Annotated in this window: 104 protein-coding genes, 2 tRNA genes and 1 pseudogene (1 of these 107 only partly in view); 44 read left to right on the forward strand and 63 right to left on the reverse strand. The window is 57.2% G+C overall.

Annotated elements, in window-relative coordinates:
• The 3 genes from GM415_RS15680 to GM415_RS15690 form a co-directional block, all read right to left on the reverse strand.
• Positions 1-52 carry the beginning of a molybdopterin-dependent aldehyde oxidoreductase gene (locus GM415_RS15680; RefSeq protein WP_158949833.1) on the reverse strand. It extends 2,666 nt beyond the left edge of the window, so the window shows 52 of its 2,718 coding nt (coding positions 1-52); the start codon lies at positions 50-52; the stop codon falls past the left edge of the window.
• 73 nt (positions 53-125) lie between these two features.
• A complete protein-coding gene (locus GM415_RS15685) occupies positions 126-1,142 on the reverse strand; it encodes a molybdopterin-binding protein (RefSeq protein ID WP_158949835.1) in 1,017 nt (338 codons plus the stop codon).
• 880 nt (positions 1,143-2,022) lie between these two features.
• A complete protein-coding gene (locus GM415_RS15690) occupies positions 2,023-2,472 on the reverse strand; it encodes a superoxide dismutase [Ni] (protein WP_158949837.1) in 450 nt (149 codons plus the stop codon).
• Positions 2,473-2,676: 204 nt separating this feature from the next.
• Here GM415_RS15690 and GM415_RS15695 point away from each other — a divergent pair, with 204 nt between their 5' ends.
• From GM415_RS15695 to GM415_RS15715, 5 genes are all read left to right on the forward strand, one after another.
• The gene (locus GM415_RS15695; RefSeq protein WP_158949839.1) at positions 2,677-4,038 is read left to right on the forward strand and encodes an L-serine ammonia-lyase; all 1,362 of its coding nucleotides are present in this window, start codon (positions 2,677-2,679) and stop codon (positions 4,036-4,038) included.
• 174 nt (positions 4,039-4,212) lie between these two features.
• Positions 4,213-4,941: an amino acid ABC transporter ATP-binding protein gene (locus tag GM415_RS15700; protein ID WP_158949841.1), complete on the forward strand. Its 729-nt coding sequence runs from the start codon at positions 4,213-4,215 to the stop codon at positions 4,939-4,941.
• Positions 4,942-5,018: 77 nt separating this feature from the next.
• On the forward strand, positions 5,019-5,843 hold the full coding sequence (locus GM415_RS15705; RefSeq protein WP_158949843.1) for an ABC transporter substrate-binding protein: 825 nt from the start codon (positions 5,019-5,021) through the stop codon (positions 5,841-5,843).
• Between the two features lie 69 nt (positions 5,844-5,912).
• Positions 5,913-7,679, forward strand: a complete 1,767-nt coding sequence (locus tag GM415_RS15710; RefSeq protein WP_158949845.1) for an amino acid ABC transporter permease — start codon at positions 5,913-5,915, stop codon at positions 7,677-7,679.
• Between the two features lie 227 nt (positions 7,680-7,906).
• Entirely contained in the window at positions 7,907-8,299 is a 393-nt protein-coding gene (locus tag GM415_RS15715; RefSeq protein WP_158949847.1) for a cytochrome c3 family protein, read from the forward strand.
• Between the two features lie 228 nt (positions 8,300-8,527).
• On the opposite strand, the gene GM415_RS15720 is transcribed toward GM415_RS15715, so the two are convergent.
• Both GM415_RS15720 and GM415_RS15725 read right to left on the reverse strand, forming a co-directional pair.
• The gene (locus GM415_RS15720; protein ID WP_158949849.1) at positions 8,528-10,690 is read right to left on the reverse strand and encodes a RelA/SpoT family protein; all 2,163 of its coding nucleotides are present in this window, start codon (positions 10,688-10,690) and stop codon (positions 8,528-8,530) included.
• 13 nt (positions 10,691-10,703) lie between these two features.
• The gene (locus tag GM415_RS15725; RefSeq protein WP_158949851.1) at positions 10,704-12,338 is read right to left on the reverse strand and encodes a peptide-binding protein; all 1,635 of its coding nucleotides are present in this window, start codon (positions 12,336-12,338) and stop codon (positions 10,704-10,706) included.
• A 196-nt stretch (positions 12,339-12,534) separates the two neighbouring features.
• Here GM415_RS15725 and GM415_RS15730 point away from each other — a divergent pair, with 196 nt between their 5' ends.
• The 6 genes from GM415_RS15730 (at position 12,535) to GM415_RS15755 (ending at position 21,745) form a co-directional block, all read left to right on the forward strand.
• Positions 12,535-15,744 (forward strand): DEAD/DEAH box helicase, encoded by a 3,210-nt coding sequence (locus GM415_RS15730; RefSeq protein WP_158949853.1) that lies wholly within the window; start codon positions 12,535-12,537, stop codon positions 15,742-15,744.
• Positions 15,745-15,860: 116 nt separating this feature from the next.
• Positions 15,861-16,745, forward strand: coding sequence for a hypothetical protein (locus tag GM415_RS15735; RefSeq protein ID WP_158949855.1), 885 nt, complete (start codon positions 15,861-15,863; stop codon positions 16,743-16,745).
• 287 nt (positions 16,746-17,032) lie between these two features.
• The gene (locus tag GM415_RS15740; RefSeq protein WP_277872941.1) at positions 17,033-17,779 is read left to right on the forward strand and encodes a substrate-binding periplasmic protein; all 747 of its coding nucleotides are present in this window, start codon (positions 17,033-17,035) and stop codon (positions 17,777-17,779) included.
• Positions 17,780-18,251: 472 nt separating this feature from the next.
• Positions 18,252-19,190, forward strand: a complete 939-nt coding sequence (locus GM415_RS15745; RefSeq protein ID WP_158949859.1) for an AraC family transcriptional regulator — start codon at positions 18,252-18,254, stop codon at positions 19,188-19,190.
• Positions 19,191-19,239: 49 nt separating this feature from the next.
• Entirely contained in the window at positions 19,240-20,169 is a 930-nt protein-coding gene (locus tag GM415_RS15750) for a DUF362 domain-containing protein (RefSeq protein ID WP_158949861.1), read from the forward strand.
• A gap of 1 nt (position 20,170) precedes the next feature.
• The gene (locus GM415_RS15755) at positions 20,171-21,745 is read left to right on the forward strand and encodes a 4Fe-4S binding protein (RefSeq protein ID WP_158949863.1); all 1,575 of its coding nucleotides are present in this window, start codon (positions 20,171-20,173) and stop codon (positions 21,743-21,745) included.
• A 210-nt stretch (positions 21,746-21,955) separates the two neighbouring features.
• On the opposite strand, the gene GM415_RS15760 is transcribed toward GM415_RS15755, so the two are convergent.
• From GM415_RS15760 to GM415_RS15795, 8 genes are all read right to left on the reverse strand, one after another.
• Positions 21,956-22,507: a single-stranded DNA-binding protein gene (locus GM415_RS15760; protein ID WP_158949865.1), complete on the reverse strand. Its 552-nt coding sequence runs from the start codon at positions 22,505-22,507 to the stop codon at positions 21,956-21,958.
• A gap of 41 nt (positions 22,508-22,548) precedes the next feature.
• Positions 22,549-22,890 (reverse strand): hypothetical protein, encoded by a 342-nt coding sequence (locus tag GM415_RS15765; RefSeq protein WP_158949867.1) that lies wholly within the window; start codon positions 22,888-22,890, stop codon positions 22,549-22,551.
• A gap of 98 nt (positions 22,891-22,988) precedes the next feature.
• Complete coding sequence (locus GM415_RS15770) at positions 22,989-23,636, reverse strand: biotin/lipoyl attachment domain-containing protein (protein ID WP_158949869.1); 648 nt, start codon at positions 23,634-23,636, stop codon at positions 22,989-22,991.
• An 82-nt stretch (positions 23,637-23,718) separates the two neighbouring features.
• Complete coding sequence (locus GM415_RS15775) at positions 23,719-25,986, reverse strand: acetyl-CoA carboxylase carboxyl transferase subunit alpha/beta (RefSeq protein WP_158949871.1); 2,268 nt, start codon at positions 25,984-25,986, stop codon at positions 23,719-23,721.
• 1 nt (position 25,987) lies between these two features.
• Complete coding sequence (locus GM415_RS15780) at positions 25,988-27,406, reverse strand: ATP-binding protein (protein WP_158949873.1); 1,419 nt, start codon at positions 27,404-27,406, stop codon at positions 25,988-25,990.
• A gap of 12 nt (positions 27,407-27,418) precedes the next feature.
• The gene (locus GM415_RS15785) at positions 27,419-27,802 is read right to left on the reverse strand and encodes a PilZ domain-containing protein (protein ID WP_158949875.1); all 384 of its coding nucleotides are present in this window, start codon (positions 27,800-27,802) and stop codon (positions 27,419-27,421) included.
• Between the two features lie 54 nt (positions 27,803-27,856).
• Entirely contained in the window at positions 27,857-28,603 is a 747-nt protein-coding gene (locus tag GM415_RS15790) for an OmpA/MotB family protein (RefSeq protein WP_158949877.1), read from the reverse strand.
• Positions 28,604-29,356 carry a motility protein A gene (locus GM415_RS15795; protein ID WP_158949879.1) on the reverse strand — a complete coding sequence of 251 codons (753 nt, stop codon included), beginning with the start codon at positions 29,354-29,356 and terminating at the stop codon, positions 28,604-28,606.
• 81 nt (positions 29,357-29,437) lie between these two features.
• Between GM415_RS15795 and GM415_RS15800 the strand changes: the two genes are divergently transcribed.
• Positions 29,438-30,277 carry a purine-nucleoside phosphorylase gene (locus GM415_RS15800; protein WP_158949881.1) on the forward strand — a complete coding sequence of 280 codons (840 nt, stop codon included), beginning with the start codon at positions 29,438-29,440 and terminating at the stop codon, positions 30,275-30,277.
• Between the two features lie 65 nt (positions 30,278-30,342).
• Positions 30,343-31,002: a FlgO family outer membrane protein gene (locus GM415_RS15805; RefSeq protein WP_158949884.1), complete on the forward strand. Its 660-nt coding sequence runs from the start codon at positions 30,343-30,345 to the stop codon at positions 31,000-31,002.
• Positions 31,003-31,087: 85 nt separating this feature from the next.
• Here the strand turns inward: GM415_RS15805 and GM415_RS15810 are convergent, their stop codons facing one another.
• The 16 genes from GM415_RS15810 to rfbC all read right to left on the reverse strand — a co-directional run bounded on the left by GM415_RS15810 (position 31,088) and on the right by rfbC (position 46,213).
• Positions 31,088-31,672 carry a 2-oxoacid:acceptor oxidoreductase family protein gene (locus tag GM415_RS15810; RefSeq protein ID WP_158949886.1) on the reverse strand — a complete coding sequence of 195 codons (585 nt, stop codon included), beginning with the start codon at positions 31,670-31,672 and terminating at the stop codon, positions 31,088-31,090.
• The gene (locus GM415_RS15815) at positions 31,673-32,524 is read right to left on the reverse strand and encodes a 2-oxoacid:ferredoxin oxidoreductase subunit beta (RefSeq protein ID WP_158949888.1); all 852 of its coding nucleotides are present in this window, start codon (positions 32,522-32,524) and stop codon (positions 31,673-31,675) included.
• 5 nt (positions 32,525-32,529) lie between these two features.
• Entirely contained in the window at positions 32,530-33,675 is a 1,146-nt protein-coding gene (locus tag GM415_RS15820; protein WP_158949890.1) for a 2-oxoacid:acceptor oxidoreductase subunit alpha, read from the reverse strand.
• A 6-nt stretch (positions 33,676-33,681) separates the two neighbouring features.
• Positions 33,682-33,957, reverse strand: a complete 276-nt coding sequence (locus GM415_RS15825) for a 4Fe-4S dicluster domain-containing protein (RefSeq protein WP_158949892.1) — start codon at positions 33,955-33,957, stop codon at positions 33,682-33,684.
• Between the two features lie 235 nt (positions 33,958-34,192).
• Complete coding sequence (locus GM415_RS15830) at positions 34,193-34,831, reverse strand: precorrin-8X methylmutase (RefSeq protein WP_158949894.1); 639 nt, start codon at positions 34,829-34,831, stop codon at positions 34,193-34,195.
• 8 nt (positions 34,832-34,839) lie between these two features.
• Positions 34,840-35,499 (reverse strand): deoxyribose-phosphate aldolase, encoded by a 660-nt coding sequence (deoC, locus tag GM415_RS15835; protein WP_158949896.1) that lies wholly within the window; start codon positions 35,497-35,499, stop codon positions 34,840-34,842.
• Positions 35,500-35,641: 142 nt separating this feature from the next.
• Positions 35,642-36,358 (reverse strand): amino acid ABC transporter permease, encoded by a 717-nt coding sequence (locus GM415_RS15840; protein WP_158949898.1) that lies wholly within the window; start codon positions 36,356-36,358, stop codon positions 35,642-35,644.
• An 11-nt stretch (positions 36,359-36,369) separates the two neighbouring features.
• Positions 36,370-37,137 (reverse strand): amino acid ABC transporter permease, encoded by a 768-nt coding sequence (locus GM415_RS15845; protein ID WP_158949900.1) that lies wholly within the window; start codon positions 37,135-37,137, stop codon positions 36,370-36,372.
• An 80-nt stretch (positions 37,138-37,217) separates the two neighbouring features.
• On the reverse strand, positions 37,218-38,024 hold the full coding sequence (locus GM415_RS15850; RefSeq protein ID WP_158949902.1) for an ABC transporter substrate-binding protein: 807 nt from the start codon (positions 38,022-38,024) through the stop codon (positions 37,218-37,220).
• 36 nt (positions 38,025-38,060) lie between these two features.
• A complete protein-coding gene (locus GM415_RS15855; RefSeq protein WP_158949904.1) occupies positions 38,061-38,789 on the reverse strand; it encodes an amino acid ABC transporter ATP-binding protein in 729 nt (242 codons plus the stop codon).
• A 460-nt stretch (positions 38,790-39,249) separates the two neighbouring features.
• A complete protein-coding gene (qrcD, locus tag GM415_RS15860; protein ID WP_158949906.1) occupies positions 39,250-40,491 on the reverse strand; it encodes a menaquinone reductase integral membrane subunit QrcD in 1,242 nt (413 codons plus the stop codon).
• Between the two features lie 13 nt (positions 40,492-40,504).
• Complete coding sequence (qrcC, locus tag GM415_RS15865; protein ID WP_158949908.1) at positions 40,505-41,317, reverse strand: menaquinone reductase iron-sulfur cluster-binding subunit QrcC; 813 nt, start codon at positions 41,315-41,317, stop codon at positions 40,505-40,507.
• An 11-nt stretch (positions 41,318-41,328) separates the two neighbouring features.
• Positions 41,329-43,278, reverse strand: a complete 1,950-nt coding sequence (gene qrcB / locus GM415_RS15870; RefSeq protein ID WP_158949910.1) for a menaquinone reductase molybdopterin-binding-like subunit QrcB — start codon at positions 43,276-43,278, stop codon at positions 41,329-41,331.
• A gap of 13 nt (positions 43,279-43,291) precedes the next feature.
• Positions 43,292-44,041 (reverse strand): cytochrome c3 family protein, encoded by a 750-nt coding sequence (locus tag GM415_RS15875; protein ID WP_158949912.1) that lies wholly within the window; start codon positions 44,039-44,041, stop codon positions 43,292-43,294.
• 163 nt (positions 44,042-44,204) lie between these two features.
• Entirely contained in the window at positions 44,205-45,641 is a 1,437-nt protein-coding gene (locus tag GM415_RS15880) for a mannose-1-phosphate guanylyltransferase/mannose-6-phosphate isomerase (RefSeq protein ID WP_158949914.1), read from the reverse strand.
• 2 nt (positions 45,642-45,643) lie between these two features.
• A complete protein-coding gene (rfbC, locus tag GM415_RS15885) occupies positions 45,644-46,213 on the reverse strand; it encodes a dTDP-4-dehydrorhamnose 3,5-epimerase (RefSeq protein ID WP_158949916.1) in 570 nt (189 codons plus the stop codon).
• 183 nt (positions 46,214-46,396) lie between these two features.
• Here rfbC and GM415_RS15890 point away from each other — a divergent pair, with 183 nt between their 5' ends.
• From GM415_RS15890 to GM415_RS15915, 6 genes are all read left to right on the forward strand, one after another.
• Entirely contained in the window at positions 46,397-46,969 is a 573-nt protein-coding gene (locus GM415_RS15890) for a CvpA family protein (protein ID WP_158949918.1), read from the forward strand.
• Positions 46,970-47,014: 45 nt separating this feature from the next.
• The gene (gene mazG / locus GM415_RS15895) at positions 47,015-47,821 is read left to right on the forward strand and encodes a nucleoside triphosphate pyrophosphohydrolase (protein WP_158949920.1); all 807 of its coding nucleotides are present in this window, start codon (positions 47,015-47,017) and stop codon (positions 47,819-47,821) included.
• 422 nt (positions 47,822-48,243) lie between these two features.
• Entirely contained in the window at positions 48,244-48,534 is a 291-nt protein-coding gene (locus GM415_RS15900) for a hypothetical protein (RefSeq protein WP_158949922.1), read from the forward strand.
• Between the two features lie 284 nt (positions 48,535-48,818).
• Positions 48,819-51,320, forward strand: a complete 2,502-nt coding sequence (locus tag GM415_RS15905; RefSeq protein WP_158949924.1) for a bacteriohemerythrin — start codon at positions 48,819-48,821, stop codon at positions 51,318-51,320.
• Positions 51,321-51,628: 308 nt separating this feature from the next.
• Positions 51,629-53,587, forward strand: a complete 1,959-nt coding sequence (locus tag GM415_RS15910) for a sigma-54-dependent Fis family transcriptional regulator (protein WP_158949926.1) — start codon at positions 51,629-51,631, stop codon at positions 53,585-53,587.
• Between the two features lie 469 nt (positions 53,588-54,056).
• The gene (locus GM415_RS15915) at positions 54,057-55,238 is read left to right on the forward strand and encodes an iron-containing alcohol dehydrogenase (RefSeq protein ID WP_158949928.1); all 1,182 of its coding nucleotides are present in this window, start codon (positions 54,057-54,059) and stop codon (positions 55,236-55,238) included.
• 308 nt (positions 55,239-55,546) lie between these two features.
• Here the strand turns inward: GM415_RS15915 and GM415_RS15920 are convergent, their stop codons facing one another.
• The 10 genes and pseudogenes from GM415_RS15920 to GM415_RS15965 all read right to left on the reverse strand — a co-directional run bounded on the left by GM415_RS15920 (position 55,547) and on the right by GM415_RS15965 (position 69,713).
• Positions 55,547-58,507, reverse strand: coding sequence for an ATP-binding protein (locus tag GM415_RS15920; RefSeq protein WP_158949930.1), 2,961 nt, complete (start codon positions 58,505-58,507; stop codon positions 55,547-55,549).
• 332 nt (positions 58,508-58,839) lie between these two features.
• On the reverse strand, positions 58,840-59,511 hold the full coding sequence (locus GM415_RS15925; protein WP_158949932.1) for a class I SAM-dependent methyltransferase: 672 nt from the start codon (positions 59,509-59,511) through the stop codon (positions 58,840-58,842).
• A gap of 653 nt (positions 59,512-60,164) precedes the next feature.
• Complete coding sequence (locus tag GM415_RS15930) at positions 60,165-61,529, reverse strand: NAD-dependent succinate-semialdehyde dehydrogenase (RefSeq protein ID WP_158949934.1); 1,365 nt, start codon at positions 61,527-61,529, stop codon at positions 60,165-60,167.
• Positions 61,530-61,616: 87 nt separating this feature from the next.
• Positions 61,617-62,327, reverse strand: a complete 711-nt coding sequence (locus tag GM415_RS15935; RefSeq protein WP_158949936.1) for an ABC transporter ATP-binding protein — start codon at positions 62,325-62,327, stop codon at positions 61,617-61,619.
• Entirely contained in the window at positions 62,314-63,039 is a 726-nt protein-coding gene (locus GM415_RS15940) for an ABC transporter ATP-binding protein (protein ID WP_158949938.1), read from the reverse strand. The genes GM415_RS15935 and GM415_RS15940 overlap by 14 nt, the downstream gene beginning before the upstream one ends.
• Positions 63,036-64,055, reverse strand: coding sequence for a branched-chain amino acid ABC transporter permease (locus GM415_RS15945; protein WP_158949940.1), 1,020 nt, complete (start codon positions 64,053-64,055; stop codon positions 63,036-63,038). Before GM415_RS15945 ends, GM415_RS15940 begins: the two co-directional genes overlap by 4 nt.
• Positions 64,056-64,070: 15 nt before the next feature.
• Entirely contained in the window at positions 64,071-64,964 is an 894-nt protein-coding gene (locus GM415_RS15950; protein ID WP_158949942.1) for a branched-chain amino acid ABC transporter permease, read from the reverse strand.
• 64 nt (positions 64,965-65,028) lie between these two features.
• Positions 65,029-66,257, reverse strand: a pseudogene (locus GM415_RS15955) (ABC transporter substrate-binding protein).
• A 28-nt stretch (positions 66,258-66,285) separates the two neighbouring features.
• Entirely contained in the window at positions 66,286-67,587 is a 1,302-nt protein-coding gene (gene gabT, locus GM415_RS15960; RefSeq protein ID WP_158949943.1) for a 4-aminobutyrate--2-oxoglutarate transaminase, read from the reverse strand.
• A 365-nt stretch (positions 67,588-67,952) separates the two neighbouring features.
• Positions 67,953-69,713 carry a sigma 54-interacting transcriptional regulator gene (locus tag GM415_RS15965; protein ID WP_158949945.1) on the reverse strand — a complete coding sequence of 587 codons (1,761 nt, stop codon included), beginning with the start codon at positions 69,711-69,713 and terminating at the stop codon, positions 67,953-67,955.
• A gap of 61 nt (positions 69,714-69,774) precedes the next feature.
• Between GM415_RS15965 and GM415_RS15970 the strand changes: the two genes are divergently transcribed.
• The 6 genes from GM415_RS15970 to GM415_RS15995 all read left to right on the forward strand — a co-directional run bounded on the left by GM415_RS15970 (position 69,775) and on the right by GM415_RS15995 (position 73,936).
• Entirely contained in the window at positions 69,775-70,182 is a 408-nt protein-coding gene (locus GM415_RS15970; RefSeq protein WP_158949947.1) for a hypothetical protein, read from the forward strand.
• A 6-nt stretch (positions 70,183-70,188) separates the two neighbouring features.
• The gene (locus tag GM415_RS15975) at positions 70,189-70,470 is read left to right on the forward strand and encodes a hypothetical protein (protein ID WP_158949949.1); all 282 of its coding nucleotides are present in this window, start codon (positions 70,189-70,191) and stop codon (positions 70,468-70,470) included.
• A 340-nt stretch (positions 70,471-70,810) separates the two neighbouring features.
• Positions 70,811-71,173, forward strand: a complete 363-nt coding sequence (locus tag GM415_RS18265; RefSeq protein ID WP_158949951.1) for a DUF4160 domain-containing protein — start codon at positions 70,811-70,813, stop codon at positions 71,171-71,173.
• A gap of 136 nt (positions 71,174-71,309) precedes the next feature.
• Positions 71,310-72,374: a nucleoid-associated protein gene (locus GM415_RS15985; protein ID WP_158949953.1), complete on the forward strand. Its 1,065-nt coding sequence runs from the start codon at positions 71,310-71,312 to the stop codon at positions 72,372-72,374.
• 9 nt (positions 72,375-72,383) lie between these two features.
• A complete protein-coding gene (locus GM415_RS15990; protein WP_158949955.1) occupies positions 72,384-73,358 on the forward strand; it encodes a GTP pyrophosphokinase in 975 nt (324 codons plus the stop codon).
• Between the two features lie 53 nt (positions 73,359-73,411).
• On the forward strand, positions 73,412-73,936 hold the full coding sequence (locus GM415_RS15995) for a hypothetical protein (RefSeq protein WP_158949957.1): 525 nt from the start codon (positions 73,412-73,414) through the stop codon (positions 73,934-73,936).
• A 371-nt stretch (positions 73,937-74,307) separates the two neighbouring features.
• Here GM415_RS15995 and GM415_RS16000 read toward each other — a convergent pair whose 3' ends face one another.
• Together GM415_RS16000 and GM415_RS16005 are read right to left on the reverse strand one after the other, a co-directional pair.
• Positions 74,308-74,628, reverse strand: a complete 321-nt coding sequence (locus GM415_RS16000) for a HigA family addiction module antitoxin (protein WP_158949959.1) — start codon at positions 74,626-74,628, stop codon at positions 74,308-74,310.
• A gap of 10 nt (positions 74,629-74,638) precedes the next feature.
• Entirely contained in the window at positions 74,639-74,917 is a 279-nt protein-coding gene (locus GM415_RS16005; protein ID WP_158949961.1) for a type II toxin-antitoxin system RelE/ParE family toxin, read from the reverse strand.
• 292 nt (positions 74,918-75,209) lie between these two features.
• Here GM415_RS16005 and GM415_RS16010 point away from each other — a divergent pair, with 292 nt between their 5' ends.
• Positions 75,210-75,422, forward strand: a complete 213-nt coding sequence (locus GM415_RS16010) for a hypothetical protein (RefSeq protein WP_158949963.1) — start codon at positions 75,210-75,212, stop codon at positions 75,420-75,422.
• Positions 75,423-75,483: 61 nt separating this feature from the next.
• Here the strand turns inward: GM415_RS16010 and GM415_RS16015 are convergent, their stop codons facing one another.
• The 11 genes from GM415_RS16015 to GM415_RS16065 form a co-directional block, all read right to left on the reverse strand.
• Entirely contained in the window at positions 75,484-75,936 is a 453-nt protein-coding gene (locus GM415_RS16015) for a hypothetical protein (protein ID WP_158949965.1), read from the reverse strand.
• A 72-nt stretch (positions 75,937-76,008) separates the two neighbouring features.
• Positions 76,009-76,563 (reverse strand): recombinase family protein, encoded by a 555-nt coding sequence (locus tag GM415_RS16020; RefSeq protein ID WP_158949966.1) that lies wholly within the window; start codon positions 76,561-76,563, stop codon positions 76,009-76,011.
• A 186-nt stretch (positions 76,564-76,749) separates the two neighbouring features.
• Positions 76,750-77,268 (reverse strand): terminase small subunit, encoded by a 519-nt coding sequence (locus tag GM415_RS16025; protein ID WP_158949967.1) that lies wholly within the window; start codon positions 77,266-77,268, stop codon positions 76,750-76,752.
• Between the two features lie 245 nt (positions 77,269-77,513).
• Positions 77,514-77,813, reverse strand: coding sequence for a helix-turn-helix domain-containing protein (locus tag GM415_RS16030; protein ID WP_158949968.1), 300 nt, complete (start codon positions 77,811-77,813; stop codon positions 77,514-77,516).
• Positions 77,806-78,426 carry a tyrosine-type recombinase/integrase gene (locus tag GM415_RS16035; protein WP_158949969.1) on the reverse strand — a complete coding sequence of 207 codons (621 nt, stop codon included), beginning with the start codon at positions 78,424-78,426 and terminating at the stop codon, positions 77,806-77,808. The genes GM415_RS16030 and GM415_RS16035 overlap by 8 nt, the downstream gene beginning before the upstream one ends.
• 158 nt (positions 78,427-78,584) lie before the next feature.
• Positions 78,585-78,890, reverse strand: a complete 306-nt coding sequence (locus tag GM415_RS16040) for a hypothetical protein (protein ID WP_158949970.1) — start codon at positions 78,888-78,890, stop codon at positions 78,585-78,587.
• A complete protein-coding gene (locus GM415_RS18270; protein ID WP_158949971.1) occupies positions 78,890-79,633 on the reverse strand; it encodes a helix-turn-helix domain-containing protein in 744 nt (247 codons plus the stop codon). Before GM415_RS18270 ends, GM415_RS16040 begins: the two co-directional genes overlap by 1 nt.
• Positions 79,634-79,717: 84 nt before the next feature.
• A complete protein-coding gene (locus GM415_RS18275; protein WP_422393757.1) occupies positions 79,718-79,960 on the reverse strand; it encodes a helix-turn-helix transcriptional regulator in 243 nt (80 codons plus the stop codon).
• Positions 79,961-80,020: 60 nt separating this feature from the next.
• Positions 80,021-80,878 carry a hypothetical protein gene (locus tag GM415_RS16055; protein WP_158949973.1) on the reverse strand — a complete coding sequence of 286 codons (858 nt, stop codon included), beginning with the start codon at positions 80,876-80,878 and terminating at the stop codon, positions 80,021-80,023.
• 8 nt (positions 80,879-80,886) lie between these two features.
• Positions 80,887-82,101, reverse strand: a complete 1,215-nt coding sequence (locus GM415_RS16060) for a tyrosine-type recombinase/integrase (protein ID WP_158949974.1) — start codon at positions 82,099-82,101, stop codon at positions 80,887-80,889.
• Between the two features lie 192 nt (positions 82,102-82,293).
• A tRNA-Ser gene (locus GM415_RS16065) sits at positions 82,294-82,385 on the reverse strand.
• A 174-nt stretch (positions 82,386-82,559) separates the two neighbouring features.
• On the opposite strand from GM415_RS16065, the gene GM415_RS16070 reads away from it, so the two are divergent.
• Positions 82,560-82,994, forward strand: coding sequence for a Fur family transcriptional regulator (locus tag GM415_RS16070; protein WP_158949975.1), 435 nt, complete (start codon positions 82,560-82,562; stop codon positions 82,992-82,994).
• A gap of 114 nt (positions 82,995-83,108) precedes the next feature.
• Here the strand turns inward: GM415_RS16070 and GM415_RS16075 are convergent, their stop codons facing one another.
• Positions 83,109-84,095 (reverse strand): hypothetical protein, encoded by a 987-nt coding sequence (locus GM415_RS16075; protein ID WP_158949976.1) that lies wholly within the window; start codon positions 84,093-84,095, stop codon positions 83,109-83,111.
• 330 nt (positions 84,096-84,425) lie between these two features.
• Between GM415_RS16075 and phnD the strand changes: the two genes are divergently transcribed.
• Together phnD and GM415_RS16085 are read left to right on the forward strand one after the other, a co-directional pair.
• Positions 84,426-85,427 carry a phosphonate ABC transporter substrate-binding protein gene (gene phnD / locus GM415_RS16080; RefSeq protein WP_158949977.1) on the forward strand — a complete coding sequence of 334 codons (1,002 nt, stop codon included), beginning with the start codon at positions 84,426-84,428 and terminating at the stop codon, positions 85,425-85,427.
• A 3-nt stretch (positions 85,428-85,430) separates the two neighbouring features.
• Positions 85,431-87,038: a HAMP domain-containing sensor histidine kinase gene (locus tag GM415_RS16085; RefSeq protein WP_158949978.1), complete on the forward strand. Its 1,608-nt coding sequence runs from the start codon at positions 85,431-85,433 to the stop codon at positions 87,036-87,038.
• A 12-nt stretch (positions 87,039-87,050) separates the two neighbouring features.
• Here GM415_RS16085 and GM415_RS16090 read toward each other — a convergent pair whose 3' ends face one another.
• The 4 genes from GM415_RS16090 to GM415_RS16105 form a co-directional block, all read right to left on the reverse strand.
• The gene (locus GM415_RS16090) at positions 87,051-87,386 is read right to left on the reverse strand and encodes a tRNA-binding protein (RefSeq protein WP_158949979.1); all 336 of its coding nucleotides are present in this window, start codon (positions 87,384-87,386) and stop codon (positions 87,051-87,053) included.
• A 76-nt stretch (positions 87,387-87,462) separates the two neighbouring features.
• The gene (locus GM415_RS16095) at positions 87,463-88,272 is read right to left on the reverse strand and encodes an AraC family transcriptional regulator (protein ID WP_158949981.1); all 810 of its coding nucleotides are present in this window, start codon (positions 88,270-88,272) and stop codon (positions 87,463-87,465) included.
• Between the two features lie 114 nt (positions 88,273-88,386).
• Complete coding sequence (locus tag GM415_RS16100) at positions 88,387-88,848, reverse strand: 4Fe-4S ferredoxin (RefSeq protein WP_158949983.1); 462 nt, start codon at positions 88,846-88,848, stop codon at positions 88,387-88,389.
• Complete coding sequence (locus GM415_RS16105; protein ID WP_158949985.1) at positions 88,838-89,854, reverse strand: 4Fe-4S dicluster domain-containing protein; 1,017 nt, start codon at positions 89,852-89,854, stop codon at positions 88,838-88,840. Before GM415_RS16105 ends, GM415_RS16100 begins: the two co-directional genes overlap by 11 nt.
• A 411-nt stretch (positions 89,855-90,265) precedes the next feature.
• Here GM415_RS16105 and GM415_RS16110 point away from each other — a divergent pair, with 411 nt between their 5' ends.
• Positions 90,266-91,582: a citrate synthase gene (locus GM415_RS16110; protein ID WP_242012277.1), complete on the forward strand. Its 1,317-nt coding sequence runs from the start codon at positions 90,266-90,268 to the stop codon at positions 91,580-91,582.
• 109 nt (positions 91,583-91,691) lie between these two features.
• Entirely contained in the window at positions 91,692-92,459 is a 768-nt protein-coding gene (locus GM415_RS16115) for an NAD kinase (protein ID WP_158949989.1), read from the forward strand.
• A gap of 87 nt (positions 92,460-92,546) precedes the next feature.
• On the opposite strand, the gene pstA is transcribed toward GM415_RS16115, so the two are convergent.
• The 3 genes from pstA to GM415_RS16130 all read right to left on the reverse strand — a co-directional run bounded on the left by pstA (position 92,547) and on the right by GM415_RS16130 (position 96,063).
• Entirely contained in the window at positions 92,547-93,707 is a 1,161-nt protein-coding gene (gene pstA, locus GM415_RS16120) for a phosphate ABC transporter permease PstA (RefSeq protein WP_158949991.1), read from the reverse strand.
• A gap of 9 nt (positions 93,708-93,716) precedes the next feature.
• Positions 93,717-94,940 carry a phosphate ABC transporter permease subunit PstC gene (gene pstC, locus GM415_RS16125; RefSeq protein WP_422393758.1) on the reverse strand — a complete coding sequence of 408 codons (1,224 nt, stop codon included), beginning with the start codon at positions 94,938-94,940 and terminating at the stop codon, positions 93,717-93,719.
• 79 nt (positions 94,941-95,019) lie between these two features.
• Positions 95,020-96,063 (reverse strand): PstS family phosphate ABC transporter substrate-binding protein, encoded by a 1,044-nt coding sequence (locus GM415_RS16130; RefSeq protein WP_158949995.1) that lies wholly within the window; start codon positions 96,061-96,063, stop codon positions 95,020-95,022.
• Positions 96,064-96,303: 240 nt separating this feature from the next.
• Between GM415_RS16130 and GM415_RS16135 the strand changes: the two genes are divergently transcribed.
• From GM415_RS16135 to GM415_RS16170, 8 genes are all read left to right on the forward strand, one after another.
• Positions 96,304-97,485: an SGNH/GDSL hydrolase family protein gene (locus GM415_RS16135; protein ID WP_158949997.1), complete on the forward strand. Its 1,182-nt coding sequence runs from the start codon at positions 96,304-96,306 to the stop codon at positions 97,483-97,485.
• Positions 97,486-97,600: 115 nt separating this feature from the next.
• Positions 97,601-98,512, forward strand: a complete 912-nt coding sequence (locus GM415_RS16140) for a metal ABC transporter solute-binding protein, Zn/Mn family (protein ID WP_158949999.1) — start codon at positions 97,601-97,603, stop codon at positions 98,510-98,512.
• Positions 98,513-98,592: 80 nt separating this feature from the next.
• On the forward strand, positions 98,593-98,907 hold the full coding sequence (locus tag GM415_RS16145; protein WP_242012278.1) for an ArsR/SmtB family transcription factor: 315 nt from the start codon (positions 98,593-98,595) through the stop codon (positions 98,905-98,907).
• A gap of 48 nt (positions 98,908-98,955) precedes the next feature.
• On the forward strand, positions 98,956-100,035 hold the full coding sequence (locus tag GM415_RS16150; protein WP_242012279.1) for a permease: 1,080 nt from the start codon (positions 98,956-98,958) through the stop codon (positions 100,033-100,035).
• 23 nt (positions 100,036-100,058) lie between these two features.
• Positions 100,059-100,289: a thioredoxin family protein gene (locus tag GM415_RS16155; RefSeq protein WP_158950003.1), complete on the forward strand. Its 231-nt coding sequence runs from the start codon at positions 100,059-100,061 to the stop codon at positions 100,287-100,289.
• 158 nt (positions 100,290-100,447) lie between these two features.
• Entirely contained in the window at positions 100,448-100,975 is a 528-nt protein-coding gene (locus tag GM415_RS16160; RefSeq protein ID WP_158950005.1) for a GAK system XXXCH domain-containing protein, read from the forward strand.
• Positions 100,968-102,152 carry a GAK system CofD-like protein gene (locus GM415_RS16165; protein ID WP_158950007.1) on the forward strand — a complete coding sequence of 395 codons (1,185 nt, stop codon included), beginning with the start codon at positions 100,968-100,970 and terminating at the stop codon, positions 102,150-102,152. The genes GM415_RS16160 and GM415_RS16165 overlap by 8 nt, the downstream gene beginning before the upstream one ends.
• Positions 102,153-102,158: 6 nt before the next feature.
• Positions 102,159-102,533 carry an amphi-Trp domain-containing protein gene (locus GM415_RS16170; protein ID WP_158950009.1) on the forward strand — a complete coding sequence of 125 codons (375 nt, stop codon included), beginning with the start codon at positions 102,159-102,161 and terminating at the stop codon, positions 102,531-102,533.
• 51 nt (positions 102,534-102,584) lie between these two features.
• Here GM415_RS16170 and GM415_RS16175 read toward each other — a convergent pair whose 3' ends face one another.
• Positions 102,585-103,217, reverse strand: coding sequence for a CPBP family intramembrane glutamic endopeptidase (locus tag GM415_RS16175; RefSeq protein ID WP_158950011.1), 633 nt, complete (start codon positions 103,215-103,217; stop codon positions 102,585-102,587).
• 203 nt (positions 103,218-103,420) lie between these two features.
• Between GM415_RS16175 and GM415_RS16180 the strand changes: the two genes are divergently transcribed.
• The 5 genes from GM415_RS16180 to glgP all read left to right on the forward strand — a co-directional run bounded on the left by GM415_RS16180 (position 103,421) and on the right by glgP (position 113,492).
• On the forward strand, positions 103,421-104,563 hold the full coding sequence (locus GM415_RS16180) for an iron-containing alcohol dehydrogenase (RefSeq protein WP_158950013.1): 1,143 nt from the start codon (positions 103,421-103,423) through the stop codon (positions 104,561-104,563).
• A 240-nt stretch (positions 104,564-104,803) separates the two neighbouring features.
• Entirely contained in the window at positions 104,804-106,759 is a 1,956-nt protein-coding gene (locus GM415_RS16185) for an amylo-alpha-1,6-glucosidase (protein WP_158950014.1), read from the forward strand.
• 2 nt (positions 106,760-106,761) lie between these two features.
• Complete coding sequence (locus GM415_RS16190) at positions 106,762-108,048, forward strand: glycosyltransferase family 4 protein (RefSeq protein WP_158950016.1); 1,287 nt, start codon at positions 106,762-106,764, stop codon at positions 108,046-108,048.
• Positions 108,045-109,247, forward strand: coding sequence for a glycoside hydrolase family 57 protein (locus GM415_RS16195; protein ID WP_158950018.1), 1,203 nt, complete (start codon positions 108,045-108,047; stop codon positions 109,245-109,247). The genes GM415_RS16190 and GM415_RS16195 overlap by 4 nt, the downstream gene beginning before the upstream one ends.
• Before the next feature lie 9 nt (positions 109,248-109,256).
• Positions 109,257-113,492 (forward strand): alpha-glucan family phosphorylase, encoded by a 4,236-nt coding sequence (gene glgP / locus GM415_RS16200; RefSeq protein ID WP_158950020.1) that lies wholly within the window; start codon positions 109,257-109,259, stop codon positions 113,490-113,492.
• Between the two features lie 80 nt (positions 113,493-113,572).
• Here the strand turns inward: glgP and GM415_RS16205 are convergent.
• Positions 113,573-113,666, reverse strand: a tRNA-Ser gene (locus GM415_RS16205).
• 86 nt (positions 113,667-113,752) lie between these two features.
• Positions 113,753-115,252: a ribosome biogenesis GTPase Der gene (gene der, locus GM415_RS16210; RefSeq protein ID WP_158950021.1), complete on the reverse strand. Its 1,500-nt coding sequence runs from the start codon at positions 115,250-115,252 to the stop codon at positions 113,753-113,755.
• Positions 115,253-115,343: the final 91 nt, after the last annotated feature.

Here is a 115,343-nt window from a genome sequence, read left to right on the forward strand (position 1 = left end):
CACAGACGACCATCCGGGAAACTCCGTTCACCAGAAGGGTACGTTTAATCATGACAGTTTTCCTCCTTTCTTGTGTATCACTGTCTTCCAACTACGGGCTTCGACGGGAATGCCCGCAATATTCCTTATTTACCAAAGGGACACGTGGGGTAATGGCAGATATCGCAGGTAGCGCAGAATCCGCCGTGCCCCATGGCCACAATGTCTTTACGGGAAACCTTCCGCCCCGCCAGAAGCCGGGGAACGATAAGGTCGAAAACCGAGGCCCGGTGGTACATGACGCATCCCGGCAGCCCCAGGATGGGAACACCGTCCTTGATGGCGACCATGAACATGACGCCAGGGAACGTTGGTGAACCGTAGGTCACGACCTCCGCACCGGTAGCCCTGATGGCAGTGGGCGTCTGGTCGTCCGGATCGACGGACATGCCACCCGTCACCACCACCATTTCAGCGCCCTCGGCGAGGAACGAAAGGATGGCGTCGCGCGTCATGTTGGGATCATCCGAACAAAAACGTTGATCCATGACCTTTGAACCGAGCTTGTCGAACTTCTTCTGGATAACGGGACCGAACTTGTCCTTGATACGACCGTGGAACACCTCGCTGCCGGTGGTGACCAGGCCGACCTTGTGCGGCTTGAACGGCAGAACGCCGACCACGTAAGGATATTCGGCGCAAATGGCCTCTACCTGTTCGATCTTTTTCTCATCGATTACGAGCGGCACCACTCGAGTACCCGCTACGGCACGAGGCTCCGTAACCTGCTGGCCGGTGTGCATGGTAGCCAGGACCACCTCTTCGATGGAATTGATGCGATTGAGGGCTTCGACATTGACGTCGAGGAGTCCGACTGAGGCCTCAAAGTTGATGCGGCCTTCGCACACGTTGGTCAGGGTGATTCCCGGCCCCATGGCCGCACGGGCGATGCGGGCAGCGGCCTCGTCCTCGTGGATCTTCCCCTTCTCCATATTGAGAACGTAGATGTGCTCCTTGCCGATCTCCAACAGTGTGGGGATGTCTTCCTCTGAAATGATGTGGCCCTTGCGAAAGGCCGGTCCTTTGGACTCGCCGGGAACGATCCTGGTCATGTCATGACACAGCACCATGCCCACAGCTTCTTGAACGGGGACGGTTTTCATCTGAAATTTACTCCAAATTCCACCACATCCATGGCCGGCTCTCCGTTGCGGCCTGCGGCGGCATGACCATCTACAATTATGTCTAAATAGACATAATTACAGACAATACGATTTCAATGCGTACAACTCCAAATCCTTCAATGTATGCCGTCCCTCGGGTCTCCAACACCGAAGTCCGGCAGGCCGTACACAACCCACACTGGGTGCTGCACGCCCTACGCCCTTTCAACCAACACGCTTCTTAACCTCCGAGATCCTTCGAAAGGGCGCTCCGAAAATCCCATTTTGTCGTGTTATTATGCCTATTTCAGCATAATACTGTGCATTTTTTCACAAACGCCACGGCGTTTAGCACAAAAACCTGTTCGAACAGAATCCCAACCGCCCGTCCAAACGGCAGGCATTGTGCTCAAACCGGCTCAACACTAACTGTACAAAACACGTACGTCAACACCTTCATGAATTCATATTGAAAAAAAAGACGATACTACAGTCGAATTTTATGTTAAAAGGAAAATAATCCCATAATAGAATGTTATTTTACTACAAAAGTCATATAACCCACCTTGCACAATTCAATTCCAACAGTGTATAATACCTCTAAAGTTAAATACTCCATAAAAGAATACTCTTTTACCGGTTGCGTATAATTGTGCCTCACATTATGCATTATGAGGAAATCATCACCCCCCTCTCCAGAACAGGCGATGAGCGAAAAAAGAAGGCGTCCCTACGGACGCCTTCAATGATACAGTCTGCCTGAGCACCTGGTGGTGCCGCAACGAGAATGCCTGTCTCAATGAATACTTGTTTCAGGTAATCTGAGAACAAGACCTGCTTACGCAAATCGCAAACATGGCACCCCTCTAGGCGACGTTCTTTAGTGTTCGTGGTAATAATTGAGCAACACCTTGACCGCCGCCTCCAACGAGTCCGCCACTTCCATTGAGGCCTGCTGCTTGGCTTTCATGGCCCCAACGATAACCGCATGATGGTCCTTGAGGCGCTGCACGTAATCCTCCTGCGACGCTTTGACACGCTGCGTAAGGAAATAATCCGAGATGGTCGAAATGATTTTCTGGGCATGCATTTCCTTGGTGTTCACCCAGCGGACGAACTGCTGACGCGACTGAATGTCGTCCTTGGCAACCAGTTCGTTCATGACCGTAATCGCTTTTTTTATGGTGGCCACATCCTCAAGCATCCCTACTACACGGGCATGATCGTCATAGATACCGCAAGGCACCTGACAATGGGCCATAGCTGAACTCGGGACCGCCAGCATCAAAGCGGCAAAGGCCATCAACAAAACATACCGAAACATTTTCATAGCGAGCTCCTTGTCTTGACATTCCGCCATCCCGTCCACACTGGACGGGAAAGCGGGAGGTTGATTCCAACCATAGGCCAACCAAACGTTTTTTTCCACCCCACAGGGAAAACATCTTCTCCTCTTTGTCCTTTTCGCGTATAATGACGCGACTCGACTTCTGACCGGCAGTTGCAAACAAAACCGCCTAACCAAGAGGAATACATGCCGCCCATTTCCATTTCCCTGTTCGAACTCCTCAAGATCGGCCCAGGGCCGTCCAGCTCCCATACCATCGGCCCCATGAAGGCGGGTTACGACTTCATGGAACTGGTCCGCGCCCTGCCCAAGGAGCAACGTGACGCCGCCGACAGGCTGGAGATCCGACTCTTCGGTTCCCTCTCCGCTACCGGCGAGGGTCACGGAACCAGACGCGCCATTATGGCCGGCCTGCTCGGCTATCAGCCGGAGTCCTGCCCTTCCGACGCTCTTGAGCAATACGCCGACAACGACACTCCTTATGAACTGCATGCCGACGGAAAGGTGCTCTACTACCACCCCGGCGACATAATTCTCGATGCCGTACAACACGACTATGAGCATACCAACACCATGATCTTCCGGCTGCAGTCAGCAGACGAGACCTTGCTTGAACGCATCTATTTTTCAGTGGGAGGCGGTTTTCTTCGCTGGCGCGGCTGGCAGGAGCCCGACGAGGGAACCCCGGCCTATCCGTATGAAAACATGGCGGAACTCAAGGAACATCTCAAAAAGAACGGACTGCGGCTGCACCAACTGATACTGGCCAACGAAACAGCGCTCACCGGGGTCGGAGAAGAGGTAATCCTTTCCGAACTGGATCGGATCATCGAGGTCATGGAACACTCCGTAGAGCAAGGCATCAAAACCTGCGGCGTACTGCCCGGCCCCATCGGATTGCAGCGCAAGGCCAGCGTCATGTACGCCCATGCCAAAAAGGGCCAATTCCAGGGATCGGGCTTCCTCAAAGCCATCAACGCATACGCCCTGGCTGCCTCCGAAGAGAACGCTGCAGGACACAGCGTGGTCACGGCCCCTACCTGCGGTGCGGCGGGAGTCATCCCGGCGATCATATTCATATTGAAACGTCACATGGGGGCAATGCAGGAGGAAGTCAGGGAAGGCTTGCTCGCGGCAGCCGCCATCGGCTTCTTGTGCAAGCACAACGCATCCATCTCCGGGGCCGAGGTGGGCTGCCAGGGCGAAGTGGGCGTGGCTTCGGCCATGGCTGCCGCGCTCATCGCCTACGCTCGGGGCTATCGCTTCCAGGTCACGGAAAACGCGGCGGAGATAGCGCTGGAGCATCACCTGGGTCTGACCTGTGACCCCGTGGGAGGATACGTGCAGATCCCCTGTATCGAAAGAAACGCCATGGGTGCGGTCAAGGCGTACAACGCTTATCTCATCGCCTCGACGCTGGATGAATCATACCAAAAGGTGGACCTGGACAAGGCCATCAGGGCAATGGCCCAGACCGGACACGACATGTCGTGCAAATACAAGGAAACCTCCCAAGGGGGACTGGCGCTCTCCATGACGGAGTGCTAACATATCAACCATTCGGATTACTTTGCTTTTATAGTCAATTCGCATTTCCGACATCAGGCAGAAGATAATTCAGTCAGATTAAGCCAATTCTGAATAACGATTGCCCACGGTAGGATATTCTGTTAAGGACACCGCTGGCTCACAGGGCCGAATTCAGCCATTGGAGTGCTTTCCGTGATTTCTTTTAAAAACGTCAACAAATGGTATGGGGATTTCCACGTCCTCAACAACATCAATCTCGACATCCACAAGGGCGAGGTGGTGGTCATCTGCGGCCCGTCCGGCTCGGGTAAATCCACCCTGATCCGCTGCATAAACCGGCTTGAGCCCATCCAGGAGGGAGACATCCTGGTGGACGGCATGAACGTGTCGGACCCGCGCACGAACATGACCCTGCTCCGCGCCGAAGTGGGCTTTGTCTTCCAGCAGTTCAACCTCTATCCGCACATGACCGTGCTGGATAACATCATCCTGGCTCCGACCCTGGTTCGGCATCAGTCCAAGGGCGACGCCACGGCGCTGGCCATGGACCTGCTCAAGAAGGTGGACATCCCGGACAAGGCGGGCGCCTACCCCACACAGCTTTCCGGCGGGCAGCAACAGCGCGTGGCCATCGCCCGCGGGCTGGCCATGCAGCCGAAGATCATGCTCTTCGACGAGCCGACCTCGGCGCTTGATCCGGAGATGATCAATGAGGTCCTGGACGTCATGAAATCCCTGGCCAGGGAAGGCATGACCATGATCTGCGTGACGCACGAAATGGGCTTCGCCCGCGAGGTTGCGGACCGGGTCATCTTCATGGATGGCGGTATTCTCATAGAGGAAAATACCCCCGAGGAATTTTTCAACAATCCGAAGAGCGAACGAACCCAGGATTTCCTCAGCAAGATTCTCAGCCATTAATACAAGGTATCCAAACCCGGCGGACGTGGTGTCCGGCGGGTTTTTAGCTACATGAACTCAACTATCAGGAGAGGTAAATGAGAGTTCTCAAAATCACTGTGCTGGCCGCCCTGCTGGTCATGGCCGCCTCCGTCGCGTTCGCCGGTCCCACCTACGACCGCGTCATGTCCACCAAGGTCGTCAAGGCCGGTCTGTCCAACCAGGGCATCCCCTTCGGCTTCATCAACGACAAGAACGAATGGGTCGGCTTCGACGTCGACATGGCCACCGAGATCGCCAAGCGCCTCGGCGCCAAGCTGGAAAAGGTCGTTGTGAACAACAACACCCGCATTTCCTTCGTCCAGACCAATCCGCCCAAGGTCGACATGGTCCTGTCCAACATGACCCACAAGCGGGTGCGTGACGAGAAGATCGATTTCTCGATCACCTACTTCTTCGATGGTCAGAAGTTCCTCGCCAAGAAGGGCGCCGTGAAGGAAGTGACCGACCTGGCCAACCTGAAGGTCGGCTCCATGCAGGGCACCACTTCCATCGTCAACGCCACCGCCTACCTGAAGAAGCTGGGCAACGCCAACCCCAAGGTCATCGGCTATGACGGCGAAGTCGCCATGTTCGAGGCCCTGCGCTCCGGCCGCGTCCAGGCCATCACCACCGACTCCACCATCCTGCTGGGCTACGCCGCCAAGGTTCCCGGCCAGTTCGAGCTGGTGGGCGACTTCATCTCCGACGAGCCTTACGGCATCGGCCTGCCCCAGGACGATTCCGCATGGCGCGACGCCATCAACTTCACCCTGCAGGACATGTGGAAGGATGGCACCTACATGACCATCTACAACAAGTGGTTCGGTCCCGATTCCGCTTACCCCTTCCCCATGACTGAAAAGATCGAGATGTGGCCGTAAGCCACGAGGCATAAGCCAAACCAGGTCCCGGAGCATATTGCTCCGGGACCTTTGCTTCGGAAAAGACGCATGTTAAAAAGATATTTCGAAAAAGTCTGGGTCCAGAACCTCGCCCTGTTGGCCATGTTCGGCCTGCTGGTGTATTATTTCGCCTTTGTCTTCGAGTTCAAATACGATTTCAACTGGGCCGTCTTCACCACCGAGGGACAGTACGGGCACATGGGCCATTTGATGCTCAACGGCCTGAACACCACGATCACCATCACCCTCTACTCTGCGGCCATCGCCCTGATTCTAGGCATCATCTTCGGACTGGCGCGACTCTCCAGCTTCAAGCCGGTCTACTGGTTCGCTACCTGCTATGTGGAACTGTTCCGCAACACTCCGCTGCTGGTGCAGCTCTTCTTCTGGAACTTCGCCTTTCCCTATGCCTTCCCCGAAGAGATCCGCTTCAAGCTCTACGACATGGATTTCGAATTCTGGGTTGCGACCATAGGCTGCGGCATCTTCACGGGCGCGTTCATGGCCGAGATCATCCGCGCGGGCATCCAGTCTATCCCCAAGGGACTACTGGAGGCCTCCTACTCCTCGGGCCTCAACTTCACCCAGACCCTGCGCCGCATCATCCTGCCGCTCTCATTCCGGGAGATCATCCCGCCCCTGGGCAGCGAATTTCTGAACAACATGAAGAACACGTCGCTGGCCATGACCATCGGCGTCTCGGAAGTGTGCTGGTCCATGCAGGAAGTGCTCTCGCTGACCTACCGCACCTTCGAGGCCCTCATCGCCGCGACCCTGATCTACCTGGTCCTGTCGCTCTCCATCGCCATGATCCTCAACCTGGTCAACGTCAAACTCAAGATACTGCCCCGGGGCCACGAACCCATGTCGCGCAAGGTCGCGGACACCCTGTTCGCCCCCTTGGAGTGGCTGGGATCCGGCATGGAATACCTCCTGTGGTATTTCCGCAGGCGCTCCGACACCTCCAAAACGGTCTCTCCCCTGCGCCGACTGTTGCGGGTCTCCTCCAAGGGATTCGTCCTTGCGGCCAAGATCGGCTTCGTAGCCGCCATCGCCTACGTCATCTACATGACTATTTCCGCAGTCGCCTCCTTCAACTTCGAAGTAATCTGGGCGAACCTGCCCGCCCTGCTCTTCTGGCGATTCCCGGGCGGGGACGAAACTGAGTTCTTCATGGGCCTCGGCGGACTGGCGGGCGCATTGCTGATGGCGGTTATCTCCATCGCAGGCAGCTTCGTCATCGGACTGCTTGTGGGCATGGGCAGGACCGCCAACAACCGGGCCGTGCGCATTCCGTGCACCATCTATATCGAATTCGTGCGCGCCATCCCGCTGCTCCTGGTCATCTTCTGGTTCTATACCGTGGTCCTGGACATCATGTTCAAGATCGAGGTGCACGCCTTCTGGGCAGCAACCATTGCCATGACCTTCTTCTTCGCCGCCTATATCGCCGAAACCGTACGCGGCGGCATCGACAACATCCCCAGAGGCCAGGTCGAGGCTGCCAAGGCATCCGGCCTGAGCTACTTCCAGACCATGCGCAAAATCGTGCTGCCCCAGGCGCTCAAGCAGATGCTACCCGCCCTGGTCGGCATGTTCATCGCCGCGTTCAAGGACACCTCACTGGCCTACATCATCGGCGTGATGGAGCTGACCCGCGCGGCTTACGCCATCAACAACCGCCTGATGGTCTATCCCTTCGAGATATATACCACCATCGCAGTCATCTACTTCATCTTCAGCTATCTCATGTCCCTATACGCCAAACGGCTGGAGCGCAAGCTCAGCCCGGAGAGCGTACGCATAGCGATGTAGCCCACGGCCGGTTCCCGGTCAGCATCAAGCACAAAAGCAAAGAGCCCTCTTTCCGAGGGCTCTTTGCTTTTGTGCTCTCGCAACCTTGCGGTCACGTGCGCAAAAAACGTACGCCAGCACAGCAGCATAAAAAAAATAATCCATATATTTCATATTGTTAACAAATGGCATGCCACTTGCCAAATATAAGCATGACCACAACGATATCAACCAATCGGAGGGCATCCATGCACCGTTTCATCCCAGCCACCCTGACGCTTCTGGCCGTACTGCTGACAGCCACCTTGGCCTGCGCCGCTCCCAAGGCTCCCGCCGATATGATGCTCGCTCCTCCGGCAGCCATGAAGGCGAGCAAAACTCCTGTCGCCTTCTCCCACGACCTGCACGGCAAGGCCGAGGTCCAATGCACCACCTGTCACCACACTTGGGACGGCAAGAGCGAAATCCAGTCCTGCGCCAGTGCGGGGTGCCACGACCAGCCCGGCAAGAAGGGGCCCGAGGCTTACTACACCGCCTTCCACAGCAAGAAGAAGGATAACAGCTGCCTGGGTTGCCACAAGATCGTCAAAAAGCAGGGCAAGGTGGTCCCGGTCTCCTGCAAGGAGTGCCACCCCAAGTAATCACGCCATTTCCGGTCCTCTATCCCCCTTCACCTCAACTGAGAAAGCCCGCCAAAGCGGGCTTTCTCATATCCACAAGATGAAATAACAACTCTCCGCAGTCACAGCCCCCCCCTGCTCCCACACGGGGCTGAGCGAAGCGGACACGAAAAGTTTGGGAGGGTCCAGGGAACCTTTTTCAAAAGGTTCCCTGGCCGCCGGAGGCTTTCCTTACACCAAACCCGCGACTCAGGAGACGCGCAGGGCCTCTTTTACCGCCTTGAGTGCCTTGACCTTGGCCAGGGCCGCATAGAGTTGGTTCAGGTCCTTGACCTCCACGGTGAACTCCAGTTCGGAGGAGCCATCCACCATGGACTCGAAATGTCCGGAGTCGATGTTTACGCCAGCTTCGAACAGCATGGTCGAGATCTTGCCCAGCATGCCGGGTTCATTGAGACACTTAATGCGGATTTTTGCCGGATAGGGTTTTTCCTCCGCACCTTCCCAGCTTACCTGAATAAGCCGCTCATCCTCGAAGTTCTTGACGTTATGGCAATCGGTGCGGTGAATGGTGACGCCCCGGCCTCGGGTTATGTAGCCGATGATAGGTTCGCCCGGCAGCGGAGTGCAGCAACTGGCGAACCGTACCAGAACGTTGTCCACGCCCGAGATGTTCAAACCGTCGGACTTGGGCTTCTTGGTGTCCTCCTCCGGCTTGGACTTGGGCTTGCGCAAATCCAGCGATTCGCCATGAGTGAGGGCGTAGAACCGCTTGAGGACCTTGCGCGGCGTAAAGCGGGAGAACCCGATCTGGGCCAGGAGATCGTCCACGGAGCCGCAGTTGAACTCCTCCGCCAGCTTGATGAACTCGCCATCCTTGAGCGCCTTCTGGACGTTGATGCCGATGCGCCGTCCCTCTTTCTCCAGCATTTCCCTTGCCAGGCTGATGGCGCGCTCCCGCTCCACGGTGCGCACATACTGCTTGATGCGCGTCCTCGCCTTGGCGGTCTTGACGAACTTGAGCCAGTCCCTGCTGGGCACCCGGTTCTTGTCCGTAATGACCTCCACGGAGTCGCCGTTCTTGAGCGTACTGCTCAGCGGGACAATACGGCCGTTGACCTTGGCCCCGGCGCACTTGTCGCCCACTTCCGAGTGAATGGCGTAGGCGAAGTCCACAGGCGTGGCCCCTTCGGGCAATTCCTTGATGTCGCCGTTGGGAGTGAAGACGTAAACTTCTTCCTGAAACATCTCCAAACGGAGGGAAGACATGAACTCGCGCGGATCGGAAAGCTCACGCTGCCAGTCCATGATCTGCTTGAGCCAAGTATAGCGCTCGGCGTCCCTGGTTCCGGTGGCCTTACCCTTCTTGGCCCCCTTGCCCACTTCCTTGTACTGCCAGTGGGCGGCCACACCGTATTCAGCGATCTTGTGCATCTCCTCGGTACGAATCTGGAACTCGATCCGCTCGCCGTCCGGCCCCATGACCGTGGAGTGCAGCGACTGGTACATGTTGGCCTTGGGTATGGAAATATAGTCCTTGAACCGGCCCGGAACCGGACGCCAGGCGGCGTGGATGAGCCCGAGCACCGCGTAACAGTCCTTGATGGACTTGAGAATGATGCGGAAGGCGATGAGGTCGTAGATTTCGTCGAAGGTCAGGCCCTGCTGCTCCATCTTGATATGAATGGATTGCAGATGCTTGGTGCGCCCATACACGCGCCCCTTGATGCCGTTCTTTTTCAGCATGTCCTGAATAATATTGACGACCTTATCGATATACGGCTCACCCGCGGCGCGGTGCTCTGCAACGGCATCGCTGAGTTGGCCAAACACGTCCGGTTTCAGGTATCGCAGGCAAAGGTCCTCCAGCTCGGTCTTGACCCGGTGCAGGCCGAGCCGGTTGGCCAGGGGCGCATAGATGTCCTGGGTCTCCTGGGCGATGAGCCGCTGCTTGACCGGCTTCATGAACTCCAGGGTACGCATGTTGTGCAACCGGTCCGCGAGCTTGACCATGAGCACCCGAATGTCCTCGGCCATGGCCAGGATCAGCTTGCGGATGTTCTCGGCCTGTTGCACGGCCTTGGACTCGAAGTCCATCTGCGAAATCTTGGTCACCCCGTCCACGATGTCGGCCACGTCCGCGCCGAACAGATCCTCGATCTCATCAACAGTGGTATCGGTGTCCTCGACGGTGTCATGGAGCAGCCCGGCGGCCACCGTGGCCTCGTCCAACTGCATCTCGGCCAGCAGATAGGCCACGTTCATGGGGTGGGAAATATACTCCTCGCCAGAACGGCGCAGCACTCCCTTGTGCGCCCGAGCAGAGAAAAGATAGGCCCGCTGAATCAGGTCTTTGTCAGGATTATCTATATATGTCGAAACCTTGTCGACAATTTCATTGATGCGTATCATGCACTCTTCCGCGTTACGGTTGGTGTTGCAGCGTCGCAGGAATCCACCACTTGGTGAAATTGTATCCGATTCCTGCTGGGGCCGCCTTGATATTCTGTACACGTGCCTGCACGATTGGCAAGGATTTCGGTACGTACAGGAAGGAATACGGCACTTCATCGTGCAATATTTCCTGAACCCGGTCATAGATGGGCTTGCGCTTGACCGGATCCACCATCCGCCGGCCCCGCTCCAGCAGGGAATCCAGTTCATTGTTCTTGTAGCGGGTGAAATTCAGGCCGCCGTCCACGGCCATGGACGAATGCCAAACGCTGAAAATGTCCGGGTCCTGAAGGATGTTCCACCCCAGGATGAGGGCGTCGAACCGGCCCTTGTCCACAAATTCCTTGATGAACGCCGCCCACTCCACCGTACGCAGCTTGACCCGGATTCCGATACCCGCCAACCGCTGCTGGATGATTACTCCGGCCTTGATGCGCTGAGTATTCCCCTGGTTGGTCAGAATGGTGAAACGGAAAGGCACCCCGTCCTTGTCCAGCACTCCGTCGCCGTCACTGTCGGTCCATCCCGCTTCGGCCAGCAGGGCCTTAGCCTTCTCCGGATCATACGGGCGGGGCTTGACCGCGTCATTATATTGCCAGGTCCCCGGCTTGTAAGGCCCATTGGCTGCCTCTCCAAGGCCGTAGAGCACGCCCTTGACGATCTCGTCCCTGTCTATGGCAAAATCAATAGCCCTACGCACCCGCACATCCTGAAAGAACGGATGGCGCATATTATAGCCAAGGAAGGAATAGCCCGAAGCGAGATACTCGAACTTGTTGAAGCTGCCGTCCCACCCCGGCCCCTTGGTCTGATAAAGAAACTGGAGAGGAGCCAGGTCCATGGTGTCGAGATTGCCCGCCTTGAGTTCAAGGAACTGGGTGGAGAGGTCCGGAATGATGCGATAGATCTCATGCTCTATGTAAGGCCGCCCCTCAAAGAAGTCCGGATTCGCTTCCAACACCAACTGACTGCCCGGCACCCACTCCTTGAGCTTGTAAGGCCCGGCTCCGAGAGGCTGGCGGCTGTATTTTGTCTCGAGGAGGTTTTCCCCCTCAAGGGCGTGCTTGGGAAGGATGTCCATGGCCCAGGTAACCAACGCCTTGGCAAACGGCTGGTCATACTCCACTTCAAAGGAGTATTTGCCTGTTAGGCGGAACGCTTTGACTTCCTTGAAATTCGCTGCGTAAGCCGTAGGCGTCTTCGGATCAATCATCAACTTGTAGGTGAACTCCACGTCCTCTGCGGTTAGCGGTTCGCCATCGAACCAGCGGATATCCTCGCGCAACTTGAATTTGATCAGCTTGCCGCCGTTCTCTATGGAATAGGATTCCGCCGCATAGGGGACCAAATTGATGTTCTTGTCGTACTTCAGCAACGAGACGTAAATCTGCGTCGCCGCGGCATGGGAAGAACCGTCGGTCGCCAGCATGGATATGAGGTTGCTGGGCTCGCCCAGCCAGGCCTCGACAAAGGTTCCGCCATACTCTGGAACGGCGGGTACGGAGGCCGGGTCCACAGGGGGGACGGGGGTGGCCGGACCGTCACTGCCGCAACCGGCGAGGAGTGCCAGGAGGAGGTGAAGAACTACCAGGATGCGCAGGTTCATTTTTTCTTGCAAAATTACGGGGGTTGAATCATATAATCATGAGAGCATCGATCACGTTCCAGCACTATGAACCAATGGTGACGAAAAGCCAAGCGGACGGCCCCGGCGAAACATATTTTCGCAGTCTTGCCGAACACGATGGATAAGGGTAGAGGGTAATGTCCCTAATGTGACGTTGAGCCAAAGAGTCGAATGCATGAGTAGCGGTGAAGAACAGATAGTCAAGTCCATCCTGCAGGATTTCATCAAGGACTCCATCCCGGAATACATTCTGGAGATGGCCAATATGGTGGTATCCTCGGACGGCGTCACCAAGCTGGACCTCAAGAAGCGGGACCAGTACTGGGACATTGATGGCCAGGTCCAGGGCGAGGACTTCCAGAACTACACGTCCGAGATCGGCATCAACCTTGGCGAGCAGTCCATCAATTTCTATTGCAACTGTCCGGATTCCTTTTCCGGCGTCTGCCGCCACGTGGCCGCCACGGCCATCAAGATGCTCAACTCCATGGATTCCGACTCCGGCGAAGAAGCCCCCTTGCCACGCACGGACTGGAAGCAGACCTTCCGCCCCTTCTTCGCTACAGAACTGGAACCGGAGGCGGGCCGCCACTACCTGATCTATCGCATCTACCCTGAACTGGGCCGGCTGCAGGTAGCCTTTTTCCGTGCACGGCAAAACAAATCCGGCATTTCCCAGGTCCAGAACGAGGTCACCCTGGCCCAGATCGTTGAGAACCCCGATTGGTGCGACACCTCGCCCGCCCTGCCCGGCGTGGCGGAACAGATCGGCCACTATCTCGACTACTGGGGCCACAAGGTTGAGATCCCCGCAGGCCTGCACTCCTGGTTCTTCCGCGCGGTCAAGGGCGAATATTATCTCTACCTGCGCGAAGGCGACCAGCCCGTGACCATCGAGTCCAAGACCATGCAGCTCAAGCTCTCCCCCGCCCTGAGCGAGGACGGCCTGAATTTCGACATCCTGCTCGCCCGCGAGGACAAGATGCCCTTCTCCATCACAGGAGAGGAGGAGATCTACTTCTATGGACGGCTACCGCTGTGGGTCTATTACAAGAATTCTTTCTATCCGGTGCAGACCGGCCTGGACCCCAAGCTGGTCCAGTCCATGGTGGAGCAGAACCCCATCGTGCCCCACGCCGACGTCTCCGAGTTCCTGGACCGCGTCTGGACCAAGATTCCGGTCTCCGACCTCTGGGGCCAGGAGGACTTCCTGGAGCGGGTCGGCCCCATATTCCAGAAGGCCGACTACAATCCCAAGCTGTACCTGGACGAGGAAGGCTCGTTGCTGGTGCTCAAGGTCCAGAATATTTACGACAACGAGCACGGCGAGTTCATCATGCCCGGTCCCAACCCGGACCTCCAGACGGGCAGCTACCACGAGGGCGGCAAGTCCTACCTCATCAGGCGCGCCCAGGACGAGGAAGCCCAGCTCATGGCCGAGCTGCAGGACATGAATTTCCAGGCCAGAAGCAATCACATCTGGTTCATGGAGCAGGAGGAGGCCATCAATTTCCTGCTCGACTACTACCCCCAGTTGGTGGAGGCCTACCGCGTCTACGGCGAGCAGAACCTGACCCGCTACAAGGTGCGCACGACCCAGCCCCAGGTGGTGGCCGAAGTGGAGACGGACGAGGAAGACAAGTGGTTCAACCTCGAACTCTCCGTGGAGTACGACGATCAACGCGTACCCATCGAGGTCATCTGGGAAGCATGGACCAAAGGCAAGCGGTACGTTCAGCTCAAGGACGGCTCCTATACCAGTCTGCCCGAAGCCTGGCTCAAGAAGCTCGGACACAAGCTCAAGGCCCTCGGCTTCGACCCGGAAAAGGCGCCCAAGCAGCAGTTCAACCAGTATGAAGCCCCGGTCCTCGAAAAGATTCTGGAAGACCTGCCTCAGGCCCAGACCGATGAATTTTTCGTCAAGCTCAAGGAAAAGATCAACAACTTCGAAGAGATCAAGATCGTCGATCAGCCCAAGGAGCTCAAGGCCACTCTGCGCCCCTATCAGGTGCAGGGCCTCAGCTACCTCAACTTCCTGCGGGAGTATGGCTTCGGCGGCATCCTTGCTGATGAAATGGGCCTTGGCAAGACCATCCAGACCCTCTCCTACATCCAGTCCCTGGTGGACAAGGGAGTGGACGGTCCCAACCTGATCATCGTCCCCACCTCGGTCCTGCCCAACTGGGAGCGTGAGGCCGAAAAGTTCGTGCCCGGTCTCAAGCGGCTGACCATCTACGGCGCCAAACGCGAGGACCTGTTCAAGCACATCAAGGACTCCCACCTGGTCATCACAACCTACGCCCTGCTGCGCCGTGACCTGGAAGAGCTTCTCAAATACGACTACGCCAGCGTCATTCTGGACGAAGCCCAGAACATCAAGAATCCGAACACCATCACGGCCCGCTCCGTGCGCAAACTTGAGGCCGGTCTGCGCGTCTGTCTCTCGGGCACGCCCATCGAAAACAACCTGTTCGAGCTCTGGTCCCTTTTCGAATTTCTCATGCCGGGTTTCCTGGGATCCCAGCACTCCTTCCAGCGCGGCATCGTCAAACCCATCAAGGACGGCGACGAAGAGACGCTGGACTACCTGCGGACAAGGGTCAAACCGTTCATCCTCAGGCGTACCAAGTCCGAGGTGGCCAAGGACCTGCCGCCCAAGATCGAGACCACCCACTACTGCGAACTGGTGGAGGAACAGCGCGACCTCTACAACGCCCTGGCCATGAAACTCAAGGATCAGGTGCTCAAGGACGTGGAGGAAAAGGGCATGGCCAAGTCCCAGATGTCCATCCTCGACGCCCTGCTCAAGCTGCGGCAAATCTGCTGCCACCCGCGCCTGCTCAAACTCGATATGCCCGGCGTATCCACCAACCTCCCCTCGGGCAAGTTCGATGCCTTCAAGGACCTCGTGGTGGATATCATCGAAGGGGGCCACAAGGTACTGGTCTTCTCCCAGTTCGTGCGCATGCTGCACGTCATCCGCAACTGGCTGCAAATCAGGGAAATCCCCTTTGCCTACCTTGACGGCTCGTCCAAGGACCGCTTCGAGCAGGTGGATCGCTTCAACGAAAGCGAAGACATCCCCATCTTCCTCATTTCTCTCAAGGCGGGCGGTACCGGCCTCAACCTGACCAGCGCGGACTACGTCATCCACTACGACCCGTGGTGGAACCCGGCCGTGGAAAACCAGGCCACGGACCGTACGCACCGCATCGGCCAAAAGCGCCAGGTCTTCGCCTACAAGATGATCTGCCAGAACACGGTGGAAGAACGCATCCTCAAGTTGCAGGAACAGAAAAAGGACGTGGCCGAAGCAATCATCCCCGGCCAGTCTGCTCTCAAGAGTCTGACTCGCGACGATCTCGAAATGCTCTTTGAGATTTAAACTAGCTCTTCGATAATTAGGAAACATTCCTATTTACAAGCGGATTCCGGTCTGCTATTGATCCCCTCATGGCCCGGAACACCGGGCAACCATTCACAATTCTTTGAGGACGATCCATGCAGCCCATGATGCAAGTATATAAATACGCGACCTATATCTTCGATCCACTCCACCACTTCTGGGAACACGACCGCACCCAACGCGCCGTAGCGGGTGTCCTCATTTTCGTCTTTCTCCTTGCCCTGGCTGTTATCGAAATGAAACGCCAGGGATGGCTGACCGGCGGCGTTGCGCACCTTGTTCCCACCAGCCACTACATGGCCATCAACCTGGCTTTCACCCTGGTGCTGGTGCTGGAAGTCGTCAGCCTCATCTTCACCCTACCCTGCTCCATTTCCAAATCCGTTGGCAAACAGTTTGAGATCCTGGCTTTGATCCTGCTCCGAAGCGCGTTCAAGGGACTGGCCGACTTCCCGGAACCCATTGCCATCACGGGCCACGAACAGGGCCTGTGGGTCATTCTTTCAGACGGCGGCGGCGCCATCGCCATCTTCGCCCTGCTCGGCGTTTACACCCTGCTCCGCAACAAGCTGGATGAAACCATTGCCGGTGGCCCCACCCTGTTCAAATTCGTGGCCGCCAAAAAACTGGTAGCCCTGTTCATGCTCGCCATTTTTATCGGCATGGGCGTCAAGAACTGCCTGCTCATCCTCTCCGGACAGCACCCTTTCCACTTCTTTCAGAGTTTCTATACCGTCCTGATCTTCAGTGATATCATGCTGGTGCTCATCGCACAGCGGTTCCTGCCCAAGTTCCACGCCGTGTTCCGCAACTCGGGGTTCGCACTGGCGACCCTGCTCATCCGACTGGCTCTGACCGCACCTCCCTTTTACAATGTGTGCATAGGCATCGGCTCAGCCGTCTTCGCCTGTTTTCTGACGCTGGTGTACAACACATTCTACTCCAGCAAATCGAAATATGGTCGTAGGAAGTCGGCCTGATATCCTGGAACTGACATCGGCAACCGCCAATTTAATACGGGCAAGCTTCAAGCAGCAGAATAATAGAGACAACAATCAATATTGTTTTGTCCGGGCTATACCCGCACCCCCCTCTCGTCTAACCTTTGATATGGCCTTCCTCAACTCTGGTTGAAGCTGGTTGTCAGCTCGCCTTGGCTGAAAAATCAACAGCCACAACATAGGTGTTGACTGAATATAGCCATATGTTAAATTACCTCATGCCGGTAAATAAGCTCCTTCGCACTTCGCTTGCGCTTCTCTTCTGCATGCTGCTTTTCGCCCCGGCGTCCTATGCCGAAAAGCCGCATATCCGAATCGACTATCCCACATATTGGCCGTTCTTCATCCGTGACGAAAGTGGACGGATGCAAGGATTTTTCTATGAAATAGTGACAGAGGGCCTCGCCAGGACAGGTATAAACGCGGAGTGGAGAACCTTCCCCTGGGCTCGATGCCAGGACCACGTAAAAAACGGCGAAGCCGACGGCATGGTCACAGTCCCCACTCCGGAGCGACTTGCGTATACCAAAACCCATTCCACCCCGTTCTACAGGAAAAAGCTGTCCGTCTTCACATATGCCGGCAATCCCAAAATGAGCCAAATACAGTCGATCAAGGACATCGACGACATCGTCAAAGCCAACCTCTCGGTAGTCACCTATTCCGGCAACGGTTGGAATGATCGGCACATTCGCACCCGAGGCATAAAGACCCATGAGACCCCGAACCTGGTCAATGTCTGGTCGATGCTGGCAAACCGGCGCGGCGACATCGTCATAGAGTGGCCTGTGGCAGCCTGGCCCGACATTAAAAAGGCCGGCGTCTCCAAGGATATCATCTTCACCAACGCTGTCCTGGATTGCATGCCGTTTCACCTGCTCATACGCAAGGACAGCCCCTATGCCGACATCCTTCCTGATTTCGACAAAAAAATCATTGAGATGCAGCAAGATGGAACCATTGACCGCATCATGAGCAAATACATCGAAGAATTTTTCGAACGCACCAGATAGCCTTTCCAGGGGGCTGACCCATCGGCTCCTTCCGGCAACTCGCACAAGACCGCCTCCGTCTCAAATCAATACGGCTTGCGGTCTTCCGCTGAGGATTAGATAACCGGATCTCTCCAATCTTTGCCCAATCCGATGCTGCCGAAGCGGCAAAACCAAATCAGACCGGCAACCGCTTCACCTTGCCCAAAAGGAAGAACATCCCTCATGGCCTAAGGGCTGAGATCCTCCTATTCAAGGCTAATTTTGACACCTTTACTCATAATATTCAAATAGTTATAATAACTCATCCCCATTAAAAGGCGATCGCTCCACAGCCACAACTCCATGGGCATCCTTTCTTGCATTGGGTCACCCCGATCACGTCTGATAGACCAATCCTCCTTTATTTTTGCACAATCGGCCAAAAAAGGGCACCACCTATTGTTTCAAAAGCGCAAAGCCTGCTACTGCAAAGAGGAAAGGAGAGCCCGCTATGAGCAAAAACGAGATGGACAAACTCAACTCCGCCCGCATGGCGCTGGCAAAACAGATTTACCGTTTGACCGAAAAGGACGATCATTTTGAACCCGGTATCCCCGGGTTAATGCTGGTAAGATATGAGACGCCAACCGACCCGATGAGCGCCATCTATGAGCCGTGTATCTGCCTGGTCGCCCAAGGAGCAAAACGGGTTCAGCTAGGCGACGAGGAGTACATCTATGACGAAAATCACCTGCTTATCAGTTCTGTCGGGCTGCCGGTAATCGCCAATGTAACCAGGGCCAGCAAGGAAGAACCGCTCCTCAGCCTGGTCCTTAAGCTCGACCTGAGGATGCTCGCCCAGCTCATGGTGGACAGCAACCTTCCCGCCTCCCTCAACAAGCAATCGGGACGGGGCATGGCCATCTGCGAGGTGTCCGAGCCATTGCTTGACAGCTTCCAACGCCTGGTTGGCCTGGCTGATACCCCTGATGACATTCCCATCCTGTCACCGCTGATACACAAGGAAATCCTGTACAGACTCCTCAGGAGCGATCTCGGCCCCCGCCTCCGGCAGATCGCCACGGGAGGAAGCCATGCCCAGCAGATCGCCCACGCCATCGGCTGGCTGAAGGAAAACTACACCAAACAGCTTAAAGTGGAAGGCCTGGCAAAGGAAAGCGGCATGAGCGTGTCCACGTTCCATCACCATTTCCGAGCCACCACCGCCATGAGCCCGCTTCAATTCCAAAAATGGCTCCGGTTGCATGAAGCCAGGCGACTCATGCTGTCGGAAAGCCAGGACGCCACTACGGCGGCCATGCTGGTCGGCTACGAAAGCCCGTCGCAATTCAGCCGGGAGTACAAACGCCAGTTCGGGGCGCCGCCGTTACGAGATATCAAAAACCTGAACCGGACAGGGCAGACCAAAGTGGTCACCGGAGCAGCCTGAGGACTGCATGGTCGCCCGCAACCTACATTCTTACTGTGGAGGTACCATAATGGATCGTCGTGACTTTCTGAAAAAGGCCATCAGCTCCACTATCGTTGCCGGGTCGACCCTGGCTTTCGGTGGCAGCGGCCAGTTCTGGGACACAGCATCCGCAGCCGAAACCGCCCCTCAATGGGATCTGGTCGCTGTCCGGGGCGACGAGCCCGATGCCATGTTCGACAGCGCCATCAGCGCCTACGGGGGAATGCAGGCCTTTGTCTCTCCTGGCAACAGGGTCGTTGTGAAACCAAACATAGGCTGGGACGTATCACCGGAAAGGGGCGGCAACACCAACCCCAAGCTGGTGGGACGCATCGTGGAGCACTGTTTTGACGCCGGAGCCAAAGAGGTGATCGTTTTCGACCACACCTGCGACAATTGGCGGCAGTGCTATCTGAACAGCGGCATCCAGCAGGCGGTTGAAAATGCGGGCGGCAAAATGGTCTCGGCTGACAGCGACGGGTACTATCGAAAAGTCTCGATTCCCCAAGGTAAGCGACTGACCAACGCCTCGGTGCATCAGGCGTTACTGGACGCCGACGTGTTCTTCAACGTGCCCGTGCTGAAGGACCACAGCTCCTCAATGATCACGGCCAGCATGAAAAACCTCATGGGTGTGGTCTGGGACAGGTGGTACTGGCACCGGAATGATCTGCACCAATGCATCGCGGACTTCTCCTCCTTTCGCAAACCGGACCTGACCATCGTAGACGCCTACAACGTCATGAAACGCAACGGGCCACGCGGGGTTTCCGTCAACGACGTCGTGAACATGAAGGCCCAGGTGCTTTCCACTGACTTCGTGGCTGCGGACGCGGCCGCTGCCAGACTGTATGGCGCAGACCCTGCGGATGTAAGGCATATCCAGATAGCTGCGGAGATGGGGTTGGGACGTATGGATCTCAAGAACCTTTCCATCAACCGCATCAAACTGGGATAACATGCACCTCCGCAACCTCAAGTCGCTAAGGGTGGCGATTGCCGCTGCTTTCCTTGTGTTGACCTCCCTCCTCTTCCTTGATTTCAGGGAGATGGGAGCCAAGACGCTTGCGGACAGCGTCTTGTTCCTGCAATTCGTCCCGTCACTCCTCAATTTCCTGGAAGGGGCGACGTTCGGGGCGGCAGGATTTCTCGCGGTACTGGCAATCACGCTCCTCTTCGGACGGATATACTGCTCTGCGGTTTGTCCTTTCGGTATCTTGCAGGACGCAATCAGCCGGATGGCAGGCGGCAAGCGACATAAATACGCCAACACCAAGCCGCACAACAAACTTCGCTATGCAATCCTTGGACTGACCATTCTCCTGTTCCTGACGGGAAGCGGGCTGATGCTCAACATGCTCGACCCCTTCAGCAGCTTCGGGCGAGTTCTTTCTAACCTTGTCCGCCCCCTGCTCCTCGCGGCCAATAATATGGCCGTTCCCATCTTCGAACAGATGGGCTCCCATGCTCTGTATCGAGTACAGTGGGCGGCCCTGGCCCCGGTCTCCATCGGTGTGGCCCTGACAATGCTCCTCACGGCCGGGTGGCTCAGTGCGCGGCATGGGCGCCTCTATTGCAACACGCTTTGTCCTGTGGGCACCCTGCTGGGCCTGTTCTCCAAGGCCGCTCTCTTCCGCGTCCGCTTCAACCACGAGGCATGCAGGGAATGCGGACGATGCGAGCGGGCATGCAAGGCAAGTTGCATCGACTTCAAGAAACAGACGGTGGACGCCAGCCGATGCGTGAGTTGTTACAATTGCCTGACCGCCTGCCCCAACAATACGCTGCAACTCTCTCCCACCCCCAAGTTCGGCGCCAGGACAGCCGAAGAAGGCTCGGGGCGAAGAAAATTCCTAATAGGTCTCGCTGCCGGAAGCATGGGCATGGCGGCGACCAAGGTTAACGCTGCACCGCCCCCTGATTTCAAGCAAAGCCGCCCCACTACGGTTCCGGAGAAACGGACCAGCCCGATTTCACCGCCGGGCTCCCGAAGCATCGAGCAATTCACCTCCCGGTGCACGGCATGCCACCTGTGCGTATCCGCCTGCCCCTCACGGGTCCTGGTCCCTTCATTCCTCGACTACGGCCTGTCCGGAATGATGCAGCCGCAGATGTCACTCCAGTCTGCCCACTGCAACTTCGATTGCACCATCTGCTCGAATATCTGTCCAAGCGGGGCAATCCTCCCCTTGGCCAAGGAGCAAAAGCAGATAACCCAGGTTGGCGTAGCGCATTTCCTCAAGGAAAACTGTGTGGTGTACACGGATAACACCAATTGTGGAGCCTGTTCCGAACACTGTCCGACCAAAGCCGTACACATGGTGCCCTACCTGAACGCAGCAGGTCGCAAACTCGTCATTCCCGAAGTGACCGAAGCCATCTGCGTAGGCTGCGGCGGCTGCGAACACGCATGCCCAACCCGCCCCTTCAAGGCCATCTTCGTGGATGGTAATCCAGTGCATAAAGTCGCCGAAAAGCCTATCCTCCGAAAGCTTGAACCGGCTCCCGATGCAAATGAGGACTTTCCCTTTTGACATCCGGGAGGCCATTCATACTTACTCCCCTTTTTCCAAACAGATCGACTGGCAAAAGGACGACAGCATCCACAAAACATCCCCCTGAGACCGGACAAAAAAAAGAGGGTGGTTATACCACCCTCTGAATCTTACCTAGCTCTGCCCGGTTCCGGGATAACGAATCTCTAAATTCGCCCCTACCTGGACACTCTGTAAAAAAACGGCACCTTAGAAAGGCACGTCATCCATGCCGCTGGCTTCGGACGGGAAGGCGGGACCGAGGTCCTCTTCCTGCTGCTGCGGCTGGCCCTGATTCTGCTGAGGAGACTGTTGGTAGCCGCCCTGTTGCTGCTGATAACCACCACCCTGCTGCTGGTAGCCACCCTGCTGCTGTTGCTGCTGGTAGCCGCCCTGCTGTCCGGCCTGATTGTACTGGCCATCCGGCACGCGGTCGAGCCCCTGGATATTATCGGCCACAATCTCTGTGGTATAACGGTCCTGACCATCCTGGCCCTGCCACTTGCGGGTTTGAAGCTTGCCTTCGACCAAGACCAGACGGCCCTTGCCGATGTAGTTACCGACGAACTCGGCCTGCTGCCGCCAAGCCACGATGCGGTGCCACTCGGTCCGCTCCACTTTCTGGCCGGTCTGCCGGTCGCGGTATCCCTCATCCGTGGCGACGGAAAAGTTGGCGACCGCCTGTCCGGAACTCGTATAGGAGACCTTGGGGTCCTGTCCGACCCGCCCGATGAGGATCACTTTGTTCATGCTGCCAGCCATATAAACTCCTTCCGTGGCTTATTGAAAAAAGAAAATTGATATCAGAAATTTACCGCGATATCTTCCAACTCGTCGAGACGATCTTCCAATTGATAGGACAGCCTGTCGGCGCCCTTGGGGTCGCGAGCGGCCAAGGCGCCCTCGATCTCGAAGCGCAAGTCCTCGGCCTCATCGGCCTTAGCTCTGAGCTTGTCAGCCTTGTCCTTGGGGATCAACCCGGCGCGCACCGCGTCAAACACGGCCTTGGCCAACTCCAACACCCCTTTCTTAGGGATGGCGTCGCTGTCCTGCCAAGCCAATTTCCACAAGGAAGGCCATGACTTGCGGACCTCGTCTTCACTGAAGGTCCACGCCGAAACACGAATCTGCAACAGTCTACCCATGGTTTCGCCTCACTTCCCCATCCCTAACAGGGCCGTGCAGCGGACGCAAGGGAAAGGCCGCGAAACCATGACCCGTGCGAGCGGAAAACCCGGGTTCTTTATTCCTCGTCCCACTCGCTCTGGATGCGGGCGACCACGTCCTGAATGACGGTCAATTGGTCTTCGGGGCAAATGCCGATGAGGGGCTCGCCCTCGTCCACGTTATCTCCGCGACCGAAATAAACGGAGTAGATGATGCCCTCGGGGCCGGTATAGGCCAAGGGGGTTTCCCGCTTCATGCGCGAGACGATGAGCAGCTCCATACCCTCGGTCACTTTCACGGACCGCTTGCCGGAGACCTTGAGTTTCTGGTCCACTTCGGGAACGAAATAGTATTTGGCCCGCTCCGGAGCGCGGAACAGGTACAGAGCCTCCTGAAGGATGAGCTCAATGACCTCTTTGCGGGTGAGAAAGTGCTTTATGGTGACCAGCGGCTCTCCGGCCTCCACGAACTTGCCCTCCAGTTCAGTACGAACCGACTCGACCTCACCCTTTTCCGGGGCGGTGATAGGCTTCTTGTTCTTCTCTCGGGTCAGGTTGGCCAGAAGGGTGCCCGGCTTCTCCATGTGCTCGCCTTCACGGCCGTGTACGGTGTCCCCCTTCTTCAGGCCCGCGAATTCCACCACGCCGGTATGCGGCGCGTGAACCACGATTTCACGATAGGGAGAGGCTTTTACCTTATCCAGTAACTCTTTGATATTCAGCACTATTAATTCCTTGATTGAATTCAGCGGAGGCAATGCGGATCAGGAGTGCATCCCCGCATCGGCGTTGTTTCAAACAACCGGGCTAGCGATAGTATAGGTTGCGTCCACCCATGGTCAAGAGGGATTGATGGAGGTTCTTTTTGACCTCCCGGCGGTCCCAGATGCCGTGGATGTGCCCTCGCGAAAGGGCGTGATAGCAGCGATGGTAATCCGGTGCAACGGTCATGCCCGTGGTCTCGGTGATGACCCCGGGACCCGCGAACCCAATGTTGGAGGACTGCACCGCGAACTGATACGGGGAACACCCGAGAAAGCTGGCGACAGGTCCGGCGTAGGAGTTGGTATCGTAGAGCACAAGGTACAGCCCGCCTGCGTCGATGTAACGGCGTACGGCTATGGTGCAGCGAGGCATCTGAATGACGCCGTTGACGCCTTCCTGGATACGGATGCCCGCCGTGCCGTGCACGTAGGCGATAAAGGGCCGCCGCTTGCGTTTGGCCCGAGCCGCGGCGCGTATGAATTTCTCGCCCTCGGCAGCGCCCACGCTGCCGCCCCGGAACGGCGCACAGAATACAGCCACCACCGCTTCCACGCCATCGATAACAGAATCGAAAGTAATGCATGCCGACTTGAGGCCGGTCTTCTCCTTGGCCTTGTCCAACTTGCCGTCGAACTGCTCGTAACCGAGGGGATTGATGGACTCCAACTCCCGATTGAACTCCCGGCTCACCGCGTAGTTGAAAACATTCTCCAGATACCACCGGTATTCCATGGGAAAATGATGGCCACAGTGGGGACAAACTCCGGCAAAATCACCAAAAAGATCTGGCACCCAGAGGTCCGGACAATGGTGGATGCGCGCGTTTGGACAGGAAATGGTTCGGTCTTCCTGGCTGCGCGGACTGGACCAGGCCCAACCGTTGCCCACCAGATAAGCTCCCTCCTCCGGGCTGGAGAGTTGGGTCAGCTTATCCCTGACCGCCTCGTCCGCCTTGGTCTCCTTGCCGTTGACGCCGGGAAACGACTTGTCCAGTGCGCGCTTCAGAGGCATCAACACCTTGTGGCGAAGCAGATGCGCCTCGGCTCCAAGCTCCTCGAACATGGCGTCCAGGCGTTTCTTGGGCTTCCCAATCAAGTCATAGCGCAAGAAGGAATGAGTGGCGTCCACGGCTCCTTTGGTGACGGTCACGGCACGCTTGGCTATGCCGGTGCCGTCGAGGCGGGCATGCCGACTCATGGCCAGGAACTTCCGCTGACGGCGCTCGACCAGTCGGTTCAGGGCCGATTGCGACAGATTCCAACGCATGTAGATGGACTCGGCGTCGTCCGTCCTGCTCCCACGGACCACCATGGCCCGATACAGCTTCATGGACTTGACCTCGCTGACCGCCTCGTTGGTGGCCTGGATCAGCTCACGCCGGAGCTCCCGAAAAAATTCGTAATGATAGGCACGGGCACCCAGAGGAGGCTCTCGCAGCACCTTGTCCACATAGCCGTTGGCCAGGTTGTCGTCGGCCGTGATCCCCAACTGCCGGGCGCACTTCTCAATGAGTTCGGGCGTGGCCCGATCCCCACCACGCAAGCCGCCTTCGATGGCCGCCGCCCCCTCGGGGGAGATGACCGAATAATAGCCGTGCGAGAGCATAATACGCCGGTCACCCAAACCCACGGCCTCGGCGCCGCCGGAACCCCCTTCCGAAAAAACGGAGATGACCGGAACACGCAGCCCTGCCATTTCGTAGAGGTTGCGCGCGATCTGCTGAGCCGCGCCGGGCCAGTCTTCCACCGGATAGGCCCCGGGCGTGAAGACGAAGGTGTGCACCGGGATGTTTTCGGTCTCGGCCACCTTCATGTAATGCAGCGCCTTGGCGTTGCCCCACGGCTTGACCGAACCGCCGTTGCGATAGGCCTCGCCGTGCCCCTTTTCCTGGCCGATGACCATGACCATCTGGTTGAGAACCTTGTCGCCCACGCGCCTCGTGAAGTATGCCCTGGCAATGAGCATTGAGGGGTCGATGTTGTACTCGCCCTGCCCTCCGATCTCTGTGTAATTGTCGTAGACATTCTCCAGAATGTCCTTGAGGCAGACACGCTGCGGATGGCGAACGATACGAACACGGTCCATTGGCGTCAGTTCAAGGTCGAGCTTGCGCTCGGAAAAATCAAAGAAATCTTCCAGCCGGGCCACTTCCTCAACCAGAACGCTTCCTGGCAGGGATTCCTCCTTGACCAGCAGCTCGCTCAGTTTGGCGGTCAGCAGCCGGATGTTATCGTCCTCCCGATTACCGAAAATATCCCGAGTATACGAAAGCCGGTCCTTGAGAGCCTGGATTTGCCTGTCGATTTCCATGTCAGAACTCCAGGATCTTGTGCGTCTTTTCCCTCAGGAACGCGACATTGGTATAAAATTCTCCGGTCTGGCCGCCCGCCGATCCTTCCAGGACCAGTTCGTCGAGAAATTCTAAGCCGCGCCGCTTGACCTCATCCAGATCCCTTCCCCAGACAATGGCCAAAGCCAAGTTGGGGTCGTATTCCATGGGGATCTCGTATTCGCGATCTGTAGGTACTTGGGAAAAAACTTTAAGCCAGTCGTGGTCCTTCCACTCGAAACGGGTCACCGTCCCAGCACAGGGTGTAAAACGGTTGGCAGTATTTTCGGCCACCAGACGGTACTCAATCCCCATCCCGGCGAACCCGATGTCTTCCTGCGAGTAGCCCAATGTTTCGCCCAACGCGAGCCTAAGCTGTTCGGTGATGATGTCTACGGGCTTGCCGTCCACGCGGGAAATGATCGCGGAGACGCCGTTTTCCACCTGAATACGGGTGTTGACTTCCATGAGAAACGGCTCGCCCCTTGGGGTGACGATCCACTCCCAGGTGCCGACGTTGTCGTACCCGGTCTCCTTGGCCATGGACAGAGAATATCGGGTGATATCGTCCAGGACCTTCTCCGCATCAAAGGTGTAGGGAATCACGCCGGGCGCGAATCCGGGGGCGACCTCCACCCGTTTCTGCTTGCCCGAGGACTGAATGGAGCAGTTGCGCGTGCCGAAATGGACCTGGGCGCGGCTGCTGCGCTCGCAGACCACCTGCACCTCCAGGTGATTGAAATCGAAAATTCGCTGCTCGATGAGCACGCCTTCGTCGCCGAAATTACGCTTGGCGTAGTTCCTAATACGCCGGAACACCGAGCGAAACTCGCCGAAACTGCCGACCTCCTCGATGCCCATGCCACCGCCGCCGGCCGAAGCCTTGACCATGATCACGCCGTCGATGATACCCTGGGAGGCCTGAAAATCGAAAAGGCTGGAAGCGATCTCCTCGGCCTCCACCTCACTGTACACGGGATGGTCGGACCCGGGAACGGTGGGAACGTCCAGACTCCGGGCGATGCGCTTGGTGTTGATCTTGTCGCCCAAGTCGCGAATTACCCACCAGGAAGGGCCGATGAACTCCATTGGGCGATCGCGCCGCACCACTCGCCGGGCGAAACGAAAATCCTCGGCGAAGAATCCATATCCGGGATGGACAGCCGTTGCGCCCGCATCATCCGCCACGGCAAACAATTCATTGGCGTCGAGATAGGAGGCTATCTTGTAGACACAGGCATCTCCCCCCAGCTCACGAGCCAGCCGGATATGCCCCGACGCGCTGTCTTCCGCCGTGTGAACGCAGACGAAGTCGAGCCCGAGACGCCCGCATGCCTGCATGACGCGCATGGCGATCTCGCCACGGTTGGCGATAAGGACCTTGTGCCGGTCTATGGACATTGATTTTCCCGTTTATTCCTGCTCTCGCTGCTGCTTGCGCAGAGCGATGAGCCGTTTCTGGACTTCTAGGACCAACTTATCCAGCTTGGCCTGCTGCTGCCGACTCAATTCCTCGAAATTGATGCCGACAATTCCGTTGTCGAGCACGCGGATGACCCGCGCCTTGAGCTCGCCCAAAAACAGTTTGCTATTAATCAACAGGTCGCACACCAAATTGCCACCTTCCGAAAACCCTCTGCCTGAATCCAAAACGGCAAAGCCCGTAGCGCTCAAATCCTTGACCTCAAGAACCCCGTCCATACCGGCAAAACGCACGGTAAGACCGGGCACTTTGGTCCGAAAGGCCTGGCGCAACTGCCCGTCGCTGTTTGTGGATAATTCCAGATCAAACCCCATGTGCCGTCCTTACAATGTCGTCTTCCGGTCCGCTTGGACCGGTCAATATCTAACCTACTTTCCCATAACGCGCTTTTCAAGCACGAACTCAACCCGCCGATTCCTCGCCCGGTAGTCATCCGAAGTATTCGGAAAGAGCGGATTCAGATAAGCCAGCCCTGTTGCGGTAAGCCTGGTGGACTCGATGCCCATCTTGAGCAATTCACGCAGAACTGACACAGCCCGGAGTGCTGATATCTCCCAGTTGTCCTTGAACCGGGAGGTAGAGGACGGTCGGACGTTGTCCGTATATCCGACGATCTTGATTGTCTGATCCCTGTGGCGAATAAAGAAATCCTTGAGGGCCAAAACCATTTCCGCCCCTCGCGGGGTTAAATCGATCTGTCCGGGACGGAACATGATGTCGCCCGGCACACGCAGGGTGATAACCCCGTCCTCGAAGTTGGCCGAAACCACGCCCTCCACGCCCTTCTTGGTCTGCAACGTCTTGACGTCGGCGAAAACCTTGCGCTGCGACTCGATGATCTGACGGCGCATCAGGGCCTGGTCGATGAGTACACCGGCCTCATCCTGAGTGATCCGGCTTGTGGAAATCTTCTGCATCTTGCCCTGCAAGGCCTTGGTCACCGAGGAAAAAGTCTGAGAAAACTTGTCCGTGTCCAGGGTGGACATGGAATAGAGCAACACGAAAAAGACGAGCAGCAACATGGACAGGTCGGCGAAGGTGGTCAACCATTCGCTGCCGCTGTCATCCTCGTCATCCGAAGAATATGCTCTGTAATCTTCCAGGTCTTCGCTCATTTAGTTCTTCACTCGCTCGTGCGGCGCCAGGAAGGATGACAACTTCTCGTAAACGAGCCGCGGGTTGTTGTTTTCAAGAATGGATTTGGCCCCTTCGAAAATAACTTCCAGGTGAAGTTGCTCCTGAAGGGTACGAGCCTTCAGTTTGGCCGCAATGGGGATGAAGAAGAGCGTGGACATGGCCGAGCCGTAGAAGGTGGTCAGCAGAGCCACGGCCATGGCCGGGCCGATGGACTTGGGATCACTGAGTTGCGAGAGCATCTGGACCAGACCTATGAGCGTACCCATCATCCCGAAGGACGGCGCCAGGGCCGCTAGCCTCTTGAAGACATCCTGCCCCACCTGGTGACGACGGCGCATGGAATTGATCTCAATGGCCAGCGTGGTACGAATGATCTCCGGGTCGGCGTTGTCCGCGATGAGCTGACAGGATTTCTTGAGGACCATGTTTTCGGTCTGGACGTTCTCCAGGGCCACCAATCCCTCACGACGGCTGATCTCGGCCACCTTGACCATGATGTTGACCACGTCACGGACCTTTGTCTTGCGCTGGACGAACATCTTGAACGCGGCGTTAAAGGCCTGTATGACCTCTTCGAAGGGGAAGGCCACCATAATGGAGGCCAGGGTCCCACCGACAACGATCATCATACCGGGAATGTTGATGAAAACATCAACCGCTCCACCGATAATGATGGCCCCCATGATAAGGGACAAACCAACGGTGAGACCAAGCAGCGTCACGATATCCATATAATCAGCCCATCCTTGGGTTCAGTCCGATCCGCAAAAAACAGCGGCCTGCTTCAAACCGGTACACGACGAGGAGTCAGCATGCAATACCTTGATAAGATACAATACTCTGCCGCATATATACAGGAAAAGCTAGGCAAAACACAAGCCAACACCGTAGGCATGGTGACCGGGACCGGACTGGGCGGACTTGTCGACGCCATAGAAACCACGGCCACCCTTTCTTATTCCGACATTCCACAATTCCCCGTCTCCACCGTAAAAAGTCATGCCGGCGAACTCGTCTCCGGCACCATTGAGGGCGTACCGGTGCTGGCCCTCCACGGCCGATTTCACCTCTATGAAGGATTTGATGCAAGGGAAGTAACTCACGGCATCCGCGTCCTGGGAGAGCTGGGTGTGAAGACGCTGATCCTGACCAACGCAGCAGGAGCTCTCAATCCCTCCTTCGCCACCGGAGCCCCCATGCTCATTGAGGACCACATCAACCTGACCGGCACCACTCCCCTCCGAGGAGACAACGTGGACCACTGGGGCGACCGATTCCCGGACATGTGCGCCGTGTACGATCCGACCCTGCGGACGCTTGCGGAAGGAAAAGCCCTCGAGGCAGGCATCAGGCTGGAAAGGGGCGTGTACATGCAGGTCATGGGGCCAAACATGGAGACACCGGCTGAAACCCGCATGTACCGGGGCATGGGCGCGGACGCCATCGGCATGTCCACCTGCATGGAAGCCATCGCGGCCCGCCATATGTCCATGCGCGTGATGGGTCTCTCCTGTCTTACCAACAAGAACCTGCCGGATTGCATGGAGGAAGCCCCGCTGGAGCAGGTCATCGCCCGGGCAGAGCAGTCGGCGGAAGCCATTACTAAACTTATCCGTTCCGTACTAAAGGAAATCCGGGAACCTGCCGAATAGACGTTGGAGCACCCCGCATTTCGCGTGGGACTCTGCCCGTGAGACACAAACAGGACGGCAACCCTATGTACACAAAAAAGTTCACATACATGCTGCTTGCGGCCATGCTGCTGGCTGCGGGCTGCGGCAACCGTTTCTGGGAGGACACCAAGGGAGCCACGGTGGATTCCTATCAGTACCTCACGGACAGCACACCCACGGCTCGCTCGTACCACGATGAGGCCTCGGTTCCGATCATAGAACTCAACCACGAGGCTGGAGACGTCCTATACAAGAACATCAAGGGCGACGAGCTGGACAAGCGCTCTCCCATCTACGTCCGAACCTTCACCAATGCCGATGACGCCACCGACAGCTCTGTCTTCGGCCGAGTCATGACCCAGCAAGTGGCGGAACGACTGGTCCAGCACGGAGCGGTCATCACCAAAGGCGACCCCAAACCCGCCGACTATTTCCTGCCCCACGGCGTAGACAGGAAAAGCTACGCAGATCCAGTCAAGTACACCTCGGGAGATCTGCCGATCCGCGCGGCGGTGCTCGAAGGCGACTATGTTATCGGTGACGAGTACATCTACCTGACCGCAAAAATCGTCCGCCTGGACGACAACGCCGAGGTTTCCGGCCACAACTGGACCATCCCCATTACCGACAACGTCCGTCGGATGCTCCCGCAGCTCCGGCTGGCCAATGGCATGGAGCCCACAGTCAAAACCAAATTCGAATAAGTCGACGTCCGAATTCAGAAGCAAATGAAAAGCGGGCCGCCGGAAATTCCGGCGGCCCGCATACGTTTAGGCTATTCGCGCCCTACTAACCTCTCCAGACACTCCCGGCGTCCTCACCCCACTCTTTTTTGGCCAGACGATGGCCGAGATTGAAAGCCTTGGTGTTCACAGCCCGAATCTTGGCAGGCAGGGCAGACTCAAGTGACTTGCGCATGGTCGCCTGATTGACGAACGGGAGCAGAAAAGAGAGCGATCCCAGGACCACGGTATTCATGGCCTGGACAATGCCGATCTTGTCCCGCGCCAAAGCGGTATAGGGCAACCCCAGGAACTGATTGGTGGGCGGCTGCTGTACCAGATCCGTCTCCAGCACCAGTACGCCGCGCGGTTTGAGGTACGGATAGTATGCGTTGCACGCCTCCTGGGACAATGCCACCAGGATGTCCAGGCTTTCAGCCTTGGGATAGCTGATGGGCTTGGAGGAAATGACCAGGTCGCATCGGGACGAGCCGCCCCGCGCCTCGGGGCCATAGCTCTGGGTCTGGGTCACATTGTAGCCGTGCCCAAGGGCGAGGCCCTGTCCCATGACCTTGCCCAAAGTGATGATGCCCTGACCGCCCAGGCCGGAAAAGCGGATTTCGAAACGATAGAGTTCCTGTTGCGGCTTCATCTACTTACCCCCCTTGGCGACTTTCTCGAGGAACTTCGCCTGGCGCTGGTAGTACAGCTCCTCAAAGCCCTCCCGGTCCCGCTGGACAAAAACGCCTATGGGCATTCGCCCGGCCCGCTTGTCCTCGGGCAGCTCGTTGTATCGCTCCACGTCCATGGCGCTGCTCTTCAGCCACTTGTACATGTCCACCGGGGTCTTGTACTTGTTCTTGCGCCCGAACTGGGTATGACACGGCGTGATCGCCTCGACTATGGAGAAACCGGGCCTGCCAATGGCGTCGGTCAGAACCTTTTCCAACTTCTTGACGTGGAAGACCGTGCCGCGCGCCACATAGTTGGCTCCAGCCCCCCTCGCCAATTCCACTGTGTCAAAGGCCTTGTCGAGCTGACCAAAGGGGTTGGTCATGGTCATGGCCCCCTCGGGAGTGGCAGGGGAACTCTGGCCGCCGGTCATGCCATAGATGCTGTTGTTCAGGATCAGCGCGGTGATGCCGATGTTCCGCCGGGCGGCGTGGATCAGGTGATTGCCGCCGATGGAAAGCGCGTCACCGTCGCCCATGATGGCGATGACCTTGAGCTTCGGGTTTGCCATCTTGATGCCCGTGGCAAAGGTCAGCGCCCTGCCGTGGGTGGTGTGCACCGTGTTGAAGTCCACGTACACCGCCAACCGGCCCGAGCAGCCGATGCCGGCCACGATGACCACGTCGTCCTTGGGAAGCTCCAGGCTATGGATGGAGCGAATCAAAGTCCCGAGCACGATGCCGTGCCCGCACCCCGGACAGAGAACATGCGGAAACTTTTTGTTATGCCTCAGATATTGATGAATTATTTCATTTCCAGTAAATCCGTTCATGGTGGCTACCCCTGCATGATGACCTTGAGAATTTCCGAGGGAGTGACGATCTGCCCGTCGATGCGGTTGATGGTCCGGACGGACGCCCGGCCCGTGTTCACACGCTTCACCTCACGGGAGATTTGTCCCATATTCATCTCCGGCACCACCAGGGTCTTGGCGGTGGCCATGACCTTCTCCTGCTGCCGCCGGGGATATGGAAAGAGCGTCTTGAGCTTGAGCAGCCCGGCCTTGATCCCGTTCTCCCTTGCCTGCTGCACGGCCAGTTCGGCGGAACGCGCCACGGAACCGTAGGCTATGACCACGATGTCCGCATCCTCAGTCATGACGGTGTCCACAAGCTGGATGTCGTAGAAAAACTGGTCGATCTTGCGGTGCAGCCGCTCCACAAGCTCCTCCACCTCTTCAGGTCGCTGGGTTGGGAACCCGTTGCGGTCATGGGTCAGCCCGGTGGTGTGGAAACGATAACCGGAACCGAGAGGCGGCATGGGCGGCACGCCGCGCACGGTCTCCTCATAAGGCTTGTACCACTCGGGCGGCATGGACGGGACGGTGCGGGAAAAAACCTCATATTCACCCGAGTTGGGAATCTCGATCTTCTCACGGGTGTGGGCCGTCACCTCGTCCAGGAGCAGGATGACCGGCGTACGGTATTTCTCCGCCATGTTGAAGGCGGTGACCGTCATGTCCAGACACTCCTGAACGTTGGAAGCCGAGAGCACGATGATCGGATGATCGCCGTGGGTGCCCCAGCGGGCCTGCTGCACGTCGCCCTGCGCCGGACAAGTGGGCAGACCGGTGGAGGGACCGCCGCGCATGACGTTGACCAGCACCAATGGCGTCTCTGCCATGATTGCGTAGCCAAGATTCTCCTGTTTCAATGAGAATCCAGGGCCGGATGTAGCGGTCAGCACCTTTCTCCCGGCCAGGGAGGCGCCGATGACCGCGCCCATGCTGGCTATCTCATCCTCAAGCTGGATGAAGACACCGTCTTCAATCTTGGGCAGCCGAGCGGCCATGATCTCCATAATCTCGGATGATGGCGTAATGGGATAGCCGCCGAAAAATGTGCACCCGGCCAACAATGCGCCCTCGACAACGGCTTCGTTGCCCAGGGCGAATATTTCTTTGCGTTTCTTGCGTCTGGCCATGAATTCCTACGCTCCCTTTCCCTTGGCTTTCCCTGTTGCCTGCTCCGTGCCGCACCGCTCCGCAACATCCGGTTCCTTGTCCCTGACGACGATGGCGAAATCGGGACAGTGTAGTTCGCAAAAACCGCATCGAATACAATCCTCCTCGCGGACGACCATACTTTTTCCCTGCGAACTCATCTCCAGCACCTTGCCTGGACAGAACTCGACGCAGATGCCGCAGCCCTTGCACCAATCCGGATACACAGTGACCCGACTGTTGCCTTTTTCTTTCTTGGCCATATTCCTTCCACCAATACTGTTGAAACGGCACGATCGCCAGCGCACAACCTCGCAACCGACATAAACAACGTGATTTTTCACCCTGTTCAGTTCCACACCTAGCAGGATTTCACGCCTAGTCCAACGATTTTCAGAAATTCGAAAAGTAGTCTCGAAAACCGAAAGGCAAAAAACGCAAAAACGCGTCCGGGCAGGTACACTCCGGACGCGTTTTTTGTGTTCAAAAAAAAGAAAATCAGGACGCGATGACAGCGAGAGCATTAACAACCGATGCGGCCAATGCGCTCCCTCCCTTTCGCCCCTCAATGGAAATGTAGGGCACATCCCGGCTCATGAGCAGCGCCTTGGACTCGGCCGCGTTCACGAACCCAACGGGCATCCCGACTACCAATGCGGGCAAGGCTGCGCCGCTATCGAAGTGTTCCACCAGCCGAATGAGCGCGGTTGGCGCGTTTCCAATGACGTAAATGGCCGGTTTTATCTCTCTTACAGCAATATCAACGGCAGCTTTGGCCCGAGTAATCCCTTCGCTTCGAGCCCGCTCGATCACCCTCTCGTCGTTCATCAGGCAACGCACCTCACACCCCAGGGGGGCAAGCCTTCGGACCGGAATTCCACGCCGCGCCATCTCGGTATCGGTGACGATAACCGCCCCGCTACGCAGGGCCTCAATGCCCTTCTCCACTGCTTTTTCATGAAAGCGAACCAGCTCAAGGAGCTCGAAATCCGCCGTGGTATGGATCATCCGTCGAACGATCTGCCATTTTTTTCCGGCAAAAGGACGCGGTTCAGGCACTTCCGAATCAATTATCCGAAAGGATTCCGCTTCGATTTCCTCGGGTTTTTGAAACTCCTGAAGTCGGATTTCACGCATTTCTTTCCTCATTCCCCGGTCACGATGGTCACCGATGCCGATGCACCGATGCGGTTTGCCCCAGCCCGCAGCATGTCGATGGCCTGGTCGTAGGTCCCGATTCCGCCGCTTGCCTTGACGCCGATGTCCGGCCCGACGGTCTCGCGCATGAGCCGGACCGCCTCCACCGTTGCGCCTCCGGGGCCAAACCCGGTGCTGGTCTTGACGAACTTTGCTCCTCCGTCCACGCTCAGCCTGCAGGCCCGGACAATCTCCTCGTCCGAAAGCAATGCGGTCTCCAGGATGACCTTGACCGGCGCTCCGTCCGCAGCCTCGACCACGGCCCGGATGTCTTTAAGCACAAGGTTGTCATCGCCCGCCTTGAACGCGCCGAGATTCATGACCATGTCAACCTCCTGCGCACCGTTACCGACCACCGCCGCAGTCTCGAACGCCTTGACCTCGGGCAGCGTGGCCCCCAGGGGGAACCCGACCACCGAGACGGGTACCGGCGATTCGTCCTTGAGCTTCCAACTGGCAAGGGAGACCAGGGAAGGATTCACGCAGACGCCGTAGAAACCGTACTTGACGGCCTGAGCACAGAGCAGGTCAAGGTCCTGAACCGTTGCGGCAGGCTTGAGCAATGTGTGGTCGATATGCAGGGCCAATTCTCTGGTACCCAGAACCATGGCAGTCTCCTTTTGAAAAAACATGGCGCGACGGCATTATTGCCGCCGCGCCACAGTAACAGTTTCACCCCATGAGCAGAAGGGGAATTCGCCTGACGCCCTCCGGCAAAGCGAAAACCGTCCCGGCACGATAATCGTGCTGCTAGCGATCCCGCGCCTGATACCGTGAAAGCTGGGCCTCCAGACGGCGGCTGTACGATGTCAGCATATAGCAGATAAGGAAGTACAGCGCGGCGATGGTAATCCAGATTTCGAATGAGGCCACCATTTCCCGGTTGTCCACCTGAACACCGGTTCGGGTCAGTTCGATGACGCCGAGGATGGCCGCCAGGGAGGTGTCCTTGGTCAGCGAGACGAACTGGTTGACGAAGGACGGGATCATGTTCCGAAGCGCCTGCGGCAAGATAACCAGCCGCATGGCCTGAACATGAGACAGCCCAGACCCCCGAGCGGCCTCCATCTGCCCCTTGGGCAGCGCAATGACGCCGGCCCGGACAATCTCCGCCACGTATGCTCCGGTAAAGATGATGAAGCAGACCATTGTCGTGGAGAATGCAGGCAAATTCTGGCCGGTGATGACCGGAGCCAGATAATAGAACCAGAAAATAAGCAGCAGCAGAGGCATGCCTCGGATCATCTCGACATAGCAGACCGCCGGATACTTGATCCACCATGTCCGGGAAAGACGCATGAGACCGGCGCCCAGCCCCAGCCAGAACGCGCCGAAAATGCCGACAATGGCGAGAATGACAGAAGCAAAGAACCCTTCAGGCCGGTGGATGAACGGGAAAACCCAATCAATGTTGGTGTTACCCCAGAGAAAATACGTGAAGTTGTCTAACGCAATATTCCAATGCATAACGAGCCCTCCTAATACATGACCTGAACCATGAAGTGCTTGTTATACATGGTGATGCAGAACGACACACACAACGAAATCATCAGATAGATCAACAGGGCCACGGAAAACGCCTCAAACGGGATGGCGTGGTAGGACTCGATCTGAGTCGCCTGATACATGATCTCGCCGACGCCGATGACCATGCACAAGGATGAGTTCTTGATCAGGTTGAGGGCCTGGGAAATGAGCGGCGGAATGACGATGCGCAGGGCCTGCGGCAGGATGACATAGCGGTATCCCTGAAGGAAAGAGAGGCCGACAGCGCGGGACGCTTCAAGCTGATTCTTGGGAATGGAGAAAATGCCCGCCCTGATTTCCTCGGCGATGAAGGCCGAAGTGTACACGGTGAGGGCGATGATGCCGGTGATCAACTCGACGTTGAAGAGCATCCATTCGCCGACAAATTCGTGCCCGAAAGCGGTAAACGGTCCAGGAAACCAGTAGTACAGGTCGTTCATCCAATTGTTGATAGCATCCGGGATGACGAACTGCGACGCGTTGTACCAGAAAAATATTTGCACAAGCAGCGGCGTGTTCCGGAAAAATTCGGTAAAAGCCAGGCTGAACCACTGCAGCGGTTTGAAAGGCGTCATGCGCATAACGCAGATGATGATACCCAAAATCATGGCGCACGAAAGCGAGATCGTGGAGATCTGCATGGTGGTGACGAAGCCCTCCCACATCCAGCGTGCGGGTTCGCCCGAGAACATCTCAGCCCATTGAAAATGATAGTCCAAAGCTCAATCCATCGGTTGCGGTGAAACGGGAAAGCCGGGAGCGCCCGAAGGCGCTCCCGGTAAATGGGACCGTAACAGTCTTACATGGGCCAGAGCTCGATGGTCCAACCTTCAGGCAGGTCGTAACCCATCCACTTCTTGAACAGCTTGTGGTAGGTGCCGTCGAGCCACATCTCGTTCAGGCTCTTGTTGACGAAATCGCGGAAGGCGGAATCATCCTGGGGCACGCCGAGACCGTAAGGTTCGGAGGAGAAGAACTCGCCGACGATTTCCCACATTTCGGGATTGTCGTCGCCAGCCTTCAGACCGGCCAGGATGCCGGAGTCGGTGGTCACAGCCTTAACCTTGCCCTGCTTCAGAGCCATGAAGGCCTGCGGGTATTCGTCATAGGAGATGACCTGGGCCTTGGGCTGAGCGGCCTTGATATTTTTTTCGGAGGTGGAACCCTTGACGGTGCCGACCTTCTTGTTGGCCAGATCGGCGGTGGACTTGATGCCGGAGTCCTTCTTCACGAGCAGCTTCTGACCATCCATGAAGTAGGTGATGGAGAAGTCGATCTGCTCGTCACGGGAAAACTTGTGGGTCATGGTAGCGGCCAGCATGTCCACGGAACCCTGGGCCAGCATCGGAATGCGGTTCTTGGAGGTGACGACCTTGAACTCGGTCTTCACGCCCAGCTTGTCGGCGATGTACTTGCAGACGTCGACGTCGAATCCGACCAGTTCCTTGGTGTCGGGATCAATGAAGCCGAACAGGTTGACGGAATCCTTGACGCCGCAGACCAGCACGCCGGCCTTCTTTACGTCTTCGATCTTGCCAGCGGACGCCACTGACGCGGCGAACATGAAGGACAGCACCAGAGCCAGAACAATAACTAAACGTTTCATAGTTCCTCCTCTCATAGGAATTACGGGTTATACAGATTAAAGAATTTCCTTCAGGAAGTTCTTGGCACGCTCGTGTTTGGGATTCTTGAAGAACTCATCCGGCGGAGCCTGTTCAACGACGACGCCGCCGTCCATGAACAGGACACGGTCCGCAACTTCGCGGGCGAACCCCATCTCGTGGGTGACGCAGAGCATGGTCATGCCCTCCCGCGCCAGGTCCTTCATGACGTTGAGAACCTCGTTGATCATCTCCGGGTCCAAAGCCGAGGTGGGCTCGTCAAAAAGCATCACCTTGGGCTTCATGGCCAGGGATCGGGCAATAGCCACTCGCTGCTGTTGACCGCCCGAAAGTTCGGCGGGATACTTGTGCGCCTGGTCATGGATGCCGACGCGCTCTAGGAGTTGCAGTGCATTCGCCTCGGCCTCGTCCTTGGACACGCCCTTGACCTTGATGGGGGCCAAGGTCACGTTCTTCAGGACCGACAGGTGCGGATAGAGATTGAACTGCTGAAATACGATGCCGATCTCCGCACGCAACTTGTTGACGTTGACATCCTTGGCCAGGATGTCCTTGCCGTCAAAAAGGATCTGGCCCTTCTGGTACTCCTCCAGCCGATTAATGCACCGAATGAAGGTGGACTTGCCGGACCCGGAGGGGCCACAGATAACCAGGACCTCTCCCTTGTCCACGGACTCATTGATCCCTTGCAGGACATGAAAATCACCATACCATTTGTGCAGCTTCTGCACTTCGATCATTGCCATGTTCTCGATAACTCCAAACTGAAATTGGACAAAAAAATGAAGCCTGGCACCGTGTCGGACAGCCCCTCCGACCGCCAGGCCAAAATGTCAAAATTGCCTGTAAGTTGTTATCTGATTCGGTAAAAAAGTCAAGGTGCTGTTCCTTTTTCGGTCAGTGATGACATGGCTGTCAAATATGCGTTTGACTCATATCGACGTCCGATCATACTGAAATCGAAGCCCTTTCCTTTTGTCTGATTTTGGGATTGATCATTTTTGTCAAGCTACTCCTTTTTTCAATACATTTTTTTATCACTATCAACAACACAGATACTCGGTTTTCCACTACCAAGGGAAAACAACGGTTGCAGCAGGGATGATGCAGTCTCACCCGAGCGCTGATACCGATGCATAATGAGATATAGACAAAAAAAAGACCCGCTCCGAAGAGCGGGTCTCATGTTGCGTCTTGATGCCGCGGCTACTTTTCGGACTGATAGTTCAGGCCGACCTCTTGCGGGAAGAGGGGCAGGTAGCGGTAGACCAGGCTGAGGACCAGGAATCCGTAAGCGACGATCATGATGGACGATGCGTACTCCACCCAGTTGGCGTAGTAGATCTGCCAGTCGTCGAACGGCATGGCCGGGAAAGCGATGGTCTGGACGGTGAAGATGTAGCGGTTCAGGGACACGCCGAGGCAGTCCAGAATGGCTGCGGTGTACATCAGCACCGGACGGTTGCGGATGGACGGAGTGACCAGCATGATGGCCGGAACCACGCCGCACAGGATCAGTTCGGTCCAGAGCAGCCACTTGCCGTAGGCTACGCCGTAGAACATCTGATCGAAGGTCAGGCCGACGGACGGCAGGTAACCGGTGGCCCAAGCCCAGGTGTCGAGGATCTTGAAGAACATATAGACACAGAGCATGGAACCGGCAATTTTCGCCATCAGGGCCTTGGTCTTATAGTCCACCAGCTTCTTGCCGGTCAGCTTCTCCATGAAGGTGGCGACCAGGACGGTGAAGACCGGGCCGGAACCGACAGCGGAGAGCACGAACAGGAAGAAGGTCCAGGGCCAGATGAAGAAACCCTCGCGGAAGGCGAACGGACGGCCGATGAGCACGCCGTACATACCGCCAAGGGAACCCTGGTGGAAGGTGGACAGGAAGGCGCCGATACCCGCGAACAGAGCCATGTTGACGTGCATGTTGTGCGCCAGGGCATGGATGAACGGGATCTTGTTCAGCTGCTTCTGCTCCAGGACCAGCGGGACGAACTCGATGATCAGTACGGTGCAGTAACAGGTGATGCAGAAGATAACTTCGGTCAGCATGGAGTGGACGTTCGGGTGCCAGTAGCCGAACCAGGCGCGGCCCGGCTGGCCAATGTCGAGCGTCAGCACCAGCATGGCGCCGGAGTAGCAGATGAAGCCGACCACGACCGTAAGGTTGATGATCTTCTCAAGCTGCTTGATTTTCAGAATGTACTTGAGCAGTCCGGTGAAAAACGCACCGGCGCCGAGGGCGATGACTGCCAAGTCAAAGGTAATCCAGGCACCGAACCCGAAGTAGTTATCCAGGCCGGTGGTACCGATTCCGTTATAGAGCACGAGGACGGCGGCGTAGAGACCCCAGAGGAAGAAGCCGAGAATAACGGCAATCCATATGAGGTATTGGCCAAAACCGCAACGCTGCACCCCTTCCGGGAAGAGTTTGCTATCCATTTTCAGCCTCCCTTTAGTGATGGCCGCCGCCATCGGCGTTGTAGTTGTCGCCCTGCTTGCGGACCCATTCACGTTCGCTCATGTAGTAGACCTGCGGAGCCAGGCCAAGCTTCTCGAGCAGACGGAATGCATGCTTGCTGCGGGACAGCTCGTAAACAGCATGTTCCGGGTTGTTGAGATCGCCGAAGCTGATCGCCTTGGTCGGACAGATCTCGGTACAGGCGGTGACGTACGCGCCATCAGGCAGGTTCATGGGATCCTCGCCGTTCTGGCGAGCTTCATTCTTGGCATCCAGGTAGCGGGAGTGGCAGAAGTTGCACTTCTCGACCACGCCGCGCGGGCGCACGGACACGGAGGGAGAGAGTCCCTTGTCCATGCCTTCGGGCCAAAGCGGATCCCACCAGTTGAAGTACCGTGCGTGGTAGGGGCAGGCAGCCATACAGTACCTACAGCCGATGCATCGGGGGTAGATCTGCGAGACGATGCCGCCCTCTTCGTTCTTGTCCGTGGCCACGACCGGGCACACAGGCACACAGGCGGGGTTGCCGCACTGCATGCAGGGCCTGGGCAGGTAGGCGGTCTCGTGATCCGGGAAGGCCTTACCGTTGGACAGTTCGTAGACGTTCATCCAGGTCAGGGTCCTGAGCTTGTTGGTCGCGTCGTCGCGATCCTTGGTCAGTGCCTGAACATAGTTATAGGGGTCCTTCTTGGTCATGGGAGCGATATTGTTCTCCACCTGGCAGCCGACCATACAGGCGCCGCAGCCGGTGCATTTGTCAATATCGATGACCATGCCCCATTTGATCTTGAATTCTTTTAATTGCATGTCGGTTCCCCTTAGATTTTGGCGACGTTCACAGTGGAACCGGCCCAAGTGGAGGCGCCAGTGGCGGCCTCCGAGCTCACCGTGAGGATCTTGTAGACATTATCGCCCTTGCCCTTCGAGAACTCGTCGCCGACGGTGTGTCCCATGCCCAGGGGGGCGGCCACGGTGTCGGTCATTACGCCCTCGAAGATCTGAACCAGCGCTTCGCACTCGCCGGCGCCGCCGGAGAGCTTGATCGCGGAGCCGACGGAAACGCCGAGCTTCGCGGCCGTGACGGAGTTCAGCATGACCACCATCTTCTCGCCGAGAAGCTGGTTATTGCTGATCGTACAGGGAGCGTTGGGGGTCGTGGCCTGGTTGGCCGTACCCACGTTCAGCAGGGTGTAGGGAGCCAGGCTTATGGCGCCGGAGCCCTTGACGGGAATCGCGGCCTTGCCCAGCACGGCTGCGGCCAGAGACACTCCGGAAACGTCCGCAGTGTCCTCCAGGACGTAGGCGGCACCCTCGGTCAACTCATCCATATCCGCGCCAATGGCCGCGACCTTGGCTTCGATGACCTCATCGAAGGTCTCGGCTCCGAGATCGGCCAGGCCGAGCACGAAGTCACCCGCGGTCATGACGTCCAGCGTCGGCTTGCAGACCGGGCCACCCAGGGAATAGGTGGCGGCGGCCACGCCGTAAGGGCTGGCGACGTCCTCGAAGCGCTCGAAGGAGTGCGGAGTGGGCAGGACGAGATCCGCGGCAGCGGTAGTCTCGGTGTTAACGCAATCGAAGGCCACGGTGAAGCCGGCCTTGACCTGGTCGGTCAGGGCATAGGCGGGGTTGGCCTCGTAAACAAACAGCAGGTCGGTATCAACGCCCTGCAGGATGTCCTGCTTGAGCATGTCGCTGCGGGACATGGCCCCGGACAGAGCCTTGCCGAACTCGGGCAGCACTTTCATGCCGCCGCCGAGCAGCAGGTTGAGGGCAAAGGCCGCACAATGTGAGGCCACGGAACCGCCGGGAACGACCACCGGGCTGGAAGCGGCCAGAAGCTGCTTGGCAACGGCGGCCAGGACATCGGCCTTGACGCCGGTGGCGGCTTCGACCTTGGCCGGGGTAAACCCGCTCATGACCATGGCCTTGAACTGGGCGAAATCGGCCGCGGGCACGGACTTGCCAGCCTGCAGCACATAGTAGCAGAGGCCCAGGGTGAAGGCGGCCATGCCTTCGGCCGGAACGGGCACCCACTTGGAGGTGACCGAGGCGGTCTTGGTCTGCATGGGACCGGCGAAGATGAACTTGCCGGACTCGTTGGCGGCGAAGGCCTTGAGGTTAGCCACGGTGGGGCCCCAGGATTCCAGGGCGTCCGCGCCGGCCAACAGGACGACGTCGCTGTTTTCCAGGTCATATCCGATCTGTCCGGAACCGCCCATCAGGCCGGCCCACGCCTTGCTTGCCGCCTGCATGTCGCAGGGCATGGCATAGAAGGCGTCGCTGCCCTTTTCAGTGAGCAGTGCGGAGAAGACTTCGTTGACTGTGCCGGTCTGGTCGCCCGAAATGACGGCGACCTTGCTGCCGGCTGCGTCCAGCTTTTCGGCGACGATCTCCTTGGCTTTGTCCCAGGAGATGGCCTCGCCTTTCAGCATGGGCGATTTGATCCGGGTCGGGCTGTTCTTAACCTGCACGCTGTTGGCGCACAGGGGGCAGACGCCCCCGCCGGAAAGCGGGTTTTCCGGGTTGCCTTCGACTCCGAAGGCCTCGCCGGCAACGGTACGCACCTTCACGGCGCAACCGGATTCACACATTTTCGACACGGTAGGTAGGCCTTTGGTTTCCCCGTATGTCAGTTTGGGAATCCAAGGCCAATTCTGCGTCCAGATGGACACATCATCAAGGGCGGTCCACACCGTCGGTGTAAAAAGGATACCGACGGTCGCGCCCGCGCCCAACTGTAAAAAAGCTCTGCGTGCTACGCTCATTATCAGTACCCCTTTACTTATGACAGGTGTAGCATGCGTTGGGCTGGCCCTTGAGGGCGTGGCACCGTTCACATTTCCACATCTTCATGGTCATCTTGCTGTAGCCGGACAGAATATTGCGCTCGAATGCCGGAGGAACATCATTTTCATGAATGTCCTTCAGGTGACACAGGTTGCAATTCTGCTCGGGAGCATCTCCCTCGAACACGGAGGGATCCACGACACTGGCCAAGTCCTTCTTCATCTCGGCCATTTCCGCGATATCCAGCCCTTCGTGAGCCTTGTGGGAGAAATAGACGTTGTCGGGCTGGTACTGGTAGTTCAGCCAGGGAACCTCACGACCCTGGATGAGGTACTTTACCACGTACTCCCGCTCCGCCTTGATTTTGTCATCGTCGCCGGAAAGCAGGTTGTCCTCAATGGCACCCAGTTCCGCCTTGATGATTGCGTCGGTGTCATTCGGATCAATGCCTTCGTCGGCGATGGCTTCCATCGCTTCCTCGGGATCGACCGCGTGACATTCGGCGCAGACTTCGTTGGTCGGGAATCCGGCATAAGAACCGTCATCCCGGAAAAAGTGACAGCTTTCGCAATCCATTCCCTGGCCCTCCACATGGACCGCATGGGAAAACCACACGGGCTGCTCTACGTCTTCGTAGAACAGACCGGGCAAAACCGCCCAGCCCAAAATGCAGGTGGCCAGGAAGCCGATGATAAAGGGTAGTACCCCTCCACACCGTTTCGATGCTTTTCTTTCCTCCATAACCTCGCCCCATCACTCTAAAGTTTATGTGAAAATCACACCAATTGAACTACGTTCCCATACGGTAAGGAACGATTTGGTGTCAAGACAATATGAATATTTTCACGATCTCCACAAAAGGAAATCCGAAGGGATATTCAAAGGCTATGAGATATTATCCGGCCTATGAAGTTTTCCCGACCCGCCCGTATTCGTCGTCGAAACGGACAATGTCATCCTCTTCCAGGTAAGGACCGGATTGAATTTCGATAATATTGAGAAGCACCTTGCCGGGATTGGCGAGACGGTGCTGGGAGGCCTTGGGAATATCCACGGACTGGTTCTCCACCAGGATGCGAGGCTCGTTGTCCACCTCCACCTCGGCGGTGCCGTCCACGACCACCCAATGTTCGCTGCGGTGGTGGTGCATCTGGGAACTGAGGCGTGCGCCGGGGACCACCTGGATGCGCTTGATCTTGTAGTGCGGCCCCTCCTCCAACACCGTGTAATTGCCCCACGGGCGATGCACGGTTGGATGGCTTTCCACCAGTTGGCTCCCCTGCGCCCTGAGGGTCTCAACCACGTCGCGCACCATCTGCACGCGGGGCATGGGGCATGCCAAAGTGGCGTCACGCGTCTGGACCATGATCATGTCTTCCACGCCCACGGCGGCCAGCTTGCCTCCCTCACTGATGAGCAACGAATTACGACAGTCCAGGGCCAGAACATCACCCTGGATGACGTTGCCGTTCGAGTCTTTCTCACCCAGGCGGTACATGGCTTCCCAACTGCCCAGGTCATCCCAGCGGAACCCGGCCCGCACCACCGCGATGTTATCGATCTTCTCGACCACACCATAGTCGACGGATATGTTCGGAATTTCACGATAGGCCTGCACCAGGGGAACCTCGTCCCGGGCCATCCACCACTCCCAGAGTTCGGGCTGGCATTTAGCCACCTGGGTCAGAAAATCCTTGATCCGAAACAGAAACATGCCGCTGTTCCAGAGATGCCGTCCCCCTTTCACGAAGCCCTCGGCCGTTTTCAGGTCCGGTTTCTCCACAAACCCGTCAACGGCACTGGCGCCCTCGCCCAAATCCTCGCCCAGAGTAATGTAGCCGTACCCGGTCTCCGGGTGGCGCGGCTCCACGCCAAAGGTGACGAAATGCCCATCGGCTGCCAGCCTGGAGGCCCGCTCCAGGTCCCCGGTCCACGCCTCGCTGCCACCAATGAGGTGGTCGGACGGAAACACGGCGGCAAGGGCGTTCAGGTTGTCCCCCGCCACCCTATCCAGCCCGAGCATGATCGCGGGCAGTGTGTTACGCCCCAGCGGCTCGGCCAGGACCTGGCTCTCCAGCCCCGGATCCATGGCGGTTATCTGTTTGCGGACCTCGAAGACGTGCTCCTCATTGGTCACTACCCAGATGCGCGACGGTTCAAAGGCCTCCAGCACTCTGGCCACGGTCTGCTGGAGCAAAGTCAGTTCCCCGCCCAGTACCAGCAACTGCTTGGGCAGGAGGTTGCGGCTCAAAGGCCACAGCCTGGTGCCGGAACCTCCGGCAAGAATAATGGCGTGGCATTCCTCGGCGAACTCGACCTTCACGGCATCGGGCTTGTCCATGGCTATTCCTCGAAGATAAAGGGGGAATCGAAATCCGCCAGCCGGGGGAGCCGGCGATCCTTTTCGGAAAGAATGGGTTCCCGACCCCGGAGGGCTGGCGTCCAGTCCATGGCAACGTCAGGGTCGTTCCAGGCGATGCCGCCCTCGCATTCCGGGGCATAAGGCGCGTCCACCTTGTACTGAAATTCGGTGTCCGGCATGATGGTCACGTAGGCATGGCCGAACCCCTTGGGAATGAACATCCGCTTGAAGTTGGCGGCGGACAGAATCACGTGTCGCCACCGCCCGTACTGCGGCGACCCCTTGCGCAGGTCCACGACCACGTCGAGCACCGCGCCGCGCGTCACCCAGACGAGCTTTGCCTGCGCAGCGGGCGGAGTTTGGAAATGAAAACCGCGCAACACTCCCGCGTCGCGCGAATAGGCGTGATTGTCCTGGACGAAGTCGCAATCAATGCCGAGGCGGCGAAATGCCTCCTTGTTGTAGCTTTCCAGAAAGAACCCCCGTTCATCCTGAAAAACCTTGGGTTCAAGAACGAGAAGTCCGGGAAAACCGGTCTCGTAAACCTGCATCGCGCCTCCTTCCTTAGCGTGCTGACAACTCTCGGCCCGTATAGCCGAGTTCGGAAACGGACACAACCCCGGTTCCGAAATGCGGCCACAAAAACCGCCACCCCCTGTTCACATTTCCGCCATGGTTTGTTAGGTCCTGTTGCAGAGAGAAAAATCACCTTTTTCATACAGGAATCCCTGCTCATGAATTTTCTGGACATCATCCTCATCTGCGTAGCCGCCCTCTTTGTCCTCCGGGGTTTCTTCCGGGGCCTCGTCAAGGAGGTCATCTCCCTGACGGCCATCATCCTCGCCATCTACCTGGCCTCCAACTTCCAGTATCTGCTGGTTCCCCACCTGGAGCTCTACATCGACAGCAAGGTCACGGTGAGCGCCCTCTCCTACGTGGTCATCTTTTTCGGCACCCTGATCGTCTGCTGGGGCATCGCCAAGATCATTCGCACCATGCTCGACATAGCCCTGCTCGGCTGGGCGGACAGGGCGGCGGGCGGCGTGTTCGGCCTGATCGAGGGCGTGCTCATTGGCCTGATCATCCTCATCGCCATGCAATCCTTCGCTCCCGAATCCAAGGTTCTCAAGGACTCGGTCATAGCTCCCCGGGCTCAGCACATGGTAAAACTGGTCGGCGACCTCGCCCCCCAGTCCATGCGCGACGTATTCGAAAGCCGGGGATTCTCCCTGCCCTCCCGGGAATCCATGCTCGACACGGCCAGGCAAACCATGGGGCTTGACGACGAGGAAGACACCGGGCAGTAATCCCTCTCCGGCAATCCAACCACAGCATCTCCAAGGAATTACGCCATGAGCGGAAGAAATAATGACGGCCACGGACCGGCTCTCCGAGAACTCCTCGACATCATCGACGCCCTGCTCGGGCCGGATGGCTGTCCCTGGGACCAGGAACAGACACCGACATCCATGTGCGACTATCTCGCGGAGGAGACCTTCGAACTGATCGAAGCCATCCGCAGCGGCGATCGGGGTGAAGCCTTGGAGGAGCTGGGCGATACTTTGTTCATCCTGCTCTTCATCGCCACCAGGTTTGAAGGCGAGGGCGCGTTCTCCCTGTCTGATGCCCTGCGGGCCAACGCCGCCAAGATGATCCGAAGGCATCCGCACGTCTTCGGAGAGAAGACCTTCGATGACCGCCAGGCGCTGCTGGACAACTGGGAAGCAACCAAGAAGGTGGAGAACAAGGGCACGTCCAAGAAGCGGGTCTTCGACTCTCTGCCCAAAGGGCTGCCGCCGCTGCTCAAGTCGTACCGGATCAATTCCAAGGCCGCCCGCAATCGCTTCACCTGGCCCACCGACGAGGATGTGGAGGCGCAGCTGCAGGATGAATGGCGGGAGTGGAAGGACGCCGAGGCCGAGGGCGATGCCGCCGCCATGGAGCAGGAGTTCGGCGACTATCTGTTCACTCTGGTGGAACTGGCCCGGCGCAAGGGCATCAAGGCCAACAGCGCACTGGATTTCGCCAACCAGAAATTCCTTCGGAGATTCGGCGCAATGGAAGAATTGGCCGAATCGCGTGGCAAGGACCTCGATGATATGGACCTGGACGCGATGAACGCCCTCTGGGATGAAGTCAAGGACGGGGAACAAGCCTAGGAGAAGCTATCCCGCCAGCATCCTGATCAATACAAAGACGGCGAAACCCGCGCCGACTGCCGCATACAGCAATGCTCAGGGCGAACACGACGTCTTGAATTTTCGGAGGATGAGCCACACCACCCCGCCCCCAGCGAGTATGGCCGATATGAGGATTATCCACGATTTCATTGCTTCCCTTCCTGTTATTGAATGCATTGAGATATACCATGCCCGCCAATGGCGGGCATTCTTTTTTTTCACCCCTAAAGATCTGCCGTTTTTTGCCGATAGGACTGATGAAGGAGTGTTGTACCCTGCGCCGGACAGGTAGTGCAGACAACTCCACCCCGCGCTCCGCAAGGAACGTGGAGGAAAATTTTCCCGTCTTCAGGGATGGGCAAAAGGCGTTATTTCCAGCCTGTCGGCAGGGAGGGTAGTCCATGACCATGGCAATCGGAGGGTTAGGAAACCCGGCACCGTTCGATCAGCAGACCTTCGGTGCTGCCGTGGTTTCCGAGACCCTGGACATCATGAACAATACCGGCAGCGGTTCGACCCCGGCTCCTGTGGATAAGGAATCCGCCGAAGCTGCGGTCGTTGCGACCACATTGAACTACATGAACTCCGGGTCGTCTTCCAGCGATCCCGCTGGCATGGCCCAAAGTTACGACTTCCAAACCGATGTCCTCGGCGCGTACGCCAAGGGCAATCTCGTCAACACCATGATCTGACGGAACGGAGATAACGCCACGAAAAGGAACCCCGCCTCTCTGCAGAGAGGCGGGGCAACTTGTTCAAGCTGTATGCACAATGATAACCAGAACGATTTCTTTGACAGCCAAAACCACTCATGACAGTATCCCGGCCCGGAAGCGACGTGGACATCCCCCCTTTGAGATCGCACCTCCCAACGCTCCCCCATGCAAACCCGGCGACGACAACCGTATAACGTTTGTTCAAGAGATGATTTCATGGCGCCGGTGACTTTGATTTACACTTTTTATTGGAGCCCGAAATGATTCAATCCTTTCGCACTTTTCTGGCTATCCGAATCGCCGCTCTCATCGGGCTGCTGATAGCGGGCTGCCTCGCCTTTTATGTTTTCGAATCTTCCGCCATTGAGACCAAGCTCAAGGCCCAACGAGCCGAGATCATGGGTAAGATCTTGGCCCAGAAGCTGGCAAACAAGCGGGACGTTGGTATCACCAACGCCATCTCCCTGGCCTCGGACGGCAGGCTGGCCACCATCGTCGAACAAGGAGACAAGGCTGCAGGACTGGAGGAACTCGGACGCATCGGAGAGTCCTTCAAGGCCCAATCCAATTTCAAGGGAATAAAAATTCAGCTTTTCGACAAGAAAAAACGGACCTTTCTTCGCAACTGGCAGCCCGACGATTCCGGCGACGTCTCCGAACCATTGATCCCCCTTCTGGACAAAGCCGACTCCACAGGCAAGGCCGTGGCGGGCCTCACGGTAGACAAAAACGGTTTCTTCATCCGTGGGACGAGTTCCCTGAAACTGGACGGCAGAACCGTGGGTTACCTCCAATTCCTTCAGGGCGTGGGCAGTGTCTCCCGGGATTTCGAAAAGGAAGATATCCTTTACTCCCTGCTGCTGACGCCGGAAGCGGCTTCCAGGACTTCCTCCCTGGATAACAGCGCCTCATTCGAAGGGCTTCGGCTGGCCAACAAGGCGTGGTTTTCAGACGCCGTCCTGGCCTCCCTGCGTGAATTCAACATCAATGCGGTCATCAAAAACGGCTACCTGCTGGAAGAGAACTTCTTCGTCGCGGCTATTCCGGTACGGGATGTCGACAACAAGCTGATCGGCTACCATATCCTTGCCGAGCCACCGGCTCTGGTGGCCCTCCAGATCCATAACGCCACCTCCACAGCACGGATGTTCCTTATACTCATGGCCTTGGGTTTCGCACTGATGGGCGTATTCATCAGCTTCATGCTGAACAGAACCCTGCTCAGCCCCATGCACGAACTGGCCGAACACGCCAGAGAGGTGGCGGAAGGCGAAACCGACCAGGAGTTCACCGGAGACAATCGCTTCGAACTGGGCACGCTCACCGGGGCAATCGTGACAATGATCGAAAGCCTCAAGCAGCGCACCCTGACGGCAAGAGAGCAGGCGCAACAGGCTCAGGTCAAAAGCCGGGAAGCCAACGCCGCCCTGGAAAAGGCCAGGGAGAGCGAAGCCCACAACAGCAACCTGCTGAAATCGATGCACAAGGTTTCCGGCAAGGCGGAACAGATTTCCCACGAGGTACTCGACGCGGTCAACGCACTCTCCAAGGAAGTGGACATGGTCACCCAGGGCGTGGAGATCCAACGCGACCGTATGGCCGAAACAGCCACAGCCATGGAAGAGATGACCGCCACCGTGACTGAAGTGGCGCAAAATGCATCCCATGCCGCGGTAAACGCCGCCAACTCGAGCGACAAAGCCATCACCGGCGCACAGGGAGTAAGCGAGGCGGTCTATTCCATTGAACAGATCGGCACTCGCATCCACGCCCTCCGCGACACAATGGGCCAACTGGGCGAACAGGCCTCATCCATCGGCAAGGTCCTTAACGTCATCACCGATATCGCGGACCAAACCAACCTGCTCGCGCTCAACGCGGCCATCGAAGCCGCCCGGGCAGGCGAAGCCGGCCGAGGCTTCGCCGTGGTCGCCGATGAGGTTCGCAAGCTCGCCGAGAAGACCATGGACGCCACCAAGGAAGTGGGTAACGCCATCCTCTCTATCCAGGTAGCGGCTCAGGAAAACGTCAAGGCCGTGGAATCCGCTGCCGAAGACATCACCAAGAGCACCGAGGCATCCCGGGAGGCGGGCCGGTTCATGGAAGAGATCGTCGCCATTGTGGCCGAGACCTCCGGCCAGGTGGATTCCATCGCCACTGCTTCTGAAGAGCAGTCCGCCACCTCGGAAGAAATCAACCGCGCAGTCAACGACGTGAACCGCATCGCCTCGGAGACCGCCGAAGGCATGCTCCGCTCCGCCAACAACCTGGGCAGCATCACCGCGCTCATCAGCGAACTGGACGCCATGGTCCAGCGAATGGCCACTGTGGAAGCCCTTGAGACGGCTCACAGTGACGACCTCATTCCGTGGAGCAACCGGTTGTGCATCGGCCTGGACTCCGTTGACAAGCAGCACCAGAGGCTGGTGGAACTCATCAACCAGCTCAACAGAGCCATGAAAAACAAGGCGTCCCAGGGAAAAATGGTGGAGATCGTCAGCGGCCTCGGGGAATACGTGGTCACCCACTTCGGCTACGAGGAAAAGCTGTTCGACAAGCACGGCTATCCCGAGACCCCGGGGCACAAGGACCTTCACCGCAAATTCGTAGCCAAGGTCTCGGAATTCAGTGATGCCCTGGCCGCCGGAAAGACCACAGTCTCCATCGAGGTAATCCAGTTCCTGCGCGAATGGCTCACTGAGCATATTCTCGTTGTGGACAAGGCATACGTCCCGTTCCTCAAATCCAAAGGTGCGCGATAACGCTTTCCGAAAACACGCCACTAACGTTATTAATCAAAAGCCCTCCTCGCGAGGGCTTTTTCATTTTGGCCCCTATGACCATATCCGTATTGCCGCATAATTGTTGGCGCAGTTCCCGAGCCGAACGGATCAGGCCCAACGCATACGCCCTACCCGAAAAAAAGTCCTCGCCGGGCACGGCAACGATGTACCTTTGCTTGATTTTTCGCTATGGGAAGAATCAGGCTCCTTCCCGACGGAAGGGAGCCGAGGGAAGGGCTATGGCCCCATGCGGATGCCGCGCAGACAGTACCATTCAAGGTTAACCCATGAAAAAGATACTATATCCTCCTCTTTCCAAGGAGCACAAAGCCTGCGTCAACGCGCAGTGGCGGCAATTCCAGGCAGGCTACCCCGTGGACACGCTCGTAGTGCGCCCGATGATCCTCGCCTCATGGAAACGGTGCCGCGAGGCCAGACTCCCCAGCCAGGCCCTGCCCCTGTGTCCCATTGACGTCCCGGCCCTGGAGCAGGCCACGGCCGAGAACAGGAACCTGGTGGAGAGCGCCAAACACCTCATGGACAAGCTCGCGCACTCCATCCACCTCTCCAAGAGCGTGGTCACCCTGGTCGACACCACGGGGCTGGTGCTCCACGCCTCGGCCACGATCCAGGACCTGGAGAACGTGCCTTACGGCGTTCCGGGACGGCGTTGCGACGAGGCTACGATCGGCACCAACGGCATGGGCCTGTGCATCATCGAAAAGAAGGCGGTCCACGTCATCGCCTCCGAGCACTACAGCGCCACGCTGCACTACCTCAGCTGTTCCGCCGCGCCCATCTACAATGCCGACGGTCAGTTTATCGGCGCCATCAACCTGGCCATCAACACGGAAAATTTTCATCAGCACACCTTGGGCCTGGTGGAGGCGGCGGCCCACGCCATCGAAGAGCACCTGCGACTGCGCAGCCTCGTGCGCAACCAAAAGGTCATCATGGAGTTGCTGGACGAGGGGGTGGTCGTGCTCGCCAGCGATGGAGTTGTCACCAACATCAATCGTCAGGCATGCCAAATGCTCGGCCTGAGCAAGCCACCTGTCGGAGACAACATCCAGGCGCACATCCTGTCCAGCAGTCTGCTGCAGTCCATCCTGACCCACCGGGCGTCCTTTCATGACCGTGAGGTCGCGTTCCAACTGCGGGAGGGCAAGCTCTCCTGCGCCCTGTCCTGCGTGCCCTTCGGCGAAACGGGCGTCATCCTGACCCTGCGCGAGGTCAAGCGCATGCGCAACTACGCCGCCAGGGTGGCCGGAGCCAAGGCCGTCTACACCTTTGACAACATCGTGGGTGCGGCCGACTCCCTGCACGAAACCCTGCGCCTTACCCGAGTAGCATCCCAGAGCGACGCCACGACCCTGCTTATCGGCGAGTCCGGCACGGGCAAGGAACTCTTCGCCCAGGCCATCCACAACGCCAGTGACCGGCGCAGGAACCCGTTCGTGGTGGTCAACTGCGGAGCCCTGCCGCGCAACCTGGTGCAAAGCGAATTGTTCGGTTATGTGGCCGGTGCGTTTTCCGGCGCGCTCAAGGAGGGCAGCCCTGGCAAATTCGAACTGGCCGACGGCGGCACCCTGTTCCTCGACGAGATCGGAGAAATGCCCCTGGAGGCCCAGGTCAGCCTGCTCCGACTACTCCAGGAAAGCGAGGTCACCCGCCTTGGTGGCAAGCAGGCCAAGCGTATCGACGTGCGCATCATCGCCGCCACCAACAAGGATCTGCCCGCCGCAGTTCGCAACAAGGCGTTTCGCGAAGACCTGTATTACCGCCTTAACGTACTCACCATCAACATCCCGCCCCTGCGCCACCGCGAAGGCGACGTGGAATTGCTGACCAGGGTATTCCTTAAAAAGTTCGCCGCCACCCTCCGCAAAAAGCACCTGCGGCTGTCGCGGGAGGCCATGGAGGCGCTGGATGCCTACCCCTGGCCCGGCAATGTACGCGAACTGGAAAACTGCATCGAGCGGCTGGTGAACGTGGCCAGGGGCGACACCATCGATATGCCCGACCTGCCACAGGAGATCGTATCCGACATGGTCAGAAGCCCGCTCTCCCCATCTTCGCCCGCCATGTCGCTCAAGGGCATTCAGAAGGCGCTCATCCTGGACACCCTGCGCGAAACCGGAGGCAACCTGCGGCGCGCCTCATCCATTCTCAACATCTCCCGCACCACGCTGTACACAAAGCTCAAGCAGTACAGCATTGAGGTGGACACCTTCCGGGACCAATAAGGCGCTCCTTTACCACCAGCGACTGCGTCCGCCCTGTCCGGCTAATTCCCCCTGTGAACGGCCTACCGGACAGGGCTGTTCTTTGCGGTGGCCATTGTGTCCAGATCAACGACATGTCCAGTGGACATGTTCAGTTTCTGGACATCCAAACGCTCTCTCCCCACTCCACCCCTATTCCTATATTTAATTGAAATATTGAAATAAAGTTCAATTTAAAAAAACAACAGCATTTTGGCCCGGCTCTTGCTCAATGGGAAACAACCGTTAACTGAATGTTACGCCATTGCAGTGTATCCCCTCAGGCCGATGGTTTTATGTTTCGCAGCAGTATCGAGGTAGGGGACGCACCACGGCAATGCCATTCAAGCAGGATACAGACTCCACGGTATGTCAATTGACATTTCATGCATCTGTATTGGCAATGTTGATCTGTTACTAGAACAACCCCAGTAAACCTTAGGAGGAAGTAATGGCAGTTCAGGAACAAGTTTACGGCTTTTTTATTCCCAGCATGACATTGATCGGCATCGGCGCATCAAAAGAGATCCCCGCGAAGATCAAGGATCTGGGCGGCACCAAGCCGCTGCTCGTCACCGACAAGGGCGTTGTTGCCGCTGGCATCTGCAAGCAGGTCACCGATCTGCTGGACGAGGCGTCCATGTCTTACGTGGTATACGACGAGACCGTTCCCAACCCCACCGACACAAATGTCCACGATGGAGTTGAGCTCTTCAAGAAAAATGGCTGCGACAGCCTGATCACCCTAGGCGGCGGTTCGTCTCATGACTGCGGCAAGGGTATCGCCCTGCTCGTTTCCAATGGCGGCAAGATCCACGACTACGAAGGCGTGGACAAGGCCACCAAGCCGCTGATGCCCTACCTTGCCGTCAACACCACGGCGGGCACGGCCTCGGAGATGACGCGTTTTGCGGTCATCACCGACACCTCCCGTCACGTGAAGATGGCCATCGCGGACTGGCGCGTCACCCCCGGCATCGCCATCGACGACCCGGTGCTCATGGTCGGCATGCCTCCGGCGCTGACCGCCGCCACTGGCATGGATGCCTTGACCCATGCCGTTGAGGCCTACGTCTCCACCATCGCCAACCCCATGACCAACGCCTGCGCCATTGAAGCCATCAAGCTGGTCTTCAAGTTCCTGCGCAAGGCCGTTGCCAACGGACAGGACCTGGTGGCCAGGGAAGGCATGTGCTTCGCTCAATATCTGGCTGGCATGGCCTTCAACAACGCGAGCTTGGGCTACGTGCACTCCATGGCGCACCAGCTCGGCGGCTTCTACAACCTGCCGCACGGCGAGTGCAACGCCCTGCTGCTGCCCCACGTGGAGCAGTTCAACCTGATCGCCAAGGTCGAGGAATTCGCTGAAATGGCGGAGATGATGGGTGAGAACACCGCAGGCATGTCGCCCCGCGACGCCGCTGAACTGGCCATCAAGGCCATCAAGCAGCTCTCGGAAGACGTCGGCATCCCGAGCACTCTGGTCGAACTCGGCAAGCGCTACGGCAAGGAAGTCAAGGCGGAGGACATCCCGACAATGACCTCCAACGCCCAATTGGACATCTGCCGGTTCACCAACCCGCGCACCGCCACTGACGCCGAAGTGGCCGCCATCTACAACAACGCAATGTAAACGCAACTAAAACGGCGGACTCCAGAGGCCAGCCCTCCGGAGTCCGCCGAATCCTTTTCCTGCTTCCCAACCGATAGTCCCTGCCTTCCTCTCTCCATGAGGAGAAATTCCCCACAGTCTGATAGCACCTATCAGAATAGCCCTCGCATGTAAGACCGAATGAAGCAGGCGAACCGAAAAGGCGTCCAGGCATTCCGACACAACGAAGCATGACCGGATGGCCCAGGAAAAACAAGAGGCACCGCAGGGCAAGTCATCAAAAGAGGTCAGACGCCGACCTGAAACCAATAGTCCAGCGGACGCCGCCGCTACTTCCCGGACTTCCAATTAAGCGGGATACAGAAGGCAAAGACGCTTCCCCCGCCGGGGTTGGGCTCGCACCAGATCCGACCGCCGTGATGCTCCACGATCTCCCGGGAAATGGGAAGGCCGAGACCGGTACCCTTAGGCTTATCTGTCAGAGTATCGCCAAGCTGTCTGAACTTGTCGAAAATGGCTTCGGCATCTTCCATGGAAACCCCGGAGCCCGTGTCGCAGACACGAACCACAACGTTATCTCCCTCGACGTGAGCCTTACAGACCACCCGCCCCTGCTCGGTAAATTTGGCGGCATTGGCGATCAGGTTTATGCAAACCTGCACCAGCCGATCGAAGTCTCCGACGATTTCCGGCACGTCGGGATCTATCTCACTTTCAAAAGCCACATTCTTCCCGTCAAACAGGACCGTTGTCGAGGCTATGCTGCGCTCCAGGACTTCCCGGAGTGAAATCGTGGCGAAATGCCATTCGAAATACCCCGCCTCCAGCTTCGCCAGGTCGAGCACGTTATTGATGAGTTCCGTCAGCCTGTCGCCTTCGGAGATGATGACGCTGGTATTCTCTTTCATCCGCTTCAGGAGCTTGTCCGGCATCTCTTCACGCGAAGCCTTTCCGATCAGGTCCGAGAGGTTCTTTCTCGTCAGTTTGGTGAAACCAATAATGGCGGTCAGCGGCGTGCGCAACTCATGGGAGACCATGGACAGGAAGTTCGACTTCATCTGGCTCAATTGTTCAGCCTTGTCCTTGGCGTCTTTCAGCGCCTCCAGGGCCATTTTACGCTCAGTAACATCCGTGGACATGCCCTCCATGTACCACTGGCCGTCAGTGTCCTCTACCCAGTAACAGGAGGTCTGAAGCGTTCTGACTTCACCGTCCCTGCGCCGCACGTCGTATTCGAAATTCCTGACCTTGCCCTCGCGATGCAACAGCTCGACCAATTCTTCCCTGCGCCTCGGATCGACATAGAGGTCTTCGCCAATGTGCCTGACGGAAGACATCATCTCTTCCTTTGACGAGAACCCGAACAACCTGACGAACGCGGGATTAACGTTGACGATCTCACCGTTGGCCCGGCTCCGATAGATACCCTCTGTAGAATTTTCGAAAAAGCCGCGGTACTTTGTCTCAGCCTGTCGGAGATCCTCGACGAGCTTCTGGATATTATCGGACATCTCATTGAACGTCTGGGCAAGCTGACCGATTTCATCGTTGGATGTGACGGCGAGGCGCTGCTCCATATCGCCGCTTTTGAACCGGCGTATCCCCTCGATCATCGAGGTAATTTTCCTGGTCAAAGTCGAGGCCATCCATATGGCAATCAGTATGACGATCGCGATCATGGCCAGGGTGGAGTAGGATATCTGTTCGGCAGTCAGCCGCAACGACCGCTTGAGGTTAGTCTGGGCGGCCTCGTTCTGGACCGCCATCTCTTTCTCATAGGTTGACGCCATGCTTCCGATCTTGTCGCCCGTTTCTGAAGCGGCCTTGTGGAATTCACGCACGTTGGCCCCGATGGTCACGAATCCGAAACCACGCGGGGTACTTCCGTATCTTCCGGTAAAATACGGAATTGCGGCGGCAGTGGTGAGCTTCCAGAGCCCACTCCAGAAAATGACGAACGAACCGGAGCCGCCGTCCTTGGTAAGGTTGTACCACCCCTGACATTGCGGCGCGAAATTGAGATAACGGCAGTCCAGACCGAGCATACCCTGGCGGGTCAACTCCCTGGATGGCTTCTTCTTGAGCGTCTGCTCCTGCATCACCGGCGCGCCCTTTACCCACTCCTCGAAAGACAGGCCGCTCTCGCGCAGGTCCTCGAACATGAGTTCCTCGAGCCAGGGTGTGGCGCGCTGCCCTGTTTCGGGATCATACCCGGCAATGAAGTAATCCCTGGGGTGGGAGATGTTGCGATCCTTATAATCCCAAATAAAGGCATAATTGCCGGACCCCGCATCGGAGATGGGCGAATACCGCTCTTCGGTCGGGACAAGGTGGTCGGAAAACTCCATGACGTGCGTATGGTCCAAGGCGAGGGTCACCCACCCCGTGACTTTTCCATTACGAACAACCGGCGTGGCCCAGCGGATAAGCCCACGGAACCGTTTGCCCACGGGATTTTCCTTGCCCGCATAGGCCGCCTCTTCCGGCTTGAAGGGAATCCCCCTCTCTTCCGCCCGCCGGCGCGTGTAGGCGCCAATGACCGGGCTTTTCAGATGGGGACCTATCACCTCCGAAACATATATCTCACCGGGCTTGAGCCGCTTAAGTTCGTCAAAATAGCGTTCGGCCTTGCAATAGGTATTGGCCGGATCTGAAATATTCTTCTTCTCGGGAGGCAGGAGGTCGGAGGTGGTGACCTTGATCTTCTCGTTGCCGTTAAGGTCAACAAAAGTCATTTCAAGATAAAGAGGCCGCTGAACGCTGATACCGTGGTCCTCGGGGGGACGGTAATGAAAATCTTTGGCGTTGTCCTCATTCTCCGCCGTCACCGCGGGAGAGTTCTCCCTCGGCCCTTCCGCCGGGACCCATGCATCCCCGGCTTCGTTCATCACCCAGGGCCTGTGCATAATCACCTTGCGCAGGTTGGGTGCGAGAAAGCGGCGATATTCGTCAGCACGGGCAGGCAGATTCGCGGCCACGCGGATGTCATTGTCCCGCGCATAGAGAAAGGCCGCCACTGCACGGGCCGTATCGGTCGTCAGACGCTCAATGTTGTCACGCGACTTGATGTCCAGAGCGCGAATGGAACTTGCAACGGCCAGATCGCTTACCTGCCCGATGACGCCCTGCGTCTGGGCCGACAGATGATCAATCTTTTCCCGGAGGCTTTCACCGAGTTCCATTATCCCGGTCCATGCAATCCACGACAGTGCCATGAGCGGCAGCACTTTAATCAGCACGAATATGGTAATCAGCTTGAAACGTATGCCGACCGACCTGCGAATCTTCATTCAATCTCCAAAACAACCATCTATTGAACCGACACCCACATCCGTAGACACAGCGGAGGGGAGCCGAGAAATAGCCGTTTTTTCCACTTCCCGGCAACCTCTAATTGCCCCTTCATTTTCTGTTACCCTTATCAGGCTACGCCAAAGGCCAGTAAATGATAAATACGTTTTTCCAATGGATAAGATACAATATCACTCAGCAGTTGGAAGCTGACACTCAGAATTTTGAACGACCCGAGGAACACAAAAAAGGCTCGTCTGAAACAGACAAGCCTTTGCAATCCGACAACGTGGTTACGGGCGAAAAACACGCCCACGACTTCGTAAAACGATCAAGAAAAAATCGACCGTGCCCGGAGAAACCCCACCACCGGCTCCTCCCATATTTTTCTGGCCTCGATAACCTCGAATCCCCTGGCCTGAAGGAGAGTCTCAAGTTGGGGCAACTTGAAGCTGTGCCACATGGCCTTCCCGCCGTATTTGACAATCCAGTTCAACAAGGAGGCATTATCCGTAACGCTTGAATCGCCATAGCAATAGGTAATGAGCAGGAGTTCGCCGCCGGGCTTGAGCACACGATTCATCTCCATGAGCGCCATCTCCGGCTGATCCATCGTCTGCAGTGCGTTGACGCTCATCACGGTATCAAAGCTGTGGCTTTCAAAGGGCAGATCGCATGCATCGGCCTCAAGGAAAAAAGCGTTACCAGGCTCGGTTTCCGACTTCCGCTCCGCGATCTCGACCATCTCGGGCGTCAGATCCACGCCCCATACCTCATGGCAGTACTGCGAAAGACGAATGCTCAGACTTCCCGGTCCGCAACCCACATCAAGCAGCCTGAGAGCCGGGTCCATGTGTTGCGAAAGGACGCTCCAATTAATTTCGTACTGATCCTGGAATTCATTGGCGATCCAGTCGTCATAGCCTTCAGCCGTCGTCTTCCAGAGACTTTCATCCGGCTCTTCCCAGCCGTCACCATATGCATCGAGTTTATAGGAAGTCATTATCTTTTCCGACAGTTGCCATGCGGAGGCAGCGTTCACCGTCCATGTCGTCCACCCGCAAGAGTGCATTGAGAGCGCCATTGCAGGTCAGGCATGGGACCAGCTTAAATCTAGTTGCAGCCTCGAAGGTAAAGCCCTCTTCCCGTATCCCCGGGACAAGAGAACGCAATCGTTGCCTTCGAAAGCTTCGGAGGTACGCTTTCAAGAAGGCAGAGGTCAAGCGGTTTCTATTTTCCACTGATGTAAAATAATTCCACTACGGATTATCACGACATACAATCGGCAGGCAACATATCTTATGATATACAGCACGAAAAGTATCAAAGGATCAAATCAACACACAATCTCACCAGATCAGCAACGCTACTATACCTTCAAAGTGTATTTTACATTCTTCAAAAACAACAAGAACGAATTTCCGCCCAGCATCAGCGCGCTACGGAGTCAAACAGACAAGCTTCCAAACGCCACCTCTCACGGAGACTTGACGACCTGACGCCACCCTTTTCCTCAGCTGGCCAAAAAAAGTCGAGCATGCCGTCATGACGCTCAAAAAGACATCCCCCGGCACACAGAGAGTGTGCCGGGGTGTGGAGGAGCAAGGCTGAAAACCCGCCCGAAGCTCTGTATCGAGAGCGTCAGGAAAGCCTGGATCAGCCTATGCAAATAGATTTGATATTGGTGAATTCCCTGATGCCGTAGGAGCCCAACTCCCTGCCGTAGCCGGAATTACCCACGCCGCCGAAAGGCAGGTGAACGTCGCTGCGCACCAGACTGTTGATGAAAACGCACCCCGTGCGGACACGGGTGGCCATAAGCGCGGCTTTTGCCTCGTCCGCGGACCAGATGGATCCTCCCAGGCCAAAGGGAGTGTCATTGGCCAGCGCGATGGCCTCATCCTCGGACGAGACCTTGAAGACGAGCGCCACCGGGCCGAACAGCTCTTCCCGGCAGACTCCGGCCTCGGTCGGCACGTCGGTGATGATGGTCGGCGGATAGTAGCAACCTGTCCCGCTGGGGATGGCCCCGCCGAGCACAGCCTTGCCCCCGGCCTCGATGCACCGGTCCACCTGTCCCTGCAACTCCTCGCGGAGGGGAGCCGAGGACATCGGGCCCATGTCCGTGCCTTCGGCCAGGGGATCGCCCATGACCAGAGCGGACATGGACGCCTTGAGGCGGGTGACGAATTCATCATACACCGCATCAAGGACAATGAACCGCTTGGCCGCGATGCATGTCTGGCCAGTATTGCCGCAACGGGAGAGGGTTGCGGTCTTCACCGCTTCGTCCAGGTCGGCGTCGGGCAGGACGATGAAGGGATCGCTGCCTCCCAATTCCATGACCGATTTCTTCAGCCGAGCCCCGGCAGCCGATGCCACCTTCATGCCCGCGTGTTCGCTGCCGGTCAGACTGACCGCGAAGACCGAGGGCGCATCCAGTACGGCCTCGACCTGGCGCGCCCCAATGAGCAATGTACGGAAGATGTTTTCGGGAAAGCCCGCTTCCTTGAAGATCTCTTCTATGGCCAGTGCGCACTGGGGCACGTTGGAGGCATGCTTGAGCACCACGGCGTTGCCTGCCATCAGGGAGGGAGCCGCAATGCGGAAAACCTGCCAAAAGGGGAAGTTCCAGGGCATGACCGTCAGCAGTGTTCCCAAGGGCTCAAAGCGGACATACGCCGAGCGTCCGACGCCTTCGATGGGCATGGGAGCGAGCAAAGCCTCCCCTTCCTGCGCGTAGTAGTCGCAGACCGCCGCGCATTTGACCACTTCCCCCCTCCCCTGGCGGACGGGTTTCCCCATCTCCAGGGCCATGATCTCCGCCAGGGCGGACTGCTTTTCGCGAAGTATTTCGGCGGCACGCTGCAGCCGAGACGCCCTTTCGGCATATGTCGTTTCACGCCAGGACATCCATGCACTGGCGGTATCAGCAAGAATGCCTGCGGTCTGTTCAGGGGTGTATTCCTCAAAAGTGGAAAGCACTTCTCCGGTGGCCGGATTCATGCTCTGGATTGCCATGTTTAGCTCCTTTTATAATAATTGAACCAGGTTGAAGTCCCGCAAACGGCAGCCGCCGTGCATCCCCCGTTCGGAGGGCAGTCAGGACTATATTCCCAGGTAAGCCTCTTTCACATAGGGGTCCACCAATAGTTCACTGGCCGCGCCCTGCATGGCTATCCTGCCGTGCTCCAACACGTACCCGCGTTCCGAAAGGTTAAGGGAGTGGTTCACATCCTGCTCCACAAGAAGGACCGTCAGCCCCTTGTCGGCGATCTGCCGAATGGTTTGGAAAATTTCCTTGATCAACACCGGGGCCAACCCCAGGGAGGGTTCGTCGAGCATGAGCATTTTCGGCTTGGCCATGAGCCCCCGGCCGATGGCGACCATCTGCTGCTCCCCGCCGGAGAGGGTCATGGCCAGTTGGCTTTCCCGCTCTTTGAGCCTGGGAAACATGGCGTAGACCTCCTCCAGTGTTTTCCGGCGTTCCGCAAAGGCAGCCTTGTTGTGCGCTCCGGCCATGAGATTGTCACGCACGGTCATCAGGGTGAACAGACGCCGCCCCTCCGGCACCTGGACCAGCCCGGCGTTGACGGCCCCCTCGGGAGGCAGGGTGTGAAGGGCCTGCCCCGCGAATTCGACAGTCCCCGACGAAGCCGACATCAACCCGGAGACGGTCTTCAGCAGCGTGGACTTGCCGGCGCCGTTGCCGCCGATGATCGACACGACCTCGCCTTCCTCGACCGCGATGGACAGATCGTACAGGACCTGAACATCGCCGTAAGATACGTTGATATCCTTTACATCAAGCAGCGGCATAGTCCTCTCCCAGATAAGCCTTGATTACGTTTTCATCATTGGCGACCACTTCCGGCACGCCCTGGCAGATTTTCTTGCCGAACTGGATAACCACGATCTCGTCGGAAAGGGCCATGATGGCGCGCATGATGTGCTCAATGACGAAGATGGTCATGCCGCTTTCCTTGAGCGAACGGATGATCTCTATGACCTCGTCCACTTCGGTGGGACGGAGCCCCGCCATGACCTCGTCCAGCAGGAGCAGCTTGGGGTCCGTGGCCAGCGCCTTGGCTATTTCCAGCCGTTTGCGGTCGGCGATGGTCATGGCTCCAGGCTTGAGTTCCTTCTTGTCACCCATGCCGAGCATGTCGAGGACTTCCGCGCTCTTCTCCTCGGCCTCGTTGCGCTTGCTTGTCGTGGCGAACGCACCGACCATCACGTTTTCCAGGGCGGTCAGGGCATTGAAGGGCTTCACGATCTGGAACGTCCGGCCCATCCCCTTTTTGCAAAGGTCCCAGGGCGACTGCCCGGTGATGTCCTCTCCGTCGAAGACTATGGAGCCGTTGGTGGGAGGGAACACCCCTGCCACGCAGTTGAAGGCCGTGGACTTGCCCGCGCCGTTGGGGCCGATGAGCCCGAGGATTTCTCCCCGGCCGATGGACAGATCCAGGCTGTCCACGGCGGTCAGGCCGCCGAACTGTTTGGTCATGTCTTTGATTTCGAGCAGACTCATGCCTCAGCCTCCTTTCCTTCAGCCGTAAAGCGGGCGGTGACGCGGTCGAACAGCCTGAGCAAAGGCTCGGTCAGTCCGCGCGGTTGATACAGCATGACGACGATCAGAACGACGCCGAGAATGATCAGGTGCAATCCCGGGAGGGAATCCGAGAAGTAGACCCGGCTGAACTCACTGACCGGCCGGAGCAGTAGCGCGCCGATGACGGGCCCGGCAATGGAGCCGCGTCCGCCGATCAGGGCGATAAAGGCCAACTCGAAGGACATGTCCAGGGTCAGCACGCTCTTGGGGTAGATGAACAGAGTCATCTGCGCCAGGAAGGTACCCGCCAGGGCCGTCAGGAAAGCCGAGAGGGAGTTGGCTGCGACCTTGTAGGACGCAATGTTCGCGCCTAGGGCCTGGGCCGCTTCCGGCTCCTCGCCGCCCGCCTTGAGGTAGTACCCGAACTTGGAGTTGGCGATGTAGTAGGTCAGGGCCAGCACCAGAACCAGCATGATCAGGGCGATGTAGTAATAGGGCTCCTTGGACGAGAACTGGAAGGCCCAGAACCCTGACTGGTCCGCAGAAAGGGGCGGGATGTTCAGCCCGCGCGGCCCGTTGAGCTTGAAGGGGCCGAGCATGTCGATATTCTCGACCATTACCCGAACGCCTTCCACAAAGGCCATGGTGGACAGCGCGAAGTAGGCGCCTCGCATCTTCAATGTGGGTTTGCCGATCAGGTAACCGACCACAGCCGCCAGCAGACCGCCAACGATCATGCCGATCCATGGGCTGATCGAGTACTGCAGCCAAAGAACCGTGGAGGTATACGCCCCAATGCCCACGAACACGGCGTGCCCCAGGGGCAGAACCCCGGCAAAGCCGCCCACCAGGTTCCATGAGGTCGTCATATAGGCGAAAAGGAAAAGCATGATCAGGATATGCAGATAGGTCGGGCTGCTGATCACCAACGGCAGCGCGAACGCCGCCACGAGAAGGCCGGCCAGACAGTTTCGCTTTAATTCGTATTGTGTCATTTTTCGCTCGTTTTTTTACCAGTCGTGCTTCTGGCCGAAAAGTCCCGACGGCTTCACAAAGAGCACGAGCAGGAAAAGGCCGTAGACAATGGCTTCAGTCCACGTTGAGGTCATGAAGTTAGGTCCCACGGATTCGACCAATCCGACAATGACGCCGCCCACGAGCGCCCCCCAGATGGAGCCCAACCCGCCGAGGACCACGATGACGAAGGACTTGACGTCAAACGGGATGCCCACGGAGGGGTAGACGTTGTAGAACGGGGTCAGCACCGCACCGGATATACCGGCAATGGCCGTCCCGATGCCCATGGCGATATTGAAAATTTTCCATTGGTCGATGCCCATCAGGCTGGCCGCTCCCCGGTCGAGGCTGGTTGCCCGAATGGCCCTCCCCATGCGGGTCTTCTGAAGGAACCAGAAGAGAGCCCCGGCAGTGGCTACGGAGGCAATGGCCCCGTAGAGCTTGGGCACGGATATGAATATCTCACCGTAGCTGAGCATCTGCCCCTTGAGCGGATTGGGGGCCAGGGCGCGGTAGTCGGGGCCGAAGACGAGCAGAGCCAGGTTATCCAGCACGTACCACATGCCCGTGGTCACCACGATAACCGTGGTCGGCTCCCGGACGTCGCGCTCCGCGATGAAGATCGGCCGAATAAGCAGCTTCTGGGTCCAGTAGCCGAACAGGAACATGGCCGGGATAACGATGACCAAAGCCAGATAGGGGTGCAGCCCGGTCAGGCAGACGGCCCAATAGGCCACGAACATGCCGACCATGATGAATGACCCGTGGGCGAAGTTGATGACTTTCAACACACCGAAGATCAGGGTCAGGCCCAGCGCGACCAGGCCGTAGATGAGGCCCATGAGGATGCCGTTGATGCAGTCCTGGGCAAAGAAAACCAAGTCCATGAAAGACTCCCGGGAGTTGGGGGACAGGGGCTTGCGCCCCCGTCCCCGTCATGATGCGTTGAGCTTACTTCTTGGGCATGGGGAAGACAGGAGTGTATCCGGCGCGGCGGGCGTTCTTGGGCCACACGGTAATACGCTCCAGGCCGTTGCCAACGTCGTTGATCTGGACGACGGACAGGGCCGCGTTCTTGTTCTGGCCGGACTCGTCGAACTGCACGGACTCGTACGTGGCGATCATGCCGCGCCCGGAGTTGTAGTCGGTCTCGGACAGGGCCTTGCGGATGGCGTCGGGTTCCAGGGAACCGGCACGCTCCAGGGCGTCTGCCAGGACGTACATGGCCACATAGGCGTCAACGGCCTCACCGGTGAGGTTGTTGCCGTACGTGGCCTTGTACTTGGCGTTGACCTCCTGGGCGCCGGGCTTGTTCACGTCGGCCTCCCATTCCACGATGTCGAAGATGTACTTGGCATTGTCGCCGCAACCGGACAGGAAGGTCGGGTCGGCATGGCCGCCGCCGGAACCGATGATCACCTTGGGGCTGACCTTGTAGTCGGCCAGAGTGTTGGTCAGCAGGATTGCGTCGGCGGCGTTGGAAACGAGCATGAGCACGTCGGGACGGGCGCGGCGGATCTTGTTCACAACCGGGGTCAGATCGGTTGCGGAAGAAGGATACGGCTCGTCCAGAACCACCTTGTATCCGTTCTGCTCAGCCAGGACCTTCCACTGGGCGTCGAAGCCAGTGCCCCAGTCGCCGTTTTCATAAACGAACGCCACGGTCTTGAGCTCTTCGCCGAACTCCTTCTTCATGTCGTCGAGGAAGGCGAACTGATCACGGGTCCACCAGGAGTCCTTGGCCGCGATGCGGAAGACGTTCTTGAAGCCGCGCTCGGTGATGGTGTCACGCACGGACACGGGCACGATGTAGGGAACGCCGTAGCGCTCGCCACAGCTGTGGAGGGATAGGTGACGCCGGAGTTCCAGGCGCCGGTGAGGACATTGACCTTTTCCGTGTTGATCAGGCGCTCGGCCTCGGTCACGCCGACGTTGGGATCGGACTTGGAGTCAGCAAAGAGCAACTCAAGCTTTGCGCCACCGAGGGATTTGATGCCGCCTGCGGCATTGATCTCCTCAATGGCCATTTCGCGCGCCTGCTTGCCTTGCATACCGACCGAGGCGGAAGGTCCGGACAGGGGCAGGATGTTACCGACCTTGACGATCGTTTCAGCTACGGCCAGGGACGGAAGCAGCAGGCTCATGGCGAGCCCGAGCACCAGCAGGTAAACCCGTTTCATTTCTCTCTCTCCTTGAATAAACGGTTAGTTACTGGGAAATGGAAGCAAGCCCCTCGTCCATGATGGACAGAGCCTTCTCCAGTTGTTCCTCGGTGATGACCAGCGGCATCAGGGTACGGATGACGTTCCCGAAGTTGCCGCAGGAAAGCAGGATGAGCCCCTTGTCCAGACAGTAGGAGACAAGCTCCTTGGCCTTGGCCGGGGCGGGTTCCTTGGTCTTGGGGTCGAGAACCAGTTCAAGGGCCAGCATGGGTCCCTTGCCCCGGACCTCGCCGATGATGGCGTGTCGCTCCTGCAGTTCCTTGAAACGGTTGACAAGCTTGTCTCCGAGTTCGGCTCCCTTCTGAATGAGGTTGTCTTCCTCGAGGGCCGCGATGGCGGCCAGCGCCGCAGACGCGCAGACCGGATTTCCACCGTAGGTTCCGCCAAGGCCGCCCACGTGCGGGGCATCCATGATGTCGGCCCGACCGGCCACTGCGGAGATGGGCATGCCTCCTCCCATGGACTTGGCCATGACCGTGAGATCGGGCACCACGCCCCAATGCTCCATGGCGAGCATCCGGCCGGTACGACCGAAACCGGACTGCACCTCGTCGGCGATGAACAGGATGTCGTTTTCACGGCAGATATTCTGGATCTTAGGGAAGTATTCCTTGGGCGGCGCAATGAATCCGCCCTCACCCATGACGGGTTCCGCGATGACGCAGGCCAGGTTCTCGGCGGCCGCCCTGCCGATGAACGATTTGCTCAGCAGGTCCGCGCAGCCGATGTCGCAGGTAGGATATTCCCGACCAAGGGGACAGCGATAGCAATAGGCGGGAGGGATTCGATAAATCTCGGGAGCGTAAGGACCGAAGCCGAGCTTGTACGGCTTGATCTTGCTGGTGAGGGACATGGTCAGCAGAGTACGGCCGTGGAAGGCATTCTCGAAAACCATGACGCCTTGTTTGCCGGTGGCATGCCGGGCGATCTTGATGGCGTTCTCCACCGCCTCGGCGCCACTGTTGAAGAGGGCCGCCCGCTTCTCGAAATCACCCGGGGCGATCTCGATCAGCTTCTCGCACAAGGCGATGTACTCCTCATACATAGCCACGTGAAAACAGGTATGGAGAATATTGTCCGCCTGCTTCTTGATGGCTTCCACGACCCTGGGGTTGTTGTGCCCGACGTTGACCACGCCGATGCCTCCCGCAAAGTCGATATATTCCTTGCCGTCGACATCAGTAATGATTGCGCCTTCGGCCTTGACGGCTACGACCGTTCCCGTGGAAACACCCTTGGCAACAGCCTTTGCCCGTCTGTTCAATAAATCCTGCTTAACTTGGCTCATGGAGAATTCTCCTGATTGATTATGGTTGCTAACCTCTTTGTATAAAATCGGTAGAGCCTATTAAGCACACGTTGTTCCTTATTGAGTATTCATCATTATTTCAGCATGTTAAAAAAACCATCAGCTAAAAAAACACAATTTCGATTCAAAAATGAATCAAAAAGGCCTGATATTTTCGATGTATTGCGATTCACTTTTGAATCATTAGAAGAAAATCGTGGGAAGAAAGAGTGGTTTCATTCAAGAAAGAAAATTGCAGCGACAAGATGAAATATAAAAACTGCTATCATCCAAGCTGGTTATTTAAATTTTACATTCTTTTTTGACACTGCTCCTGAGAAAAACCATTTCGATTCACAAACGAATCACTCCGAAAGGCTATTGGACCGAGGCGGTGAAATACCGTGTTTTTTTAATTTTCGCACAATCGTGGGCTGACTCACCCCGAGCAGGGACGCCATTTCCCGTGTCCCGGAACAGGTCGCTCGCGCCTTCGTCAACATCTTCCTTTCCACCGCATCCACTGCTTCAATCAGAGTTTCCCGGCTCTGGCTTTCTTCCAGCGAGGTGTCCGACTGGAGCAGTTCAATGATGAAGTCGTCGATGACCTCGCCGTTGGCCATGACCACCGCCTTTCGCAACAGTCCCTTGAGTTCACGAACGTTGCCCGGAAAATCATACTGCTGCAGCCGGTCGAGCAGCTTCGAGGTGATTCGCTTGTTGGTTTCGTATTTCTTGTTGCACTCCCTGAGAATGAGCGTGACCAACTCGAAGAGATCCTCGGGACGCATCCTCAATGGAGGAATGGAAACGGAAAAGGTATTCAACCTGTAGAGCAGATCCTTGCGGAACCGTTTGGCCTGGACCATGGCATCCAGGTCTCTGTTGGTAGCGGCTATGATATTGCAGCGAAGCAGTTTGGGCTTCCCCGCACCGAGCGGCAGGTATTCTCTTTCATCCAGACATTTGAGCAACTTGGCCTGACTGGCCGGGGCAAGCTCCCCCACCTCGTCGAGAAACAGCGTGCCCTCTCCGGCCAATTCGATGAGCCCGATTCGCCCCGCTTCCACCGCACCTGTGAAAGCGCCCTTTTCATACCCGAAGAGCTCCGCCTCAAAGAGGGATTCCGGGAGGGCTGCACAGTTTACCGAAATAAAGGGTTTCTGCTTGTAGGGACCGCTCTTGTGGATGAATCGAGCCAACAGCCCCTTGCCGGTCCCGGAGTCGCCGAGGAGCAGTATGGTGGTGGACTCCAGCTTGGAGAGCCGCAGACAGGTGGTCAAGACCTCGCGCATGGACTTTGACTCCGCCACCACCCCTCCATGCTCGAATTCAAGCATGGTCAAACCGTCCAGCTCTTCCTGGACCTTTGCCTGGGCTCGCCGGGCTTCTTCCAGGTTCTCTCGCAACTCGTTGAGGTCGGTGATATCCCGTTCATTGAGCACCACGAGAAAAAGCTCTCCCTTGTCGTCGAAGGCCGGAGTACCGGTGACCAGCAGTTGCTTCCCGGTACTCTGAATATACTGAATGATGGTGCGCTGGCGCTTGCTCCGCATGACGTGCAAGGTCACCGCATCGTCGACGATTCCCTTGTCCAGGAGGTCCCGTACGTTGGTTCCGATGAGGGATTCCCGGTCAATGGCGTTGAGCCGCTCGGAAGCCTTGTTGATGTCCAGAATGACGCCGTTGCCGTCGGTGACCCAGATGCCGTCGCTGGAGGCCTGGAATATGGTTTGGAGCTGGCGGGCCATATTCTGGTAGGTCTCCAGGTTGCAAGCGAGCTCCTCGTAGCGCTCGGGGCGTTGCAGGCTGACCACGGAACCGGCCAGCTTGTTGTCGATCATCAGCGGGGTAATCTCGTAAAACAGCTCCTTGCCCTTGGCTACGATGCGCCCTTCCCCTTTTTGGAAATCCGGTCCGGCCATGGCCTCGCGCGCCTTGGGCGTGGCCAGGGGCAGCAGGCTGTCGCTCGGATGGCCGATATAATCGGCAACGGCTCTTCCTCGGGACTGCAGGAAGCGCGTTGCGCTCTTATTGAGGTACAGAACGTGGCAGTTCAGGTCGAGGGCGACCAGGGCGTAGCTGACCGCGTCAAGTATGGAGGGGAGATCCGCACATGATTTCATGGGGTCTCATAGCAACATTGCCTGTCAAAGTGAATTACCGGCTTCCCCCGAAAAGACATATATGAAACGAAACACCACAATTACCCTATCCGCCTATGTCGCAAACGACAATATTGGACAAAACGAGGCACTTGCTCTCACTTCCATCAATACGATACACAGGCTCACGACATCAGGGCTTTCCCCCGATGATAGTCCGGCAAGAATAGACGGAGGTCTTCTCATGGCCCTTTTTCGAAACAAAAAGAACGGTAATCTCTATTTCACCCTGGGCACGGTAACCAATGCCACCAATGCGCAGGACGACCAGGAAATGATCCTGTACCAACCGGTGGAAAGCCAACGGCTGTTCTGTCGCGAGGAAACAGAATTTAACCAAAAATTCGAACGCGTAAAATCCGATGAAATCGTGAAGCTACTCGGCCCGATCCAACAGAAATCAACAGAACAGGATACTCCCGAGAGATAACGAAATATGAGCAACTCAACTGAACCCAAAGTAGATAGGGCGGCGGCAGAAAAGGCCATGCGCCACATAAGCCACTATGGCGGCCAAAATGCAAACTGGTATGTGGGGATCGAGGAGGAAGGCTCTGACCGGGACACCTCCGGCAACCGCCATGCAGCCCGTTACAAGATGGCTTCCGGAGACCACGCCAAGCTCACCATGTCCTGGTTGCTGGAAATGGGTCTCAAGGCTGACGACGAATACGGGGCGGACCCGATAGTCCTGTTTATCTACACGAAGAAGTCCTGAGACAATAAACGGAGAACACGTTAGCGAAATTGCTCAAAAGGCAAGCAGCATCTCATACGAAACTTAGACAATGGATAATGGTGGAACTTAGTCGGAGAGACCTCCGTTGAGCAAAAGAAAGGGCTCACCTCTTTCGAGATAAGCCTTTGAAATAACTGGCGGAGAGGGAGGAATCAGAAAAGTATTTTTTTATCTCTATATTTTAAATAGATAGAAAATAGAGTTTTATTTTTACACCATTTTTTATACCATATTCTTAAATCTACCCCACCTAAATGTTCACAAAGCCTACGCGTCGTGATACTTGATATTCTATATAAAAATGGGAGGTAGATCACAAATGGCAAATTCGACAGACTTAGAGCTTTCACTCAAAAAATATCTGGACTCCTTCCTGACTCGCCCCTCTAGGCCTCCGCGACAAAGAAACACAGACTTTATTGTCCTGGGCAAAAACTCAGGGTTCGTTTCCGGGGCCAAAGTGGAGATTCGGATTAATGAACACGCCCCACCTCATTTTCATGTAACCATAAACAAAGATTCAGCGTCGTATGCTATTAAAGACTGCGCTTTGCTATCAGGTGGGCTACCCCAAAAAACGCAAAAGCGACTTAAACAGTGGTACCAAAATGACGGGCGTGAAAAACTAATCGCAGATTGGAACGGTTCCCGACCTTCCGACTGCACTGTGGGTAAAATCTAGATGTATTTGGATCACCCCCCCCACCCCAAATTGACACATGAACAATTGAACAATACTATCCTACGCCGAAAGCTGTATTTTTTTCACTCTGCATAGCAGCCACGCCAACTGTTGATTCATAAGGAGACTAGATTCCATGGAGTGCTACAATCTAAGACTGACACGAATGGTTGTCCACGAAGTCAAACAGCGTACCCCCGACGGCTTAGTGCCTCCGAACTTGGGCGACACCCTTGAAAAACTGGACAGAGCCGCTGACACAACCTTTCGGAATCGTGTCACCGAAGCATTTGGAGCTGGAGGGAAAAGTGTCGAAATGGCGTGCACCAACACCGGCTCAGGATCGGCTTTTGAACTCACTGGAAAGCTGCTGGCATCTTCAAATAGTGAATTCATAAAAATATCCGAAGAAGCAGCCACCAAATTGACAGACGCTCAAACTCGCACCCAAATCCCAGGTGGGTTGCTGATTGTCTTTAGCGGTACGGTACAAAATCCGGGGCGTCCTTTTATTGGCTACCTCAAAGCGGAACCACAGGACGGTTTCCATCGCACAACGAAAGATGGTCGAGAAAAGTTAGAATTCTTAAAAAAATTATTCCTTACCCGCGAATCGAAAGTTTACAAGATAGGCATGTTCGTTGAAATGCCATCCAAGAATGGGAGTGACCCGGAATACGAATATTTTCTGTACGACAAAAATATTACCAAAAAGCAGACCTCCCAAGCAGCGGCATATTTTTACCAAGGCTTTCTCGGCCTTTCCCATCTTAAGAAAGTGGCAAAGTTAACTCATGACTTCGTGGTTAGGACTAGGCAGTTCATTTCTAGGTTGCCACTACCAGAAGAAAAGAAATTTGATTTGCGCTCAGCCTTAATTTCGTATGTAAAAACAAGCCAAAATGCCACAATCTGTCCATCAGAATTCGCCAACGACTATTTCGTAGATGAAGATACGAGGGATAATTATGAGGCTTTTTGTCAAAAACACGAAATACCTGTTACAGCATTCGCCAAGGACCTTTCGGAATGCAAGAAGCTTTTTGAAAAGCGAACCATCCACTTCCGTAAAGGCTTAACGTTGTCAGGACCGGCTGAGACCTTCGGAGATGTTGTTGAGGTCGAGCCTTACACGCCAGAAGGCAGTGATGAGAATTGGACCAGGATTACGGTCAAGGCAGACATGAAAAGCGGCAACTAGGCGGACACGATGGGCGAAAAAGAGCTACTGGAACTATGGGAGCGGGAGCAGCCCTTGTATGAAGCTTGGGGCAACACAGTCAGAGACACCGTGTGTACTGGACTTCAAGAATCTTCCTTGGATTTGAGCAAGTTTATCAAGATCCCGGCCACCCCACGAACCAAAGACCCGGAAAGTCTCCGCACCAAAGCTTTTTACCGCGAAAAACCATACCAAAACCCATATAAGGAAATCACGGACAAAGTGGGCGTCCGCTTCGTGGTCCTCAACACCCTCGCGGTAGATGTTGTAAACGAGATTATCAGCGGTATTCCTGGGTGGGATGTCCAAATTGATCGTGATTTTGAACAGGAAAGAATTGAGCGCCCCGAGGTGTTTGGCTATCAATCTGAACATTTCCTCGTTTCACCGAGTAGCCCAATAGAAATTGGCCCACATAGTGTCCCAGTGGACACGACTTGCGAAATACAGGTAAGATCGTTAACGCAACACGCTTGGGCCGAGACCATGCACTCTTGGGTATACAAGCAAAAGACCTTGGAAGCCTCACCCGAAGTCAAACGCAAATGTGCCCAGGCCGTCGCCTTGACTGAATTGTTGGATCAAATTTATTGCGAAGTAGAGCAGGAGATGGGAGCAGCCTCGAAGAAATTAGATGAGCAAATTCTAAACCTTGCTCACCTCTACGAAACCACTGTCGGCATAAGCCCAACGGACAGCGCCTTGAATACGTATCTGCTTGATGCGTATGCAGAAGCGCCAGACGTGTCTATGCGCGACTTGGTTGATTTCTTCGATGCAAATGGGTTTCTTGCCCAAACAATTCGAGACCACGCCAAGGACGACGTCCTCTACCGCCAACCCGCCATCCTGTTCATTTATTATCAGGCATCTAGACGACGCCAAAAAACCGCAAAACTGTGGCCTTTTACCAAAGAAGCTTGTTCCAAGATTTACATGGACCTTGGCCTTGCTACGCCATAAGCCTGCCTCTCCAGACCCAATTACCTTCCGTTTGCCAAGACCAAGAAATCTTCATGATTCAAGATTTGCGACAAATGAATGAGCCGGATTTAAAGGCTCTACTTGAAACCCATTTGGCCCAATTCTTTAAGATTATCCCAGAAGTCGAAGGACGTTTTCTAGTAGATAATACCCCTGTAATAGTGGACTATCTACTATACCCATCCGAGGCACTAATAACTCAAGGCTTTGATGCCCGATGGGTAGGCGTCGAAGTTAAATCGCCAATCCAGAAAAAGAAAAGCAAACTCTCTCGCGTCGCATGGCAGAGTATCACCTACGCTCAATCAGAATTTGGTGACTATGGGAGGCCAATGTTTGTACTAACATTCCCTTCTGTTGAATACTTCGTACCACCCGAGGAACGGCTAGCGATTTACCACATGCTCCCGCTTTTGCAGCACGCAAATGTCGGGGCTCTCCATATCAAAGAAGATTATTGGAAAATGACCTTTGGGCACCAACTCTACTTTAACTCCAGAAAAGGCAAAGGGCGTGTCAAAAACCTTGGGTTGAAAAGGAATTGTGGGAATTTCTAGCAAAAACATCACAACACGACAGAGAAAAAACATGAAAAAAATCGACAGCTACCACTACCACTAAGCCCTGGACCGGCCCCACATGATTAGCTGCAGCTTTCACGAACACATCGTAGAACATAAGGCCGTGCAAGCATCGGAGGAATTGAAGGCCAAAGCAGATGAAATTGCGGAAGCTCTAGGAGATGTAAACTCCCCCATTTTAGGGCCAGCTAGTAGTAGAGACTTCCCGCCGATTTTGGGTGAGAGCCCAGAGGGCAGAGGGTACCCTTCTGGCCGGACCAACAGAGCGGCATAACTCGTAAACATGTCCACCTTAAAATCGTCGCTCAGTGGTCCGAAGAACCGAGATCACTTCTTGGAGAGGTCGCTTATCGTAACTCCTTGCCTATATCCTGCAATCCCGGCAAAGGCTCCACATTTTCAAGGCCGGGGGTATCCCGCTCAGCCTCCCACAAATCGCGCTTACGCTGGAGATTAAGCCAAAGATCGGGAGTGGTGTCGAAAGCCTTTGCCAACCGAAGAGCGAGACCGGAAGTGACGCTGGCACGTTCGTGGAGCACTTGGGAAAGATGCTTGCGGCTAATACCCAAATGTGCCGCTAGAGCCGTGACGGTCAAAGACAGCGGCTCCATATAGTCCTGGCGAATAATTGCACCCGGATGGGTCGGCTTGCGGATCATAGTTCCCATGATATGCCTCCTAATGATAGTCTAGATAGTTCACAACGTAGGCGTTGCCATTCTCCATTCGGAATGTCATGCGCCAATTACCGGACACCTTCACAGACCAATGCCCTGCCAGCTTTCCTTTCAGGGGGTGAAGATCATAACCGGGAGCGTTCATATCACGAACCTCGACCGCTGCGTCCAATCGGTCAAGCATCCTGCCAAGCCGGTCAGCATGTTTAGACTGAATGCCCTTGGAACTCCCGGTTCTGAAAAAGACCTCAAGCCCCTTATGCAAAAAGCTCTTAATCATTTTGTAACCTCACAGGTAACATATGTCAACCGGCTAATTGCCCTGCCCTTCTTCATATCGCCCCAGGAACGGCCAGCGATTTACCACACGCCCCTACTATTGTAACAGACGAACGTGGAAGCCATCCATATCAAAAAGAATTTTAGGGAAACAACCATTTTGTACTAGCTTTACTTTGCCCGCAGAAGATGCAAATGGTGTGTAACAACTCTTAATATCGAGATGAATTGTGGCACATTTTTAGCCAAAAAAGCTTTAATATCCAAAACCACAAATTATGCGGAGAGAAGCTATGGTAAAACTTGACACATACCATTACCACGAAGCCCTAGACAGGACAGATATGATTAGCCGCATCTTCCACGAACACATTGTTGAGCATACGGCGGTAAAAGCCACACCTGAATTGAAGGCAAAAGCAGAAGAAATTGCGGATGCTCTAGGGGCGTTATACCAAATGTGCGGGAATGCAGCCTGTGAATTTGACGAAGCGCAAGACAAGTAACCCCTATATATCAACATTAAATCAAAAGGGCGGCCATATGGCCGCCCTTTCTTTTTCGCCGCTATTCTGCCTCTTGGCTCTGAATCGCTTCCTCTACATACCGCTTTAGCATTTCCCGATCCTTACCGCCCATGCCGTACAACATGGCAATTTTTCGCCAGGCTTCCGGCTGTTCGCAATATGCGTTAAGGACATCCTTAAATTCATTCTCAGAAAGTGGCATCTCGGACAGTTCCCGTTCTCCATCTTCCCTCCTTTCCTCACGACTTGCTGCCGATTCTACATCATCCATATGGAAAGCCACACCCCGCACATTACTGGCTAACAAAGCCAAAATACGGGCCGGGCCATATTCGGAATCCGTGTCGAACTTTTCAGCCAGAAACGTCAGCCCTCCAGCGATATCAAAAAGCTCTCCGATAGGATCATACGACTCAGAGTCCCGCGACACATTTAAACGAACGTCTTGAGGATTGAAGTATCCAGAATGACCAGTTAATCTTGCATCAGCCATGAGGCACCTCCTACGGGGTGGTTGTTTATGGTTAGGCTCGGCGTTGGTGTAGCAGCACCATGCCGAGCCAATTTATCTTTTAAGCGCGGCGTAGAGAGTTTGGCGACTCACGCCATATTCTACGGCCAAAGCTGCTTTCTTTTCTCCCTCGGCCAGACGCGACCGAATTTCACGTATCTGCGCTTGACTCAACGCCCGCTTACGGCCTTTGTATTTTCCTACGGTCTTTGCTTTGGCGATTCCTTCGGCCTGTCGCTCGCGCAGCAAATTTCGCTCAAACTCTGCGAAAGCCCCCATCATTTGCAGCATAAGCTTGGACATGGAATCATCCTGACCAGAGAATGTCAGATTTTCACGGTGGAAGCGCACCGTCACACCTTTGGCCGTCAAAGTATCCAAGAGGTCCTGACAGTCACGTAGATTGCGGCAGAGCCGATCTATAGAGTGAATATGGAGGGTATCCCCGTCACGGATGAAGTCCAGACACTCTCGCAAGGCTGGACGCTTGGTGTCCTTCGCACTGGCCTTGTCTGTAAAAGTTCGGTCAAACTCCATTCCATCAAGCTGACGGGCAGTGTTTTGCTCCAAGGTGCTTACACGGATATACGCAATGTTCTGGCCTGGCATGTTCAACCTCCGTTTTGACCATTTGTCAAAATAGACTTTAGACTTCAATTGACATAATGTAAAGAAATAATATTTACAACTCTAAATTGACGCCATCTACTGGAGGTTAAGCCGTAAATTTAGGGTATACCCTAAATCAACCATGCCAACTGCCGACAATATTCAAGACTTCCCCATATTGCTGAGTTAGTCGTTAGAATCATCGTCCCACCCTTCCAGCAAATCCGAGTCAGCCAAGGCGTGCAAAGCAAGTTCAATTTCGTCACGTAATATTTCTTTGATCGTGTTTTCATCTTCGGCAGCCAACACACGAAGGGCAACCCGACCAGGAATAGAGAGCATACCCTGCCGCACTGTGGTAAAGGCGTGGTCCAAAGCGGACTCTACTTCATCCACCGGAACGATTTCGTCAGCCTTGCGGGCCGTTTCTATCTCTTCCCCCCTAACCCTAGCCTCCAACAAACGGCGTTTCAATTGAGCCTCGGTTTCATCGCCATGGAGCACACCGGTTGCTTTCCGTATGGCCCGGTCACGATCCCAGGCCACACACTCCGCGAGGTCAAATTTCCATGATCGGCCACGGCTACCTTTTTGAACAAAAGGCATCCCCTCACGAACACGTGCTAAAATCGTTTTTTCATCAAGTCTAAGAGTTGAGGCCAAAGACTTCCTATCTACAATCTGCATTTCCCGTTCTGATCCCATTCTAGTTTTTCCTTTAATTCGATAGGTTAAGAAAGTTTTCCACAGACTCCAAAAATTCGACTACGGGAACTACGGTAATTTTCCTCGCAGAAATAAAGGCGTGCGAGCAGCATACACCCACAGGGGTACCCCCCCGAAAAGGACCCGCAAGGGGTCTAGAACGGCGTTTACGTCCATTTGTGATCTTTTGAGACATGATATTCAAAGAATCGGTAGTTCCTTGCATTTCGATTGCTAGACGGCTCCTAGCGTATCCCCTGCAACGTCCTTTCTCCGTCCACACACGACTTTCCCGAAATTCCCAAGTGAAAATCGAGGGCTTGGTCAAGACGGCTCCATGGATCACTCACCCCTTCAATCCCCGTCACCTCACGCGCAGCCAGAAAGGCTTCAAGGAAGGCTTTCCGTATGGCATACCTGTAACGTTTCTTAGACCCTAAATTATAGGCTTTAAGCTGGCCCGTTCGTATAAACTTGCGCACAGTCTTGACGGACACTTCCAAACGAGCCGCAACTTCGGCCACAGTGTAGATGCGATCAATCATACAGAGCCCTCCCGATAGCTTTGGCAGCTTCGCACCGTTCATTGTCACGAAAACTCAAATAGTGCCGCGTACTAGCCGGGTCACGATGCCCGAGAGCAAGTGATGTTTCCGTAAAGGCGTCTACCTTCTCTCCATCGGCAACACGCTGGAGAAAATAGGTATACATCCGGTCTGCGAACGTTTTGCGCATAGAATGGGTGGACACTTGATCCACAACACCACAGGACTCAAAACACGACACCAAGACCCGGTGCGCTTGAGAGGGGCTGATAGCCCTGTTGCCTCTCCGTTGGGAACGGAAAAGGAAGTCGTCTGGGGCCGGGTATTCAAGGGCTCGTATCAAATCTAGCACTGCCTGCTGCCCCTCAGGCGGCAAGAAGGCGGTACGCCCTTCCTTGCTGCCTTTCATGTTGCGTTTAGGCACCTTGACCCGTCTGCGGACAAGCCTCCTCGCCACCACGTCCTTAATTCTCAAAGACAACATTTCGGAAATACGAAAGCCGCACAGGACTCCGAGGATAAACAGGCAACGATTACGCACCTCATACCGACCAGAGAATGACGTCAACACGCGGCGCACTTCCGCTTCTGTCAGCGGACGACACCCCTTCATGCTGCCTCCCTTACGGTCTCAGAATATGAGGGGGCCGCAATATCCTTGCATGCCATATTTTTATGCATTTTCCCCATCCTTTGTTTTCTGCTGGACGTAAACGTCCGCACTATTAACGACCAATGACGCACAATTTATTTCGTCAAAGACCTTCACCATTATTGATACGATCCGCTTAGCGGTTCCTCTTCCAAATCCATTTTCTCGAAATGCCTTCTCAAAAGCTCTCTTCGTAACACCATCAAACACACTCCACCTCCCAAGACGCCGACGTGCAAAGCTGCGGCTTTGTACTCGTCCTTCATTAAATCCTTCTCTTTATCCTTAAAAATATCCTTAGTGGGTAACTCATGCACCGTGACGGACTGAGTTAAGAGCAATCCGTGCAGCCATACGAGAGGGTAATTCGTGCCTCTTGTGGGTAATTCATGCCGATCAGGGGTAATACGTGCGGAACGAACCATCAGGTCTCACCTTCAAGTTTCGAGTTGAGATAGCTAACGGATTTCACATGAGGAGGGTAAACAAACACTCTCCAGTGAGTTTCATTGTCGTGGGCAGGCTCTATAAAAAAATTGTCTTGCAATGACCTAAGAGCGTTAGACCACACACGAGGCCCAATTCCAGCAAACTGCCTAAGAACAACAGGCTCAGCGTTACAATAGTCAGCTAGACGCCGATCCAAATATTCATACCACTCATCGTCTTGGAGCCACTCACCATAATCAGGATCAAGATCGGGCCTAGGACTTCCAAAAAAACGAAATGCCAACGACAGACTTCTGGCTGCTGGGGTCAGTTCAGACCAGTTCCCCCCATCAATGAATATCGATGGTAAAATGATCCCGTCAGCACAACTTGCTGGGAATCGATAAATTTTGGATCGACGCCCAGTCCTTAAAATACGCTTAGAAATTGAGATGACCTTTCGTTTCTCCAACTCTAGGGCGGCACTTCTGACTGTTTTACGTGTCAAACCTGACATAGCGGCAAGCCGCCCCTCGCTGGGGAATGCTTCCCCCTTATTGTCAGCATGCCTCAACAGTGTCGGCAAAAGGGCTTGGGCAGACCGGCCAAGTTCACACCATAAGCTAGGGCGGTAACCATTCGGCCCATTAAGGCCGACCAAGTCAGATGGAAGTAGCTTAAAATGTCTGTCCCATTTGGGTTCAACCCAACGGAACCCGCCAAAATCACTTGATGCCATCGCAAAGCACCATCACGGCAAAAAAGGTATCTGGAAGAAATGAGGGAGTACAGATAGCGGCACTTAGGCAACGCAGGTACATGGCTAGCCTTCTCTTTCAGAAAGCTTGTCCACGGCAGCCCGAATCTCCGTAGCAGGCCAAACGCTTGTCCTGTTTACTTTGATTGGCTTAGGGAATTTGCCAGCTCTTATTCCTCGACGAAAGGTACTCTCGCTGACAGATAGAAAATTAAGAATTTGGGGTAAACGGGCAAAGCCCTCTGTTGGAAAAATCGGATTCATATTTCCTCCACTTGCTTGAAATAATGACGGCCTTAGCCGCTTCATGACTTATGGAGGAAGGTTAGGACTTTAATCGTCAAACACGCAAAGCACCTAAAAAAATAATTAGGTTCTAGTTTTCTTGCTAAACCCAACCACGCTCTTTTTTTCTATGCATTCTATTGTCTTACGGTAGTAAAAGCCGAACTCATCAACCGAGTTTTCAAGCTTTAACTTGTACAGGTCATAAGCCTTTATAAAACTTGCCTTAGCCCTTTTAAGCGAACAGTGGTTTTGCTGAACATAATCCCAAATCCATAAACCTACGGCTCTTTTTATAACTGAATTTAATGGAACTCTCGCCATTGGAGTGGTTTTTAATAGTTGCGTCTTCACTCTTGCAAGCCTGGAAAGTTCACCATACTCATGACTACCTGTTAAATGAGTATTCCGTAGCTCAGAAATATTGTAAGAAATTTCATTTTCTCCCATTCCATGAGGAATCATGTACGCCTTTGCACTTTGTTGCCTCTCAATCGCAGTTACACCATCATAGATCATATTAAAACAATTCCCGCGAGACAGGCCATACTTATCAGCAAGATATTCAACCCAACTGTCATTAATGCTTAAATCTACCCCAAAAGGATAAAGCTCTCTGTCTATGGAAGCATAGTCGCTTTCCAGCCGATAGCTAAACGAGCCCCTTTCAAGATCGCTAACTATCTCATGGGCAGAATGATAAAAACGACAGTCGCCTAACGTAAGCATAATATTAGGAAGAGGCGGGTCAAAAGAACAGACAGTCCAACCGTAGACATTTTCTTTAGACATCTGATCTGGCAAACGCTCACCCTTGAGGATGGCTCGAAATATCAAGTCATTATTAATTGACGCCCTCCTGCCATATTCCCACTGCCAAAACAGGAGGAAATTGACTTCCTCCTGCAATTTTTCTCTTTGATATTCCTCAATTTTTGCCATTTTAAAACTCAATTCGCTTTCGCAAAAAGGGGAACAACTTTGCCGCCAGCTTTCAAGCTATCGAGGTAATCCGCCCACGCTTGCATCATCTTTTTTCGCTCGGGCAGGTGTTCAGCATAGTTGTAGCTGGCCCTAACTTTATCTTTCGGAGTGTGCGCCAACTGCCTTTCAATAGCATCCTTGTGCCAGCCATGCTCATTCAGCAACGTTGACGCCATGGACCTAAAGCCGTGGCCTGTCATTTCCTCCTTATCGTAGCCAAGACGCCGAAGAGATACATTAATGGTATTCTCTGACATGGGGCGTGAAGCTGTGCGTACACTCGGAAAAACGTATCCAGACGGGCCGGTAAGTTTGTAAACCTCAATCAGAATTGCCACAGCTTGCCTAGAAAGGGGCACAATATGAGGACTCCCCCCTTTCATTTTTGATTCCGGTATTCTCCACTCGCACGCTTCAAGGTCTACTTCACTCCATTCGGCGTTCCTCAACTCTCCAGGCCGCACAAAAACCAAAGGGGCTAATCTAAGGGCACAATGAACAACAAAAGTCCCTGAAAAGCCATCTATGGCCCTTAGAAGTGGACCTATTTCTTTAGGATCGGTAATCGACGGGTGGTGCTTCACCTTCCTGGCCGGTGGGATTGCACCTTTTATATCTGCTGCGGGGTCACGCTCTGCGCGTCCAGCGGCCACGGCATAACGAAAAATTTGAGACATTATTTGCCGAACACGCCTAGCAGATTCAACAGCACCACGCTTTTCACAACGCTGCACAACCCCCAACATATCTTCAACCCCCAAATCTGAAATAGGACGCTCTCCGATGAACGGAAACACGTTCTTTTCGAGACGTTCAATGGTGGTCTTTGCATGACGCCCACTCCAACCGGCAAGGTTCTTTTGAAACCATTCACGCGCGACAGCTTCAAATGCTTCACTCGCGCTGGTCCGCCGTTTGTCTTCTTTGCGCTTTCGAGAGGGATCAATCCCCTGAGCAATGAGCGTTTTTAGCTGGCTACGTCTTGTACGAGCATCCTGAAGCGTGATGTATGGATACGTGCCAACAGACAACCCCGTCCGCTTACCATTCATCTGAAAACGGAATCGCCACCATTTGCGCCCCTTGGGGCTAACGACAAGAGCAAGACCCTCTCCGTCATTCAACGTATATTCTTTGGCTCTCGGCTTCGCTGCTTTTATCTTCGCATCAGTCAACGGCATAGGGCTCTCCCGGGAAAATGGTACATCAAAAAGTGGTATATTTTGAAATATACCACTTTATGTACACTTTGCACCCGGCCTGTCAAGACTCCTCACGACTCGTCCAGACCGCTATGGATTTAACAATAGCAACAAAAAAGCCCTCTTAGTGAGGGCTTTAGACTCTTCCTGAACGTAAGAGATTTTGAAATATGGCGGAGAGGGAGGGATTCGAACCCCCGGACGAGTTGCCCCGCCTCTGGTTTTCAAGACCAGCGCATTAAACCGAGCTCTGCCACCTCTCCGTGGGAAGGCTCCGGACAAGGGCGTCCGGTGCGGGAGACACCTTGTATGAATCCCACTATTGATTGTCAAGCGGCATCGGACAGTGCGCTTCAATGACAACCGCCTTTGACATGGCTCAATCCATCCCGTAAGGAGCTATGAGTACACGTGCACACAAACGGACTTGATATACCATGACAAAACCACAAGATGTCTTCGCCCGCTACCTTGCGGACCAGAACCTCAAGATGACCCCGCAACGCAGGCTCATCCTCGATACCTTTCTCAAACAAAACGACCACCTGTCGTCGGAGGAACTGTACGCCAAGGTGAAGAGACGCGACAAATCCGTCGGCCAGGCAACAGTCTACAGAACGCTCAAACTGCTCAACGAATCCGGCCTGATCGAGCCCCTGGATTTCGCTGACGGCGTGACCCGATATGAGATGAGCTACGGCGAAAGCCACCACGACCATCTCATCTGCGAATCCTGCGGAGAAAACATCGAGATCCTGGACGAGACCATAGAGGCGCGGCAGGAGGAACTGGCCCGGCAGCACGGGTACACCCTCACCAGGCACAAGATGTACCTTTACGGTATCTGTGAAAAGTGCCGGAAAAAGAAATAGGACCGATTCGTCCGGCTCCCAGCCAATCCCCGTAATCCCGCCATTCGCCTTATGCGACTCCGCCGGCAGACGTAAATCGCCTTGCCGGAGGATACTGGAATATCTTTAAAAGGATCATTCAGCCTGTTCGAGAAAACGGGCCAGTGCGGGTATTTCTCCGTCCAGTTTCTTCCAAATGTAACCGCTGCCCTCTTTCTCTCCCGAAGCCATGAACTGAATACCCAGCCCGACGCTGCCGCCCTTGCCGGAGAATCGGCTGCGGACGGTTCCTATCGCGTTGAAGTAGGAGTACTTCTTCGTATCCCGATTCCAGACGCTGACTCGAAGCACCAACTGGTGCCCCGGAACCAAAGACGGCAGCTTGCCCACGGGATTGAGGATAAGCAGACGAATGCCGCCGGGCGAAATATCCTCGACGGCCAGACGCATTTTATCGCCATAGCGTTTGGGGTTGTTCACGGTTTGAAGGTCTGGCCGGGCCATCCAGAAGGCGTTGCGCTTGGTGATATCCCATGCCTTGACGCGGACTCCGCCTTCCCGGGCCACCAGCTTTCGCGAATGCCTGCGCCGAATCACGAAGCGATAGCGAATCGGAGTCAGCAGAGTCATGGACCGGATTGTCGCGCCCCGCTTGTCTGCGTGCCCGACAAAAGTGACGAACGCATTGAGCTTGCGGCCCGAATAGGTGAACGGCTTGCAGAAGCAGATGACCCTGGCATTCTTCAGCTTCACCGCCGTGGGACGCACATCCACCAGCTGCAGACGCATCTTGCCTCCCACAACCTCCTGGACCCGGACATTGCCGAGCTTTCGCCCAACGCCCTTCCCGGTATACAGGTACATGTCGAGCATCACGCCCTTGGAGACCAGGTAGTTCTGGACGATGCGATGGGTGCGCATGGACAACAGACGGGTGAAGAAACGCAGGACCTTGAACCCGATGAGCTTGTGGTAATACCACAGGGCCACGGCGACGACCACGGGTACGGCCACCAACAGAATGTCGGTGAACACTCCCACCAGGTCAACCCGGCCGGATCCGCTTTGAAACGTCCTTTGCACGTCCCGCAGATAGTCAAACTGGGCCATGTATTCCAGCATGCCGCTCCCATTTCGTGGTCAAGGAATTGACAGGGAAACCCTCCCTCTCCAATGCCTTGCAAAGACAGTACCTTTCACCACAAGAACCCAGCCCGTCAACCAGGCAGACCGAATCCCCGCCACTGCCATTAGAGCACATCCCCGGCATTTGACCAAGAGCCCTGCCTCGCGTCCGAGAGCCTACTACGGCGAGAGGAATGTTACAATCCTGCAATAATCCACCTGAAGCCAGGCACAAATGCTTGTGCAGGGTATATAGACCCGGTCCTGCGTTCGTTCCCAAAGACGGACGGCACTGAAAAGCGACAATCCCCAATGACGGATACCCGAATGAAATATACCTCCCTGTTACGAACCTTCGCGTTGACCATCGCCCTCCTGACCAGCCTGACTTTCCGGCCCGGCGACGCCGATGCCAACCCCGGCGGCCTGACCATGGGGTTCGTCGCCGCCGATTCCAAAGAACTAACCCTGGAGCGATGGCAGCCTATCCTGGACGATCTGTCGAAGGAGCTTGGCATTCCTGTCCGGTCAGTCGTGCTCGACGATTACGCCGGCATCATCTGGCATTTGGCCATGAACAAGGCGCAGATGGCCTGGGTTGGTAACAAGGCCGCATTGGAGGCCGTGGACAGGGCCGACTGCGAAATCATGCTCCAGGTGGTGAACGCCAGGACTGGGAACGGATACTACTCTCACCTGATCACAAGCAAGGATTCGCCACTGAATAGCGTGCAGGACGTCCTCGACAACGCCGCACATCTCACTTTCGGCAACGGCGACCCCAACTCCACGTCCGGCTTTGTGGTGCCCGGATACTACATCTTCGCCCGACGAGGTCTTGATCCCAAGACCTTGTTCAAGCGGGTGGTGAACAACAACCATGAAAAGAATTTCCATGCGGTTGCCAACGGTACCGTGGACGTGGCCACCAACAACAGCATGGCTCTGGTCCGCTATCAAATTCACTATCCCGACCAACGTGCCGGAATCAAGATCATCTGGACATCCCCGCTCATTCCCAGCGACCCCATCGTGGTCCGTCGCGACCTTGACCCCGCCCTACGCCAGCGCATCGAGACCTTTCTCAGCAACTACGGAAAAAAGACCACAGGCAAAAGCGACAGGCAGACCACCTGGGAAAAACAGATCCTCGCGGGACGAGACTGGGCGGAATTCGCCCCTTCGGACAACTCGCAACTCGCCCCCATTCGCAAGTTGGAGCTGTTCAAGATGCGAATGCGCATCCAGAAGGACGACACTATTCCCTCCGAGACGAAAGAAGCGCGGCTCCAAGAAATCGACACCCGCCTGAAGGAACTCGAACAATAACCGATGCAAAATTCAAACGGCCATCATCCCGAGAATACGAAGCAATCCAGCTTTCGCTTCTCCCTGGCGCTCAAGATCGTCACCCCGGTGGTCTGCGTCATCGCAGCGGCGTGCCTTTTCCTGTTCACCATGTATTCCAGACGGGCGCAGGAGTTGGGCAACGAATATCTCCGCCAGGGGCTGGAAAACTTCGCCACGAGCAAGGTGGAAGAATTAGCCGAACCTCTGTGGAACTTCCAGACCGACTTCCTCATGCGATTGATGCGCAGCTATCGTGACAACGACAACCTGCTCTACATCGGCCTCTACGACACCCGGGGCAACCTTGTGGCCGAAGAGACCGATATTAGCGACGTGCCCTATTCCAATGTACTGACAACCGAACGCAGCTTGAACAGGACCGCTGGAACCGAATCCTTCGACCTGGGCAGGCTGGTGGTCAAATACCACAACGGCAAGCAACTCATTGTCCAAAAAAACCGCCGGGAATCCGACATCGCCTTCACGGCGGTGCTCATGACCATCCTGGCCGGAGCCATATGGCTCTCGGTACACCTTCTCGTGGGCAGGCCGCTCCGCCGCATCCGTAAATCCCTGGACGAAAACACGGCCAGCAACAAGCGAACCCCGCTTTCCTGGGACAGCAGAGACGAGCTAGGCGAGGTTGTCAGGGCTTACAACACCTTGCTGCGGGAGGTTGAACAGCAGACCTCGGCTCTTGTCTCCATGAACGCCACACTGCGCTACGAAGTGGAAAACCGGATTATCGCCGAAAAGGAACTGGCCAAAATCCACGACGAGCTGGAGCACAAGGTGGCCATGCGCACCATGGAGCTGAACATCGCCAACCAGGAACTGATCGAACTCGACAACCAGCGTGCGGCGTTTCTCTCCTCGGCGTCCCATGAACTACGCACTCCCCTGGCCGCCGTGCTCGGCTTTGCCACGCTCATCAAGAAAAACTTCAACAGGCACTTCATGCCGTTGACCGAACAATACGGGCTGGAATCCCAGGCGCGGACCATGAACAAGAACCTGGCCATCATTGCCACCGAAGGCGGCCGGTTGACCAGGCTCATAGACGACCTGCTTGATCTGAACAAGATTGAAGCCGGACGAATGGAATGGCGGGACGAAGAACTGGACGTGGGAAAAGAGATGCGCCGGGCCGTTCAGACCATGCGGTCCATGGTAGACGGCAAGCCCGATCTGGAAATGAGCGCGGAGCCGGACAGCCTTCTCCCTCCCCTGACCTGCGACCCGGACCGCTTCCAGCAACTCTTGACCAACCTGCTTTCAAACGCCGTCAAGCATACGGAAAAAGGAACGATCCGACTCTCGGCAAAGGCTGGGCACAATACTATTCGAATCAAGGTCTCGGATACGGGCAAGGGTATCCCGGAGGAGGACAGAAAGCTGATCTTCCAAAGATTCTACCAGATAGGCGGAGGAAAGACCTACAAGCCCTCCGGCACGGGCCTCGGCCTTGCCATCTGCAGACAGATCGTCAAACACTATGGAGGGAGTATCTCCCTTACCTCCAAAATGGGAGAAGGGACCACCTTCACGGTGGAACTCCCTTCCGACCGTAATATTCCTCAATTGTATTGAGGCAGCTCGAAGCTATCCCAGCTTGAGCCCGTCCGGCAGCGGCTTATCCGGCACGGCAAGGACCACGCCGTCCTCCCGATAAAAGCCCGTTATCAGACATTCCGACTTCATGGGACCAATCTGCTTGGGCGGGAAGTTGACCACGCCCACGATCTGCCTACCGACCAACTCTTCCATGGCGTACAGATCCGCAATCTGGGCGCTGGACTTGCGCACCCCGATCTCCGGGCCGAAATCCACCCAAACCCTGTAGGCAGGGTTACGCGCCTCGGGAAACGGCTGCACGTCCGTAATGGTGCCGACCCGTAATTCCACCTTCTCGAAATCGTTCCAACTGATGGTTTCCATTTTCATCCTCCCGGTTGCGAAAAAACCAGCGGCACCATAGCCGCCCTCGGCTCGGCCATCTTGAACAAAATTGACCTCAGGAACAGACCTGGCGGCGATACCTGCCGGGGGTAATACCGAAACGCAACTTGAAGCGCCTGGCAAGATGGCTCTGGTCAGCGAACCCGGTATCCAGGGCTACCTCGACGAGGGATGCGCCTTCGGCCAGCAAAGCCTTGGCGCAGGCCAGACGGCGCTCAACAAGATAGGCGTGCGGCGACATGCCCGTCTCCCGCCGGAACAAACGGATGAGATGACAGGCCGAGCAACCGCAAAGCGCGGCCACTTCATCCAGGCCCAACGACTCCGCGAACCGTTCGTCCAGGATGGAGCGGGCCTCGGCCACCTTGCGCGGTTCCGAACCGGGGCGAGGATACAGGCGGTACTCTCCGTGCCGCCCGAGCAGCCGGCTGAACACAGAAAGAAATGATTCGTGGATGAGAAAGGCATCTTCCGAACGAATGAGTACGGCGTGAAGGTCAGCCAGCCACCCTCTCGCCTCCGTGTCGCGCTGGAGGCGGCTCCTGAATCCGGACGACCTCCCGCCGCACTGCCCGACGATCTCCTCAATCACAATCGGGTCCACGTAAAAGGACTCCAGGGTCCGGGACTCGGTCACCGGACGATTGGCATGCACCTCGCCAGGAGCGACCACACCGAAGCTGTCCGGCTGGAGAATGGCGGAACTCCCGCCAAAGCTTACCCGTTCCCCGCCTGTCCCGTTGATCCAGAAGACGTAGGCATCGTGAGTGTGCGGGGCGAAATGAAAATCCGGATCGGCCAGGCGCAGGACTTCCACGCCTTCCAGCCCTGGCGGGCGCCGGTATCGGGTAGAAAACGAATGCATGAGAACCTCGCCCGTGCCGTAGCACGACAGCCTGGGACGGTCCAGGCAACCTAGGCCGCAAAAAAAGGGAGGCCTCCGGGCCTCCCTCATAATTTCATACTTGATGCGACGCAATCATCGACTTTTCGCGTAGGCCGAGGAGCGCTTCAGCAGCGCGGTAAGAGCCAGCACACCAAGGACCATGACCAGCCCGAAATGGACCCACTCGATGGTCATGACCGCAGCCGGATGCAGGGTCACGCCCGGCAGGTTACGGTATACACGGAAGCCGCCGCTGATGATGATTCCGGCCATGACGGCCACACGCACCGCGCCGAGAGGCGTCAGGGCGAGACGATTCCGCCACTCCATGAACCAGTTGACCAAAGTCATTCCTACCAGGAAGAGCAACGCCGCAGCCAACATATAATGCAGCTTGTGCACCAGATGGAAGTCACCGGTCCAGGCCATGCCTGGAAGGTCGGTGAGATAATACCTGCGGGCCAGCGGCATTTGCAGGAAGCCGGTGAAGGTCAGCAGCCCCACCAGCCAGACATAGGCCCGGGAAATCAATGTGGGATATGTCCTAGCTTTCATCGGAGCCCCCTTCGCCTTCCTCCCGGTTGCCCAAGAGCTTGGCTCCAAGGCCCAGGAAACCTGCAGCGATCCCGGCAATGGGCGCGACCACGGTGGCTGTGGCCAGATTGGTCTCATCGGCCATGGTGTCCTTGACCTTGGACAGATGTGGCTTGCCTTTGCCCTTATCCACCGCCTTGTTCAGGACTTCGAAAGGCACCGGAGAGACATACAGGGTGTTGGTGCCGCCGTTTTCATCCAGCCCGTAGATATATCCATTCATCTCACGGGCCAGGGACTTGGCCTTGGCCACGATTTCACGGCGCGGGCCGATGGTCTGGACGTTCTCGGGACAGACGTCGATGCAGGCGGGCAGTTCCCCCTTGTCCAGAAGCTGATAGCAACGGTCACACTTGTACATGACGCCATTGCCACCCAGCCTGGGCATGAGGTCCAGATAGAGCCCCACCCCGGACTGACGCTGGGGAATGTGCCAGGGACAGACCTTCCGGCACTTGGCCCCACCCATGCACAGGTTGTCGTAGATTCGGGTGATGCCGTTGGTCTGCTTGGAGGCCGCGCCGAAAGGACAGAGGTGTGAACAGGGCGGATTCTGGCAATGCATGCAGCGGCGCGGAATGTTGATCTCGTATTCCTCTCCCTTGAACTCCACCTCGGCGGTCTGGATGAACAACCAATTGTAGGGAGTCAACCGATCATCAATGTCCCGCTTTTCGGACCAGTCCTCGGGTTTGGCCCGCTTGGCCGGAACCATGGGAGGGAAAGGCTTTTTCGGCTCGGGGAACTTCTGCGAGTTGGACTCGCGGCAGGCTTCGACGCATGCGCCGCAGCCTATGCATTTGGAAAGGTCGAGCAGGGTCGCCAACTCGCCGTCGGAGGGTTTGGGGACCCGCTCCTGGGCGGCCATCGCCGTGCCCGGAACGAGCATCCCGGCCCCGCCGATGCCCAATGTCTTCAAGAATCCCCGGCGGCTCAGCCCCGGGACCTTGGAATGTGTTTTCTTCATGCGTCAGACTTCCTTGGATGTGCGTTGGTGCTCAAGCCACCGAGGGGCGGCGGCCACGCGCTACATACCCTATGGGGGTATAATTCGGTTTGTCAAGACCCACCCCTCGAAATAACATGAATATCCATACAATCATCGCAGATCACCGCAACTTCCCGCAAGGCTGAAATAAAATTTAACTCATTAAAATTATTGATGTTAGTAAAATGACACCGTTTGTTCATTTGACAATAGCCCAAAATCAGGTATGATTCCTGTTGCGGAAAAAAAGACAGACTCACCTATTCAAGCCTCTGTCATGATCACCGGACCGTAGCCGGATATTCACACGGCACCTGGCGAAAAACCAAATTTTCTTTTCCACCCGTTATGCCATGGGGGGCTTTACTGATGAGTAACAAAAGGAGTGATATGCTGAAAGATACCGAAAAGACCGCTACCAAGACGGCCACGCTTACCCTGGACGGCAAGACCTATGAACTGCCCGTCATCGTGGGAACGGAAAACGAACACGCCATCGACGTGACGCGGCTCCGTAGCGATACCGGCTACATCACCTTCGATCCCGGCTTCGCCAACACCGGCGCGTGCACCAGCGACATCACCTACGTCAACGGAGAACAGGGAATCCTCCGCTACCGGGGCTACCCCATTGAGGACCTGGCCCAAGGAGCGACCTTCATCGAGACAGCCTACCTGCTGATTTTCGGCGACCTGCCCACCCGCGCCCAGCGCCAGGAATTCCGCGAACTGCTCAATGAGCAGGAACTCCTGCACGAAGGCCTCCGCCACCATTTCGAGGGATTCCCCTCCAACGGGCACCCCATGGCCATCCTTTCGGCGGTCATCAACGCCCTGGGTTGCTACCATCCCGATCTGCTGGAAATCACCTCCCGGGACGACTTTCTCCGCGCCGCAGCCAAGATCATCTCCAAGGTGCGCACCATCGCGGCCTGGTCCTATCGCAAGGCCCAGGGGCTGCCGTTCATGTACCCCGATCCCAAGCTCTCCTACTGCCGAAACTTCCTGCACATGATGCACTCCATCCCGCACAAGCATTATGAGCCCACGGACAAGCAGGTTCGCGCCCTCTCCCTGTTCTTCCTGCTCCACGCCGACCATGAGCAGAACTGCTCCTGCTCCACCGTGCGCATGGTCCAGTCCACCGAGGCCAACCTGTTCGCCTCGGTCTCGGCGGGCATCTGCGCCCTGTGGGGCAAGCTGCATGGCGGCGCCAACGCGGGCGTCGTCAACATGCTGGAGGAAATCCACGCAGGCAACACGACCATCAAGGACTACATCGAGTCGGTGAAGCGCAAGGAATGCCGCCTGATGGGCTTCGGCCACCGCATTTACAAATCCTTTGATCCACGCGCCAAGATACTGCGCCAGGCCGCCCACGACATGCTGGACTCCATGGGCTACGACGATCCCCTGCTGGACATCGCCCTGGAGCTGGCCGAGGCAGCTCTCAACGACCCCTACTTCACGGATCGGAAGCTCTACCCCAACGTCGACTTCTACTCCGGCATCATCCTGCGGGGCCTGGGAATCCCGGTGAATATGTTCCCGGTCATGTTCGCCATCGGCCGCATGCCCGGCTGGATCGCACACTGGAACGAGGCCAACACCAATGGCGTGGCCAAAATCCATCGCCCCCGTCAGATCTACACAGGGCAGGCTCCTCGCGAGTACATCCCTCTGGATATGCGACTTGAGCAAGACTAACGCACACAACGAAAAGCCCCGGCACATGCCGGGGCTTTTCCTTTACCTCCCCACTGCCAGGGTGTAGGTAACCAACGTTCCCGACCTTTCACGCAACAAGGACGCCGCAATGCCCTTTGAGAAAATCGCCTGCATCGCCTCACGAGCCTCCATGGCTCAGGAGGCTTACGCCGAGTTGGCAAAATGCCACGCCTTCGTAGATACGGACGAAGCGGACGTCATCGTGGTCCTGGGCGGCGACGGCTTCATCCTTTCGGCTATGCACGACTTCCTGCACCTGGACACGCCCATCTACGGCATGAACCGGGGCACTATCGGCTTCCTGCTCAACAACTATCGGAAAGAGAACCTCCTGGAACGACTCAACGCAGCCGAACCGCAGACCCTCCATCCGCTGAAGATGACCGCTACGACCACCACGGGAGAAAGCATGGCAGCGCTGGCCTTCAACGAGGTCTCCCTGCTCCGTTATTCTCAGCAGTCGGCCACCATCCGGGTCATTATCAACAACAAGATCCGCCTGGACGAGCTGGTCTGCGACGGAGTAATGGTCGCCACTCCCGCCGGTTCCACGGCCTACAATCTTTCCGCCAGAGGCCCCATTATTCCCCTTGGCGCGGACCTACTGGCGCTGACACCGGTTTCCCCGTGCCGCCCCAGGCGCTGGTCCGGCGCGCTGCTGCCTCATACCGCCATCGTGGAATTCCAGATTCTCAACCCCCAGAAGCGTCCGGTGGGGGCCTCGGCCGATTCCTTCGAAGTCCGCAACGTGGCCAAGGTTGTCATCAGTGTGGAAAAGAGCAAGCAGACGACCATCCTCTTCGACCCGGACCACTCCCTGGAGGAACGAATTTTCAGCGAACAGTTCGTCCACTGACGACACCATCGATATTGAAAACGCCACGAAAAAAGGGCTTGCCACAATGGCAAGCCCTTTTTTCGTGGCCGGGAGAGAGGAAGCCCGCTACCACTTGGTTTCGTATTTGTTCCGCATGTAAATGGCTACTCCGTTCATGAGCAGCATCACTGCCAGAAGGACGATAATGCCCGCCGAGGTGCGCTCGGTGAAGGCGCGCATGGAGTCCGACGACCAGGTATAAATCTGGGCCGGGAGGACTGTGGTGGCGCTGACAACGCCTTCGGGCGCCTCGGGGATATAGGCCATCATGCCGACGATCATCAACGGCGCGGTCTCGCCGATGGCGCGCGCAAGGCCGATGATGGTACCTGTCAGGATGCCGGGCAGGGAAAGGGGCAGGACGTTGGTCATGACCATCTGCCAGCGGGTCGCGCCCAGGGCCAATGCGCCTTCCCTGATGGAGTCCGGGATTGCAAGGATGGCCGCGCGCGTGGAGATGATGATCACGGGCAGCGTCATGAGCGAGAGCGTCAGACCGCCGACCAGTGCGGAGGAACGAGGCACGCCCATGAAGTTGATGAAGATGGACAGACCAAGCAGACCGAACAGGATGGACGGGATTGCAGCCAGGTTGTTGATGTTGACCTCGATGATCTGCATCAGCCGGTTGTCGGGCGCGAACTCCTCCAGATAGATGGCCGTTGCCACACCCAGGGGGAAGCTGAAGGCCAGGGTGATGAGGAGGACGTAGAACGAGCCTACCGCAGCGGCAGCGATACCGGCCATTTCCGGCAGCTTGGAATCGCCGTTGATGAAGAAACCGGTGTTGAACGCGAGTCTGGCCCGTCCTTCGGCCCGCATCTTGTCCACCAGCTTGCGTTCATTTTTGTGCAGCCGGTTGGGCTTGCCCTTGAGGTATTGGTCAACCTCGGAGTCGGCCAGGACCCATTTTTCTTCAGAGGTGCCGATCAGTTGGCGGTCCTTGCGTATCATGTTGGGGATCAACCGGGTAAAGCCTCGGCTGACAAGATAGCTGACGTCCTCGTCCAGAGCGTAATCACCCATTTCCAGGGCTTCCTCGTTGTAGCTGACCTCGACCCGCAGCTCGGCCTGCTCGAAGGCGGACCAGGCCGTTGACACGATATCGGCGAAGAAGAAGACGAGGAAAGCCCCGGCCAGCATGATGGCGGAATAGGAGTAGATGCGGAACCGCCGATCACGGTTGGCCCGTCTCTTCAAGTGTTTGTGATCAGGAGTGAATGACATGACCTTCTCTTATTCGTATTGTTGACGGAAGCGGCGGATGACCACCAGGGAAAGGATATTCAGCAGCAGGGTCACGACCAGCAACACCAGGCCGAGACCGAATGCGGAGAGCGTCTCGGGGCTGTCAAAGGCCTGATCTCCGGTGAAGGCGTCCACGATGCGTACGGTGACGGTGGTCATGCCCTCCAGCGGGTTCCAGGTCAGGTTGGCCCTGAGACCGGCCGCCATGACCACGATCATGGTCTCACCCACGGCCCGGGAAACGGCCAGCAGGAAGGCCGACACGATGCCCGGCAGCGCAGCGGGCAGGACCACGCTCTTGATGGACTCGGACCGGTAGGCTCCCATGGCCAGGGAACCTTCGCGCAGGGAATTGGGCACCGAGGAGATGACGTCGTCGGACAGGGAGGAGATAAGAGGAATGATCATCACGCCCATGACCAGCCCCGGCGAAAGCGCGTTGGTGTAGTCTGCCTGGAGCCCGAAGTACTCGGCGGCATGCACGACCAGCGGGCTGACCGTGATGGCGGCGAAGAAGCCGTACACGACGGTGGGGATACCCGCCAGGATTTCCAGGGCGGGCTTGGCCACCTTGCGGAAGGCGGGCGAGGCATACTCCGACATGCAGATGGCGGAGAAGAGTCCGATGGGCACAGCCACAACCATGGCGATGGCCGTAATCATGAACGTGCCGGCGAAGAGCGGGATGGACCCGAACACGCCCTGGACGTCCCTGCCGGCCACGGCCTCGTCAGGATTCCAGGTGGTGCCGGTGACGAAGTCCCAGATGTTGACGACGTCGAAGAACTTCATGGCCTCGAAGGTCACGGAGAGCACGATACCGATGGTTGTGAAGATGGACACCAGCGAGGCGACGAAGAGCATCTTGACGATGAGCCCCTCCACCAAAGAGCGCGCCTTGAGGCTGGGTTTGACCGTCAGGACGCCGAGCCATAGACCGGCGGCCGCCAGAGTCAGGATCACGGCCAGCAACGCGGTGGCAGGGACTTCGACAAGTCCGGTCAACTGCAGAACGGCCGCCACGAAGGAGGCCAGCAGGGCCGGAGAAAGAGTGCAGACAATGGCGTACCAGCCGTAGCTGCCGGGGGTGGAGTGAAAGGTCTCCCCCTCGAATTTGACTGAGTACGTCCGCTTTGTCGCCAGGAAGTAGGCCACCACCGAAAGCGGCACCAGCCCGCAGAAAAGATAGAGTAGAACGGTTCCCGTGGTCACGGTTATCCCCATGTTGTAAGAAGCCCGAAAGAGACCGGCCCTCGCAAGGGAGCCGGTCTCTTTACGGAGTGTGTTGCAATTATTTCTTCAGGTCGTCCATGGTCAGGTTCTTGTAGGACAGGACGTCCTTCTGGACCTGCTTGCGCAGCTCGTCGCCCAGAGGCACCAGACCGATGCGCTTGAGCAGGCCGCGGGAGCCGATCATCTTGTCGGACATGAAGAGCTTGACGTATTCGCGCATGCCGGGGACCTTATCCAGGTGAGACTTCTTGATGTAGAAGTACAGGGAGCGGGAGATGGGGTACTCGCCGTTGGCGATGGTCTCGGGTTCCGGGGACACGCCGTTGATCTTGGCGCCGTGGATGCGGTCGGAGTTCTCTTCCAGGTAGGAGTAGCCGAAGATGCCGAAGGCGTCCTTGTCCTTGGTCAGCTTCTGGACGATCAGGTTATCGTTCTCACCGGCGGGGACGTAGACGCCATCCTGACGAACGGCCTCGTACTTCTTGGCCTTGCCCTTGGGGGAAACGGCGGCGTAGAGATCCTTGTGCTTGGCGGCGAACTTGCCGAGAACCATCTCGCCGAAGGCGTCACGGGTACCGGAGGAAGTCGGCGGACCGTAGAAAAGGATCTTGCGCTTGGGCAGATTGGAGTTGATCTGATCCCAGGTCTTGTAGGGGTTCTTGACCAGCTTGCCGTCCACGGGGACCATCTCGGCGACGGCCATGGCCAGCTCGTCCTTGCTGATGGAGAAGTCGGGGTTGCCGGCGTTCTGGGCGATGGCGATGCCGTCATAGCCGATCAGGGCTTCGGTGATTTCCTTGTTGCCGTTGGCGAAGTTCTTCTCGAGTTCGGAAGCCTTCATGCGGCGGGAGGAGTTGGTGAAGTCAGGGGTATCCAGACCTGCACCGGCCATGAACAGTTTGTGACCGCCGCCGGAACCGGTGGATTCAACAACCGGAGCCTTGAACTTCGTGGTGGCGCCGAGTTCCTCAGCAACGTAGCTGGAGAAGGGATAGACAGTGGAAGAACCGACGATCTTGATCTGATCGCGGGCTTGGGCCATGCCGGCGCCAAACGCGATGATGGCGGCGGCAACGACGAGCATTTTCATGAATTTGGGCATGCTGAGTCTCCTCACAAGGTTTATGAAAAAAAAACGACATCCAATTTTGATGGGGAGAACCTAGATGACCACTGTTACAACACAATGTGCCGATTGTTACGCTTTGGTGACATGTCACAAAGCCCTGTTGTGCATCAAAAACAGTTTTCCGAAATGCCCCCTCATGCTCTGTCCGTATCCATCCGATATAATACGGCAGGCACGTCTTTTCACACACTCAACCACATTCCCGGGGAGATCATGATCCTGTTTCTCGGCAACTGTCAGGCGGACTTTCCGGCGAGAGCCCTGTCCCGGCGCGGACACGACTGCGCATACAAAGTGCTGGCCTCGCCACTGACCTATACCAGCCATCCAGGGGAGATTCCCCTTTCGCTGGCCGGACTGGCGAAAACCCACGGCCTGGACGACTACCTCCACGGCAGGAAACTTTCCCACCAGTTCGCACCGGTGGATGGCTCGGCCCCGGACCTCATCGTGCTCAGCCTGTTTCATGAAAATACTCCGCTCTTCGTGCACAACGAGGAGGGATACATTTTTTTCATGGACCCGCGCGCCCTGACCGACAAACCGGAAATGATGGCCTGGACCCAGACCCACTGCCGCATGTTCAAGCCCAATCCCGCCACCTACCTAGAGCGGTATGGGACCATGCTCGCCAGGCTCCGTCTCGACAATCCCGATGTTCCCGTCCTGATTTTGTCACGCCTCTCGCACTTCCCGGCCTTCGGACCGGACCCGTTCTCCTATCTGGAGGGATGGGACGAACTGTGGCGCACCGCTCCGGAGACCTTCAAACAATGGGCTCACGACCTGGACAACGTCCACGTCCTGGAACTTGACCGCATATTCGGCGGCATCTGGTCGGATTCGGAAAAGCGGATAGAATCCCTCTGCCCGTTCCTGAAAATCAAGCTGGAAGAGACCAATGGCGAGGTGACCGGCCTGCACGCCCAGCGCGACATCGAACATATCGGCCCGATGCCCGACCGGCTGGCAAAAAAGATCGAGCAATTCCTGGAAACAGGCAAAATCTCTTATGAAGAGAAGGAAACGGTCCCCACCCTGTGGCGCAGACAATGGCGGCCCGCCAGGCTGGACATGGAAACCATGCTGGAAAAGCTCCGCTCCGGCGCCAACTACCAGGGGGCCGAGGCCGTGGCCGGATTCTTCCTTGACCTGGGACGGGATTATACCGACCTGCTGGTCCAAGCCGGGGACAGGATGCCCGTTTGCCACATGACTCTGCACATGGTGAAGGCCTATGGCCGCATCCACAGGAACCCGGCGCTGGCTCAGTGGTGCGATGCCCAGCGGAAGTCCGCCGAAAATTTCACTGCAAACGGACCGCTCTACCGGGAGGCTTACATCAAACGGCTGGAGGGGATGAAGCGGTACGCTCTGGGCGGAATGGACGAATAGTCGAGCGGTTGCCCCGCCTTCCCGCCGACAAGATGCAACTCGCCCTTTTCATTTCATGGCGAATGGCTATATGTATGGGATCATGCCTGGAATCCGACAAGGCCAAGGAGCAACCATGTCCCGCCAATGTATAGCGTTCATCCTCGCAACTCTGTTGTCATTTGCCATGGCCGTCCCGGCCTTGGCCGGACAGACCGTATTCGTCTCCATCCTGCCGCAGCAATTCTTCGTGAACCGCATCGCCGGGGATCTGGCCGATGTCCACGTGCTGGTACCCCCGGGGGCAAGCCCGCACACCTATGAGCCGAGCCCAAGGCAAATGGTGGCGCTGTCCAAGGCGTCCGCCTATTTCACCATCGGAGTGGAGTTTGAGAAAGCCTGGTTGCCCCGCCTGCGAGGGGCCAACCCGGACCTGCGGTTCATCTCCGCAGAGGCGGGCATAACCAAAATACCCATGGCCGGCCGGCACGAACACGATGGGGACGAAGCTAAAGTTCATGGACCGGCCCACGCCGGACACGACGGGGATGAAATCCTTGATCCGCATATCTGGCTCGCCCCGGACAACGCCCGCATCATCGCCCGGAACACCTGCCAGGGGCTGGTCGCAATCGACCCGGGGCATGCCGAAACCTACCGGGCCAACCTCGATGCCCTGCTCAAGGACATTGAAACAACGGACGGCCGGCTGCGAGACATCCTCGGCCCCATTCCCAAAGACCGGCGCATGTTCATGGTCTTTCATCCCTCGTGGGGCTATTTCGCCCGACAGTACGACCTGACCCAACTGCCCATCGAATCCAAGGGCAACGAACCCAGCCCGAGGGACCTGGCGGAGATCATCCGGCACGGCCGCGAGCTCGGCATCCGGGTCATCTTCGTCCAGCCCCAGTTTTCCCGTCGCAGCGCCAAGGTCATCGCCTCGGAACTCGACGCGCAGATCGCGGTCCTCGATCCCCTGTCGGAAGACTGGGAGAGCAACATGATCAGCGTCGGCGAAGCCTTCCGCAAGGCCTCCCAAAAGTAAGCCGATCACATTTTTTCGCCCCCCGGCCCTTGACATCGAGGAACGCTTGGCTATATTGCCAAATGAAAGCGAGGAAACCGATGAACAACACTGCCCCCCTGATGCCGCTGATAACGTCGTTCGAAGAACGGGCGAAGATCATGAAAGCCATGGCCCACCCGTCAAGGCTCATGGTCATTGATGAGCTCTCGCGCGGAGAACGGTGCGTCTGCGAGCTTCAGGAAATGATCGGCCACGACATGTCCACGGTTTCCAAACACCTGAACGTTCTCAAGAAAGCCGGGATCGTCCAGGACGAGCGGCGCGGCAAACAGATATACTACAGTCTCAAGGTGCCGTGCATACTCAATTTCTTCCATTGTATCGAGTCCGTCCTGGAAGCCAACAAAAGCTAATTTTTTTTGCTGAACAATTGGCATTTTTGCCAAATGAAGGAGAACCACATGCAAAGTAAACCGCAATGCGCCTGCACCGAGACCGTCCGTGAAGGACAGCGCAGGGGGCCGGGAATGACAGGCCAGCTAGCCCTGGGCGTACTCGCCCTGGCTGCCTGGTATGCCCTCTACAGCCAGCTTCTGCCTTTTTCCAATTGGCTTACCTATTCCGCGCTCGGCCTGGCCGAAACCAGCCACCTGGGGTCCGCGATCCAGTTTTTTGTCTACGACACCCCCAAGGTGCTCATGCTCCTGCTGCTGGTGGTCTTTCTCGTTGGCATCATCCGCTCCTTCGTCACCGTGGACTGGACCAGAAAGGTCCTGGCCGGGAAAAAGGAATCCGTAGGCAACGTGCTGGCCGCCCTGCTCGGCGTGGTCACTCCGTTCTGTTCCTGCTCGGCAGTGCCGCTTTTCATCGGCTTCATGACCGCGGGCGTGCCTCTGGGTGTGACCTTCTCCTTTCTCATCTCCGCCCCCATGGTCAACGAGATCGCTCTGGTCCTGCTTTACGGCCTGCTTGGCTGGGAGCTGGCCGCCATCTATTTCGTGACCGGCATCGCCGTGGCCGTGATCGCGGGCTGGGTCATGGGCCGCATGAAGCTGGAAGAACATGTTGAGGACTGGGTGCGTGAAATCCGCGCGGGTGAGGCCAACATGGCCGACCAGACCATGACCTGGTCCGATCGCTTTCGCTACGCCCTGGATTCGGTCAAGGACATAGTGGGGCGAGTCTGGAAGTTCGTGGTTCTCGGCATCGCGGTGGGCGCGGCCATCCACGGGTATGTCCCCGAGGGGTACCTGGCCGGAATCATGGGAGACTCCTCATGGTGGTCCGTTCCCCTGTCCGTGGTCATCGGCATCCCCATGTACACCAACGCCGCCGGGGTCATCCCCGTGGTCGAGGCCCTGCTCGGCAAGGGCGCGGCCGTGGGCACGGTGCTCGCGTTCATGATGTCTGTCATCGCCCTGTCCTTCCCGGAAATGGTCATCCTGCGCAAGGTGCTCAAGCCCAGACTCATCGCCATATTCATCGGCGTGGTCGGCTGCGGCATCCTGCTGGTGGGCTACCTGTTCAACGCCATAATTTAACGTCAACGCAAGAGGTTATCATCATGCAGATCCAAGTCATGGGCCCCGGTTGCCCCAAATGTGAAGAGACCAAGAAAAACGTCATCGACGCCCTGGCCGAAGCCGGCATCGCCGCCGATGTCACCAAGGTCACCGATTTCCAGGAGATGGCCAAAGTCGGCGTCTTCTCCACCCCCGCCGTGGTCATCGACGGCGAGGTCAAGGTCGTCGGCAAATGCCCGAGCAAGGCTGAAGTCCTGGGCTGGCTCAAGTAATCCGGCACCCCGTCCGTCGGATTCCGCCCCCGGAAGCGTCTCAACAAGAGGCGCTCTCGGGGGTTCGTCTTTTTACGCTTCCTTCCGGTGGCGAGAGTTGCTATTGTTTAGGTTCGAATAATGCCACGAAAGCGAATACCCGACATAGTGGAGCAAACGTGAAGAACAAATCGACCATTGAAAAATATATCGAGGCGGCGGAGCTGCCGGATTTCCTGAGAGAACTGGCTGACGCCATTGAAAATGGGGGCGATGGGGAGTTTTCATGTGCAGAGGATTTCGTCAAGTTCCGGGTCTCGGCCAAGAACCAGTTCGGCAAGGTCAAGGTCCGGGCCAAGTTCAAATCAGCCAGCGAGTGCGGCCCGCCGCCGGAGCTGCTGGAGGGCGTCGAAATCGCGCCCCTGAATTACGGCAGCCTGAAAAAACGAATGAAGTCTTCCTTCCGCATGCTCACGACCATGTCGCACGACGGTCAGTTGCCACCTGCCGAAGCCATGGAGTCATTCCTGACCGACGCCGCCACCATGGTCACCTTCGAAGGCTACGGCGACGAATATTACGGAGAATTCACCGAGGAGTGCGCCCGGCTGAAAACGGCCTACGACGCCGGGGACATGGACGCCATGAAGACCTCCCTGGTGGAATTGGCCAAACAAAAAGGCCGCTGCCACGCCAAATATGACTAACGCTGTCAACCGCCATACGCTGGAACTCTACAGGCGAGCCCCCGAACTGGGGCCGCGCGTGCTCTTTTTCAGCGGCGGCACGGCCCTGCGCCACACGGCCAGAGCCCTGACCGAATACACGCACAACTCCATCCACCTGGTCACCCCCTTCGACTCGGGGGGGAGCTCCGCCGTACTCCGAAAGGCCTTCGGCATGCCCGCCGTGGGCGACATCCGCAACCGCCTGATGGCCCTTGCCGACCAATCCGTGGCGGGCAACCCCGAAGTGTGCGAACTATTTGCCCACCGGCTTCCCAAACAGGCGAACCAAACGGAATTGTGTGAGGAGCTGGATGCGCTGACATCGGGCCGCCACCCTCTGCTGGCGCGCATCCCCGACCCCATGCGCACCATCATCCGAAACCATTTCAAACACTTTTGCAAAGCAATGCCGAAGGACTTCGACCTGCGCGGCGCCTCGCTTGGCAACATGGTCCTCACGGCAGGCTACATCTACGGGCACAGCAGCATGGACCCTGTCCTGCACATCTTCACCCGCCTGGCTCGGGTTTGCGGCGAGGTGAGGCCCACCGTAAACCGGGACCTGCACATGGCGGTGAAACTCCGCGACGGCTCCGTCGTCATCGGCCAGCACAAGATCACCGGCAAGGAAACGCCACCGCTCACTTCTCCGGTGGAGGAGGTCTGGCTGACCGCCTCGCTGAGCGATCCGACCCCTGCGGAAAGCGTCATCCGGTGCAAGGTCAAAGACCTGATCTACGGGGCCGATCTGATCTGCTATCCGCCCGGCAGTTTCTTCTCCAGCGTCATCGCCAACCTCCTGCCTCAGGGTGTTGGCAAGGCGGTGGCGGGCAACCCCTGCCCCAAGGTCTATGTGCCCAGCACCGGGCGTGACCCGGAGGCCACGGGACTGTCCGTGGCGGATCAGGCGCAACTGCTGATGGACCATCTGCACAAGAGCGGATCTCCCACACATGCCCGCCCTCTGGAGTACGTCATCGTGGACAGCCGGGACGGCGACTATCCCGGCGGGTTGGACAAGGCGGCGCTGAAGGCGCAGGGCCTGACCGTCATCGACCGCCCGCTGGCGAGCCGTAAGGAACCGTCCCGTCTGGATCCATATCGGCTATGCGAGACATTGCTCTCGCTCACCTCCATTTCACCTCCGACAAGGTAGGACACCATGGGAAAGCACAAAGTCTCGATCAAGAAAACCCTGACCCCGGAACAGGCAGCGGCCTACATGAAGAAACTGGCCGAAGGCCTGCTCGATGGGAAACTCGTCGTGGAAGAGGAAGATCGATCCGTCACCCTTGCCCCCTGTGGAGAGATTAACATCGAAGCCAAAGCCAAGACCAAAAGAGGGAAGCAGAAATTCAAGCTGGAGCTGACCTGGGCCACGCCCGAGGAGAGCGAAGAAGAGACGGCCCTGGCCGTGAAGGAAGCGTCTGATCTGGCCGAAAAGGCGCAGGCCGCCCCTCCGGCGGAGAAAAAGGTATCGCCGCCCGCCAAGGACGCTCCGGCCCCGCTGTCCGAGCCAGACGACGAAAAAGAATGACAAGATACAGGCCTGTCGGGAGAGCTCCCCGGCAGGCCTTTTCTTTCGCCCTCATGAGGGCGTGTAGAAGTAGCGCCCAAGTCCGGTGGTAAAAATGATGCATCCGTAGAGCGCGTGCTCAATGGAGGCCAGAAACAGGGACCCGGTACGCACGTAAGTGCGCGAGAACAGGTACCCCGCCGGGATGGTCAGCCCCACCGCGACCCAGTTACCGAAGATGACGTGCAAAAAAGCGAAGGCCAGGGTACTCGCCCAGACCAATCCTGCCTCGGAGGGCAGAATCGCACGATAACGGTGGAAGAAGAACGCCCGATAGATGAGTTCCTGGGGATAGGCGGAAAGCAGCGGATAGAGGACCATGACCATCAGCCAGAGCCACGGGCGGGTCCTTGGGAAGCCGAACAACAGGGCGGGTTCCAGCAACGCCACCACGCCCAGGCAGAGGACGGCCACCAGCGCGGCCCTAGCCACAATCCACTTGATCGACTCGCCGTGCCCGCGCAGGGGATGCAGCAGTTCACGCTGATCAAAGGACTCGCTCCGCCTCAGCGCAAATAGACATCCGAAGAAAAAGACCAGTAACAGCGGAATCTTGGGAAGGTGAACAGGGCTGAGGAAATACACCAGCGGTACCACCCCGAAGAGTGTCAGCAATTCGCCCCAAAGATAGCCCTTCCCGTTCATCGGCCCGTCCCTCCCTTTGTCATTCCCTGAGCCAATTGCGGCGTCCTTGGTCGGGACCATACCCGCAGGACGGCAAGGATGGGTGACGGCGGGGTAACAATAGCTCCCCGACCCGCCGGCCGCGACGAAGACACTATTGTTGCCGCCGAAGAGGTGGAGTGCTACATCTGCTTTGACGCCAAACACTTACCCGAGGTTGCACCATGCAGTTCCAATTCTCCACCGCCTCCCGCATCATTTTCCGCCCCGGCGCGGCAAAAGCCATCCCAGAACTCACAGCAGAGCTGGGCCAACGCCCGTGTCTGGTGACGGGCGGCAACCCGGAGCGCACCAGCGAACTGGAAGAGGCCCTGCGCCCCGCCGCGACCGTTCGTATTTCCGGGGAGCCGGACACGGGAGCCGCCCTCGACGCGGCCCGCCTGGCGCGGGACGCCGAATGCGACATGGTGGTTGCAGTGGGTGGAGGCTCAGCCATGGACACCGGCAAGGTGGTGGCCGCGCTCATCTCCAACACGGGAGATATTTTCGACTACCTGGAAGTGGTCGGCAAGGGGCTGCCTCTCAGTGAAAAACCGGTCCCGCTGATCACTGTCCCCACCACGGCGGGCACCGGGTCCGAGGTCACGGCCAACGGAGTCCTCCTCGTCCGCGAACAGGGCGTCAAAGTCAGCCTGCGCAATACGGCCATGATCGCCGATGTAGCCGTCATCGACCCGGAACTCACCCTGTCGGTGCCCCCGGCGGTCACTGCCGCCACCGGCATGGACGCCCTGGCCCAGCTCATGGAGGCCTATGTCTCCACCAGATCCACCCCCATGACCAGCGGCCTGTGCCGGGAGGGCCTGATCCGCGCCGCCACCTCCCTGCCCATCGCCTACGAGGATGGCCTTGACCTGCCGGCGCGCGAGGACATGGCGTTGGCCGCCCTGTTCTCAGGCATCGCCCTGGCCAACGCAGGGCTCGGCGCGGTCCACGGTTTCGCCGCGCCCATCGGCGGCGCCTTTGCCGCGCCCCATGGAGCGGTGTGCGGCTGCCTGCTCCCCCATGTCATGCGGGCCAACATCCGCGCCCTGCGCCACAGGGAACCGGATTCGCCCGCCCTGTTCGCCTACAATGAGATCGCGGTCATCCTGAGCGGAGACGTGACCGCCAGCGCCGAAGACGGCGCGGATTGGGTCGGGGAACTTTGCCATGAACTGGAAATCCCTAGCCTGTCCGCTATGGGAGTCACCCCGGACCACTTTGACCAACTGGCGGCCAAAGCCGAGAGCGCCAGCAGCATGCGAGGCAACCCCGTGGCCCTGTCGCGGGAGGAACTCACCGGCATTCTTGAGGCGGCTATCTAGTCCCTGCCGGGCTCCATCTCGAACGCTACACTGCCGCATATCGGAACCCACCGTATTCATTGACTACATGACGGCCACACAGGCCACATATGCTCCCTTGACGTGAGAACGTCACAGAAAATACTCCCCTCTCTCCCATTTTTCCCTTGCCACTGGTCGCGATTTTTTATTTAACGGAATCATAGGGAAATCCCTTCCCCCGCTCACTTCACAATGACTTCTTCCCATTGGCGGTGCATCATGAATCGAATTTCCAGGGATGAGTGCGTCAACACGGAAACAGCAACCCGCAAGGAATGGCTGGATACCAATGGCCTGGGCGGCTACGCGTCGAGCACCATCATCAATTGCCATACCCGCAAGTATCACGGGCTGCTCATAGCCTCGCTCAAGGAGCCGAGGGGCAGATTTGTCCTCCTCTCCAAGGTAGAGACGTCGCTCCTGCACGACGGCAAGGAATTTCACCTTTCCACCAACAAGTATCCGGGAGTGTATCATCCCACCGGGCACCAATTCGTGGCCGGTTTCGAACAAGGGCTCTATCCGGCCATCACCTATCGCATCGGCGACGCCCTGATCCGGAAGACCATGCTCATGGTCCATGGCAGCAACACCGTGTTGCTCCGCTACGAACTGCTGGAGGGTAATGTCAGCCCGACCTTACGCATACGCCCGCTGCTGGCCTACCGGGACATCCACTCCCTGACCCGGGAGAACCTCTTCCTGCGGCCCAAATCCTACCCGGAGCGCAACGGACGCAAGATCCAGCCATATAAAGGCATGCCCCCGCTGTACATGGGCACGAACCGAACCAGTGAATTCCTGCCCGGCCCCAAATGGTTCACCAACGTGGAATACCTCGTCGAACGCGACCGTGGATTCGACTATCAGGAAGACCTGTTCTGCCCCGGCGTGTTCGAAATGCACCTGCAAAAGGGCAAACCGGTCATCTTCGCCGCGTCCACTGAACCGCTGGGCAACCTGGAGCGGACCAGAAAGAAGGAAATCGAACGGCGCGAAGCCGCCTTTGCCGAATGCAAGGATCGCAGCAAGCACGTACGCCTGCTCAAGTACCAGGCGGGCCAGTTCCTGATCCGCAACGCCTCGGGATTCGCCTCGGTGGTGGCGGGCTACCACTGGTTCGGCGAATGGGGCCGCGACACCATGATCGCCTTGCCCGGCCTCGCCTTCGGCACAGGACGCCGAGAGTTCGGCGAGGAGGTCCTCGCCGCCTACGCGGGTCTGGAAAGAGACGGTCTGCTGCCCAATTACCTGGACCAGTCATCAGAGCATCTGGCCTACAACTCCGTGGACGCCTCTCTGTGGTTCTTCTGGACCGTGCAGGAGTATCTCAAGGCCAAGGGAAAAAAGCGCTTCGTCATGGAAAGGCTCTTCCCTGCCATGCGCAACATCGTCCAGGCCCACCTCGACGGACGGGTTCCCCTGTGCGCCGTGCACGACGACGGCCTGCTCCACGCGGGCAACGCAGGAACCCAACTGACCTGGATGGACGCCCAGGCCTACGGCAAGCCGGTCACACCCCGGCACGGTGCGGCAGTGGAAATCAACGCCCTGTGGTACAATGCCCTGCGCTTCTTCCTGGAGATCGCCCCCAAGGATGATGAACTGGCAGACCAAGCCCGAGATGCCTCCGACCGGCTTGCGGCACATTTTGTCGAACGCTTCTGGAATGATCGGGATAATTGCCTGAGCGACGTGGTCAACGAAGACGGACAGGACCGCAGCATCCGGCCCAACCAGATCTTCGCGGTCTCACTGCCGTACTCCATGTTGGACACCGAACAGATGCGGGCCATCATCAGCGTGGTCCAGGCTCACCTGCTGACGCCCTACGGCCTGCGCACCCTCTCGCCCAGGAGCGGCCGGTACTCGCCCTTCTATCGCGGCGACGCGGACGCGCGCGATTCCGCTTATCACCAGGGTATGGTCTGGCCCTGGCTGGCCGGACACTTCGGCGAGGCCCTGCTGCGCCAGGCAGAGGACAAGACTGGTACCAGGGGCTTTCTGCGCAAGTACTTCAAACCGATTCTCCGTGCCTTCCCTGAGGACTTCGGCATCGCCTCGGTGCCGGAGTTGTATACGGGCAACCCGCCCCACGTCCCCAAGGGCACCATCGCCCAAGCGTGGAGTGTGGCCGAAGCCGTCCGTCTCAACAAACTGCTCAGGGAGAAATGACAATGCGCATACTCATGTTCGGGTGGGAGTTCCCCCCCTATATATCAGGAGGCCTCGGAACAGCATGCCTCGGCCTGACCAAGGGATTGGCCAAACTCGGTACAGACATCCTCTTTGTCCTGCCCCGCCTGGATTCAGGCGAGGAAGGCGGACACCTGACCCTCAAGGGCGCCAACCGCGTGCGGGCCAAAATCGGTATCCGCGAAATCCTGGAACTGCGGGAGCGCGTCTCCGTGCTGGAGGTCCTCTCCCCCCTGCGTCCCTATCTGACTGAAAAGGAATACCGAGCCATCCTGGAAAGCAACGAACTGCTGTCCAACGAAGACATTGTCGGCGAGGTGGAAAACGACTTCGCCGGAGGCTACGGCGGCAACCTCATGGCCGAGATAGTCCGCTACAGCGTGGTGGGCGCGCACCTGGCGGCAAGCGAACAGTTCGACGTCATCCACGCCCACGACTGGATGACCGCCCCGGCTGGCATCGAGGCCAAGCGCGTCTCGGGCAAGCCCCTGGTGGTCCACGCTCATGCCCTTGAGTTCGACCGCAGCGGCGAACACGTCAACCAGCAGGTTTACGACATCGAACGCGCCGGTTTCGAAGCTGCGGACAGGATCATCGCGGTCAGCCATTACACCAAGGACATCATTGTCAAACGCTACTCCATCGACCCTGCCAAGATCAGCGTGGTCCACAACGCTGTCTCCCAGGAGCGTAGGTTGGGCCAAATCAGGGTGACCAAACCTTTCAAGGAAAAACTTGTTCTTTTCCTCGGACGGATCACCTTCCAAAAGGGGCCGGACTACTTCGTGGAAGCGGCGGCCAAGGTGCTGGAGAATAACCCGCACGTCCGCTTCGCCATGGCCGGAACCGGCGACATGTTTCCGCGCATGGTGGAACGCATGGCCGAACTGCGCATGGCGGACAAATTCCACTTCCTCGGCTTTGTACGCGGCATGGACGTGGAGCGCATCTACGCCATGAGCGACCTCTATGTCATGCCCAGCGTATCCGAGCCCTTCGGGATCACGCCCCTTGAAGCCATGGTCTTCGACGTCCCCGCCATCGTCTCCAAGCAGTCCGGCGTGGCCGAAATTCTGGACGAGGCCGTAAAGATCGACTTCTGGGATGTGGATCGGCTGGCTTTCGAAATCCTGGACATCCTGGAAGACGAAAAACGGGCCGGACAACTGACAGAACGAGGCAGACAAACCCTGAAAAAGATCCAATGGGACCGGGCCGCCGAAAAGGTCCTCGACGTGTACCGGCAACTGGCGGGAGGTGCGGCATGATCTCGATCTGCTTCTATTTCCAGGTGCATCAGCCCATGCGCCTGGACAAGGGCTATTCCTTCTTCGACATGGGGCGAAGCCACCACTACCGCGATGAAGTCGCCAACCGGGACATCCTGCGCAAGGTGGCCCGCAAGTGCTACCTGCCCGCCAACCGGATGATGCTCGACCTTATCGAACAGTTCCGTGGCGACTTCCGCATCGCCTATGCCATCACCGGCGTGGCGCTGGAGCAGTTCCAGGAGTTCTGCCCAGAGGTCCTCGACTCCTTCCGGGAACTGGCCGACACCGGGTGCGTGGAGTTCATCGGCGAGACTCACTACCATTCCCTGTCCTTCCTCTTCTCGCGGGAGGAGTTCCGGCGGCAGGTGAAGATGCACGGCAGGGTCCTCAAGGAATTCTTCGGCTCCTCCCCGGTGACCTTCCGCAATACCGAGCTGATCTACAACAACGACCTGGCCCTGGAGATCGAGAAGATGGGCTACAAGGTAATCCTGGCCGAAGGCGCGGACCAGGTCCTGGGCTGGCGCTCGCCCAACTTCCTCTACCAGCCCGCCGGATGCACACGGCTCAAGGCCATGCTCAAGAACTACCGCCTCTCGGATGACGTGGCCTTCCGCTTCTCGGACCGCAACTGGGACGAATGGCCGGTGACCACGGACAAGTTCGCCAACTGGGTCAACGCCATCGCGGGCAACGGCGAGGTGATCAACCTGTTCATGGACTACGAGACCATCGGCGAGCATCAGTGGGAGGATACCGGCATCTTCCAGTTCTTCCGCAGCCTGCCCGGGAGCATCCTGTCGCGCGGCGACTTCGCCTTCCAGACACCTGCGGAAGCGGCAGCGCGGCTGGACCCCATGGCCCAGCTCGACGTGCCCTACTTTACCTCCTGGGCAGACCTGGAGCGCGACGTCACAGCCTGGCTAGGCAACCCCATGCAGGACCAGGCCGCCGAACTGGCATACTCCCTGGAGGACAAGGTCCTCGCCTCCGGCGACGACGACATCATCGCCTCCTGGCGCGAGCTGCTCACAAGCGACCATTTCTATTACATGTGCACCAAGTGGTTCTCGGACGGCGACGTGCACAAGTACTTCAACCCATATGACACACCGCACCAGGCGTTCATCACCTACATGAACGTGCTCAACGACCTGGCGCTCAGGCTGGACGCCCCCGCGGCGTCCGCCGATTAGGAGAACAGCATGGATACCAGTTGGCTTGTCGAAGTTTCTTGGGAAGTCTGCAACAAGGTGGGCGGCATCCACACCGTCATCAGCAGCAAGGCGGCCCAGGCCATGGACGCCTTCGGCGGACGCTATGTTGCCGTGGGCCCGCTTCTGGACCGCAACCCCGGTTTCACGCCGCACGATCCGCCAAAAGAGATTCTGCCCACCCTGGGACGACTCAAGGAAAAGGGCATCGAGACCGCCGTGGGGCGCTGGGACGCACCCGGCAATCCATGGGTCCTGCTCATCGGGTTCCAGGGAGCCTTTCCGGCCCACGACAAACTCCTCTTCCAGCTCTGGAACGACTTCGGTGTTGACTCCATGGCCGGAGGCTGGGACTACATCGAGCCCGTGCTTTTCAGCACTGCGGCGGCCATGGCCATCAAGGAGCTCCACGACGACGTGGAGGAGGTGGCGGACGTCTTCGCCCACTTCCACGAATGGATGTCCGGGGCGGGCGTGCTCTACCTGAAGAAACACGCCCCCGGCGTCAGCACCGTGCTGACCACCCACGCCACCATGCTCGGCAGGGCCATGTCCGGCTCGGGCGTGGACATCTACGAACGGCTGGAGGAGATCGAGCCCTCCCAGGAGGCCAAAGTCTTCGGCGTCTCGGCCAAGCACTCCATGGAGTCGGTCTCGGCGCGCGAGGCGGACTGCTTCACCACGGTCTCCAACATCACCAGGCGGGAGGCCTCCAACCTGCTGGGCACCAACCCCGCCGTGGTCACGGTCAACGGCTTCAACCTGGAAGGATTCGCCGAGCCCTCGGCCATGGCCAAGACGCGCGAGATCGCCAGGAAACGTCTTCTGGACCTGGCTTCCCGTTTCCTCGAACGAGATCTTGATCCGAAGAAGACGCTCCTGGTGGCCACCAGCGGACGCTATGAATTTCATAACAAGGGCATCGACCTGCTCATCGACAGTATGGGCGACATTGACGGTGAACTGGCAGGAAGCGGCACCACTGTGGTCACTTTCCTCCTGGTCACCTGCGGCTATGCTGGGCTCAGCGACGCGGCCCGTCGGAGAATGCCAAAGGAGAACTACAGCCTGCAGAAATACGCAGGCATCGCCACCCACCACCTGGGCGACGCCGAACAGGACCCCATCATCCGCCGCTGCCGCGAACGCGGCCTGAACAACACCCCGGATAACGGATGCTGCGCCATCTTCATCCCGGTCTACCTGGACGGCAACGACGGCGTGCTCAACCTGGAATACTACGACGCCCTGGCTGGCATGGACCTGACCGTGTTCCCGTCCTTCTACGAACCATGGGGGTACACGCCCATGGAGAGCGCGGCCTTTGCCGTTCCCACGGTGACCTCGGACCGGGCCGGATTCGGCCAGTGGGTCATGGAGAAACACCCCGAAGGGCACCCCGGCGTGCACGTGCTCGACCGGCTGGACGACGACTACGACACGGCCCGCGCCAACCTGTCGAAATTCCTCAGGCAGTTTACGGGGTGGTCCGACGACGAACGCGCCTACCGCAGCGCCGAAGCGCGCAGGATCGCCGAAGAGGCTACCTGGGAACACTTCTACCCTCGCTATATCGAGGCCTATGAGCGGGCCGCCGGAATCCGCACCGAGAGGGTGGCGGGCGTCCAGCGCATGGCTGCCGCGCCGGGCCAGGAGATCAGCTTCACCGGCGTCAACACAACCCAGCCCAGGCTCCGCGCCTTCACCGTGATCACAGAGCTGCCCCAAGCCCTGGCCCGCCTGCGGGAGGTGGCCAACAACCTCTGGTGGGTCTGGCACCGGGACGCCCAGGAACTCTTCGAATGGATCGACGAGGACAAGTGGCGGAAATGCGGACACAACCCGGTACTGTTCCTGGATACCATGGACCGCGATCGGCTTAACCACCTGGCCGGAGACATCGAATTCATGGCCAGGTTCTCCAGTATCCTCGAACGGTTCGACGCCTACATGGAAGAGAAGGAAAGGGCCAACACCCAAGGCATCACCTGGGACAACCCCATCTCCTACTTCTCCATGGAGTTCGGTCTGCACGAGTCCATCCCGGTCTACTCCGGCGGACTCGGCCTGCTGGCGGGCGACCATATCAAGTCGGCCAGCGACCTGAACCTGCCCTTCGTGGGCATCTCCCTGCTGTACAAGAACGGCTACTTCCACCAGCGCATCAACGGCAACGGCGACCAGGTGGTGGAATACCGGGAGAACGACTTCGCCACCATGCCCATCACCCCGCTGCACAACGGCGAGACCGAAAAGATTCTGATCAGCGTGGACCTGCCCGGACGGCATGTCTTCGCGCAGATATGGGAAGTCCATGTGGGGCGGGCCACGCTCTACCTGCTGGACACCGACGTGGTGGAGAACTCCCGCTCGGACCGGGACATTTCATCCCGGCTGTACGAACCTTCATCCAAGGGGCGCATCGAACAGGAGATCATCCTCGGCGTGGGCGGCGTGCGCCTGCTCAAGGCGCTGGACATCGACCCGTCCATCTATCACCTGAACGAAGGCCACTCGGCCTTCCTGCTCTTCGAACGCATCCGCCAGTTGATGCTCCTGGAAGGCCTGGACTTCGCCTCGGCCAAGGAGGTGGTCCGAGGCTCCACGGTCTTCACAATGCACACCCCGGTCCCGGCAGGGAACGAACGCTTCGAGAAATCCCTGGTGGAAAACTACTTCCGCAACTATGCCGAAGAGATGGGTGTCCCATGGGACTCACTCTGGAACCTTGGGCATATCTACGCGGAAGAAGCGGACCACCTGAACATGACCGTTCTCGCCCTCCAGCTCTCCTGCATCCGCAACGGCGTCAGCAAACTGCACGGCGACGTATCGCGGCGTATGTGGATGGACCTGTGGCGGGGCTTCCTGCTCGGTGAAATCCCCATAGGCCACGTCACCAACGGCGTACACATAACCTCCTGGCTGGACGAGCGAATCCGCCACGACATCGAGTCCTCCTGCAACATAAGCGTCCACCGCCACCTGTTGGAAGGCGACGGCTGGGACTGCCTGGACGCCGTGGACGAACGCCGCCTCTGGGATACTCACGTGGCTCTAAAGCACCGCCTCTACGACGAAGTGGCCAGGTCCATCTCCGACCAGTGGATCAGGGAGGGAGAACCCCCCAACCGGTTGAGCGCCTTTCTCGCCGCGCTCAACCCGGATCACCTGACCCTGTGCTTCGCCAGGCGCTGCACCGCCTACAAACGGCCCACCCTGCTCTTCCACAACCTCCAGCGGGCCAAGGAGATACTTTGCAACCCGGAAAAGCCGGTGAACATCATCTTCGCGGGCAAGGCCCACCCGGCGGACACCATCGGCTCAAGCTACATCAACCTCATCTGCCGCCTGGCCAAACAGGACGACTTCCTGGGCCGGGTCATTTTCCTGGAGGGCTACGACATCCGGTTGGCCCGCCTGCTGGTTTCCGGCGCGGACGTATGGCTGAACAACCCCACCCGGCTCATGGAGGCGAGCGGCACCAGCGGCATGAAGGCCGCAGTCAACGGTGTGCCCAACTGCTCCATTCTGGACGGCTGGTGGGATGAGGCCTTCGATGGCCACAACGGCTGGGCCGTAGGCAGCGGACTGGTATACGAAAACCAGGTGAATCAGGACATCGTGGACGCGGACAACCTTTACGCGTCCCTGGAGACCGAAGTGGTGCCAGCATTCTACGAACGGGGCGGCGACGGCGTACCCCATGCCTGGCTGGAGCGCATGAAGGCGTCCATGAAGACCGGTTTCAACCAGTACGGCACCCACCGTATGGTCCGTAACTACATCGACGACCTCTATCTCCCGGCCATGGATCTGACAGCACGGCGCAACAGGCAGGGCTATGCCCTGGCCCAGGAGCTGGGCGACTGGCAGAAGCGCCTCCCGGGCCGATTCGCCACCGTGACCATCAAGGAGGTCCAGGTGGAGGGCATTCGGGGCAACGTCTTCAAGCTGGGCGGCACCCTGACCCTCAAGGTCAAGATCGACAAGGGCCAGATGCTGGAGGAGGAACTCCTCGTTGAGTTGGTGGCCGCCACCCAGGATGAGGAACGAATTGTAGACTGCGTGTCCATGCACTTGAAGCACACCGAGGGAAATACGCTGGAGTTCAGCACGGACTACACGCCCCACGTCTCCGGCCCCCTGCGCTACGGCGTCCGCGTCATCCCCATGCACCCAGGCCTGGTGGGCAAATGCGAACCCCGCCTGGTCCGTTGGAGCTGACCAACGCAGATATCCAGATATCAACCGCTCTCGGCAAAAAACAAAAGGGCTTGCAGCATTCGCTGCAAGCCCTTGAAATATGGCGGAGAAGGAGGGATTTGAACCCTCGTATGAGTTTTACGCCCATAACACGCTTAGCAGGCGTGCGCCTTCAGCCAGCTCGGCCACTTCTCCGGCTTGATCCAGGATGCGTCTCCGTACCCCGGTCAAGAAGAATTGCCCTACCCTTTTCAACCATTTCTTGTCAATAAGGTTGTCCCTTATTTGCCCTTTTTTTCCTTGGCCTCGGCCTCTTTCCTGCGTTTGCTCTTAAGGGCCTTGTACTTGGTCTCATGACGGCGCGTCTTGGCTCCGCCGATACGTTCCCTGCCCGGGCCGCGCTTGCCGATACCGGAGATGCCCCGGCTCTTTTCCCATTCCTTCTTGTCGTGGCTGGAACGGAAGACCACATTCACCGGCGCGGTCTTGATACCGAGCATCTTGCGGAACTGATTCTCCAGATAGCGGGCATAGGACTGTTTGACCAAGGTATGATCGTTGCAGAAAAAGACGAAAGTAGGAATGTCCTCGTCTGCCTGGGTAACATAGAAAAACTTGGGCCTGCGTCGCTTGACCACCGGGGGTTGCTGACGCTCCAGCACGGCCTGGAGGGATCGGTTCAGCAAACCCGTACCGATACGAATTTCGCACTCCTGACGCATGGCCTCGGCCATGGGCAGCAGTTTGCCGATACCCACCCCTTTGTGCGCGCTGGTCATGACAATGGGCACGTGGGGCACGATGCGCAGTTCGCGCCGAAAGGCCTCCAGCGCCTGGTTGGTCTCATTGCGAGGCACCAGGTCCGCCTTGTTGACCACCACGATGAAAGGCACCTTCTCCCGGGCCAGAAATTCGATGAGCCGCTTATCCTGCCGCCCCACGCCCAGAGTAATGTCAATGGTCAGAATGGTCACGTCGGACCGCTTGGAGTTCTTCAACGCCCGGATGACGCTGATCTTCTCCAGGTGATCCTGAATATTGGCCCGCCTGCGCACCCCGGCGGTGTCAACGAAGGTATACCGCTTATTCTTCTTCTCGAAGGTGACGTCGATGGAGTCGCGAGTGGTTCCGGCCACGTCCGAGACGATAAGCCGGTCCTTGCCGATGATGGCGTTGATGATCGAGGACTTGCCCGCATTGGGACGGCCCAGCATGGTCAGCTTGAGTCCGCGCTCCACGCCGTCATCCTCGTCCGCCGGCATGTCCAGATCCACCACGAAACGGCGCACACGATCACGCACGTCCGGGAGATTATAGCCGTGTGCCGCGGAAACGGGCAGCAGCTCCAGCCCCAGCGAATGGAACTCGGCGGTCATCTCGGCGGCGAACTCGTCGCCGTCCACCTTGTTGACCAGCATCAGCACCGGCTTGCCCGAGCGGCGCACATACTCGGCGGCCTGCTCGTCCAGCGGGGTGAGCCCCTCCTTGCCGTCCACCACAAAGATGATGGCGTGGGCTTCCTCGATGGCCTCACGCGCCTGCTCGAAGATCTCGTCCTCGAAATCCTTGGACAACTCGGGCGTGGCCTCGGACTCCAGACACATGCCGCCGGTGTCGACAAGGTCGAAGCGAACGTCGCCCATCCGGCACTCGCCGTAGATGCGGTCGCGCGTCACCCCGGGCATATCGTGGGTGATCGACCGCGACTTGCGCAGCAGCCGATTGAAAAGAGTGGACTTGCCCACATTGGGGCGTCCCACCAGGGCGACGATAGGCAGCATAACGATTTCTCCGGAATAGTTGTTTGCGGGAAGGAAAATCCCGCGCTCCCTTCAGGGGAAGCGCGGGAGTACCGTACCTTGAATTGAATGT

This window comes from Pseudodesulfovibrio cashew (genome assembly GCF_009762795.1).
Taxonomy (GTDB): Bacteria; Desulfobacterota; Desulfovibrionia; order Desulfovibrionales; family Desulfovibrionaceae; genus Pseudodesulfovibrio; species Pseudodesulfovibrio cashew.

What these genes read in the sequence shown, in the direction of transcription:
- GM415_RS15690 (WP_158949837.1), bottom strand. Translation starts at nt 2,472, where the DNA reads ATGAAAATGTTTCGGTATGTTTTGTTGATGGCCTTTGCCGCTTTGATG.
- GM415_RS16145 (WP_242012278.1), top strand. Translation starts at nt 98,593, where the DNA reads ATGAACAACACTGCCCCCCTGATGCCGCTGATAACGTCGTTCGAAGAA.
- GM415_RS15720 (WP_158949849.1), bottom strand. Translation starts at nt 10,690, where the DNA reads ATGATACGCATCAATGAAATTGTCGACAAGGTTTCGACATATATAGAT.
- GM415_RS16030 (WP_158949968.1), bottom strand. Translation starts at nt 77,813, where the DNA reads ATGATTGATCGCATCTACACTGTGGCCGAAGTTGCGGCTCGTTTGGAA.
- qrcB (WP_158949910.1), bottom strand. Translation starts at nt 43,278, where the DNA reads ATGAGCGTAGCACGCAGAGCTTTTTTACAGTTGGGCGCGGGCGCGACC.
- GM415_RS15975 (WP_158949949.1), top strand. Translation starts at nt 70,189, where the DNA reads ATGAGCAACTCAACTGAACCCAAAGTAGATAGGGCGGCGGCAGAAAAG.
- GM415_RS16165 (WP_158950007.1), top strand. Translation starts at nt 100,968, where the DNA reads ATGACTAACGCTGTCAACCGCCATACGCTGGAACTCTACAGGCGAGCC.
- GM415_RS16130 (WP_158949995.1), bottom strand. Translation starts at nt 96,063, where the DNA reads ATGCCCAAATTCATGAAAATGCTCGTCGTTGCCGCCGCCATCATCGCG.
- GM415_RS15840 (WP_158949898.1), bottom strand. Translation starts at nt 36,358, where the DNA reads ATGCATTGGAATATTGCGTTAGACAACTTCACGTATTTTCTCTGGGGT.
- GM415_RS18265 (WP_158949951.1), top strand. Translation starts at nt 70,811, where the DNA reads ATGGCAAATTCGACAGACTTAGAGCTTTCACTCAAAAAATATCTGGAC.
- GM415_RS15930 (WP_158949934.1), bottom strand. Translation starts at nt 61,529, where the DNA reads ATGGCAATCCAGAGCATGAATCCGGCCACCGGAGAAGTGCTTTCCACT.
- GM415_RS16175 (WP_158950011.1), bottom strand. Translation starts at nt 103,217, where the DNA reads ATGAACGGGAAGGGCTATCTTTGGGGCGAATTGCTGACACTCTTCGGG.
- GM415_RS16010 (WP_158949963.1), top strand. Translation starts at nt 75,210, where the DNA reads ATGGTAAAACTTGACACATACCATTACCACGAAGCCCTAGACAGGACA.
- GM415_RS15880 (WP_158949914.1), bottom strand. Translation starts at nt 45,641, where the DNA reads ATGGACAAGCCCGATGCCGTGAAGGTCGAGTTCGCCGAGGAATGCCAC.
- GM415_RS15815 (WP_158949888.1), bottom strand. Translation starts at nt 32,524, where the DNA reads ATGAACGGATTTACTGGAAATGAAATAATTCATCAATATCTGAGGCAT.
- GM415_RS15785 (WP_158949875.1), bottom strand. Translation starts at nt 27,802, where the DNA reads ATGGGGTTTGATCTGGAATTATCCACAAACAGCGACGGGCAGTTGCGC.
- GM415_RS16110 (WP_242012277.1), top strand. Translation starts at nt 90,266, where the DNA reads ATGCTGAAAGATACCGAAAAGACCGCTACCAAGACGGCCACGCTTACC.
- GM415_RS15985 (WP_158949953.1), top strand. Translation starts at nt 71,310, where the DNA reads ATGGAGTGCTACAATCTAAGACTGACACGAATGGTTGTCCACGAAGTC.
- GM415_RS16040 (WP_158949970.1), bottom strand. Translation starts at nt 78,890, where the DNA reads ATGGTTCGTTCCGCACGTATTACCCCTGATCGGCATGAATTACCCACA.
- GM415_RS15750 (WP_158949861.1), top strand. Translation starts at nt 19,240, where the DNA reads ATGGATCGTCGTGACTTTCTGAAAAAGGCCATCAGCTCCACTATCGTT.
- GM415_RS15995 (WP_158949957.1), top strand. Translation starts at nt 73,412, where the DNA reads ATGATTCAAGATTTGCGACAAATGAATGAGCCGGATTTAAAGGCTCTA.
- GM415_RS15760 (WP_158949865.1), bottom strand. Translation starts at nt 22,507, where the DNA reads ATGGCTGGCAGCATGAACAAAGTGATCCTCATCGGGCGGGTCGGACAG.
- GM415_RS15945 (WP_158949940.1), bottom strand. Translation starts at nt 64,055, where the DNA reads ATGACACAATACGAATTAAAGCGAAACTGTCTGGCCGGCCTTCTCGTG.
- GM415_RS16090 (WP_158949979.1), bottom strand. Translation starts at nt 87,386, where the DNA reads ATGGAAACCATCAGTTGGAACGATTTCGAGAAGGTGGAATTACGGGTC.
- GM415_RS16115 (WP_158949989.1), top strand. Translation starts at nt 91,692, where the DNA reads ATGCCCTTTGAGAAAATCGCCTGCATCGCCTCACGAGCCTCCATGGCT.
- GM415_RS15910 (WP_158949926.1), top strand. Translation starts at nt 51,629, where the DNA reads ATGAAAAAGATACTATATCCTCCTCTTTCCAAGGAGCACAAAGCCTGC.
- GM415_RS15740 (WP_277872941.1), top strand. Translation starts at nt 17,033, where the DNA reads ATGCTGCTTTTCGCCCCGGCGTCCTATGCCGAAAAGCCGCATATCCGA.
- GM415_RS16025 (WP_158949967.1), bottom strand. Translation starts at nt 77,268, where the DNA reads ATGGGATCAGAACGGGAAATGCAGATTGTAGATAGGAAGTCTTTGGCC.
- GM415_RS16035 (WP_158949969.1), bottom strand. Translation starts at nt 78,426, where the DNA reads ATGAAGGGGTGTCGTCCGCTGACAGAAGCGGAAGTGCGCCGCGTGTTG.
- mazG (WP_158949920.1), top strand. Translation starts at nt 47,015, where the DNA reads ATGAGCGGAAGAAATAATGACGGCCACGGACCGGCTCTCCGAGAACTC.
- GM415_RS16180 (WP_158950013.1), top strand. Translation starts at nt 103,421, where the DNA reads ATGCAGTTCCAATTCTCCACCGCCTCCCGCATCATTTTCCGCCCCGGC.
- GM415_RS15800 (WP_158949881.1), top strand. Translation starts at nt 29,438, where the DNA reads ATGCAATACCTTGATAAGATACAATACTCTGCCGCATATATACAGGAA.
- GM415_RS15825 (WP_158949892.1), bottom strand. Translation starts at nt 33,957, where the DNA reads ATGGCCAAGAAAGAAAAAGGCAACAGTCGGGTCACTGTGTATCCGGAT.
- deoC (WP_158949896.1), bottom strand. Translation starts at nt 35,499, where the DNA reads ATGGTTCTGGGTACCAGAGAATTGGCCCTGCATATCGACCACACATTG.
- GM415_RS16075 (WP_158949976.1), bottom strand. Translation starts at nt 84,095, where the DNA reads ATGCTGGAATACATGGCCCAGTTTGACTATCTGCGGGACGTGCAAAGG.
- GM415_RS15915 (WP_158949928.1), top strand. Translation starts at nt 54,057, where the DNA reads ATGGCAGTTCAGGAACAAGTTTACGGCTTTTTTATTCCCAGCATGACA.
- qrcD (WP_158949906.1), bottom strand. Translation starts at nt 40,491, where the DNA reads ATGGATAGCAAACTCTTCCCGGAAGGGGTGCAGCGTTGCGGTTTTGGC.
- GM415_RS15705 (WP_158949843.1), top strand. Translation starts at nt 5,019, where the DNA reads ATGAGAGTTCTCAAAATCACTGTGCTGGCCGCCCTGCTGGTCATGGCC.
- GM415_RS16195 (WP_158950018.1), top strand. Translation starts at nt 108,045, where the DNA reads ATGATCTCGATCTGCTTCTATTTCCAGGTGCATCAGCCCATGCGCCTG.
- GM415_RS16060 (WP_158949974.1), bottom strand. Translation starts at nt 82,101, where the DNA reads ATGCCGTTGACTGATGCGAAGATAAAAGCAGCGAAGCCGAGAGCCAAA.
- GM415_RS16015 (WP_158949965.1), bottom strand. Translation starts at nt 75,936, where the DNA reads ATGGCTGATGCAAGATTAACTGGTCATTCTGGATACTTCAATCCTCAA.
- GM415_RS16005 (WP_158949961.1), bottom strand. Translation starts at nt 74,917, where the DNA reads ATGATTAAGAGCTTTTTGCATAAGGGGCTTGAGGTCTTTTTCAGAACC.
- GM415_RS16155 (WP_158950003.1), top strand. Translation starts at nt 100,059, where the DNA reads ATGCAGATCCAAGTCATGGGCCCCGGTTGCCCCAAATGTGAAGAGACC.
- GM415_RS15735 (WP_158949855.1), top strand. Translation starts at nt 15,861, where the DNA reads ATGCAGCCCATGATGCAAGTATATAAATACGCGACCTATATCTTCGAT.
- GM415_RS15920 (WP_158949930.1), bottom strand. Translation starts at nt 58,507, where the DNA reads ATGAAGATTCGCAGGTCGGTCGGCATACGTTTCAAGCTGATTACCATA.
- GM415_RS15795 (WP_158949879.1), bottom strand. Translation starts at nt 29,356, where the DNA reads ATGGATATCGTGACGCTGCTTGGTCTCACCGTTGGTTTGTCCCTTATC.
- GM415_RS16000 (WP_158949959.1), bottom strand. Translation starts at nt 74,628, where the DNA reads ATGGGAACTATGATCCGCAAGCCGACCCATCCGGGTGCAATTATTCGC.
- GM415_RS15850 (WP_158949902.1), bottom strand. Translation starts at nt 38,024, where the DNA reads ATGAAACGTTTAGTTATTGTTCTGGCTCTGGTGCTGTCCTTCATGTTC.
- GM415_RS15745 (WP_158949859.1), top strand. Translation starts at nt 18,252, where the DNA reads ATGAGCAAAAACGAGATGGACAAACTCAACTCCGCCCGCATGGCGCTG.
- GM415_RS18270 (WP_158949971.1), bottom strand. Translation starts at nt 79,633, where the DNA reads ATGGCATCAAGTGATTTTGGCGGGTTCCGTTGGGTTGAACCCAAATGG.
- GM415_RS15900 (WP_158949922.1), top strand. Translation starts at nt 48,244, where the DNA reads ATGACCATGGCAATCGGAGGGTTAGGAAACCCGGCACCGTTCGATCAG.
- GM415_RS16020 (WP_158949966.1), bottom strand. Translation starts at nt 76,563, where the DNA reads ATGCCAGGCCAGAACATTGCGTATATCCGTGTAAGCACCTTGGAGCAA.
- GM415_RS16135 (WP_158949997.1), top strand. Translation starts at nt 96,304, where the DNA reads ATGATCCTGTTTCTCGGCAACTGTCAGGCGGACTTTCCGGCGAGAGCC.
- GM415_RS16055 (WP_158949973.1), bottom strand. Translation starts at nt 80,878, where the DNA reads ATGGCAAAAATTGAGGAATATCAAAGAGAAAAATTGCAGGAGGAAGTC.
- GM415_RS15905 (WP_158949924.1), top strand. Translation starts at nt 48,819, where the DNA reads ATGATTCAATCCTTTCGCACTTTTCTGGCTATCCGAATCGCCGCTCTC.
- qrcC (WP_158949908.1), bottom strand. Translation starts at nt 41,317, where the DNA reads ATGCAATTAAAAGAATTCAAGATCAAATGGGGCATGGTCATCGATATT.
- glgP (WP_158950020.1), top strand. Translation starts at nt 109,257, where the DNA reads ATGGATACCAGTTGGCTTGTCGAAGTTTCTTGGGAAGTCTGCAACAAG.
- der (WP_158950021.1), bottom strand. Translation starts at nt 115,252, where the DNA reads ATGCTGCCTATCGTCGCCCTGGTGGGACGCCCCAATGTGGGCAAGTCC.
- GM415_RS15855 (WP_158949904.1), bottom strand. Translation starts at nt 38,789, where the DNA reads ATGGCAATGATCGAAGTGCAGAAGCTGCACAAATGGTATGGTGATTTT.
- GM415_RS15805 (WP_158949884.1), top strand. Translation starts at nt 30,343, where the DNA reads ATGTACACAAAAAAGTTCACATACATGCTGCTTGCGGCCATGCTGCTG.
- GM415_RS15775 (WP_158949871.1), bottom strand. Translation starts at nt 25,986, where the DNA reads ATGGAAATCGACAGGCAAATCCAGGCTCTCAAGGACCGGCTTTCGTAT.
- GM415_RS16070 (WP_158949975.1), top strand. Translation starts at nt 82,560, where the DNA reads ATGACAAAACCACAAGATGTCTTCGCCCGCTACCTTGCGGACCAGAAC.
- GM415_RS15820 (WP_158949890.1), bottom strand. Translation starts at nt 33,675, where the DNA reads ATGGCCAGACGCAAGAAACGCAAAGAAATATTCGCCCTGGGCAACGAA.
- GM415_RS16150 (WP_242012279.1), top strand. Translation starts at nt 98,956, where the DNA reads ATGCAAAGTAAACCGCAATGCGCCTGCACCGAGACCGTCCGTGAAGGA.
- GM415_RS16170 (WP_158950009.1), top strand. Translation starts at nt 102,159, where the DNA reads ATGGGAAAGCACAAAGTCTCGATCAAGAAAACCCTGACCCCGGAACAG.
- GM415_RS16085 (WP_158949978.1), top strand. Translation starts at nt 85,431, where the DNA reads ATGCAAAATTCAAACGGCCATCATCCCGAGAATACGAAGCAATCCAGC.
- GM415_RS15970 (WP_158949947.1), top strand. Translation starts at nt 69,775, where the DNA reads ATGAAACGAAACACCACAATTACCCTATCCGCCTATGTCGCAAACGAC.
- GM415_RS15875 (WP_158949912.1), bottom strand. Translation starts at nt 44,041, where the DNA reads ATGGAGGAAAGAAAAGCATCGAAACGGTGTGGAGGGGTACTACCCTTT.
- GM415_RS15730 (WP_158949853.1), top strand. Translation starts at nt 12,535, where the DNA reads ATGAGTAGCGGTGAAGAACAGATAGTCAAGTCCATCCTGCAGGATTTC.
- rfbC (WP_158949916.1), bottom strand. Translation starts at nt 46,213, where the DNA reads ATGCAGGTTTACGAGACCGGTTTTCCCGGACTTCTCGTTCTTGAACCC.
- GM415_RS15940 (WP_158949938.1), bottom strand. Translation starts at nt 63,039, where the DNA reads ATGAGTCTGCTCGAAATCAAAGACATGACCAAACAGTTCGGCGGCCTG.
- GM415_RS15790 (WP_158949877.1), bottom strand. Translation starts at nt 28,603, where the DNA reads ATGAGCGAAGACCTGGAAGATTACAGAGCATATTCTTCGGATGACGAG.
- GM415_RS15890 (WP_158949918.1), top strand. Translation starts at nt 46,397, where the DNA reads ATGAATTTTCTGGACATCATCCTCATCTGCGTAGCCGCCCTCTTTGTC.
- GM415_RS15765 (WP_158949867.1), bottom strand. Translation starts at nt 22,890, where the DNA reads ATGGGTAGACTGTTGCAGATTCGTGTTTCGGCGTGGACCTTCAGTGAA.
- pstA (WP_158949991.1), bottom strand. Translation starts at nt 93,707, where the DNA reads ATGTCATTCACTCCTGATCACAAACACTTGAAGAGACGGGCCAACCGT.
- GM415_RS16095 (WP_158949981.1), bottom strand. Translation starts at nt 88,272, where the DNA reads ATGCATTCGTTTTCTACCCGATACCGGCGCCCGCCAGGGCTGGAAGGC.
- GM415_RS15830 (WP_158949894.1), bottom strand. Translation starts at nt 34,831, where the DNA reads ATGCGTGAAATCCGACTTCAGGAGTTTCAAAAACCCGAGGAAATCGAA.
- GM415_RS15935 (WP_158949936.1), bottom strand. Translation starts at nt 62,327, where the DNA reads ATGCCGCTGCTTGATGTAAAGGATATCAACGTATCTTACGGCGATGTT.
- phnD (WP_158949977.1), top strand. Translation starts at nt 84,426, where the DNA reads ATGAAATATACCTCCCTGTTACGAACCTTCGCGTTGACCATCGCCCTC.
- GM415_RS15965 (WP_158949945.1), bottom strand. Translation starts at nt 69,713, where the DNA reads ATGAAATCATGTGCGGATCTCCCCTCCATACTTGACGCGGTCAGCTAC.
- GM415_RS15725 (WP_158949851.1), bottom strand. Translation starts at nt 12,338, where the DNA reads ATGAACCTGCGCATCCTGGTAGTTCTTCACCTCCTCCTGGCACTCCTC.
- GM415_RS15925 (WP_158949932.1), bottom strand. Translation starts at nt 59,511, where the DNA reads ATGACTTCCTATAAACTCGATGCATATGGTGACGGCTGGGAAGAGCCG.
- GM415_RS15715 (WP_158949847.1), top strand. Translation starts at nt 7,907, where the DNA reads ATGCACCGTTTCATCCCAGCCACCCTGACGCTTCTGGCCGTACTGCTG.
- GM415_RS16140 (WP_158949999.1), top strand. Translation starts at nt 97,601, where the DNA reads ATGTCCCGCCAATGTATAGCGTTCATCCTCGCAACTCTGTTGTCATTT.
- GM415_RS15710 (WP_158949845.1), top strand. Translation starts at nt 5,913, where the DNA reads ATGTTAAAAAGATATTTCGAAAAAGTCTGGGTCCAGAACCTCGCCCTG.
- GM415_RS16190 (WP_158950016.1), top strand. Translation starts at nt 106,762, where the DNA reads ATGCGCATACTCATGTTCGGGTGGGAGTTCCCCCCCTATATATCAGGA.
- GM415_RS15810 (WP_158949886.1), bottom strand. Translation starts at nt 31,672, where the DNA reads ATGAAGCCGCAACAGGAACTCTATCGTTTCGAAATCCGCTTTTCCGGC.
- GM415_RS16105 (WP_158949985.1), bottom strand. Translation starts at nt 89,854, where the DNA reads ATGAAGAAAACACATTCCAAGGTCCCGGGGCTGAGCCGCCGGGGATTC.
- GM415_RS15685 (WP_158949835.1), bottom strand. Translation starts at nt 1,142, where the DNA reads ATGAAAACCGTCCCCGTTCAAGAAGCTGTGGGCATGGTGCTGTGTCAT.
- GM415_RS18275 (WP_422393757.1), bottom strand. Translation starts at nt 79,960, where the DNA reads ATGAAGCGGCTAAGGCCGTCATTATTTCAAGCAAGTGGAGGAAATATG.
- GM415_RS15950 (WP_158949942.1), bottom strand. Translation starts at nt 64,964, where the DNA reads ATGGACTTGGTTTTCTTTGCCCAGGACTGCATCAACGGCATCCTCATG.
- GM415_RS16100 (WP_158949983.1), bottom strand. Translation starts at nt 88,848, where the DNA reads ATGAAAGCTAGGACATATCCCACATTGATTTCCCGGGCCTATGTCTGG.
- GM415_RS15990 (WP_158949955.1), top strand. Translation starts at nt 72,384, where the DNA reads ATGGGCGAAAAAGAGCTACTGGAACTATGGGAGCGGGAGCAGCCCTTG.
- GM415_RS16185 (WP_158950014.1), top strand. Translation starts at nt 104,804, where the DNA reads ATGAATCGAATTTCCAGGGATGAGTGCGTCAACACGGAAACAGCAACC.
- GM415_RS15780 (WP_158949873.1), bottom strand. Translation starts at nt 27,406, where the DNA reads ATGTCCATAGACCGGCACAAGGTCCTTATCGCCAACCGTGGCGAGATC.
- gabT (WP_158949943.1), bottom strand. Translation starts at nt 67,587, where the DNA reads ATGAGCCAAGTTAAGCAGGATTTATTGAACAGACGGGCAAAGGCTGTT.
- GM415_RS15695 (WP_158949839.1), top strand. Translation starts at nt 2,677, where the DNA reads ATGCCGCCCATTTCCATTTCCCTGTTCGAACTCCTCAAGATCGGCCCA.
- GM415_RS15755 (WP_158949863.1), top strand. Translation starts at nt 20,171, where the DNA reads ATGCACCTCCGCAACCTCAAGTCGCTAAGGGTGGCGATTGCCGCTGCT.